This is a genomic window from Morganella sp. TYF_1 (assembly GCF_043105645.1).
GTDB classification, from domain to species: Bacteria; Pseudomonadota; Gammaproteobacteria; order Enterobacterales; family Enterobacteriaceae; genus Morganella; species Morganella morganii_B.
In genome coordinates this window covers 229,726-345,068 of record NZ_JBICLU010000015.1, presented here as the reverse complement: position 1 = coordinate 345,068, position 115,343 = coordinate 229,726, and the positions used below count along the sequence as shown (strand labels likewise).

Below are 115,343 nucleotides of genomic sequence, written 5' to 3'. Positions count from 1 at the left end.
TTGTGCCAGAGCATTCAGCCAGGCCGAAAACTGCGGCTGGAATCCGGCAAGTGCGGCTTCCGCCAGCTGATTTTCCAGAGACAGGCGGGCTTTTTCATCGGTCCACAGCGGTTTCAGCTGATGTTCCGCATAAATGTTTGTCAGTGTATCAGTATACAGTAATGGGGTTGCCGCCGGGACTTCACGGCGGATACGGTCAGCGACATCGTTCAGGGGCAGTGCAGTCACACCGGGCACCGGCTCTGCGGGCTGCGTTTCTGTATTTTCAGGTGATTGTGAAAATGTTTTCAGATTTTCCACTTTGGCATCTGCTTCGGTCAGATGCGTTACCGGTGCTGTTGAGGCCCACGAAACAGGCGTCAGTAACAGTGTTCCTATCATGGCGGAAATGGGAACAACTTTTTTAACTCCCGTCACCATAACATCCCTCTCTTATTTTTTATTATGTCTGTTCCGGCCAATTGTTAATGCTTATGGTCAGTATAGTAAATACTTCGTTTAAATGACTTCCCTGCTGATTTTACCTGCCAGAGAATAATTGAAAATAGGATAACAAAAATATTGCAGAAAAAAGGCGTAAATACATCTTTTTAAGATGAATACGCCGCATTAATTGCGAAAATACCGGTATTTCCTGTTATGAAATACATCTCATTCTCTGCGTTTTATCCGGATAAACAACCCGTTGCCGGTAATACAGACAAAAAACTCCGCTATGCCGCGGAGTTTTGAGATTGCTGACAAAGCAGGATAAAACGTGGTTTTTCCTGCTTTGTGTTATCAGCCGAAAATCAATAAATTGATTTTCCTAGTTTATTTTTACACCCTCTGTCGGTCGTCGCCAACCCCTGCGGGTTTGTCAACGGCCTGAAAACTCCGCTATGCCGCGGAGTTTTTATATGATTGACAGATTATCATTAATATTCGGAATTAATCACCACTTCCTCACCGAACTGACCGGCTTTCGGCAGCGGCTGATACGAGGAGTTTGATGCGCGTAATACGCGGATACCCCGGATATTCAGTTCGCGTGCAGCCGCAATATCAGCATCCGCATCACCGTAATAAATTTTCAGTTTGTGATCACGCATCCGGCTGACTTTATTATTCTGCCCTTCCTCATCACCGGCAAAAATAACCGGGTTCATTTTATCCGCCGGAATACGCAGCCCTTCCTGTACATAGTGAGTGACCGTTTCTGTTTTGGTTTTGCTGCGCCCGGTGATGAAATAAACGGTATCACCACGTTTCAGGTGCATCTGAACCAGTTCCGCACCGGATTTCTTCGGCATACTGAATTTATCCCACTCATTATTCATTTTTTCCCAGAATTCCGGGTTTTTCAGATAACTGTAGTCGTCCGGGGAGTATTCCAGTTTACCGCGGTAAAAGCCCGGGCTTGAGAATAAGACGGTGTCGTCAATATCAAAGCCTACTGCCATCGGGGGCTGCCCTTTCAGGCTCTTTTCAATCTGCTCAACCGAAACCCAGTGAATGGCATGCTGTTCTGCCAGCTGAGCAGCGGTCACGCCGTCACTGACTTTTTCCGGCATGTACACGTTGGCATCAGCCACACTGTTGAGGCTCAGCGCGAGTGCCAGTGCACTCAGGGCAAGGGTCAGTTTACGCATTGTATATCCTTAATTTTCTGTGTCGATCACGCGGAGTGAAAATCTAACCATTCCGGTTTCATATTAACGTTATTCAGATCACACTGTGAGGAATCCCGCCGCGTTATACCGGCTGACTTCCGCCTGATTGTTCTGAATTCAGAACATTGTTTATCAATATCCGCACTACTCAGCTTTTCGCTTATGGATTAATTTTAATCCGCACAACAGCGCGTTTCTGAGAAACCTGCTGTTTAAACAAAAATCACCATCAAATTATCATAAGTGAGGGTCTTAAAATGAGTAATCCGGCAAACTTTAATGGTCAGCGTCCTGTTATTAATCCTGATGATGCACTGATGTTGTTAATCGATCATCAGAGCGGACTGTTCCAGACTGTCGGCGATATGCCGATGACGGAATTACGCGCCAGAGCCGCTGTGCTGGCAAAAATGGCAACGCTCGCCAATATTCCGGTGATCACCACCGCGTCTGTGCCGCAGGGCCCGAATGGCCCGCTGATCCCGGAGATTCACCAAAATGCACCGCATGCTCAGTATATTGCCCGTAAAGGTGAAATTAATGCCTGGGATAACCCGGAATTTGTGGCTGCGGTGAAAGCGTCCGGTAAGAAACAGTTAATCATTGCCGGTACCATTACCAGCGTCTGTATGGCATTCCCGGCGATCAGCGCTGTGGCTGATGGCTATCAGGTGTTTGCGGTGATTGATGCTTCCGGTACTTACACCAAGATGGCGCAGGAAATCACCCTGGCACGCGTTGTCCAGGCCGGTGTGGTGCCGATGGATACCGCCGCGGTCGCCTCTGAGCTGCAAAAAACCTGGAACCGCGCCGATGCGGCGGAATGGGCGCAGGCTTACACGCAGATTTTCCCGGCTTATCAGTTACTGATTGAGAGCTATACCAAAGCGCAGGATGTTGTGAATAACAGCGAGATTTTAGATTCACAGCGCTGATACAAAAGGGCTTGCTGCAAATAATGAATGAACCCTGATTAAAAAATTCGCTGCTTCATTATCAGCAGCGAGCCCTAATCAGTCAATGACCGTATTGTGACATAAAGCGCCAGGCAGCTACGATATTCACCCTCATATCAGCTTAAGGTGAGTTTTTATTATGCCATTAAAAATCGGAAACAGATTTTTTCCTGCTGAAATCAGCAACCGCCGCATCAACGCAATAGTCCGCTCTGATACCCCGCCGGAGGTGAGCCTGTGGGAAAAAATCAAGGCGTTTTTCTGCTCAACGAACAAGCCTGAAGGACTGACGCTCATCCGGCAGATTTGTCATGTGCCGGACGAAACACAGTGGGAGACGGTGATCGGAAAATTTGAACAACTCAAAACGCTCACGTATGGCGGATTTAAGGAAAGCGTTCAGGTCGGCCGGAACGGGGAAAATCACGCCTGTATTCTGGACGAAAACGGTGATGAGATGCTGTCAGCCACCTTTGATAAGGATACCGGGGAGTATACCGTGAAGTGTCAGGGGTACAGTAAAACTAACCATTTAAACCCGACCGGGGGATGGGAAACGGAATTAGCAACAGACGCATCCGAAGCGCTTTGGACAGACCATTCCGTCACCGCGGCACCTCAGACTGCACAAAGTTATGAAGCGACCTGGTCTGCGCGGGAAGAGGCTGCACCGGCAGGAGAGGCTTTCAGTCGGGAGAGCGGGACTCCGGATACCATGCCCCGCACCCCGTACCCCGCGCCCCGTACCCGCGCTCCGCGTCCCGTACCCGCCCCCCGAGCCCTGTACCCCGTACCCGCGCCCCGACCCCACACTCCGGACGATTCTGAGCCCGCGATATATTTCAATAATAAATGAACCCTGATTAAAAAATTCGCTGCTTCATTATCAGCAGCGAGCCCTAATCAGTCAATGACCGTATTGTGACATAAAGCGCCAGGCAACTACGATACTAACGCCCATCCGGGCTTTAATATGCCGGACACTCCCAGCATATCAGTTTAAGGAGAGTTTTTATTATGTCATTGCAAATTGGAAACAGATTTTTTTCTGCTGAAATCAGCAACAGCCAGATCAACGCAATAGCCCGCTTTGATACCCCGCCGGAGGTGAGCCTGTGGGAAAAAATTAAGGCGTTTTTCTGCTCAGCGAACAAACCTGAAGCGCTGACGCTCATCCGGCAGATTTGTCATCCGCCGAACGGAACAACGTGGGAGACGGCGACCAAAAAATTTGAACAACTCAAAACGCTCGCGCATGACGGATTTAAGGAAAGAATTCAGGTCGGCCGGGACGGGGAAAATCACGCCTGTATTCTGGACGAAAACGGTGATGAGATGCTGTCAGTCACCTTTGATAAGGATACCGGAGAGTATACCATGAAGTGTCAGGGGTACCTTAAAACTGACTATTTAAACCCGCCCCGGGTATCAGAGGAGGTATTGGTACTATCTGCAGAAGAAGTAACCGAAATGATGAGAGATGGTATAGATGTATCTATTACTCCTATCTCAGCCAGCGAGGATCAGACTCCGGATACCATGCCCCATGCCCCGGGCACCGCGCCTCGATTCCACATCCCGAACGATTGGGAGTCCCCGATATCTTTATTTCCCTGATTAAAAAATTCGCTGCTTCATTATCAGCAGCGAGCCCTAATCAGTCAATGACCGTATTGTGACATAAAGCGCCAGGCAACTACGATACCAACTCCCATTCAGACTTTGATATGCCGGACACTCCCGGCATATCAGTTTAAGGAGAGTTTTTATTATGTCATTTCACATTAGAAACAAATTTCTTTCTGCTGAAATCAGCCACAGCCAGATCAACGCAATAGCCCGCTCTGATACCCCGCCGGAGGTGAGCCTGTGGGAAAAAATTAAGGCGCTTTTCTGCTTAACGAACAAACCTGAAGCGCTGACGCTCATCCGGCAGATTTGTCATCCGCCGGACGGAACAACGTGGGATACGGTGACCGAAAAATTTGAACGACTCAAAACGCTCGCGTATGACGGATTTAAGGAAAGAATTCAGGTCGGCCGGGACGGGGAAAATCACGCCTGTATTCTGGACGAAAACGGTGATGAGATGCTGTCAGCCACCTTTGATAAGGATATCGGGAAGTGTACCGTGAAGTGTCAGGAGTCCACTAAAACTGACCATTTAAACCCGACCGGGGTATGGGAAGCGGAATTGGCAATATCTGCAGAAGACGCATCCGAAACGCTTTGGACAGACCATTCCGTCACAGCGGCACCTCAGACTGCACAAGGTTATGAAGCGACCTGGTCTGCGTGGGAAAAAGCTGCACCGACAGGAGAGGCTTTCAGCCGGGCTGCTGCGGTACAGAAGATGCGTAACTGCCTGTATAATGACAAAACAGAGCTTAAACTGGAGGACCTTAAGCTCACCTCCTTACCCGATTATTTGCCGCCGGATATTACCGTACTGAACACTACCGATGTTCCATTAAACTATTTACCGGAGTTGCCGGCAGGGCTGCAGACGCTGCTGTGCAGTGGTAACCAACTGGTCCACCTGCCAGTGCTGCCGGCAGGGCTGCAGACTCTGTGGTGCGGTCGTAACCGGCTGACCTGTCTGCCGGTGTTGCCGGCAGGGCTGCAGGAGCTGGGGTGCAAGAATAACCACCTGACCCGTCTGCCACCGTTGCCGGCAGGGCTGCAGGAGCTGTGGTGCGGTCATAACTGGCTGACCTGTCTGCCGGTGTTGCCGGCAGGGCTGCAGAAACTGGTGTGCGATCATAACCACCTGACCAGTCTGCCAACGTTGCCGGCAGGGCTGGATCTGCTGATGTGCAATCTTAACCGCCTGACCCGCCGGCCGGAAAATATCACCGCTCTGTCCCGGACGGCATATATCAATATATCTGATAATCCTATCTCAGAGAGCGAGAGCCGGACCCCGGATACCATGCCCCGCACCCCGTACCCCGCGCCCCGTGCTCCGCGCCCCGTACCCGCGCCCCGTGCCCTGTACCCCGTACCAGCGCCCCGACCCCACACTCCGGACGATTCGGAGCCCGCGATATATTTCAATAATAAATGAACCCTGATTAAAAAGTTCGCTGCTTCATTATCAGCAGCGAGCCCTAATCAGTCAATGACCGTATTGTGACATAAAATGCCAGGCAGCTACGATACCAACTCCCATCCCGGCATATCAGTTTAAGGTGAGTTTTTATTATGTCATTTCACATTGGAAACAAATTTTTTTCTGCTGAAATCAGCAACAGCCAGATCAACGCAATAGCCCGCTCTGATACCCCGCCGGAGGTGAGCCTGTGGGAAAAAATCAAGGCGTTTTTCTGCTCAGCGAACAAGCCTGAAGCGCTGGCACTCATCCGGCAGATTTGTCATCCGCCGGACGGAACAACGTGGGAGGCGGTGACCGAAAAATTTGAACAACTCAAAACGCTCACGTATGGCGGATTGAAGGAAAGCGTTCAGGTCGGCCGGGACGGGGAAAATCACGCCTGTATTCTGGACGAAAACGGTGATGAGATGCTGTCAGTCACCGTTGATAAGGATACCGGGGAGTATACCGTGAAGTGTCAGGGGTACCTTAAAACTCACCATTTAAACCCGACCGGGGGATGGGAAACGGAATTAGCAACAGACGCATCCGAAGCGCTTTGGACAGACCATTCCGTCACAGCGGCACCTCAGACTGCACAAAGTTATGAAGCGACCGGGTCTGCGTGGGAAGAGGCTGCACCGGCAGGAGAGGCTTTCAGTCAGGAGAGCGGGACTCCGGATACCATGCCCCGCACCCCGTACCCCGCGCCCCGTACCCGCGCTCCGCGTCCCGTACCCGCCCCCCGAGCCCTGTACCCCGTACCAGCGCCCCGACCCCACACTCCGGACGATTCGGAACCCGCGATATATTTCAATAATAAATGAACCCCGATTAAAAAGTTCGCTGCTTCATTATCAGCAGCGAGCCCTAATCAGTCAATGACCGTATTGTGACATAAAATGCCAGGCAGATACGATACTAACGCCCATCCGGGCTTTAATATGCCGGACACTCCCGGCATATCAGTTTAAGGAGAGTTTTTATTATGTCATTGCAAATTAGAAGCAGATTTTTTTCTGCTGAAATCAGCAACAGCCAGATCAACGCAATAGCCCGCTCTGATACCCCGCCGGAGGTAAGCCTGTGGGAAAAAATTAAGGCGTTTTTCTGCTTAACGAACAAACCTGAAGCGCTGATGCTCATCCGGCAGATTTGTCATCCGCCGGACGGAACAACGTGGGATACGGTGACCGAAAAATTTGAACGACTCAAAACGCTCGCGTATGACGGATTTAAGGAAAGAATTCAGGTCGGCCGGGACGGGGAAAATCACGCCTGTATTCTGGACGAAAACGGTGATGAGATGCTGTCAGTCACCTTTGATAAGGAGACCGGGAAGTGTACCGTGAAGTGTACCGTGAAGTGTCAGGAGTACCATAAAACTCACCATCTCACCACCACAGCAGCACACCGGACTACACAGGATTATGAAGCGATTTGGTCTGCGTGGGAAAATGCCGCACCGGCAGGAGAGGTTCCCGGCCGGGCTGCTGCGGTACTGAAGATGCGTGACTGCCTGAAAACTAACCATACATTCCTCAATCTGTGCTACCTTAAACTCACCTCCTTACCCGACTATCTGCCGCCGGGTATGACCGCATTTTCCGCGCCCCGCGGTGCATTGACATATTTGCCGGCAGGGCTGCAGAGGCTGCACTGCGAGGGTAACCAGCTGACCGTTCTGCCGGCGTTGCCGGCAGGGCTGAAGGAGCTGCACTGCAAGGGTAACCAGCTGACCGTTCTGCCGGCGTTGCCGGCAGGGCTGAAGGGGCTGCACTGCGAGGGTAACCAGCTGACCGTTCTGCCGGCGTTGCCGGCAGGGCTGAAGGAGCTGCACTGCGAGGGTAACCAGCTGACCGTTCTGCCGGCGTTGCCGGCAGGGCTGAAGGGGCTGCACTGCGAGGGTAACCAGCTGACCGTTCTGCCGGCGTTGCCGGCAGGATTACGGAGGCTGAACTACAGTGAAAACCCGCTGACCAGCCTGCCGTCGGTGCTGCCAACAGGACTACAGGAGCTGAGCTGCTGTCATAACCAGCTGACCAGCCTGTTCCCTCTGCCAACAGGACTACATACGCTGCGCTGCAATCATAATCAGCTGACCAGCCTGCCCCCTCTGCCAACAGGACTACGGGAGCTGCGCTGCGATAGTAATCAGCTGACCAGCCTGCCGGTACTGCCGGAAAGGCTGCAGAGGCTGATAGCTGACAATAACCAGCTGACCAGCCTGCCGGTACTGCCCCGGGAGCTGCAATATCTGTTTGGCTCAAACAACAGGCTGACCAGCCTGCCGGTATTGCCCAGGTGGCTGCTGACGCTGTCTGTCAACAATAACCAGCTGACCAGCCTGCCGGCGCTGCCGGCAGAGCTGCAGCGCTTGTATGTCGTAAATAACCAGCTGACCACTCTGCCTGGTATCGCCGGCCTGGCCTGGGTTACACATATATCTGTATCCGGTAATCCTCTTTCAGCGCACACGCGCCGGTACCTGGATACTTTAGTCCGTGATCAGGCCTATTCCGGAAGACTCCCGGCGGATGAACCAGTACCTGCGGACAGATGGTAGTCCTTCGGACAGGAAGATAATGCTGACGCCTTCAGTACCTTCCCGGACAGGCTGAAGGAGACGGAGAACTTCAGAAAAGACCCCGGTTTTAAAGCTCAGATAGCCTCCTGGCTGACGCAACTGGCTGAAGATGATGCACTGAGAGAAAAAACCTTTGCCATGGCAACCGGGGCAACATCAAGCTGTAAGGACCGGGGCGCACTTGCGCTGAACCGGATGAAGAACGCGGGGCGGATCTACGATGCAGGCAAAGGAAAATACGATAACAATCTCTCTGAACTGGTATCCGCAGGGCGTGAAATATTCCGGCTGGAGAAGCTGGAGCTGATTGCCTACAATAAGGTCCGTACACTGCGTGAAGTTGATGAAACAGAAGTTTATCTGAGTTACCAGAATAAACTGAAAGAACAGCTTGAACTGAGCAGTGTAACAGCAGAAATGCAGTACTTTAATCTTTCACATATTACAGAGTCAGACCTGCGGGGCGCCGAAATCCGGGTGAAAATTGCCGAAGACCTCCGGTTCAGAGAGTGGATTCTGCAGTGGGCTCCGTTACACAGCGTGCTCAAGCGTACAAACCCGGAACACTGGGAAACACTCTGTGAAAAGAAAATATCAGATTATGATAACGAATTCCGGATGCTGTCTGACACGGCGCTGAAACCGAATGGACTGGCTGGTGATATCGATGCTGAACGGACTGTCGGAGTAAGAGCGCTGGAGAGTGCAGAGCGGGCATTCCTGAATGGACTCCGCCCTCTGGTGAACAATATGCAGGGCAACTATCCGGGGAATAAATGGTTTTTAACCAACTGACCCGCCTGCATATCACTGACCCCGGTATAACTGACAACCCCCATATAAAAACAAATGAGCGCACTGCTGCGCTCATCTGCTTCAGCGAAAAAACGGGAGAGAGAAATCAATCCTGCTCTTCTTCCCCGTCATTCTCCTCTTCCGTCACCGGCTCAGACAATGCCTCCGGTGCCGGTGTTGGTTCCGGCTGACCGAAGCCGCGCAGTCCCACCACATGCACATGTTCCTGATTGTTGAAGACTTTACGCACCAGTTTATAGGTTGTGCCTTTCTCCGGACTGATATTTTCCGGGGCTGCGATAATCAGCTGCATCTGTAAGCGATCGCACAGCTCAAACAGGGTGGCGATAGATTTCGCATCCAGACGCGCAGCTTCATCCAGGAACAGCAGACGGCACGGCGAAATATCTTTGCTGCGCAGGCGGCGGGATTCTTCTTCCCAGCTCTGCACCACCATCACCAGAATGGACATCCCGGTACCGATCGCCTCACCGGTGGATAACGCCCCGCTCTCGGCTTTCAGCCAGCCGTCAGAACCACGGTTGACTTCCACTTCCAGCTCAAGATAGTTACGGTAATCCAGCAGTTCCTCACCGATGGTCTGCGGCAGACGCTGCCCCATATCCACCTGCGGGTTCAGGCGCTGATAGAGTTTCGCCATCGCTTCGGAGAAGGTCAGACGCTGGCTGGCAAACAGATCCTGATGCTGATCGTGCTCTTCGGAGAGCACATCCAGCAGTATCGCGTGGCTTTCACGGATATTCACATTCAGGCGCACCCCTTTGACCTGACCAAATGCCACGGCCTGCAGGCCCTGGTTAAGCATGCGGATACGGTTCTGTTCGCGCTGAATCGTTTTGCGGATGATATTCGCCACACTTTTCGAGCTGATCGCCAGTTTCTGTTCACGGGCAGTCAGTTCATCGGTCAGACGGGCCAGCTCGATTTCCATCTGTTCGATGGCGTCGATCGGATCATCGGTTTTGATAATATCCTGGCGGATACGTTCGCGCAGGTGGCGGTACACTTCGATAAAGAACTGTACTTTGCGTTCCGGACGCTTCGGATCTTCGGACAGACGCAGTGCATCACGCAGATGTTCGTTATCCGCCACCGCCTGACGCAGCGCTCCGAGGGCTTTATCCGACATGGAACGCAGTGTGTCCGCATCTTCATAAGCCAGTTCACGGCGGTGAAGGCGGCGCTCCACACCACTCTCTTTCACCATCCGCATCACCGCACACCAGCCCGCTTTGGCGGTCACGACCTGCCCGCGGATCTGCTGGTAATCACGCTCTGCTTTGCGCAGACGTTTTTGCAGGTTATCCATTTCCGATTCCCCGATCCCCAGCTGTTTCTCCAGCTGATTGATACGGGCGCGGTTATGGCTGACCTGGTTGTACAGTTCATCACGGCGCACACGGGCACGCTCTTCCGCATTGGCATCCGCCTGAACACCAATCTCGCTCATTTCGCGCTCAAGTTCGCGCAGCATATCCGATTTGGTTTCATACGAGCTGCGCAGTGAGGCCAGAACCTGATTGAATTCCGCACATTTGGTCTGCTGCTGACGCAGCATCTCACGTGTACGGCTACGATCCGATTCCGCATGCTCCAGACGCTGACGCAGTTTGTCATTAAGATCGGCATTTTCTGTCAGCATGCCGGCGGATCCGCCATAATTAAAGTGCTGACGGCGCTGTGCGACTTCTTCAAGGGCGAACGTCTGCTGACGGGCCTGCTGCTGCACCTGTTTCGCGTTTTCGTAATCGCGGATCAGGGCTTCGTGCTGCTCCGGATCACTCTGGAGAACAGTAACCATCGGCTCCAGTTTGCGCAGCGCTGTGCCGTATTGCTGGATATGACGGGCAGACTCTTGTGCATCGGTCAGCGCGTCACGGATCTCATCCGCGCGATCTGCCAGGGTTTCATCAAGCAGCAGAGCAGTATTCGGGATCAGGCGGTTAAGGATGCTCAGGTTTTCTTTGATCTGCGCGTACTGCTGACGGGCAACAGCGGTCTGATCCTCAAACTGTGCCAGCTCGCGCTCCAGCTCATTACGGCGCTGATTCAGTGTGCGGATTTCCGCTTCCGGGTCAGCCTCAAAGGCCACCGAGATATTTTTACCGACAAAACGACTGAATGCCTGATGGGCACGCTGCATTTTCTGGACATCAAAAGAGAGTGTTGCCAGGCGTTCTGCCAGCTCATCCCGTTCATGTTCCAGCACTGCCAGCTGATTTTCCCGCGCCGCGCGACCGAACAGCGGCACAGACGGGAAGCGGGAGTAACGCCACTGGCGATCAGTGCTGCGCACCAGCACCGCTCGCTCCAGCTCTTCGGTGGTGAAGACGCTGTCATCAAAGGATTGCGGATCCCCTTCAATCAGATAGAGGTCTTCCGGACAATCATCGAGGGCATCCAGCATCGGACGCACAGCGCTGAGATCCGGCACCACAATCGCATGGCGTGCCGGACCGTACAGGGCGGAGAAATACGGTGCGTCATCAATGGTGATGTCATCATAGATTTCAGACAGCAATATGCCGCCGAAACGCTCCGCCAGTCCCAGCATACGGCCGTCTTCCGCACCGCTCGGCTGACTGAGCCGCTCAATGTCTTTTTCCAGCTGTGCTTTTTTCAGCGCGATTTCATCACGCTCAACAGTCACTTCGCGCTCACGCTCCAGCAACTGCTGCATATATTCGGTAACATCGTTGGTGCTGGTGAACGTTTCATGTGACTGTTCACACAGTTGTGTCAGTGCTTCCTGTGCCGCCAGCCAGGCCGGCGCTTTGACTGTCAGCGACTGGATCTGCTGCTTCAGCTGTTCTGCCTGCTGACGCATTTCCATACGGCGCTCACCGCTTTCACTGACACTGACACTCAGGCTTTCCTGCTGCGCCTCAAGGGTCATCAGCATGTCATCCAGCCCGTCCGCCTCAATCTGCTGCCCGATGCGCTTGCAGAAATCATCCAGCGATTTCTGTGCATTGTGCTGACTGTGCAGGCGCTGTTCGAGTTCTGATAACTGCTGACGCAGTGGTTGTACGCGGTCAGCCATCATCTGCTGTGACGGCAGGTCACGCAGTAATTCGCGGGCAGTCTGATAAGCTTCGCTGCGGCTGACTTCACCCACAACGGATTTCACCAGCTCATACGCCTGAGAGAACTGGCTGTGTGCGGCCTGTGCCACACTCATTTTCTGCTCAAGCCCTAACAGGGATTCTGTTGCCTGCTCTTCACGGGCGCGGAAGGTTTCCAGCCATTCATCCAGTGAATCAATATCCAGCTGCGGCAGCTGACACACGGCTTTGGCGCGTTCCAGCGCCTGTAATGCCTGCTGATACTGAATGGCGCGGGTCTGCTGAACGTCCAGTGCCTGCTGGTAATCAGCCAGCTGGCTTTTCAGCTCATCCACTTCCTCTTCCGCAACATGGTTGCGTTCTTCATATTCCGCCAGTTGTTCTGCGGCTTCTTCCGCCACTTCCGTCTGTTCTTCCAGGCGGAATGTCAGCTCTTCGACATCAGCCTGATAGCGGTCAATTTTTTCCTGCTGACGCATCGCTGTCTGTACCAGCGTCAGGTGATCACTGGCTGCCTGGTAATCGGTTTCCAGATCAGCCGATGACGCTGTCTGCTCTGCCAGTTCGCGGGACATTTCCACCTGACGGAACTGTTCGCTGATCAGCTGCTTACGGCTGCCGAGCAGTTCCCGGCGCACAGAGAGTGCCTGGTCGATATGCACACGGCGCTCATTGGCGTGACGCATATAATCCGCAGAAACGTATGCGGTGGATTCCGTGATCAGGTGTTTGAACAGGTCGCGGTCAGACTGGGTAACGCGGATAGCTTCCAGTGTGATCCGGTTTTCACGCAGTGCCCCTTCCATATCCTGGAAGGCTTTGCGCACCCCGCTGTTTTCCGGCAGTAAATAGTCACGCAGGGAACGGGTGATAGCGCTGGAGATACCACCGTAAAGTGACGCTTCGATCAGGCGGTAGAATTTGCTGCGGTCGCCCGCAGAACGCAGACGTTTCGGGATAACACCCAGTTCGAACAGCACCGAATGGTAATCGGTAATCGAGTTAAACTGTTTGAAATGCACACCTTCGATATCATCCAGACGGGCTTTCAGGTCATTCAGCGGCAGAACCCGCACCTGGCGTTCACTCAGCTGTTCGCTGACAATTTGAGTCGGGGAGTACTGTGTCGGTAAGCCCTGAATCATAAAGGATTTGATATCGACTTTTTTATCACGTCCGGCAATCTGCTGAAGACGCACCCCCACCAGCACGCGCTGATGGCGGGAGTTCACCACATCCAGCATGGCGTAGCACACGCCGGGACGCAGTTTACCGTGCAGACCTTTATCACGGGAACCGGATGTTGCCCCGGCTTCGGTGGTGTTACGGAAGTGCAGCAGGGTTAAATCCGGGATCATGGCGGTAATAAACGCCGCCATGGTGGTGGATTTACCGGCACCGTTACCGCCGGACAAGGTGGTGACCAGCTCATCCAGATCAAAGGTGCGCGCAAAAAAGCCGTTCCAGTTGACTAACGTGAGCGAGCGGAATTTACCACGTTCAATCATTCTTCATCCTCCGCTTCATCCGTCGCGTTGTCATGTTCAGATTCTTCATTATCATCGTCCTGATCCTCAGGGCGCGGGTGTTTTTCTTCTTCCGCAAGAGACTGAGCCTCACCGTCACGGATAAGACGCAGCTGCGCTTCGCGCGGATCATCACCGCTGCGGACATCTGCACCAAAGCGGAAAACAGATTCGGCAATCACAAACTGGCTGTTATCCGCCGCAACAAATGTGATCATCCCCAGGCGGCGCAGGCGGTTCAGCGCACCACGGGTTTTTTCCAGTAATTTCTGTTTGTCCAGGTCAGAGCCGGTGGAGCGGTTATTCACCACTTTCAGCAATTTGGCTTCATCCGCCAGTGACAGCAGCTCTTCATAGAGTTCCGCCGTGGAGAAAATGCCCTGGTTGGCGAGACGCTCCGGGCTGAGGTACAGATAGCACAGCACCTTGCCGACCAGCATTTCCAGTTCGGATAACACCGAGCGCGGGATCAGCGTGGTGGAACGCGGGCGCAGATAGAAGAACCCTTCCGGGGCACGGACCAGTTCCACGTTATAACGGGCGTAAAAGCCTTCCAGTTCATCCTGGAAATCCATCAGAAAGGCATGATTATCCAGATCATCCACGCCGATATGGCGGCCTGAACGCAACTGGCTGTCAAGTTCCGGAAAAAGGTTGTTGGCAAGTGCCTGAGCCAGCTTTGCTGACATAAAGTGTTCAATATGTGTCGATGACATGTGCCTGCACCTTCGCTCCGTATTCATTAATTGCTGACCATTCCGCCGGGATGCCTGAGAAATCAGCATCAGCCACCCCGAGGCGGACAGCCTGATCCACGATAATCCGTGCCACATCGAACTGGCGGCTGCGCGGATATTTCGCGAGGTAATCGCGCAGAACCGCGCCCAGATCCAGCGGCTTCGCCTGTGCTTTATACACAGCCAGCGCAGTTTCCATCATAGCGGCAAGCTCTTCGTTGACCTCGCTGAATTCTTCATATTCCAGATCCGGCGGTAATTCCCCGGTCACTTCGTCATCACGCAGTGCCATCTCTTCATCACGCATATCCAGCAGGCGATCCGCATTGGCGACATTAAGCGCCCACGGCGAGTCAAAATAGTGCTGAACAGAATGGCGCAGACGCTGCGAGAAAATACGGTTTTTATCCATATCGATAGCGGTACGGATAAATTTATGGACATGGCGGTCATAACCAATCCATAAATCAATAGACTGCTGGCCCCAGCTGATAATACGGTCGAGTTTGGCCTGCAAATCAAAAATCAGTTTATCCACCAGTTCGGAGCCGGTCGTTGCGCTCATGTTGGCATCCTGGATGCGCAGCAGGTTCGCCTGTAATTTGTCACCGGCGGCTTCGAGCGTATCCTGCAATTCCCGCAGTGTGAGAGACGTTTCGGATAACAACTGCTCACAGTTGGCAATGGCGGCCTGCCAGTCCTGATTCAGCAGTTTGGCGATATCGTCTTTTACCCCGTTTTGCTGCTCGTCCATAATGCGCTGCGACATATCAATACTGTCGAAAATCTCCGCCACGGAATATTTCAGCGGGGCAAACACATGACGGTGCCAGTGAAATTCATCCCCGCCCTCTTCGGCGGCATCTGCCGCGCGGCTCAGTTCACCGGCCACAATCGAGAGCTGCATGGATAAACGCAGTGAGGAAAATTCACGCTGGCGGATATAATAATCACTGATGCCGATCCCGAGCGGGGTCAGCCGGTAAATCGCATTACCCTCAAAGATATCACTGGTAAAGCGGTTAAATATTTTCTGGCGCACCATATCATTGATGGCATTATTCGCGCGGACCGCGACAGATTCCGTTGTCTGTTCAAAGCCTTTGCAGACTTCGCGGAAGGCATCCACCAGTTCCCCCTCGCTCATTTCACCGTCGATGCGCTCACTGTTAAGCACGGCGACAGACAGTAAAAAAGCCAGCCGTTCCGGCGGCAGCGCGATGGAGAAATCATTCTTTCGCGCCCATGCCACGAGTTCCGGGACTGTTTGGGTAAACTCACTCATTGTCCATCCTTCTGATCGGTTTTCGTGCCATAACGTGAATATAGCGGCCTAAGCTGATATAAGGCTCCTGACGGCAATAGCGTTGCTCCAGTGCCAGCAGCGCCGGAAAATCACGGTTTTGTAACTGGCGGCTCTGCAGATAATCATGGAAAACCCGCACGCCGGTTTTTGCCTCAATCGTCAGACGACAATCATCCAGCCACTGATAAACCTGTTCCGGCATAAGGGGATTCTGCGGCGATAACGAACGCTTGCGGCGGCGCTGAATTTCCGGGGTTGCCAGATGAAAATTGCCTAATATCGCATTGCGCATCACAAGGCCGTTCGCATTGTAGAACATTAACGACAATGCACCACCGCCCGCTATTATAGCGGTCAGTGCTTCAATTGCACCTTTTTGATCTGTGATCCACTCCAAAACGGCATGAAATAATACCAGATCAAACGCCCCCTCAGTGTGAAGTGCGATATCCTGTGCCGCACAATGAATAAAGGACATATTTTCTGCCACGCCGTCATCCTGCGCGGCCTGCTGTGCACGGGCAATCATCTCTTCTGACAGATCGCACAATACCACCTGATGCCCCAGCGCAGCCAGGCGGCGGGAGAAGAAACCGTCACCGCCGCCCGCATCCAGAATGCGCAGCGAACCCGGTTTCAGCCGGGTCAGTAAGGCGTCCAGATCCTGCCAGACCACCGCTTCGCGGATTTGCCCTTTTGTTGTGCCATAGATATTGCGGGTGAATTTCTCCGCGATATCGTCAAAATTACGATCAACCATGAAAACCTGTGTTCAGTTCCGGGGGATATTTCGGGTCAGCCTGCGGCGGTTTCCCGCGCAATCCGGCTATCTTCAATTGTATTGCCGGGCAGAGCAGTGCAATATGCAAAGTCGGTAACTATTGTGTCACAGACGTGTCTAATGTCACCCGATTTGTGCAGACTCCTGCCGTTAACCGGTGATAAATCAATCATATTTAAGGTGCGCTCATGCTGTTTGCCCTGAAAAAATACCTCGGCGGTTTTCTGATGCCGCTGCCGTTTATGCTCCTGCTGATTTTAGCCGGATTACTGCTGCTGTGGTTTTCCCGATGGCAGAAAACCGGTAAAACGCTGATCACCGTGAGCTGGCTCGGGCTGGTGCTGCTCAGCCTGCAACCGGTGGCGGATACGCTGTTGCTGACAACAGAAAAACCGTATGAAAAACGTTATGAGCTCATCACTCCGGCAAAGGTTCAGCAGCAGGATCTGCGCTATATTGTGGTGCTCGGTGGTGGCTTTACCTATAACCCGGAATGGTCTCCGTCCGCCAACCTGATCAGTAACAGTCTGCCGCGCGTCACAGAAGGTGTGCGCCTCGCGCTGCGTTACCCGCAGGCGACGCTGATTTTCACCGGCGGGCCGGGCGCAAACAGTATCAGCAGTGCGGAAGTTGCGGCACAAGTTGCGCAGTCACTGGGGATCCCGGCTGAACGCACACTGCCGCTGGTACTGCCGAAAGATACCGAAGAGGAAGCCGCCGAAGTGAAAAAAGTGGTGGGTGATGCGCCTTTCCTGCTGGTGACCTCCGCTAACCATATGACCCGCGCCAAAGCCTTCTTTGAGGCGCGCGGCCTGCATCCGATCCCGGCACCGGCTAACCAGCTGGCGGTGACAACCCCGCTGCACAGCTGGGAGAAAACTATTCCTTCCGCGTACTATTTATCACACAGTGAACGGGTCTGGTATGAAGGGCTGGGGCGGCTCTGGCAGTCAGTGAAAACGTCAGATAATGACGAACAGGAATAGAAGACAACAAAAACGCGGGTTCAGAAGTGACCCGCGTTTTTGTTTATAACTGATATCGCTCAGCGGGCGGCAAACAATCTGCGCACAGTTTCAAGATCTTCCGGGGTATCAACACCGGTGCCCGGTGCTTCGGATGCCTCCGCGACATGAATTTTTTCACCGTACCAGAGTACACGCAGTTGCTCGAGCATCTCGATTTTCTCCAGCGGGCTGGTTTCCCACTGAATATAGCGGCGGATAAACCCGGCGCGGTAAGCATAAATCCCGATATGACGCAGGAAATTATCACCGGCGCTGTCACGGCTGTGCATGAAACGCTCACGATCCCACGGAATGGTGGCACGGGAGAAATAGAGCGCGTAGCCCTGTTTATCCATCACCACTTTCACCGCATTCGGGTTAAAGGCTTCTTCCGCACTGGTGATTTTTACCGCCAGGGTGGCCATACCGGCTTCGCTGGCTGCCAGATTTTCAGCAACCTGCGCAATAATACTGTCAGGGATTAACGGTTCATCGCCCTGGACATTCACGATAATCTCATCATCAGCAAACTGATAGTGATCAATCACTTCCGCCAGACGCTCGGTCCCGGACTGATGATCTTCGCGCGTCATACAGGCTTCGCCGCCCTCTGCGATCACGGCGTCAAATACCGCCTGTGTATCAGTGGCGACAATGACTCTCGCAGCACCGGAACGTTTTGCCTGCTCCATCACACGGACAATCATCGGCTTGCCGCAGATATCCGCCAGCGGTTTACCGGGCAGACGTGTGGAGGCATAACGAGCGGGAATGATAACGGTAAACATGGCGATTATCCTTCTGAGACCGGCAATTCGCGGGCTTCATTCTCTAATAAGACAGGGATATCGTCGCGGACGGGATAGGCCAGACGGCAGCCTTTGCAGATGAGTTCGAGATTTTGTTTGTCGTAGCTGAGTTTGCCGTGGCAAACAGGGCAGGCCACGATTTCGAGTAAACGGTGATCCATACGTCCCCCAATGAGATAAAAACGTTGGCTCAGAATAACATAAGCCTGGTCTCACCGTTAACTCTGTTGTTGCGATATCACAGAGATAATCGCGTTTTTACCCATATTACAGCGCGATCACATCGTTCGCTGCAATACCATAACTGCCGCGGGTCAGAGAGAATTCCACTTCCTGCCCTTCGCACAGTAATTTGTTACGGGAATTGGCGATCCCGTTACGGGTTACCCAGATATCGTCGCCGCCGTTAACCGGGGAGATGAAACCGTAACCTTCTTTCGCGTCATACCATTTAACGCGGCCAAGTTGTAATTGTTTAGACATAGTATTAACTCCTTTTATATCACCAGGAATGGTATACACCCCATTGCTGGTTATGTCTGCTCCGGCCGGGCAACACGGGTGCTCTCTTTGCGAACAGCCACCCGGTAATGAGCAAAACATTATAGTTATTATTTTTTATTCTGATTTGCAGCCGGTCAGACACCGGCTGCAAAACATACCGTTTATCCGCGGGATCCGGTCATCCGCACCACAAGATTAACAAGGTGGTGTGAAAAAATTATGACAGCGGGATCAGAATATGTGTTGACACGCGGACTGGTTGCACAGTGAGATATGAAATACATCACAGAAATACAACTTTTTGATTAAGCCACATTCAGATAAAAAGCGCAAGTCCCTTTATGCATTTTTTATGTGAGATATGACTTTATCCAGAATTAAATCGGCGGATTTTGCGGGAATGGCGGCACTGACCGGTAAATACCACCAGTCAGTTGCAGAAAAGGCAAAACATTTCACTGCATCCTTCTCTGTCATCAGGAGTGACTGGCCGGGTTTTATCAGCGCGGAAAGCTGTTCAGGGCTGTAAGATTGGTGATCAGGAAACGCAACACACTGTGCCGGTGTCACACCGAGGGCGTTCAGCGTGGCAAAAAAGCGCGGAGGGTGCCCGATACCGGCCATTGCCACACATTCACCGATTTCAGCCGCCGGTTTACGGGTGCCGTCAGACAGATTAACGACCTCTCCCGGCACCAGCTGCATGGCGGTTTCCCCCGGTTGTGCGGTACCGCCATTGACGATCACCGCATCCACCTGTTTCAGACGTCCTGCCCGTTCCCGCATCGGCCCGGCAGGCAGCCACCAGCCGTTACCGAAACGGCGTTCACCGTCAATCACCACAATTTCCATATCGCGCTGCAGCGCATAGTGTTGTAAACCATCATCAGTGATGATCACATCCACCGGCGAGTGCTGCAAAATAGCCTCTACCGCAGCCGCCCTGTCAGGTGCCACCGCAACCGGCACACCGGTACGGCGGGCAATCAGAACCGGCTCATCACCGGCCTGTGCCGTCGTCGTGTCTTGCGTGATAAGCAGCGGGTAATGATCCGATTTACCGCCATACCCACGGGAAACCACCCCGGGACGGTAGCCACGGGCCAGCAATTGCTCTGTCAGCCAGATAACCACCGGTGTTTTGCCGTTACCGCCGGCGGTCAGATTACCGACCACCACCACCGGCACCGGCATACGGCGGGATTTTTTCAGCCCGCAGCGGAACAGCAGACGCCGCAGACCACTGACCGCCCCGTACAGAAACGAGAGCGGCAGAAGCAGCCAGTACAGCTTTGAGCGGCCGGACCAAATCTTATCGATCATCAGCAGTGCCGCTTAGTGACCAAACTGCATATTATAGAGCTGCGCATAGATACCAGGCTGTTTCACCAGTTCATCATGCGTACCACGCTCCTGCACTTCACCGTCCTGCACCACGAGAATTTCATCGGCTTTCTCAATGGTGGATAAACGGTGCGCGATCACCAGACAGGTACGGTTTTTCTGTAACTCATCCAGCGCAGCCTGAATCGCACGTTCAGATTCCGTATCCAGTGCCGAGGTAGCTTCATCGAGGATCAGGATAGGTGCATCGCGCAGCAGCGCACGGGCAATCGCAATACGCTGACGCTGACCACCGGACAGCAGGACACCGTTTTCACCGATTTCCGTATCCAGCCCCTTTTCCATCTTATTGATAAAGTCCATGGCATAAGCCATTTCAGCCGCTTTTTCAATCTGCTCGCGGGTGTACTTCCCTTCTGTGGCATAGGCGATATTATTCGCGACCGTATCATTGAAGAGGTGAACATTCTGCGACACCAGCGCCACCTGACTGCGCAGTGATGCCAGTGTGTAGTCGCGGATATCGTTACCGTCGATCGTAATATGTCCGCTTTCAATTTCATAGAAACGGGTGATCAGATTGGCAATAGTGGATTTGCCGGAGCCGGAGCGCCCGACCAGCGCCACCGTTTTACCAGACGGGATAGTAAACGACACATTTTTCAGCGCCGGGTTCTCTTTCCCCTGATAACGGAAAGTGACATTCTCAAACGCCACATCACCTTTGGCATCTTTCAGTACTTTGGTGCCGGTGTCTTTTTCCTGTTCCATATCAAGCAGAACAAACAGTGTCTGACATGCAGCCATCCCGCGCTGGAACTGGGCGTTCACGTTGGTCAGGGATTTTAGCGGGCGCATCAGGGCAATCATGGAGGAGAAGACAACCGTAATGGAACCGGCACTCAGCGCTTCTTTAATTTCAGGGAAACTGGCGGCAAACAGCACAAATGCCAGCGCAAAGGAGGCAATGATCTGAATAATCGGGTCGGCAATAGATGATGCGGTCACCAGTTTCATGCCCTGGCGGCGCATATGGTTGCTGACTTTATCAAAGCGCTCATTCTCCACTTTCTGACCGCCGAAAATCAGCACTTCTTTATGCCCTTTCAGCATCTGTTCTGCACTGGCGCTGACCTGCCCCATGCCGCTCTGCATGTTTTTACTGATTTCGCGGAAGCGCACAGAGACTTTGCGGATAACAAAGGCCACAATCGGGGCAATAACAATCAGTATCAGCGACAGCTGCCAGCTGTTGTAAAACATCAGGCCGAACAGCGCAATAATATAAGCGCCTTCACGGACGACCGTTACCAGTGCGCCGGAAGAAGACGAAGCCACCTGTTCGGAGTCATAGGTAATACGGGAGAGCAGTGTCCCGGTGGATTGCTGATCAAAGAAGGAAACCGGCATACCCATCATATGGCGGAACAGGTTACGGCGCATGGTCATAACCACTTTACCGGACACCCAGGAGAGGCAGTAACCTGAGACAAAACTGGAGATACCGCGTAACAGCATCAGCCCCAAAATAATCAGCGGCATGATACGGAGAAAATCATTGTCGGCAGTACCGAAACCTTCATCAAGCAGCGGTTTCAGCAGCGACAGCATAAATGCATCGCCGCCCGCATTGATGACTAACGCAATAGCCGCCACGATGATACCTGCTTTAAACGGTGCGATTGTCGGCCATAACCGGCGGAATGTTTGCCGGGTTGAAATATCAATATCTTTCATTATTGCGTTTACCAATACCAAAAATTAGCTGTCTATATTACCCGTTTACCGGCTGATCTCCAAACCATGCGCTGAACCAGCGGGGGAAGAGACCGGCACGGTAAGTCGCAACGGATACCTCATCAGCAAAAAAGGACACAGAAATCTGGCCGCTGTGCGCAGTATCATGCCACTGCACGCCGAGATCATGATAGCGACGGCGTACTTTATCAGAAGGCAGACGCCACGGACTATAGCGCGCAACAGAAACCAGTGCGAAAGCGGGATTTACCGCACGAATAAAAAATTCTGATGATGACGTTTTACTGCCATGGTGCGGAACTTGCAGTACGGTGGCGGAGAGTTCATCTTTATACTTAATCAGCTGTTTCTCTGCCTGTTTTTCGATATCTCCGGTCAGCAAAACCTGATATTTCCCGTCACTGATGCGGATAACACAGGAACCGTCATTTTTGCTCAGCTGATAGTTTTCGTCCGGCCATAACACCTCAAAATACAATGACTGCCATCGCCAGCGCTCCCCGCGGCGGCAGGGGGTATCGGCCTGCGGAATATTACCTTTAACCACCGCAGCAGGATAAGCGCGGCGCAAAGAGCCCAGCCCGCCGGTGTGATCACGGTGGTCATGGCTGATCATAATCCAGTCCGGAGTCAGGCGGTGATAATGCAGGTAAGGCAGCACCGTGCGCAGCCCGTCATCCCGTGACCCGAAACGGTTGCCGGTATCATACACCACCGCCCTGCCGTCTTTTATCACCACCGCCGCCAGCCCGTGCCCGATATCCAGTACGGTAACCGACCATTCCGGTGGTGTTTTCCGCAGATACAGACAGCAACTGAACACCATCCCCGGCAGCAGCAGCGGGTGCTGCCGCCACATATCCAGCCGGATGATATAAACAGCCACCCACATCAGCGGGATCCACATCAGAGCGATATATCCGGTAACCATCCAGCCCTGTGCCAGAAACGGCAGCGGCCATAATGCCAGCGCCAGAGAATAATCAGCCAACAGCAGTGCAGGCCCGATCAGTAACCCGGCAAACAGCAGCGGCACCGTCAGAAAGGAGATCACCGGTACCACCCACAGATTACTCAGAAACGACAACACATTCACACCACCGAAGAAATAGCCCTGAACCGGTAACAGCAGCAAAAATAATCCGCACTGATAAGAGAGAAACAACCGGATACTCCGCCACAAACGGGTAAAGAGTGTCAGCGGGGTAAAAACATGACGGCGGGAGAAAACACCGGTGTGATGCCAGAACAGCAATGCGGTAACCGCAGTATAAGACAGCCAGAATCCGGCGGATAAAATCGTCAGCGGATCGGTCAGCAGTAACAGTGCCGCACTGATCACAACAAACTGATACGTTGGCAGATGATAATGCCGCCAGCGCAGCAGATGCCATAACAGCAGTGCAGACAGTGCCCGGCAGGCCGGAACGGCAAACCCGGCCAGCCAGACATAAGCAATCGCGGCACAGACTGACAGCAGAGAGGGGATTAAATGCGTCATCACACGCAGCGGTAACAGCAGCAGCAATAACCGTCCGGCCCACCAGCCCCATAACGCCGCCAGCCCGATATGCAGCCCGGAAATGGCCACCACATGCGCTACGCCGGTTTCCTGCACCAGTCTGCGCTGCTCTGCGGTAATGCCGCGGCGCTCGCCAAACAACAGCGCCGCCATCAGTCCGCTGTGCGGCAGGTTATCCATTGCAGGAAGGTATGCCGCAATCATCTTCTGGCGCCGGTTGCAGTCTGACGATAATTTTTTGCTGCGCCCGGGCGTCAGAGAAAACAGAACCCGTTCTGACAGCAAATATTGCTGCCGGTTTGATTGTCCTTCATTCAGTTGTCCGTGTACCGGCCTCAATACCGGACGAAATATACGCCAGATTTCACCGGCACACGCCGGTTTAAATGAACCTTTTATTTTTATATTAATAAAAACAGTATCATCATACGACTGACTCTCTATATTAATAATCCGGCCTCTGACGGAATAATAATCAGAGGAATTAACCATAACATCATGGATCATAATATCGATATTATCGGGTGGTTCAGCGGAAAAGAGTGATAATGTATTGCCGATATGAATATTGACTGCGAGAAAAGTGCCGGCAGCAATGCGGATAAAAAAACTCAGCCGGGTACGGATAAGAAAAAGCAAACAAATACCAATAAATAACAGCAGACTTTCTGCCGGTAACAACAGCCGCGGTATCAGCAACAACGGCAGGTGACCGGCAACAACGGCAGCCGCAGCGAGCCAGAGCGGTAACGGACGGGGAAACAGATATTTCAGCACAGCCATAACAGTCATATTACTCACCAGAAGGGTAAACAGACCGGTATTATGTTATGGCGGGTATCACGTGTTATTACGATAATAGAAAAATGCGTGCCGTCACGAATTTATATTTCAACCATACAAATTATCAATTATTTTATGCGAGTCAACTCACAATTATTTGCTTAATTATAAATACCGTCTACTTTCCAATAGTATTTTATGGCGAACTGAATATGATATCTTCCGTAACCTATTATTAATAAACAAATTCGCTTGCCAACACCAGAACCTTATACAACCGAAATTAATTAATTCTGTGTTAACATTTTTATAATAATAATTGAATATTTACTGCAAAAAAAATGACGCCGATGGCGTCATTTTTATTATCTCTGTCAATAATCAAGCATAGATATTTGCGCGGTCACGTAACTCTTTGCCCGGTTTGAAGTGAGGAACGTGTTTACCTTCCAGTTCCACCTGTTCGCCGGTTTTCGGGTTACGACCTACCCGCGGTGCACGGTAGTGCAGAGAAAAACTGCCGAATCCACGGATTTCAATACGTTCGCCGTCAGCGAGCGTATCCGCCATATGCTCAAGGATCTCTTTTACTGCTTCTTCAACAACTTTAGCCGGAAGATGAGATTGTTGGCCTGCCAGCTTCTCAATCAGTTCAGATTTGGTCATATAACCTCCTGGACTACCCTGGTTATCATAAAAGCAGACCGCTTGCGCGGCCTGCCGCTGCTTAATTACTCGCCTTTAGCTGCTTTGAAAGCTTCTGCCATTGCGTTGTTAGAGAAACCGGCTTCTTCCTGCTTGTTCACAGTCGCGATAGCGTCTTTTTCATCCGCTTCGTCTTTTGCACGTACAGACAGGTTGATTACACGGTTTTTACGATCAACACCCGTGTATTTAGCTTCAACTTCATCACCAACGCTCAGAACCAGAGTAGCATCTTCAACGCGATCGCGTGAAGCTTCTGATGCACGCAGGTAACCTTCAACGCCATCCATCAGCTCAACAGTTGCGCCTTTAGCGTCTACTGCAGTTACTTTACCGGTGACGATAGCACCTTTCTTGGTAACAGCGGTGTAGTTGTTGAACGGATCTTCAGCTAACTGCTTAACGCCCAGAGAGATACGCTCGCGCTCTGCATCAACCTGCAGAACAACAGCTGCGATTTCGTCGCCTTTTTTGTATTCACGTACTGCTTCTTCGCCTGCAACGTTCCAGGAGATGTCAGACAGGTGAACCAGACCGTCGATGCCGCCATCTAAACCAATGAAGATACCGAAGTCAGTGATTGACTTGATTTTACCTTCAACGCGGTCACCTTTGTTGTGAGTTTCCGCGAACTGCTGCCATGGGTTAGATTTGCACTGCTTCAGGCCCAGGGAGATACGACGACGTTCTTCGTCGATGTCCAGAACCATAACTTCAACAACGTCGCCCACGTTAACAACTTTAGATGGGTGGATGTTTTTGTTGGTCCAGTCCATTTCAGAAACGTGTACCAGACCTTCAACGCCTTCTTCGATTTCAACGAAGCAGCCGTAGTCAGTCAGGTTGGTCACGCGGCCGGTCAGACGGGTGTTCTCAGGGTAACGCTTAGCGATTGCGACCCAAGGATCTTCGCCCAGCTGTTTCAGGCCCAGAGATACGCGGGTACGTTCACGGTCGAATTTCAGCACTTTAACAGTGATTTCGTCGCCGACATTCACGATTTCGCTTGGGTGTTTAACACGTTTCCACGCCATATCAGTGATATGCAGCAGACCATCAACGCCGCCCAGATCAACGAATGCACCGTAGTCAGTGAGGTTCTTAACGATACCTTTAACTTCCATGCCTTCCTGCAGGTTTTCCAGCAGCTGATCGCGCTCTGCGCTGTTTTCTGACTCGATAACTGCACGACGGGAAACAACCACGTTGTTGCGTTTCTGATCCAGCTTGATTACTTTGAACTCAAGCTCTTTGCCTTCCAGATGCGTGGTGTCACGAACAGGACGCACGTCAACCAGTGAACCCGGCAGGAACGCACGGATGCCGTTCAGTTCGACAGTGAAACCGCCTTTAACTTTACCGTTGATAACACCGGTAACAGTCTCAGCTTCTTCGTATGCTTTTTCCAGCATCAGCCATGCTTCGTGGCGTTTTGCTTTCTCGCGGGACAGAACAGTTTCACCGAAACCGTCTTCTACTGCGTCCAGAGCAACATCAACTTCGTCGCCAACCTGGATTTCCAGCTCGCCCTGAGCATTTTTGAACTGTTCTACCGGGATAGCAGATTCTGATTTCAGACCTGCGTCAACCAGAACGACGTCTTTATCGATAGCAACAACAGTACCACGGACGATAGCGCCCGGACGGGTTTCGATAGCCTGCAGGGATTCTTCAAAGAGTTGAGCAAAAGATTCAGTCATGTTTGATCTTCAAGTGTTTAAGTATTAACGTCCATTTAGCATCCGGCCGAATGGGGTTGTTTCACATACCTTGCAACATTCCTTGTCACAAAGGGGTGGCAGAAAACTGCTTCTTTGCCTTGTTCTCTGCCGGTAAAAAACTTCAACTTAACATTATAAACAAAAACGAATACAGAAACCTACTAAAAAACACGTTTTCAGTCAGATTTTCCGCAAATATTGTTTATCATTCCGCCGCTTCTGCCAGTTTTGCCTTCGTATAACGGAGGGCTTCGGCAATAACGTCATCAATTGACATGGTTGTTGAGTCCAGAATCAGCGCATCACCGGCAGCCACCAGTGGGGCAACCGCACGGTTGCGGTCGCGGAAATCGCGCTCTTCTATCTCAGCAAGAAGGCGGTCAAAATTAACACTAAAGCCTTTGTCCTGCAACTGCTTCATCCGGCGGTGAGCACGTTCCTGCGCACTTGCGTCGAGAAAAATTTTCACCGGGGCATCCGGAAACACCACCGTGCCCATGTCGCGCCCGTCGGCAATCAGGCCCGGCGCCACACGGAATGCGCGCTGGCGGCGCAGCAGCGCCTCACGGACACGCGGGAATGCCGCGATTTGTGAGGCTGTCATCCCCACGTCTTCCTGACGGATAGCCCGGCTGACATCCTCACCTTCCAGAATAGTCTCAGAGCCGGTGTCTTTTGCCAGGAATTTCACATCCAGATTCGCCGCCAGCGGAACCAGTGCATCTTCCGAGGTGATATCCACATGATGATGCAGGGCCGCCAGTGCCAGAACGCGGTAAATTGCGCCGGAGTCCAGTAAATGCCATCCCATTTCGTTTGCCAGTGCGTGACAAAGGGTGCCTTTGCCCGCGCCGCTCGGGCCGTCAATGGTAATGACCGGAACATATACTGCCATGCGCGCTCTCCTGTCGCAGTCCGGCGGCCGTCACAGCGGCCGCCTGAAAAAAGATGCCCGTATTATACGCATCTGTGACAGCAGAGGAAACGCCCTGCACGCAGAACGGCGTTTTTTTATTCTGACAGCGCCGCCAGCTCACTGAAGTAGCCGGGGAAGGTTTTTGCCGTACAGCCCGGATCGAGGATCGTGACCGGGGTATCTGACAGTGCCACCAGCGAGAAACACATGGCGATACGGTGATCGTTATAGGTTTCAATGTCCGCATGCTGCAATTTTACCGGCGGGGTGACCTGAATATAATCATGCCCCTCTTCCACCTGTGCGCCGACTTTACGCAGTTCAGCGGCCATTGCGCTGAGACGATCCGTCTCTTTCACCCGCCAGTTATAAATATTGCGGATCGTGGTCGTCCCTTCGGCAAACAGCGCGGTAGTCGCAATCGTCATCGCCGCATCCGGAATGGCGTTCATGTCCATATCGATACCGTGCAGGGTATCGCGGCTGCATTCAATATACGTGTCAGCAAAAGTGACTTTCGCGCCCATTTTCTCCAGTACTGACGCAAATTGCGTGTCGCCCTGCAGACTATTGCGCCCGATGCCGGTGACCCGCACGGTACCGCCTTTAATGGCTGCCGCTGCGAGGAAATAAGAAGCGGATGAGGCATCGCCTTCCACCAGATATTCTCCCGGGGACTGATACTGCTGTTTTCCTTTGATCAGGAAACGCCGGTAATCTTCATTCACTACCGTGATACCAAACACGGACATCATTGCCAGCGTGATATCGATATACGGTTTGGAGACCAGCTCGCCGGAGATAGTAATTTCAGTGTCATTCTCCGCCGGTGGTGCAGCCATCAGCAGCGCGGTCAGGAACTGGCTGGATACGGAACCGTCCACACTGATACGCCCGCCGGTAAAGCCACCGCGGATCCGCAACGGCGGATAACCGTCATTTTCCGGGAAATCAATCTGTGCGCCGCCCTGACGCAGTGCGTCGGTCAGATGACCAATCGGACGCTCTTTCATACGCGGCTCGCCGGTCAGGGTAATGTCATTATCCCCGAGACACAGTGCCGCCGTCAGCGGGCGCATTGCCGTCCCGGCATTGCCGAGGAACAATTCAATACCTTTAAATCCGCTGATCGGTTTGCCCTGGCCTTCCACAATGCATTCGGTTTTATCGTCAGAAAGCTGATAACGGATCCCCAGTTCCCGCAGTGCGCTGAGCATATGGCGGATATCATCACTGTCGAGCAGGTTGATAAGGCGTGTTGTGCCCGCTGCCTGTGCCGCCAGCAGCAGTGCCCGGTTGGAGACACTCTTGGAGCCGGGCAGGTTAATCGTCCCGTTAATGCGGGCGATGGGTTGTAACGTCAGGGAATCCATACGAAGTTATTCTCCGGTGTGTAAACATAAAAACGAAAAACGGGGCCGGATGCTTACCCGGTCCCGGAAAAGTGTCTGCCAGAAATCAGCTGTGACGGCGTTCAAACTCCGCCATAAACTCAGCCAGTGCGCGCACGCCTTCATACGGCATTGCATTATAAATGGAGGCGCGCATTCCGCCGGCGACTTTGTGCCCTTTCAGGGAGACCAGTCCCTGTGCCTGAGCTTCGGCGAGGAATTTGCTGTCCAGTGACGGATCAGACATCTGGAACGGCACGTTCATCAGTGAGCGGTTGGCTGCCGCCACACGGTTAATATAGAAATCACTGTGATCCACCGCAGAATACAGCAGTTGTGCTTTGTCATAGTTGATCCGGGCAATTTCCTGTAAACCACCCTGTTCAATCAGCCATTTAAAGACCATACCGGCGAGATACCAGGCAAAGGTCGGCGGGGTATTGAACATGGAATCACAACCGCTCAGCACGGTATAATCGAGGATGGACGGGGTTTCTCTGCGCGCTTTGCCCAGTAGATCTTCACGGATAATCACCAGGGTCAGCCCGGCCGGGCCGATATTTTTCTGCGCACCTGCATAAATCACCCCGAAACGGCTGACATCCAGCGGTTTTGACAGAATGGCGGACGAATAATCCGCAATCACGATTTTATCGCCGAAGTCCGGCTCTTCATGAATGGCAATACCATCAATGGTTTCATTCGGACAGTAGTGAACATAGGCCGCGTCATCACTGAGCTGCCATTCACTCATCGGCTTCACACCGATGCCGTCTTCCGATTCGGTTCTGACATTAATAACGTTCGGTGTGCAGTATTTTTTTGCTTCTTCTGCCGCACATTCCGCCCAGTATCCGCCCACCACATAATCCGCTTTGGTTTTTTCACCCAGCAGGTTCATCGGCAGTGCGGCAAAATGTCCGCGTGCGCCGCCGTGACAGAACAGTACTTTATAGTTATCCGGCACCGCGAGGATCTGGCGCAGATTATTTTCCGCTTCCTTTGCCACCGACATAAACTCTTTGCTGCGGTGACTGATTTCCATGACTGAGGTGCCGAGCCCGCGCCAGTTGCACAGTTCCTGCTCAGCACGGCGCAGCACTTCTACCGGCAGCATAGCCGGACCGGCACTAAAGTTGTATACCTGACTCATTGACCTCACCCTATCTGTAAATTAATGCCCTGTATATCCATCATATGAATACGCCCTGTCTGTCGGTTTTATCACTCCCCACCCTTTGCTGCAACGCTTATTGCATGATGGGCGCTAAACCCTTTTTATCGCCCGGCAGAATATCTGACTGCCTCTGACCATGAGATTGGGATATTATATAATGTATTTCCGGCGATGCATGGCGGACAGCGGAAATACAGCGGAATAACCCGGCAGTAACTTTACATTCACAAAGGTAGCCGCTGACACGAAAAATCCGTATTATGTGCGCCTTTCTTCCCCGGTATTCCTGAGTCCGCGTGCAGCGGGCCGTTACAGCAATTGTGGATCCCATGACGCAAACACATACTTTTATTCCCGGCAAAGATGCCGCCCTTGAAGATTCCATCAGCCGCTTTCAGCAGAAATTACAACAGCTGGGTTTCAATATTGAAGAAGCCTCGTGGCTCAACCCGGTACCAAACGTCTGGTCCGTGCATATCCGTGATACTGACTGCCCGCTCTGTTTTACCAACGGTAAAGGCGCCACGAAAAAAGCCGCGCTGGCCTCCGCGCTGGGCGAGTATTTTGAGCGTCTGTCCACCAACTACTTTTTTGCCGATTTCTGGCTGGGTGAAACCATTGCCAGCGGGGAGTTTGTTCACTATCCGGATGAAAAATGGTTCCCGCTGACAGAGGATGACTCGCTGCCGGACGGTATTCTCGATCAGTATCTGCGCGACTATTATGATCCGGAAAATGATTTGCAGGGCAGCCAGCTGATTGATCTGCAATCCTCCAATGAGGAGCGCGGTATCTGCGCCCTGCCGTTTACCCGCCAGTCTGACGGCAAAACGGTTTATATTCCGATGAATATCGTCGCCAACCTGTATGTGTCCAACGGCATGTCCGCCGGGAACACCCGCAATGAAGCCCGCGTGCAGGGATTATCGGAAGTCTTTGAACGTTATGTGAAAAACCGCATTATTGCTGAGCGCATCAGCTTACCGGCGATCCCGGAAGCGGTGCTGGCGCGTTATCCGCAGGTTGTTGAGTCAATCCGTACCCTGGAGAGCGAAGGCTTCCCGATCTTCTGCTTTGATGCCTCGCTCGGCGGTCAGTACCCGGTCATCTGTGTGGTGCTGTTTAACCCGGCCAACGGTACCTGTTTCGCCTCTTTCGGTGCTCATCCTGATTTCGGTGTTGCTCTGGAGCGGACTGTCACTGAGCTGTTACAGGGACGCAGCCTGAAAGACCTCGATGTCTTCACCGCACCGACCTTTGATGATGAAGAAGTGGCGGATCAGACCAACCTGGAAACCCACTTTATCGATTCAAGCGGCCTGATCAGCTGGGATCTGTTTAAACAGGATGCGGATTATGATTTCGCTGACTGGCAGTTCCGCGGCACCACCGAAGAAGAATTCACCACACTGATGGCACAGTTCGCGGCATCCGGCCACGAAGTGTATATTGCCGATTATGAGCATCTCGGTGTGTATGCCTGCCGTATTCTGGTGCCGGGCATGTCAGATATCTATCCGGTGGAAGATTTGCATATGGCGAATAACGCCATGGGTATTCATCTGCGTGAAACCATTCTCGCGCTGCCGGAAAGCCGTTACAGCGCGGAAGATTATCTCTCTCTGCTGGCACAGCTGGATGAGGAAGGTCATGACGATTTTACCCGTGTCCGTGAATTGCTGGGCATTGCCGCCGGGAAAGGTAACGGCTGGTCCACCCTGCGCATCGGTGAGCTGAAATCCATGCTGGCACTGGCAGGTGGTGATACTGATCAGGCGCTGGCCTGGGTGGAGTGGACACAGGACTTCAACGCCAGTGTCCTCAGTGCTGAGCGGGCAAATTATTACCGCTGCCTGCATACCCTGTTATTACTGACGCAGGAGCCGGAGCGCAACACAGAACAGTACCTGCCGGCGTTTGCCCGTATGTATGGCCAGGAAACCCTGAATGCGGCACTGGATGCCCTGAACGGCAAAAACTGTTTCTTCGGATTATGCGCATCAGATAACAACTTAACGGCATTTCCTGCGCATCAGGCACTGCTGGCGGCTTATGAAAAACTGCAAAAAGCAAAAGCGCATTTTTGGCAAAAAGATAAAAATGCGATTTAATCGTCATAAACAGCCATAAACGTAAATATTAGGTTAATTTGTTCGTTTTAAGTAACACAAACCCGACAAATTAACCTTATTTTTTTACTTTAATTAAATAAAAAATAAAAAATAAAAATATTTTATAATTTTTAAAAAATTGTTTTTCTTTTATATACATAACCTTACATTGATTTTTCAACTTTTCTCAGGGTATTTGACGATTCTCTTGAACGCCTTTATGATCCACATCAAGTTTAATTTTTTCACCCTTTGCTACTATCATTGCGTGCTATAATTATTTGGAATCAAGAGACAGTTAGCATTATGAAAACTGACGCACTTTTTAATTTATTATCTCCTGCCGCTATGGCACATGTTGCAGACGATGTGGGTGTCTATAAAGCAACGAAAGCCCCTCACATCACATACTTATCTGCATTTATGGCAGGAATTTTCATCTCAGTAGGTTTTGTCTTTTATATTACCGCCACCACCGGTACCGCAGGCATAGTGCCTTTTGGTATCGCTAAACTTATCGGTGGTTTATGTTTCTCGCTCGGTCTGATGCTGGTTGTGGTTTGCGGGGCTGACTTATTCACCTCCACCGTATTAACCAGCGTGGCAAAAGCCACCGGGCGTATCACCTGGGGACAGATGTTTGCAAACTGGACCCGTGTGTATTTCGGTAACCTGATCGGCGCCCTCTTCTTTGTCGCCCTTATCTGGTTCGCCGGACAGTATATGGCAGCCAACGGGCTGTGGGGATTAAATATCCTGCAAACAGCGGATCATAAGCTTCATCACACCTTTACTGAAGCCGTCTGTCTCGGGATTCTGGCAAACTTAATGGTTTGTCTGGCGGTATGGATGAGCTACGCCGGCCGTAGTCTGACCGATAAACTGTTAGTCCTGGTCTTTCCTATCGGTATGTTTGTTGCCAGCGGATTTGAGCACAGTATCGCCAATATGTTTATGATCCCGATGGGGATTATGATTAAAAATTTTGCACCTTCTGAATTCTGGACTATGGTTGGTTCGTCGCCTGAACAGTTTCCGTCACTGACAGTTTCTGATTTTGTGATTAATAACCTGATTCCGGTCACCATCGGCAACATTATTGGTGGTGCAGTTTTAGTAGGTCTGACTTATTGGCTGATTCATTTACGCGGTGACCAGAAGCATTAATCTCTGTTTATCACGACTGAATTTCTAAGTTCCATTGTTAAAAGGTAAAGTATCATGTCAGAATTAAATGAAAAATTCGCTTCAGCATGGCAAGGCTTTAATCTGGGTGACTGGTCACAGGAAGTTAACGTCCGTGACTTTATCCAGAAAAACTACACCCCATATGAAGGCGATGAGTCTTTCTTAGCAGGCGCTACAGAGGCAACATCTGCTCTGTGGGCGAAAGTTATGGAAGGCATCAAAATCGAAAACAGTACCCACGCTCCTATCGATTTTGACACTGATCTGCCGTCTACTATCACTTCTCACGATGCCGGTTACATCAACAAAGATTTAGAAAAAGTTGTTGGTCTGCAGACTGAAAAACCGCTGAAACGTGCAATGCTGCCGTTCGGTGGTATCCGTATGATCGAAGGTTCATGCAAAGCCTACGGCCGCGAAATGAACCCTGAAGTCGAAAAAATCTTCACCGAATACCGTAAAACTCACAACCAGGGTGTGTTCGACGTTTATACTCCGGACATCATCCGCTGCCGTAAATCCGGTGTTCTGACCGGTCTGCCTGACGCATACGGCCGTGGTCGTATCATCGGTGACTACCGTCGTGTTGCACTGTACGGTATCGACTTCCTGATGAAAGACAAATTCGCCCAGTTCACTTCTCTGCAGCCTAAATTAGAAAGCGGTGAAGATCTGCGTGAAACTATCCAGCTGCGCGAAGAAATTTCAGAACAGCACCGTGCATTAGGCCAGATGAAAGAAATGGCTGCCAAATACGGTCTGGATATCTCCGGTCCTGCAACTAACGCACAGGAAGCTGCACAGTGGACTTACTTCGGCTACCTGGCTGCAGTTAAGTCTCAGAACGGTGCTGCAATGTCCTTCGGCCGTGTTTCCACATTCCTGGACGTTTACATCCAGCGTGACCTGGAACAAGGCAAAATTACCGAAGTTGAAGCTCAGGAAATCGTTGACCACCTGATCATGAAACTGCGTATGGTCCGCTTCCTGCGTACCCCTGAGTATGATGAACTGTTCTCCGGTGACCCAATCTGGGCAACAGAATCTCTGGCAGGTATGGGTACCGACGGCCGTACTCTGGTCACCAAAAACAGCTTCCGTTTCCTGAACACCCTGTACACCATGGGTCCTTCACCGGAACCAAACATGACCATCCTGTGGTCTGAAAAACTGCCTCTGAACTTCAAACGTTATGCGGCTAAAGTGTCTATCGATACCTCTTCTGTACAGTATGAGAACGATGACCTGATGCGTCCTGACTTTGATAACGATGACTACGCAATCGCATGCTGCGTGAGCCCGATGGTTGTCGGTAAACAAATGCAGTTCTTCGGTGCCCGTGCAAACATGGCTAAAACCCTGCTGTATGCAATCAACGGCGGTGTTGACGAAAAACTGAAAATCCAGGTTGGTCCGAAACACGAACCAATTCACTCAGATGTTCTGGATTACGATGTTGTTATGGATCGTCTGGATCACTTCATGGACTGGCTGGCAACTAACTATGTCACCGCGCTGAACTGCATCCACTACATGCACGACAAATACAGCTACGAAGCAGCGCTGATGGCTCTGCATGACCGTGACGTATATCGTACAATGGCATGTGGTATCGCGGGTCTGTCTGTTGCAGCTGACTCCCTGTCTGCAATCAAATACGCGAAAGTTAAACCGGTTCGTGACGAAAGCGGCCTGGCTGTTGACTTCGAAATCGAAGGCGAATATCCGCAGTTCGGTAACAACGACTCCCGTGTTGATGATATCGCATGTGACATCGTTGAACGTTTCATGAAGAAAATTCAGAAACACCACATGTACCGTAACGCGGTTCCTACACAGTCAATTCTGACCATCACGTCTAACGTTGTGTATGGTAAGAAAACCGGTAACACCCCTGACGGCCGTCGCGCAGGCGCTCCGTTCGGACCAGGTGCTAACCCTATGCACGGCCGTGACCAGAAAGGTGCTGTTGCCTCTCTGACCTCCGTTGCTAAACTGCCGTTTGCTTACGCGAAAGATGGTATTTCTTACACCTTCTCTATCGTTCCAAACGCATTAGGTAAAGATGACGATGTTCGTCGTACTAACCTGGCAGGCCTGATGGATGGTTACTTCCACCACGAATCAAGCATCGAAGGTGGTCAGCACCTGAACGTGAACGTAATGAACCGTGAAATGCTGTTAGAAGCAATGGAAAATCCTGAGAAATATCCTCAGCTGACCATCCGTGTTTCTGGTTACGCCGTTCGTTTCAACTCACTGACTAAAGAACAGCAGAAAGACGTTATTACCCGTACATTCACAAAATCCATGTAATTTGTGCGGTAACCGTTTGCTGTCTTATTAAAATAACTTAAACTAAAAGGCCCCTCTGTTTCGGGGCCTTTATTATAACTGGTCAGTTTTGGAGTAATCCTGTCATGTCAGTATTAGGTCGTATTCACTCATTTGAATCCTGCGGGACCGTTGACGGCCCGGGCATTCGTTTTATCGTCTTTTTCCAGGGCTGTCTGATGCGTTGCCTGTATTGTCATAACCGCGATACATGGGATCTGCATGACGGTCAGGAAGTCACTGTGGACGAGTTAATGAAAGAAGCGGTCACATACCGCCACTTTATGAATGCATCCGGCGGTGGTGTGACAGCATCCGGTGGTGAAGCGATACTGCAGGCTGAGTTCGTGCGTGACTGGTTCCGTGAGTGTAAAAAAGAAGGTATTCACACCTGCCTGGATACCAATGGTTTTGTCCGCCGTTATGACCCGGTCATTGACGAGCTGATGGAAGTAACCGATTTGGTTATGCTGGATTTAAAACAACTCGATGACAGCATCCACCAGAATTTAGTCGGTGTATCCAATCACCGTACATTACAGTTTGCCCGTTATCTCGCTGAACGGAATCAGAAAACCTGGGTGCGCTATGTTGTCGTGCCGGGCTGGTCTGATGATGAGCATTCCGCCCACCTTCTCGGTGATTTCACCAAAGATATGAAGAATATCGAGAAGATTGAACTGCTGCCTTACCACGAGTTAGGAAAGCATAAATGGACGGCAATGAATGAAGAATACAAACTTGATGGTGTTAAGCCACCGTCAAAAGAGACCATGGAAAAAGTAAAATCCATCCTCGAAAGCTACGGTCATAAAGTGATGTATTAAGTCACCACCCTTTTGTTATTAACAGCACACTCCGGTGTGCTGTCAGATTTCTGACGATTTACCTTTTTTATCTGTTCTCCATCCTTATTTTTTAAAACACATCGTCTCCCGTAACAATATCCGGAGAGTGAGCGGTATGGCACCGTGAATACAATATCAAGTCTGAATATTGTTTACAGGTAATCTCAGCGTGGTACCAGATACAGAAAATATGGTCGGATATTATGTCTTTTTGTATCTGTTTCCGGTTGTTTTCTGGCACTTTTTTTCTGTCATTTTTTTATCCTTATCGTTTTATATCCAGGGATAATACTTATGCTGCGAATCACTCCGTCATTCCCCTCACCGGTTTCTGTCTGTACACCGGATACGCCTCATCAGCCCGCAGCTGAAACAAAAAAAGAACGTCCTTTTCTGATCACCGGTCAGGCAGAAATTCTTCACCGCAGCGGTATTGCTGAAAAGCATCTCACACCACTTCTGACTTTCGCAGAAAAAGAAAAACTGGTTATCAGTTTCCGGCCGGTTGAACGCGCCGCAACAGGTCTTATCAATGCCGGTTATCCGACCAAAAGTTTTCATATCAAAGGTAAAAGCGCTAATCTCGGGCCAATGGCGGGGTTTATTCCGGTTGAACAGCATCTTAGTAAGCTGGGTAATAAACCGGGTGATAATACCGGTAAAATCAGCCGGATGAATGAAGAGATACAGCAATGTATCAGGGGAAAATACGCTGAACCCGGCGATTTGGTTATCACCACACAACGTATCAGAGAATTGATTGAGATGAATCTGATCAGTGAATGCCAGCCACCACTCAGCCATGATGAGACAGGAAGAATCACTTATACGTTATCCGTATCTTCGGGCAGCCGGGAACAGATCACCCGTTATATAGCCAAACCAGCCGGTGATGATTTGTACACCATTTTTCCTGCAGACAATGAAAAACCGGTACAGGTGTTATATTCTCCGGAGGTTAACAAGCCACTGACTGCAGATTATGACCTGATGATTGTTTCACACCGGATGGAAGACCACGGCATACAGGATACACTCAGAATAAAAAGTATCAGTCCGGAAGAACATATACGCCAGCGTGCCTATCTGCTTTCATCTGATACCCCAAAAAAGCCGTTCTTCCGCAGGGCCACAGTAACAGAAGGGATACAAACCCCGGTTTCATTACCCCCGAAAGAGATTTTACGCCGGGCATCTGTTCAGGATGCTATCCGCAAAGAGTTACTGGCACTGGCACATCCGGGTTATGGTAATTGTTCACAACGCATTACTGACCTGATACCGGCGATCAATTCCGCACTGAACTGCAAGCCGGGCTGTGACGTTGTTCATCACGGTATGGATGCGGCAAACCCGTATTCTGAACTGGATGATAATTTTCCCGCCACTTTCTTTTTGCCGGAACAAATAGGTGATCTTCCTCAGGTTGTAACAGCTGAAAATAAGGACGGGCTGAAACAACTTTTGCACATATTGCATCAGCATGGCTATTATATTCTGTTTAATCCGCGCTGGGATTCTCACCTGACCTCACCACGCCGCGAACATTTCGAAGCCACCCGCAATATCTTTGAAAGTAAAAAATTCAGCACACTGTGATCGGTAAAATACAGACAAAAAAATCCCGCGGGTTTTTACCGGCGGGATTTTTATCAGATCAGTGACAACGGACCGGCAATCAGCCGATATGTGTCAGACCTTTCATATACGGACGCAATACTTCCGGAATTTCGATACGACCATCAGCCTGCTGATAGTTTTCCATGATAGCCACCAGGGTACGGCCGACAGCCAGACCGGAGCCGTTCAGGGTATGAACCAGCTGTGGTTTTTTATCATCTTTACCACGGAAGCGTGCCTGCATACGACGCGCCTGGAAATCCCAGCAGTTAGAGCAGGATGAGATTTCACGGTAGGTATTCTGTGCCGGAACCCAGACTTCGAGGTCATAGGTTTTACGGGAACCGAAGCCCATGTCACCAGTGCACAGCAGCACTTTGCGGTATGGCAGGTTCAGCAGCTGTAACACTTTTTCAGCGTGACCGGTCAGTTCTTCCAGCGCTTCCATGGATTTTTCCGGATGCACAATCTGAACCAGCTCAACTTTGTCAAACTGGTGCATACGGATCAGGCCACGGGTATCACGACCATACGAACCGGCTTCGGAACGGAAGCACGGTGTATGAGCAGTCATACGCAGCGGCAGGTCGGCTTCATCCAGAATTTCGTCACGGACCAGGTTGGTGACCGGCACTTCTGCGGTCGGGATCAGCGCGTAGCTGCTGGTTTCCGCTTCTTCTTCCAGCGGTTTGGTATGGAACAGGTCACCGGCAAATTTCGGTAACTGGCCGGTGCCGTACAGCGTATCCTGATTGACCAGGTACGGTACATAAATTTCCTGATAACCGTGCTGTTCAGTGTGCAGATCCAGCATGAATTGAGCGATAGCGCGGTGCAGGCGGGCAATCTGGCCTTTCATCACAACGAAACGCGCACCGGTCAGTTTGACGGCAGCCGGGAAATCCAGGCCATCGGTCATTTCACCGAGTGAAACGTGATCGCGCACTTCGAAATCATACTGCTTAGGTGTGCCCCAGCGGCTGACTTCAGGGTTATCGCTGTCATCTTTACCAAACGGCACTTCGTCTGCCGGGAGGTTAGGAATATTCAGAGCAATGGTGCGTAACTCAGCCTGCACTTCATCCAGCGCAGATTTAGCAGCATCCAGTTTATCCCCTAACAGGTTCACTTCACGACGCACTGCTTCAATGTCTTCACCGCGGGCTTTCGCTTCACCAATGGACTTCGATCGGGAGTTGCGTTCAGCCTGCAGAGTTTCAGTTTCAACTTGTAAAACCTTGCGGCGCTCTTCAAGAGTGCGCAGCGTGTCCACATCCAGGGTAAAACCCCTGCGAGCAAGTTTTTCGGCAACCGCGTCCAGCTCATTACGCAGTAAATTTGGATCGAGCATGCTATTCCTGTGCTTGTTGTTATAACGGGAGTGTCATCTGTTTCACACCTTACCGCAACAGCGGCATTAACGGTAGCGTTTTATCGGGCTATTTTGATCCTGCTCAGCAAGCCAGGCGAGTTTCTCGCCGATTTTTCCTTCCATGCCCCGGTTTGCCGGAAAATAGTAGCGGGTATCACGCATTTCAGGCGGAAAATAGACTTCCCCGGCGGCATATGCATTCGTTTCGTCATGGGCGTAACGGTACTCTTTGCCGAGCCCCATTTCTTTCATCAGTTTGGTCGGCGCGTTGCGCAGATGTTCCGGCACATCGTAGTCCCGCCCTTCTTTTGCATCGCGCATGGCGGCTTTGAAGGCAGTGTAAACGGCATTACTTTTCGGGGCGCAGGCGAGGTAAACAATCGCCTGAGCAATCGCCCGCTCACCCTCTGCCGGTCCCACCCGGGTAAAACAGTCCCAGGCGGAAATCGCGACCTGCATGGCACGCGGGTCGGCATTACCGACATCTTCCGACGCTATCGCCAGCAGACGGCGGGCAACATAGAGCGGATCACCGCCTGCGGTGATAATCCGGGCATACCAGTAGAGTGCGGCATCCGGTGCCGAGCCGCGCACAGATTTGTGCAGCGCGGAAATCAGATCGTAGTAGCGATCGCCTTTGTTATCAAAACGGGCGCTGCGTTCCCCGCTGACTTCTTTCAGCAGTTCAGTGGTCAGAACACGTTTGCCGTCAGCGCCGGTTTCAGCCATATCCGCCATCATTTCCAGCACATTCAGCGAACGGCGGGCATCACCGGCAACCAGTTCCGCCAGCAGTTTACGGGTCTCATCCGGCAGGACGATATTTTGTCCGCCCAGACCGCGCTCAGAATCATTCAGCGCCTGAATCAGCACTGCTTCGATATCGTCCGGTGACAGGGATTTGAGCAGATAAACACGGGCGCGGGATAACAGGGCGGAGTTGAGCTCAAACGACGGGTTTTCAGTGGTGGCACCGATAAAGGTGACCGTACCATCCTCAATATGCGGCAGAAACGCATCCTGCTGGCTTTTATTGAAGCGGTGTACCTCATCCACAAACAGAATAGTGCGGCGCCCCAGATTGCGGTTCTGACGCGCCCGCTCGATAGCTTCGCGGATCTCTTTTACCCCGGAGGTCACCGCTGACAGGCGTTCGATATCTGCATCCGCATAGTGACCGATCACTTCCGCAAGCGTGGTTTTCCCGGTGCCCGGCGGCCCCCACAGGATCATGGAGTGGAGCTGTCCGGCGCGGATTGCCCGCGGCAGCGGTTTGCCCTCTGCCAGCAGGTGAGTCTGTCCGATGTACTGTTCCAGTGTCCCCGGCCGCATTCTGGCAGCCAGCGGCTGGTAATCGTTTTGCGAAAAATCGAGAGAAAAGTTAGTCACTGACGCCTCATTGACGCTGATCGTCCAGCGTAACCCCCTTCGGCGGTGTAAAGGTGAATTTGCTCATATTCACATCAGTACTCTGCTGCCCTTTGAGCTGATAGCTGCTTTTCTGGCCATCCTGCTCAACGGCGGCAAACTGCTGAATAATACCGTCCGGAGTTACAGTGATAGTAAATAATTTCAGATTGCCGTTGCTGGTTTTCGGTTTCAGCTCAAAGCTGTCGCCGCGCTGGCTCACCATGTACTGCTGCCAGTCTGCCGGGTCATTACGGGTGATCAGCATAAACGGCGTGTTTTGCGTGGCATCTTTCAGCCAGGTGGCGGTGACCTGCTCAACAAACGGGTTATAGAACCACAGTGTTTTGCCGTCAGAGACCAGCACACTTTCATCCGGCGCGCTCATCTGCCAGTTGAACAGGTTCGGGCGTTTCACCCATAAATCCCCTGTTCCTTCCTGAACCAGTGCGCCGTCAGCATCAGTGACGGTCTGTGCGAAATTCGCATGGAAACTGTTCACTTTTCCCAGACGTGACTGAAGATCACTGCGGGTATCTGCGTGTGCGGCACTGACTGCGGCACCTGCCAGCAGGCAGGCTGTGATAAACACCTTTTTCATGTATGCATTCCTGATGATGCGTTCGGATAAATCAGACGCCGCCTTTGCAGGCAGCGGCGTCATTAAAAGTTATTTGAGGACGGCGCCAGCACTTCGCGGTTGCCGTTATGGCCCGGTTCGCTGACAATGCCCTGTTCTTCCATTTCTTCCACGATCCGCGCCGCGCGGTTATAACCGATACGGAACTGACGCTGGACACCGGAAATGGACACGCGCTGTTTTTCTGTGACGAATTGTACCGCCTGATCGAACAGCGGATCCAGATCTTCCCCGCTGACAGAACTGCCGCCTTCGCCGTCCTCACCACCACGGGTGATGTTATCGATATATTCCGGACGACCACGGGCTTTCCAGTCATTGACCACATCGTGCACTTCTTGGTCACGGACAAACGCGCCGTGAACACGCAGCGGCGCATTAGCGCCCTGCGGCAGATAGAGCATGTCCCCGTTCCCCAGCAGGGATTCCGCACCGCCCTGGTCGAGAATAGTCCGGGAGTCAATCTTACTGGAGACGGTAAAGGCAATACGGGTCGGAATGTTGGCTTTAATCAGTCCGGTGATCACATCCACAGACGGACGCTGTGTCGCCAGCACCAGGTGGATCCCCGCCGCTCGGGCTTTCTGCGCCAGACGGGCGATGTGCTCTTCCACTTTTTTACCGGCAGTCATCATCAGGTCAGCAAATTCATCCACCATGACCACGATATACGGCTCTTTTTTCAGAACCGGATGCGTCATTTCCATGCTGTCGGTCGGTTTCCAGAACGGATCCGGAATCGGTCGTCCCATGGATTCCGCCATCAGGATTTTTTCGTTATATCCCGCGAGGTTACGCACCCCGAGTGCGGACATCAGTTTATAGCGCCGTTCCATTTCCGCCACACACCAGCCGAGGGCATTGGCGGCGTCTTTCATGTCGGTCACCACCTGAGTCAGCAAGTGCGGAATACCTTCATAAACCGAGAGTTCCAGCATTTTCGGGTCGATCATAATAAAGCGGACCTCTTCCGGCTTCGCTTTATACAGGATACTGATAATCATGGCGTTGACGCCGACTGATTTCCCTGAGCCCGTTGTACCGGCCACCAGCAGATGCGGCATTTTACCCAGATCCGCCACCACCGGCTGACCGGAGATATCTTTCCCCAGCACCACCGAGAGCGGTGATGGCGTATCGCGGAATTCGTCACAGTCCAGCACTTCACGCAGATAGACGGTCTGACGTTTTTCGTTCGGCAGTTCCAGACCCACATACGGCTTGCCCGGGATAACTTCCACCACGCGCACCGCAACCGTGGAGAGTGAACGCGCCAGGTCACGGGACAGGTTAGAAATGCGCGAGGCTTTCACGCCGGGGGCCAGATCCAGCTCAAAACGGGTGATCACCGGCCCCGGTTCATAGCCGACCACACGGGCTTTGATGCGGAAGTCATTCAGGCGCGCTTCAATCAGACGGGCGGTCTGTTCCATAGCGAATTCATCCACCGGCTCGATGGTATCCGGCGGTGAGGCCAGCAGATCCAGAGACGGCATCGGCGTGGTTGATTTCGGCAGCGGCTGATCATTACGGACCAGGAACGGATGGAACAGGCTCTCTTCCATCTGTTTTTGTAACTGAGCTTCCTGTGACGTGACCGGTGCCGCATTCTGCGGTGGTACGGCAACAGGTTCAACGCTCTGAACCGGGGTCTGCGGCGCGGAATAAACCGGTGCCGGTTCAGCCACAGGCGCGGTGACCGGCGTCGGGATAAACAGCGGCTCTGCTGGTTCCGGATCCACCAGATCCTCCACCGGAGAGAACGCTTTCAGTTCAGCCAGGTCAGATAAAATCGCGTCCGCCTGTCCGTTGTAGCGCTGTTGCTGCATCTGCATAAACTGCGCCTGAAGACGCTGAGATTCCCGCTTATCCTCATCCCCTTCTTCTGCCGCAGAGTGAATATCCGCCGCCGGCGGTACAGACGCAAAGGAGTGATGGCTGACCGGCGCCTGATAAGCAGACGGCGCAGGGATAAAGGCGGAGGATGTGCCGGTGATAATTTCCGGTTCTGTCACTGCCTCCGGCTCTGCGGCCGGAGATATGTCCGCATCATTACCGTAGCGGTCACGCTGCTGTGTCATAAATTCATCACGCAGACGCGCCTGTAATACGTCGTCTTCATCCGGCTCTGACTGTGCTGCCGGTTGTTCCGGCTGGTGCTGCTGTGCAAATTCATCCTGCTCACGGCGCAGACGCTCAAGTTCCGCGTCGCGCTGAGACGGAATGCGGATACCGTAAAGCTCACGCCGTGTCGGGAGGCGTACCGGGTTCGGGCGCGGCAGTTCAGGCCCGAGCCCCTGTTTGACCTGTGCCGCACCGAACGCCGCCGCTGCACCTGCTGCCGCTGCACCTGCTGCCGCTGCAGAGCTCAGATGTGCGCTGCCGTTATCATCGGTATCCGGTAAATCAGGCAGATCGAACGTAAAGACCGGTTCCGTGCGGTCACTTCCCGCAAACGGATTTTCCCGTTGCGGCGCTGCCGGTTCAGGTTCAGGCTGAATATCCGGCACACTGATCGGGGCATTCAGATCAAGCGTTGTCCGGTAAGCATCCGGAACATCAAAACGGTAATGTTCAGGTTCGTCCGCCACCGGGGCAGTATGTTCCTGTACTGTCTGCGCCTGTGCGGCAATTTGCGGTACCGCAGACACCACCGCTTCAGCGGCAGTTTCCGGAGATACTGAGAGATTCTGTACCGGAGTCAGCAACGGATCGCTGTTATCCGCCGGCCCCTCATAATGTGCCTGTTGCGCCAGTTCCGCCGCATTCGGTACGGATAACAGCACATCGTCCGCATCATCGTATTCACGGTACTGTGCGGTCTGAATCTGCGCTTCACTGTCCGGGACAACGGCGGTCAGTGCCGCTGCAGCTGCCTCTGTCTGCGGTATGCTGCGGTGCCCGGCCTTCGCATCCGTTTCCTCATCGTCGTCATACCCGCCCTCGTCGTCATATTCTTGTTCGTCGTAATACTGATCGTCATAACGGTCACGGGAGTGATTGGTGAGGAAAGCAATCGGCGAAAGCACGGCCGCCCCGGTTTTTTCGGCGATGGTAATCCACGACCAGCCGGTCAGCAGCATCAGGCCGATAGCCCACAGACTAAGCAGCGCGAGCGTCGCACCCAGCGCATTAAACCACGGCATCAGTGCCGAGCTGAATAAACTGCCGATCACCCCGCCCGCCGCAAAGTTCTGCATGTCATCCACATTCAGGGATGCAAGCGCGCAGGATGAGAGGATAAGTGTCAGTCCCCCGATGATACGCATCGAGAGTGAGAAAAAGTCTACGTAATCTTTATTTTCATTACTGCGGAAGGCGGACCAGCACCCCAGAATCATCAGCGGGGGAACGGTGTAAGCCAGTATGCCAAAGGCGGAAAAGAGAATATCCGCAAACCAGGCGCCGATACTGCCGGCCAGATTTTTCACCGGCTCATGCCAGTTGGTCTGGGACCAGCTCGGGTCTGACGGATTAAACGATAAAAGCGCGACCAGCAGAAAGACGGCGCACAACCCGATCACAATAAGGACGGCTTCCAGCAACCGGCGCCCGCTGCTGATTCTTCTGAATTTAATGTGTTTGTCTTCGGTATATTCCTGGCTCATGTCATTTCCTGACGCAACGTCCGGTTTTTTCCTGTCAGTAAAACGGAACAACGCTGAGGGTAGCTCAGCGTTGAAACTGTATGCATAAACAGGAGTGTACCTGATTTATCCCGTTTTGCACATGACGCAGGAAACAAATTAACGGGTCTTGATGACCAGACGGTTACTTTGTTTGACCTCTTCCATCACCACGTAAGTACGGGTGTCGTTCACGCCCGGCAGACGCAGAAGAGTTTCACCCAGCAGTTTTCGGTAAGCAGACATGTCCGGCACACGAGTTTTCAACAGGTAGTCAAAATCACCGGAAACCAGGTGACATTCCTGAATCTCTTCCAGCTTCTGCACGGCAGTGTTGAACTGTTCAAACACATCCGGTGCCCCGCGGTTAAGGGTAATTTCCACGAATACCAGCAGGGAGGCATCCAGATAGTGCGGATTCAGCAGTGCGGTGTACCCGGTGATAAAGCCCTGACGCTCTAAACGGCGCACACGTTCCAGACACGGAGTCGGGGACAGACCCACACGCTTGGAGAGTTCGACGTTGGAGATACGGCCATCTTTCTGCAATTCGTTAAGAATATTCCTGTCAATTCTGTCAAGATCTTTACCCGGACGCTTTTTGTTATCAATCATCTCGTTATCTCTCTTATTTACTATTTTCCCACACCCATAACACTTTCCTTGCCTGACAGAACAAAATCAGTATCGGAAAACATGTTTTCAGGCCAATTCTTTGCATTTCTGATTATAAAAATACGCAACCGGTGCCAGTTTACCGGAACATTCAGATTATTATCGCTCTCATCGTAAGCTGAAATTACCATGCTTCGTCATCAGGACAAACATATCACCTGTATAACAGGAGGTATTAACCTGACGGATAAAAATCTCTTACACCGATGTTTTCGCAAATGCGCAGCCGATTGTCAAAGCAAATGAACAAAAATCAGAACAACCTGTTGAAGAAAATGGCAGAAAAACGTTTCGCTGACAAACAGGACGCGCTTTTGGTGTGATATTCAAACAACTTAGGAATCTTCTGAATAATCACTTTATCGTACAATCACCTGAAAACCGACTCATTTCCGGCTCATTTCAATTTTGTGCTCTGCCGTTTTTATTCCTTTTTTTACCCCTTGGTTTCTCCTACAATCCTGTACACGCTTTTTTGCCATTCTGTTAATGAGGTGTTCATGAACGCAACCCGACACAGTAAATTAATTATTCTGGGTTCCGGCCCTGCCGGATATACCGCTGCGGTTTATGCGGCACGGGCGAATTTAAATCCGGTGCTGATTACCGGGGTGGAAGTCGGTGGTCAGTTAACCACCACCACTGACGTGGAAAACTGGCCGGGAGACCCTGAAGGTCTGACCGGACCGGGTCTGATGGAACGTATGCAGGCACACGCTGAAAAATTTGAGACTGAAATCGTTAATGACTACATTACGAAAGTGGATTTCAGCAAACGCCCGTTTACCCTGACCGGCGAAAATACCTATACCTGTGACGCACTGATTATCGCCACCGGCGCATCGGCCCGTTATATCGGCCTGCCGTCAGAAGACGCGTTCAAAGGCCGTGGTGTGTCCGCCTGTGCCACCTGTGACGGCTTTTTTTACCGCAACCAGAAAGTCGCGGTCGTCGGCGGCGGTAATACCGCTGTGGAAGAAGCGCTGTATCTTTCCAATATCGCATCAGAAGTGCATCTGATCCACCGCCGTGACAGCTTCCGCGCTGAAAAAATCCTTATCAATCGTCTGATGGATAAAGTTCAGAACGGCAACATCATTCTGCACACTGACCGCACACTGGATGAAGTACTCGGCGATCAGATGGGTGTGACCGCTGTCCGTCTGCGTGACACCCGGAGTGACGCAACCGAAGAGCTGCCGGTGATGGGCTGTTTTATCGCCATCGGCCACAGCCCGAATACCGGTATTTTTGAGGGGCATCTGGATCTGGAAAACGGCTATATCCGTGTTCAGTCCGGCACGCACGGCAATGCAACCCAGACATCCGTTCCGGGTGTGTTTGCCGCCGGAGATGTGATGGATCATATCTACCGCCAGGCGATCACCTCCGCAGGAACCGGCTGCATGGCTGCACTGGATGCCGAGCGCTATCTCGACAGCCTCGCAGACAACAAATAATCCCGCATTTTCAGGGCGCTATATCTGTAGCGCCTTTTCGTGTACCATGGCATTATCCTGCTGATTTCAGCCAAATTTTTACTTATCACCTGCATACAGAAAAAATGGATAAATCAAGACAGTCAGAACTCGTCCGCTGGTTAAAACTTCAGGCAGCACCGGCGCGGCGATGGTTGCGCCTCTCGATGTTGCTGGGTGTGCTCAGCGGTTTACTGATTATCGGCCAGGCCTGGTGCCTCGCTGTTCTCCTTCAGTCCCTCATTATGGAGCATACGCCCCGCGAACAGCTCCTCACGCCGTTTACTGTACTGGTCATACTGTTTATTGCCCGCGCCGTTGTTGCTGCGATCCGCGAACGGGTCGGGTTTATCTGCGGGCAGGTGGTGAGACGTGATATCCGCCGGACCGTGCTGGATAAACTGGAACAGCTCGGCCCGGTGCGGGTGAAAGGTAAACCGGCAGGCAGCTGGGCGACGATTATTCTCGAGCAGATTGATGATATGCAGGATTACTATTCCCGCTATCTGCCGCAGATGACCCTGTCCGCCACTATTCCGCTGATGATTCTGATCACGCTGTTCCCGATCAACTGGACGGCAGCCCTGATTCTGCTGGTGACAGCGCCGCTGATACCCATCTTTATGGCACTGGTCGGCCTGGGTGCTGCTGATGCCAACCGCCGTAACTTCCTGGCATTAAGCCGTCTGAGCGGTGATTTCCTCGACCGCCTGCGCGGCCTGGAAACTATCCGTTTCTTCCACCGCGGGCGTGAGGAAGTGAAACAGATTGATGACGCCACCGAGGATTTCCGCACCCGCACCATGGAAGTACTGCGTATGGCGTTCCTCTCCTCCGCCGTACTGGAATTTTTCGCCGCGATTTCGATTGCCGTCGTCGCGGTCTATTTTGGTTTTTCCTATCTCGGTGAACTGAATTTCGGCAGCTACGGCATGGGTGTCACGCTGTTTGCCGGGTTTATTGCCCTGATCCTCGCGCCGGAGTTTTTCCAGCCGCTGCGTGACCTCGGTACGTATTACCACGCCAAAGCCCAGGCGGTAGGGGCAGCGGAATCGCTGTTTACCCTGTTATCCGCCGAAAACAATGATGATGAATTGCCCGGCACAGAACCGCTGGCAGCGGCAGAGCAAATTGCCGTCACCGCAACCGACCTGGTGATTTTTGCCCCGTCAGGGGAAAAACTGGCCGGGCCGCTGAATTTCACCCTGAATGCCGGGCAGCGTATCGCGCTTGTCGGTCAGAGCGGTGCCGGGAAAAGCTCACTGCTCAATCTGCTGCTGGGTTTTCTGCCGTATGAAGGCAGTATCCGGATCAATCAGCAGGAGCTGCGCGATATCAGCCCGGAAAGCTGGCGGGCACAGCTGAGCTGGGTGGGCCAAAACCCGCATCTGCCGGAACAGACCATTCTGGACAATATCCGCCTGAGCCGCCCTGATGCCTCTTCTGAGGAAATCACAGCGGTGATGGAAAAAGCCTATGTGACAGATTTTATTGATTCTCTGCCTGACGGGGTCAATACCGTGGTCGGCGATAATGCCGCGCGGCTTTCTGTCGGCCAGGCACAACGGATTGCCGTGGCGCGTGCCCTGCTCAATCCGTGTCATCTGCTGCTGCTGGATGAGCCGTCCGCCAGCCTGGACGCACACAGTGAGGAGCGTGTGATGCATGCTCTGAATGATGCCGCCCGTCAGCAGACAACCCTGCTGGTGACGCATCTGCTGGAAGAAACCCGTGACTACGATGAAGTCTGGGTGATGGATAAAGGCCTGATTATTGAACAGGGCAGCTATGCTGCTCTGCAACAGCAGCAGGGTGCCTTTGCACAGCTGCTGTCACACCGGACGGGGGATCTGTAATCATGCGTGTTTTGCTGCCGTTTTTAGCCCTCTACCGCCGCCACTGGTTTTTACTGACGCTCGGGATCCTGCTGGCGATTGCCACCCTGCTCGCCAGTATCGGGCTGCTGACGCTGTCCGGCTGGTTCCTCGCCGGTACCGCCATTGCCGGTGTACCGGGCATTGCCTTTTTTAACTATATGCTGCCTGCCGCCGGGGTGCGCGGTGCCGCTATCTCCCGCACTGCCGGACGCTATGCTGAGCGGCTGGTCAGCCACAGCGCGACCTTCCGTGTGCTGAAACATCTGCGGGTGTTTGCCTTTGAGAAAATCCTGCCGCTGACACCGGGCGGCATTGCCCGCTTCCGTCAGGGAGAGCTGCTCAACCGCCTGGTGGGGGATGTGGAAACGCTGGATCACCTCTATCTGCGTGTGATTTCGCCGATCGCCGCCGCACTGGTGGTGATTGCGGTCCTGACCTTCGGACTCGGTTTTCTGGATCTGACACTTGCTTATGCGCTGGGCGGGTTTATGACCTTCCTGCTGTTTGCCCTGCCGGTGGTGTTCTATTACGCCGGTAAACCCATCGGCGTGCAGCTGACCACACTGCGGGCGCAATACCGCACCCTGCTGACCAGCGCATTACAGGGACAGGCAGAACTGACTATTTTCGGTGCGCAGTCCCGTTTCCGCGCTCAGCTGGCAGAGACAGAACAGCGCTGGCTGATACAGCAACAGCGCCAGGCCGGTCTGACCGGGCTTTCCCAGGCGATTATTATTCTGGCGACCGGATTTGCCGTTGCGCTGATGCTGTGGATGGCTTCCGGGGTCAGCTGGCCGTACCGTGAGAGCGGTGCCATTATCGCCCTGTTTGTCTTCTGCGCGCTGGCGGCATTTGAGGCATTAGGCCCGGTGGCGGTGGCTTTCCAGCATCTCGGTCAGGTGATGACCTCCGCAGAGCGTGTATCGCAGATAGTGGACACCAAACCGGAAGTGACTTTCCCGGCCAGTGGCCCGGCAGCCTCCGCGCAGGTCAGCGTCAGCCTCCGTGGTGTCGGGTTTACCTATCCGGGACAACCGCTGCCGGTGCTGAAAGATATCTCCCTGACACTGCGTGCCGGTGAGCACCTTGCCCTGCTGGGGAAAACCGGCTGCGGGAAATCCACCTTATTGCAGTTACTGACCCGGGCATGGGATGTCAGTGAAGGTGAAATCCGCCTGAATGACCAGCCGATTGCTGTTTATGATGAAAGCACCCTCCGGTCACTGATGGCAGTGGTTCCGCAACGTATTCATGTGTTCAATAACACACTGCGCGGTAATCTGCGGATCGGGAATAACGACGCAACCGATGCGCAGCTGAATGCCGTACTGGCACAGGTCGGGCTGGAAAATCTGCTGGATAACGACCAGGGACTGAATGCCTGGATCGGCGAAGGCGGTCGTCTGCTCTCCGGCGGTGAACAGCGCCGTCTCGGCATCGCCCGCGCCCTGCTGCACAATGCGCCGTTCCTGCTGCTTGACGAACCGACAGAAGGCCTCGATGCGGATACCGAGCAGCATATTCTCGCCCTGCTGCGGGATATCGGCCGTGACCGGACCATGCTTATCATCACCCACCGTTTACAGGGCCTGGAACACATGGACACGCTGTGCGTGATGGATGGCGGGCAAATAGCCGAACAAGGCTCTCACGACGCGCTGCTGGCGCGCAGAGGCCGTTATTATCAGTTTGTGAACCGTATGCCGGTCATGACCGGGGGATCCGATGCCGTTTTATCAGCTGGATGAGGAACTTCTCTTTCCGCCGGTTGAACACGCGCTGACCGACCCGGACGGACTGCTGGCGACCGGCGGGGATCTCTCCCCTGCCCGGTTGCTGCTTGCCTACCGGGAAGGTATTTTCCCGTGGTATTCCCCCGGCGAACCCATTCTGTGGTGGTCACCGGATCCGCGGGCAGTACTGTATCCGGCTGAGGTACATGTCAGCCGTTCACTGCACAAAATTCTGAAAAAACACCCTTACCGGGTGACACTGAATCATGCCTTTGCACAGGTCATCAGGGCCTGTACCGAGCGGGATGAGGGCACCTGGATAGGGGATGATATTGTGGCTGCGTATAGCCGGCTGCATCAGGCAGGACGTGCTCATTCTGTCGAAGTGTGGGATGATAACACCCTGGTCGGCGGGCTGTACGGCCTGAACACGGGATCGCTGTTCTGCGGGGAGTCCATGTTCAGCCGTGTCAGTAACGGGTCAAAAATCGCTTTTATGACATTTTTCGCCCACTTTACCGGCCACGGCGGCGCAATGTTTGATTGTCAGATACTGAATCATTACACCGAATCCCTGGGTGCGCGGGAAATTCCGCGGCGAACGTTTATCCGTCAGCTTTATCAGCTGCGCGATAATCATTTACCGCAGTCATGCTGGCAACCGCAGACATTAGCACGTCCGGTGCCGTCACAGCTGCCGCCTTTTTTATAAAATCGCTGTAAACCAACAGGAAATGGTATGTTTCAGCCCGTTTTATGTTTCAGATACGGCGCTTAAAAAATATCATTCCTTTACATAATCCCGGTTTTTCGGCATTATCTTGCGGTTTGAAAATACTGGTTATTAACATTAGAGGATTAGATGGCCAAAGAAGACAATATTGAAATGCAAGGCACTGTGTTAGATACACTGCCGAACACGATGTTCCGTGTGGAACTGGAAAACGGACACGTTGTGACTGCACATATCTCCGGTAAAATGCGTAAAAACTATATCCGCATCCTGACAGGCGACAAGGTTACAGTAGAACTGACCCCATATGACCTGAGCAAAGGCCGTATCGTCTTCCGTAGCCGCTGATCCCTGCAGGCCACGCCTCATAAAAAGACACCACAGGCAACGCACTGACGTGCGTGTCCTGTGGTGATCGTTTTCATCAGGCTACCGGGTCACCGGATTTCTCTTTCAGGGCACTGAAACGGTAAGTCAGTTCATCTTTCTTCTTATCAAGATCGATAATCACCGAACCGCCGTTCACCAGCTCACCGAACAGTAATTCGTTCGCCAGCGGTTTTTTCAGTTTATCCTGAATCACACGAGCCATCGGACGTGCGCCCATTGCCGGGTCATACCCTTTTTCTGCCAGCCATGTGCGGGCACGGGCGGACACTTCAATGGAAACACCTTTCGCATCCAGCTGCGCCTGGAGTTCAACAATAAACTTATCAACCACCTGAGCGATAATCGGCTGCGACAGCGCATTAAACCAGACAATGCCATCCAGACGGTTACGGAACTCCGGTGTGAACACCCGTTTGATTTCTGCCATCGCGTCAGTGCTGTTATCCTGCTCGGTAAACCCGATTGCTTTGCGCTGGGTTTCACGCACACCGGCGTTGGTGGTCATCACCAGGATCACGTTGCGGAAATCCGCTTTGCGCCCGTTATTATCGGTCAGCGTCCCGTTATCCATCACCTGCAGTAACAGGTTAAAGACATCCGGATGCGCTTTTTCGATTTCATCCAGCAGAACCACTGAATACGGATGCTTGATAACCGCATCTGTCAGCAGCCCGCCCTGATCAAACCCGACATAGCCCGGAGGCGCACCAATCAGACGACTGACGGTGTGACGCTCCATGTACTCGGACATATCAAAACGCAGCAGTTTGATCCCCATTGCTTTGGATAACTGCACAGTGACTTCGGTTTTCCCCACCCCGGTCGGCCCTGCCAGCAGGAAGGCACCTATCGGCTTCTGCTCATTCCCCAGACCCGCACGGCTCATTTTGATGGATTCCGTCAGGGCATCAATCGCCGGATCCTGGCCGAAGACCAGCATTTTCAGGCGGCTGTCGAGGTTACGCAGCAGATCTTTATCACTGCTGGACACGGTTTTTTCCGGGATACGCGCGATCCGCGCCACAATCGCCTCAATTTCGCCGACACCGATGGTTTTCTTGCGGCGGCTCAGCGGCATCAGACGGGTTCTCGCCCCGGCTTCATCGATAACATCAATGGCTTTATCCGGCAGATGGCGGTCAGTGATGTATTTCACCGACAGATCCACGGCTGCCTGAATGGCTTTCGCGGTATAACGCACATCATGGTGTGCCTCATATTTGGCTTTCAGGCCGTTAATGATGCGCACGGTTTCATCGGCAGTCGGTTCATTGATATCAATTTTCTGGAAACGGCGGGTCAGCGCTTTATCTTTGTCAAAGATATTGCTGAATTCCTGATAGGTCGTGGAGCCTATCACCCGGATTTTCCCGTTGGATAATAACGGTTTAATCAGGTTTGCCGCATCCACCTGACCACCGGATGCCGCACCGGCACCAATGATGGTGTGGATCTCATCAATAAACAGAATGCTTTTCTCGTTTTTTTCCAGCACTTTCAGCAACGCCTTAAAGCGCTTCTCGAAATCACCGCGGTATTTGGTACCGGCCAGCAGTGAGCCGATATCCAGAGAAAAAATGGTATAGCCTTTGATCACTTCCGGTACATCATCCTGCTCGATACGCCAGGCGAGTCCTTCCGCAATCGCGGTTTTACCGACCCCGGATTCCCCGACAAACAGCGGATTATTTTTACGGCGGCGGCACAGCACCTGAATGGTGCGCTCCAGCTCCGCCTGACGGCCGATCAACGGGTCAATCTGGCCTTTGCGTGCCAGGTCATTCAGGTTGGTGGTGAAATTATCCAGGCTGTCCTCGCCGCCGGTACTCTCTTCGGCGGCAGACTGTGACGGTTCATCAAAGGACGGACCGCCCTCGTTTTCATCCTCACCTTTGGTGGTGCCGTGAGAGATGAAATTCACAATATCCAGACGGCTGACATCATGCTTGCGCAACAGATAAGCCCCCTGGGACTCCTGCTCGCTGAAAATGGCCACCAGCACATTCGCACCGTTGACTTCATTGCGTCCGGATGACTGAACATGGAAGACCGCACGCTGTAACACGCGCTGGAAACTGAGTGTCGGCTGGGTTTCGCGGTCATCCCCCTCCGGCAGCAGCGGTGTGGTCTGTTCAATAAAATGCTCAAGTTCCTGGCGCAGAATGGCCAGGTTAACGCGGCAGGCTTCCAGCGCCTCACGGGCTGATTTGTTACCTAATAACGCCAGCAGCAGGTGCTCTACGGTCATAAATTCATGCCGGTTGTCCCTTGCTTTGGCAAAGGCGATATTCAGACTGAGCTCTAATTCTTGATTGAGCATAGGCACCTCCATTCAGAGAAACAAAGTGTATTCTTATACCTTCTCGAGTGTACACAGCAACGGATGATCGTTGTCTTTCGCGTACGTGTTGACCAGTGTGGTTTTCATTTCAGCGATTTCAGCGGTAAACACCCCGCAGATCCCTTTTCCCTGATAATGGATGTCGAGCATAATCTGCGTCGCACGATCAACATTATAAGAAAAGAACTTTTGCAAAACTTCAACCACAAAGTCCATAGGGGTATAGTCGTCGTTATTCAAAACCACCTTGTACATTGACGGTGGCTGTATCTTTTGCAGCGCTTTTTCCCTGAGTGTGACATCCGTTTGTGATTCAGATTGATAGTGACTCATTGCTATTCCGGTTATAGAAAACGAACGCCTGATCAGGCGTATCAATACTCAGCGTTATCTGTATCAGACTTTACAGGTCAATACAGTGTTGCTGTAAACAAAGGCTTGACGTTGCCCTCTAATTCAATAGAGTATAAATAATGTACAACGTAACTAGTATATCCATGTGTTGTTGATACTTCGTTACTGAGTATTATGGATCATATGGTGCATTGTGCAGCATTTTTCAATCGTTTGACAGATGAGGGTTGTAACAGTATGGAAACAGGTACTGTTAAGTGGTTCAACAACGCCAAGGGTTTCGGGTTTATCTGCCCGTCGGATGGTGGCGACGATATTTTTGTACACTATTCGACGATTCAGATGGACGGCTACCGCACGCTGAAGGCGGGTCAGAAAGTGAATTATGACACCATTCAGGGACCAAAAGGGCATCACGTCAGTGTGATTATTCCGGTTACTGAAGATGACGACACCACAGCGCCGTAACACGGTATTTAACAAAATTATGCGGATCGTCGCGGTAATGTCAATCGTCATTCCGCGACGTATTCGTATTTTCAGACTGTGCGCGGCTATTCCCGCGCCAGTGCATCAATAGGATCAAGTTTAGCCGCATTTCTGGCAGGCAAAAAGCCGAAGACGATCCCGATCGCCGTCGAACAGAGCACCGCGCTGATAATTGCCGCCGGGCGGAAGACAAACTCCCAGTCCGGCAGTGCCATTTTGGCGGCAAAGGCAATGGAATAAGACAGCCCGAGGCCGATAGCCCCGCCCAGCAGACACACCAGCACCGCCTCAATCAGAAACTGCTGCATGACATCCCCTGCCCGCGCACCGACTGCCATGCGGATGCCGATTTCACGGGTGCGTTCCGTCACACTGACCAGCATGATGTTCATCACCCCGATACCGCCCACCACCAGCGAAATCACCGCCACCAGGGTCAGGAAGAGCTGCATGGTGGTCGTGGTTTTATCCACGGTTTTCACAATGCTGTCGAGGTTGTAGGTGAAGGTGTCTTTTTTGCCGTGGCGCAGCGTCATCAGCCGCACCAGCTGCTCTTCCGCATTTTTGGTGTTGTAACCGTCACGGATACGCACGGAGATCATATCCAGATAGTTGCGCTGCATCAGCCGCCCGGTCAGGGTGGTGTACGGCATCCAGACCTGTAAGGTTTTCGAGTTACCGAACATGGATTTGCGATCTGCAATCACACCGACCACCGTTGCAGGCATGTTGCCCACCAGCAGCATTTCCCCGACCACATTATTCTGATGCGGAAAGAGCTTGCGTTTGGTATTCATATCGATGATGACAACCTGAGAGCGGCGCGCATACATCTCCGGAGAGAATGCACGCCCTTCACCGAAACGCATGTCATACACGGTGAAAAAGTCCGGCCCGATCCCGGTGACACGGGCTGCGGAGTCAAGATTGCCTCTGCGCAGACGCGCACCATTCTCAATTTCCGCCGATGCCGCATAGACGTAAGGTTGCTGGCGGATCACATCCACATCACCGGGTTTCAGGGATTGCTGATCCTGTCCCGGATCACTGCCGAAGTCTTTGCCGGGATAGACAAAAATGGTGTTGGTGCCGATGGATTTGATATCCGACAGCACCAGCGCTTTGGCGGCATCCCCGATCACCAGAATGGTCACCACGGAGGCAATCCCGATAATAATACCCAGCATGGTGAGCAGTGTCCGCATCTTGTTGACCACCATGGCCCGCCACGCCATCAGCAGCGCTTCATTAAAGCGGCCGAGGAAACGGCTGAACGCGCTGCTTTTCAGCGGCGGTTTCGCGGCCAGCGCCTTCGCCTGCGGATTAATGACTGATCCGCTGTCGCTGAGGATGTGCCCGTCTTTGATTTCAATGATCCGCGCCGCCTGTGCGGCAATGGACGGATCATGAGTGACGATAATCACCGTATGCCCTGCGTCACAGAGCTGGCGCAGAATCGCCATCACCTCTTTGCCCGACTGGCTGTCGAGTGCGCCGGTCGGTTCATCCGCGAGGATCACTTCCCCGCCGTTCATCAGGGCACGGGCGATACTGACACGCTGCTGCTGTCCGCCGGAGAGCTGTCCCGGCCGGTAAATCAGCCGCTCCCCCAGCCCCAGGCGCTGCAACAGCGCTGCGGCCCGTTCACGGCGCTCCCGGGCACTCAGTCCGGCATAGATAGCGGGCATTTCCACATTCTGTTCCGCACTGAGGTGAGATAACAGATGGTAACGCTGAAAAATAAAGCCGAAATGCTCGCGGCGCAACGCCGCCAGTTCATCACCGCTCAGCTCTGCGGTGTTTTTCCCGGCAACAAAATAGTGCCCGTCACTCGGCGTATCCAGGCAGCCGAGGATATTCATCAGTGTGGATTTACCGGAACCGGACTGACCGATAATCGCCACCATTTCTCCGGCACGGATAGTCAGCGAGACATCATCCAGCACCGTGACACTGCTGTCTCCGGAAGGATAGCGGCGGTAAATATTCCGCAGTTCTAATAATGCGCTCATGAATTATCCTGCTGTGCCGTCATCAATACCGGTCACCACTTTCTCATGCTCTGTCAGGCCTTTTGTCACCTCAGCCTCCACATCATTACGGGTGCCGAGTGTCACCTGCCGGGTTTCCGGCTGACCATTCACCAGCACCTGTACTTCGTATTCGGTCGGGGAAATCTCTTTACCCAGCGCCGCCAGCGGAATTTTCAGCACATTTTCGCGGTTTTCCAGTGCAATGGTCACCTGAGCAGTCATGTCCAGTTTCAGCACATGCTGCGGGTTCGGGACTTCAAAACGGGCATAATAGAAAATAGCATCATTGATTTTCTGCGGTTTCGGCAGGATATCGGTGATCACACCGCTGAAGGATTTGTCCGGCGCGCCCAGCACGCTGAACGTGGCTTTCTGGCCGGGTTTCAGATACACCACATCTGCCTCGGAGACTTCCGCATTCACCAGCATGGTATCGAGATCCGCCAGGGAAAGGATGGTCGGCGCCTGCTGCATGGCAATCACTGTCTGGCCCTGTAAGGTTTTCAGCTCCGTCACCACGCCGTCCATCGGCGCACGGATATTGGTGTACTGCAAATCATTGCGGGCGGTATCGAGTGTGGCCTGATTACGTGCCACCTGGGCTTTGTAGGTGTCAATCGCCGCACGCTGCACATCCATATTGCGCCGCGCCTCATCCACATCCTGTTTTGAGATAACCTGTGTTTTTGCCAGTGCCAGCCGCCGCTGATAGGTCGCCTGTGCAAAGGCATACTCCGCCTCTGCCTGCTTCAGCCGTGCTTTGATTTCACTGACCGTCTGCTCAGCCTCAATCACCACGTTCTGTGCTTTGACCGGGTCGATCACCGCCAGCAGATCCCCTTTCTTAACAAAGTCTCCCTCTTTGACATTCAGGGTCTGCAGCTGCCCGTTGACCTGGGCGCCGACATCCACCTTCTGCAGCGCATCCAGCTTGCCGGTGGCCATCACTTTCTTTTCGAGTGTGCCGCGCTGCACATCCGCTGTCATATAACTGACCGGCGCGTCTTCGCGGGTGAAGAACCAGAAACCGCCGGCGATCAGAATAATCAGAATGCCGGCGGTCACTATTTTTTTCGTTGAAACTGCTTTCATTAACACCTTGTTCCTCAGTTAGCGCGCCCTCTGGCGAGCCATGCCACGCGGGAAAACATCCGGCGCAGCAACAGCGGGATAGAATCCACACCCCGGCTCGCCGCATTGTTGGCAATTGCAATCGCCAGATCCGGTTTCGACGTGCGGTGAATCGCTTTGGTTATAACCCGGCGGGCCGGCATTTTTATATTTTCCGGAATATCCGCGACCTGGTGATACAGGCGGCTGAACCCCTCGCGATATAAAAAGTGCTCCATATCCGGCGCGGGCAGACGGGTCAGTCTGTCCTGCTCGACATCATTGAGCCCCGATGAGAAATGTGCGGCGGTAGCTGCGTATTTCTTACCGGCTTCGTCGCCGTCAACCAGCGTATGCCATTCTATACCCATTTTGTTGGCAAACTTTAACAAAGGTTTAAGACCGCACTGGGCAAACTCAATCACCTTGATGCCCTCGGTCTCAAAGTAATAATTGCACTGTTTTGCCAGGTCGTTCATCAGCCAGATTTCCGTCTCTCCCTCCACCAGCAGCCAGCAACGGGCAAACAGTGCCGACGGGCGGTTAAAGCGGATATGGAATGAGATACGCCGCAGCTCTTCCGGCGACAGATGATTTTCTCCCAGCCGGTAAGCGGCAACACGGGTGGATTCCCGCACCAGGCGGCAGATATCATGAATCGGAACCAGTGAGAGCAATTCGCCGGAGTTGGTGGTGGTAATGCGCTGTAAGGAAAACAGATTGAGCAGACCCCACGCCACCGACAACATGATCGGATGCAGGCGGGTTTCCGGGTCTTCAACGATAATGATCGGACGGGCATAGGGGTCAAGCTTCAGACCGCTGTTGGACTGGAGCAGCGCGGCAAACATGCCGAGGATAATCAGCCGCACATTACGCTGATTGGGGCCGGCCACCACACGGTTAATCCCTTCCAGCGCCTGCCACGCCCGCTGACGCGGTTCGATATTCAGCCGTTTGGCTTTACGCCGATCGAGCAGATACTCCCCCTGCTCGGCAAAGTAGTGGCTGAGCAGCTGTTTCATGGCCTCAAGGCCGTCCTGCAAATCATCATTGGAGAGTGTCTGCGGGTTGCTCACCAGGGCGCGGGTCAGATCCGCCATCCGATTATTGAAGGTCTCCGTTTGTGTGCGGAGATCATATTCCTCATCCTCACAATCGGGCACATTTTTTTTCAGACCGCGCATAAAGCGGGCATCGCGCAGACGCAGCACCGGATAGAGGCGGATAATTTCGCTGATAAACTTATCGGTTTCCGCCGGCAGCAGCGGCTCACCGGCCTCATCCAGAAAGGTGCGCTGACTGGTAATGGTGTTGTCATCCGCCAGATCCGCGCTGACACGGTAGTTGATCCGCAGATACTCATCCCCGTTAGTACGCCACAGCGGCGCCAGTTCACGGAAACGGCGGGAGCGGGAGCGTCCGGGCCGGGTTTCACGGAATGTCAGGACAATCTGCAGATGGCGGACAGGCCCGGCGTCGCTGTCGGCAGCGTGATAAAAATCACTCAGGACAAATTTCGCATTCAGCGCCTGCGGTGACAGCGTCAGCGTCAGGGCATCCAGCAGGCTGGATTTCCCCCAGGCGTTTTCACCGATCAGAACCGTATTGCCGGTCAGTGGTAATGACAGGCGGTTAATACCGCGAAAACCCAGAATTTCCACTCTTTCCAGAATCATAGTTCCCTCACTGTTTGCCGGATACCGCCTGTTTTATGACAATACTGTCACAATAATGATCACAATAAAGTATTATCACAATGTAATAAATAAAAACGGTTTTGACTTATACTAAACACAAAAACAGAGGGATACGTAGCAATTCTGGTGAGAATGCCGCTATAATCGTCTGCTTTTTAACCAGAGACTGACACCAACATAAGTAAAGGCAGTATTATTTTACGGAAACGACACATATGTATTCAGGGTTATTAATTATTCTCGCCCCGCTTATTGCGGGTTATCTCATCCCGGTCAGCAGCACGGCACTGAAAAAAATCATCGGCCGCGGTCTGAGCGCGATGGTGTATGTGATTCTGTTTCTGATGGGGATAAGCCTGGCGCTGGTGGAAAACCTCGGGACAAATCTGCTGGTGATCGTGCAGTACACGCTGACCTTTTCCGTGATGGTGCTGGGCTGTAACCTCGCCGGACTGTTTTTATACGGCAAAAAATACCCGTGGCAGGTGCCGGCTCACAAACAGCAAAAACCACCTTCCCGCCTGCATATGGTGCTGGAATCCCTGCAACTGTGTGGTGTGCTGCTGGTTGGCTTTGCCACCGGGTTATTCGGCTGGTCGTTTCTCGCCTTTGCCGGGGCCGCCAGTGAATACGCGCTGATCTTCCTGCTGTTTCTCGTCGGGATCCAGCTGCGCAACAGCGGCATGACGCTGCGCCAGATCCTGATCAACCGCCGTGGTATGCTGGTCTCGCTGATTGTGGTGGTTACCTCGCTGCTCGGCGGCGCACTCGCGGCACTGATTGCCGGGCTGCCGGTTAAAACCGGGATGGCGCTCTCCTCCGGCTTCGGCTGGTATTCGCTGTCCGGTATTCTGCTGACAGACGCTTTCGGCCCGGTGCTCGGCAGTGTCGGCTTCTTTAACGACCTGGCGCGGGAGATTGCCGCGATTATGCTGATCCCGCTGCTGATCAACCGCCACCGCGCCGCCGCACTCGGCCTCGGCGGTGCCACCACGATGGACTTTACCCTGCCGGTATTGCAGCGCAGCGGCGGTGTGGCGATTGTCCCGGCCGCGATTGTGCACGGCTTTGTCCTCAGTCTGTTTGCCCCGGTGCTGATAGCCCTGTTTACCTGAAGAGTGAAAACGTATGCCACAACAACGGATTTTAGTGCTGGGTGCCAGCGGTTATGTCGGACAGAATCTTATCCCGCAGCTGATTGCTGCCGGTCATCAGGTCACTGCCGCCGCCCGCCGGGTGGAGTGGATGCAGGCACAGGGCTGGGAAAACACCCGCTGCTGCTATGCGGATCTGTATGATAAATCCACCCTGGAAACCCTGTTTCAGGATATTGATGTGGTGTATTACCTCGTCCACAGCATGACGGATGAGGCGGACTTACTGGCACGGGAACGCCTGGCGGCGGAAAACGTGCAGGAAATGCTGAATAAATCCGCGGTGCGGGAAGTGATTTACCTGAGCGCCATGCAGCACAAAGACAGCGATTCCCCGCACCTCGCTGCCCGCAGGCTGACCGGCGAAATCCTCGCGGACAGCCGCGTACCGGTCACCGAGATCCGCGCTGCCATTATTGTCGGACCAGGCTCGGCGGCATTCGAGATCATGCGCGACATGGTGTACAACCTGCCGATCCTGACCCCGCCGCGCTGGGCGCGCTCAAAATCCTCGCCGGTGGCACTGGAAAACCTGCTGAATTACCTGACCGGTCTGCTGGCGCATCCCGCTGACGACAACCGCCGTTTTGATGCCACAGGGCCGGATTACCTCAGTTATCTGGAGATGTTCCGCCACTTTATTACCATCAGCGGCAAAAAACGGCTGATGATCCCGCTGCCGATCCCGCTGCGGTTGATTTCAGTCCACTTTCTGCGGCTGATCACCACGGTGCCGGAAGGTATTGCCAAAGAGCTGATTATGGGTCTGAAATATGATCTGCCCGGCGACGGAAAGCCGCTTCAGGCGCTGATCCCGCAGACGCTGCTCAGTTTTGATGATGCTGTGCGCAAGACCCTTAAAGATGAAGCGGATGCCGTGGATAATGAAGACTGGGGTTATGACCCGGAAGTCCGCGCCCGCTGGCGGCCGGGCTTCGGTTTTTATCCCAAACAGGCTGGTTTTACCCTGAATACGTCTGCCTCCGCCGATGCCCTGTGGCATGTTGTGCAGCAGATTGGCGGCAAAGACGGCTATTTTTACGCCAATATTCTGTGGTCAGTCCGCGCCCGTCTGGATGACCTGTGCGGTAATAAAGTCACTTACGGCCGCCCTGATCGCGATACCCTCGAACCCGGGGATAAAATCGACGGCTGGAAAGTGATCACCGTGAAACCCCGGCAGCAGCTCTCCCTGCTGTTCGGTATGAAAGCCCCCGGACTGGGACGGCTGACCTTTACCCTCCGCGACCACGGCCACCAGCGGACGCTGGATGTCCGCGCCTGGTGGCATCCCGCCGGATTCAGCGGGCTGCTCTATTGGTTCGCCATGATGCCTGCTCATTTATTCATCTTTAAAGGCATGGCGAAAACCATCGTCAAACGGGCGGCAGCATACGTCCTCCCGGCATCTGAGAAGACATAATCACGCAGTAAAAATCATTAGCTTGCTTTTTTAGTAGTTTTTTATGCAGAAATAATTGCATATTTATTCTCACGGCGTTAATATTCACTCAACGTCACTGAGTATGCAGAATTACAGCATGAGTATTCAATTAAAAAACATCAATTGCTTTTACGGACAGCATCAGGCGCTGTTTGATATCAACCTGGAATGTGGTGCAGGCGAAACCATGGTTCTGCTCGGGCCGAGCGGTGCCGGTAAGAGTTCCCTGCTGCGGGCACTGAACCTGCTTGAAATGCCGCGTTCCGGTGAACTGACCATTGCGGATCACCATTTTGATTTTACCACCGCGCCGTCTGCCAAAGCGATCCGTTCCCTGCGTCAGAACGTCGGCATGGTGTTTCAGCAGTATAACCTGTGGCCGCATCTGACCGTCATGGATAACCTGACAGAAGCGCCGGTCCGGGTGCTGGGGCTGACCAGAGAAGCCGCTCAGGCAAAAGCAGAAAAACTGCTGACACGTCTGCGTCTGACCGATTTTGCAAACCGTTTCCCGCTGCATTTATCCGGCGGCCAGCAGCAGCGTGTGGCAATTGCCCGCGCCCTGATGATGGAACCGCAGGTACTGTTATTCGATGAACCGACAGCGGCACTGGACCCGGAGATTACCTCTCAGGTCGTCGATATTATTAAAGAGCTGTCACAAACCGGGATTACCCAGGTGATCGTGACTCACGAAGTGGATATCGCCCGTAAAACCGCCAGCAAAGTGGTGTATATGGAAAACGGCCGCATCGTGGAACAGGGCAGCGCCCAATGCTTTATCACGCCGCAGACAGAGGCATTTGCCGGTTATCTGTCACACTGATTATTTTCTGCCACTGAACATTAAAAATAGGATGTTGCTATGAAAAAACTGGTTATTGCCGCATTAATCGGCGCGTTTGCTTTCTCCGCAGCGGCGGCAGAAAAAGAAAAAATTCGTTTCGCGACAGAAGCGAGTTATGCCCCGTTTGAAACCGTGAATGAGAAAAACGAAATCGTCGGGTTTGATGTGGATCTGGCTCAGGCGATGTGTGCCAAAATCGATGCGGAATGTACCTTTACCAACCAGGCGTTTGACAGCCTGATCCCGAGCCTGAAATACAAGCGTTTTGACGCGCTGATGGCCGGGATTGACGTGACACCTGAGCGTCAGAAGCAGGTTGATTTCACCAATACCTATTATGATAACTCTGCTGTTTTCGTTGCAGTTGCGGGCAAATTTGATAGCATTGACAGCCTCAAAGGGAAGCAGATTGGTATCCAGAACGGCACCACGCATCAGAAATACCTGATGGAGCAGTTTAAGGACATGAAAATTGTGCCTTATGAAAGCTACCAAAACGCGGTGCTGGATCTGAAAGGCGGACGTATTGATGCCGTATTCGGTGACACAGCTGTTATCAATGAATGGCTGAAGAGCAACGACAATCTGAAAACCGTGGGTGAGCGTGTCACCGATCCGGAATATTTCGGCACCGGTCTGGCTATTGCGGTCCGCAAGGGCAACAGCGAGCTGAAAGACAAACTCAACAAGGCGCTTGGTGAGGTCAAAGCGGACGGTACTTACGATACCCTCTATAAGAAATGGTTTGAGTAATAACATAAAAATTTAATGAACGATTTTCTCTCTTTAGCAAGCGCCGCCGGGGTAACCGTCGGCCTTGCTGTTTCTGCACTCCTGATTGGTCTGGTGCTGGCGATGTTGTTTACCCTCTGGGAAACCGTGCGCTGGAAACCTGTCGCCTTTGCCGGAACCTGTCTTGTTACGCTGATCCGTGGTTTACCTGAGCTGCTGGTGGTTCTGTTTGTCTATTACGGCACGCAGGAAGTGATTTTCCAACTGAGCGACGGTATCAATCTGGGTTTCTTCACCCTGACGCTTGAGATCGATAACGGCCCGTATGTGCCGATCTTCAGCGGGATCACCGCCCTGTCTCTGCTCTATGCCGCCTATGCATCACAAACGCTGCGCGGTGCGCTGAAAGCGGTGCCGGACGGACAGCGCGAGGCCGGTCAGGCACTCGGTCTGAGCCGTACCACCATTTTTCTCCGCTTTGTCATGCCGCAGATGTGGCGGCATGCCCTGCCGGGACTGGGTAACCAGTGGCTGGTTCTGCTGAAAGATACCGCGCTGGTGTACCTGATTGGTATCAACGAACTGATGCTGCAGACTCAAAGCATTGCCCGCCGTACTGAAGAACCTTTCACCTGGTACAGCATTGTGGCGCTTATCTATCTCGCCATCACGCTGGTCAGTCAGTACATCCTCAAACGTATTGAATTGCGTACCACACGTTTTGAACGGAGCGGCCAATGAGCATATTTGATTATATTCTTGCTGTATTGCCGGGCCTGCCGGTCAGTCTGTCACTGACGTTTACCGCACTGATCACGGCGTTTCTGCTGTCAGTGCTGTTTACACTGGTACTCTCTCTCAAGCCGCGGGTTCTGACACCGCTGGTCAAGGGGTATATCACCCTGTTTACCGGGACGCCGCTGCTGGTCCAGTTTTTCCTGATCTATTTCGGGCCTGCACAGTTTGAAGGGCTGAAAAACTATCCGCTGCTGTGGGAACTGATGTCCTCCCCGTGGCTCTGTGCCATGGTGACACTGGCGCTCAACAGTGCGGCCTATTCGACACTGCTGTTCTACGGCGCGGTGAAAGCGATCCCGCCGGGTCAGTGGCAATCCTGCCAGGCGCTGGGAATGTCACAGAAGCAGACCATGCGGATTATTCTGCCCTATGCCTTTAAACGTGCATTGTCGTCCTATTCCAACGAAGTGGTGCTGATCTTCAAAAGTACCTCGCTGGCCACGACAATTTCACTGCTTGAAGTAATGGGCTACAGCCGCCGCCTGTTTGGTCAGGATTACGATCTGAACGTCTTTATTGCTGCGGGGATTATTTATCTGGCAGTCAACAGCCTGCTGACGCTCGCGATGCGTCTGATTGAACGCCGCGCGCTGGCATTCGAACACCGTAACTGATCCGCTCATACGAAAACGGGGCCGCAATGTGAATTGCAGCCCCATTTTTTTATTCTCTCATTATTATTTTCTGGTCAGCAGCACCAGCACTTCATAATGTGCAGTATGCGGGAACATATCAAACAGCTGCACACGCTGCGGCTGATACTGTGTAAGATGCGCCAGGTCCTGTGCCAGGCTCTGTGCATTGCAGCTGGAATAGATAATCGTCTCCGGAGCCATGGTATTCAGGTAATCACACAGCGCTTTCCCGATCCCCCGGCGCGGCGGGTTCACCAGCACCAGTTCCGGCACAGCGGATTTGGCGAGGGCAAACTGCGCGGAATCCAGCGCCTGAAAGGTGACATTCTCCAGCCCCATTTTTTCCGCTGAGCGGGTGGCACAGGCAATCGCCTCCGGGCTGATCTCAATCCCGGTCAGTTGTGTGGATTTATCCGCGCAGTGCAGGCCGAATCCGCCCGCACCGCAAAACAGATCCCATAAACGGGTGATACCCAATTCACGCACCCATTGTCCGGCGGTATGATACAACTGTGCCGCAACAGCCGGATTGGTCTGGAAAAAGCTGTGCGGACGAATATAGAGCGGAATACCGTTGAAGGTTTCTTCCAGTGCCTCGTCCGGGGTAAAGATAATTTCCTGCTCCCCTTCCAGAATTGCCATTGCAACCGGCTGGATATTGGCGGAAATCACCGATAGTTGCGGCAGTTGCGCCTGTAAAAACGGCAGCGCGGCCTGTAACTGCGCCACTTTTTTCTCTGAGCGCAGCACAAAGCGCAGCATCATTTTACCGCTGGCGCGGCTTTCGGTCAGCAGCAGGAATTTCAGCTCGCCACGGCGGCGTTCCACATTGTACGGCGTCAGTCCGGCACGGGCGATAAAGGGTTTCAGCGCGGCAAACACTGCGGCAAAATGCGGCGGATAGAGCGGGCAATCCGATAAATCGACCGGCTCGTTATCTGTCACGATCCCGAACACAGGGCGCTCCACACTGCCGCTGACGACCATCTTGGCTTTATTTCTGAACGCGGTTTCCGCGCTGCGGACCGGCGGCAGCCAATTTTTTACGGCAAACGGCGAGAGCAGTGCGCGGAGATCCTGCTCTTTATCATCAATCTGCTGAATATAGGGTTTTTCAAGCCACTGACAGGAGCGGCAGCGGCCGGCGGAATACTGAGGGCAATGCATGATGGTGTCCCGGATATCGAAAGTGGTGCGGATAATCAGTGGATCACCGGAGAAGGAACGGAATCAGTGCGGAAGTTTTCTTCATCTTCCGGTTCCGCATCATTCGGATCAAACAGCATATTGTTACTGAACAGCTCAAAAATCACTGCGCCGACCTGCTCTTCCATCAGTTGCAGGGCGAGTGAGAACTGCTCAAATGTCAGCCCGGCACTGAGCGGCAGTGAGTAGCAGACCACCAGCTTCGGCATGGCGGAATCCTGAATATCCATAAAGGTTTTGACCAGCAGCGAACTGGCGTTGATCTGACTCAGGTTGGCAATCAGCGGGACAATCGCCGTCGGGCGGACTTCCGCCAGCGCCGAAAATACCAGCATGTCGTCAAGGATATCAATTTTGGCATCAAACACACCGTCCACATTTTGCATATGCGGCAGATGCAGTGCCTGACAGGAATCACACTCAAAACAGGCGAGTTTCAGCTGATCCAGCCATGTGCGTAATATCGTGAGATCGGGAATGATCATGAACCTGAAGCCTTTTAACCGGAAAAACAAAAGTACAGCGGGGAAAACCGTCACCCGCAGACCAATAATGGATCTTAGCTGAAAAACGTGAAGGGGAATAACGTTTTATTGCTTTTTTTCATTTTTATTCTGCCTGGTCTTTTTGGCTGCCCCGCTTTTACTGTCGATACCTACGGACGGCATGGCGCTGATGGCCCGCCAGACAATATTGATTGCCGCCGGTACCAGACATCCCAGGCCGGCAAACGCCATCACCATCAGGGCATTTTTGCTGCTCATAAAGCCCGGCAGCGAAATAAAATCATTCACCGCCAGATAGACCAGCACCAGTAATATCACACCGATAACCTCGCAGATAATTACCGGGCGCGGCATATCCCCTAATGAACGCATTTGTCGCGGCTGCTTTCTGGTCATATTATATCCCCTGTGATTCTGTTTTTATGTCCGCACTGCGGGTAGTCACTGAACCATTGGTGCGGACTACCGCACAAATCGTCACAACATTCTTTTCTATCCGCTATGATACAGGCATAATTTATCCCATTAAAGCACCGCTTCCGGTGTTACTGATGAATGAAGGAGCTTTTCATGTATACCGTTATTTTTGGCCGTCCGGGTTGTCCTTATTGCGTTCGTGCGAAAGAACTCGCAGAAAAACTGAAAAATGAACGTGATGACTTCGACTATCGCTATATTGATATTCACGCGGAAGGCATCAGCAAAGAAGATTTATCTGTCACCGTCGGCAAACCGGTTGAAACCGTTCCTCAGATTTTTATCGATGAAAAGCACATCGGTGGCTGCACGGATTTCGAAGCTTACGCAAAAGCCAATCTCGGCCTGTTCAGCTAAGCTATCCGGCCGTTTCCCGCCCGGGAAACGGCTTATTTGTCTCTCTCTATCCCACTGATTTTCAACATTAAAAAATTATTTTCATTTTTTTGAATCTTTTTTCGAACTTTCTTACCGGGGCGCAGTCTGAATAAGTGCCACTGCTTTTCTTTGAATATCCCCAAGATTGAGGAAGCCCGATAGTCACCAATTTGGTTTTAACTATCGGGTTTTTTATTGCCTGCTGTTTATCCCGCCTGTTGTTATTTCAGATTTTGTCAGTTTTCTGCAATGTTACGTAATAGCACGATTAACCAAGACATTTTTACTTTACCTTGATGCACAAGACGGCTACCCTGACCCGTCATTTTATTACCGGATATATACGGTGTGTTTTTTAAGGAGTCTGCTGTGCTGGAAAATCTGAATCATTCGCTTTTTCTCCTGCTCAATGCCACGCCGGAAACGTCTCATACCATGATTACTGCCGCCACGTTTGCGGCAAAATATCTGGTTCTGCTGTTTCCGGTTGCTGCCGCAGGGTTCTGGCTGCGGGGAGCGCCTGAGAATATGGCCCGTCAGCGCCGCGCTGTCTGCAAAAGTGCCATTGCGCTGCTGATCGGTTTCGCCGCCTCCTGGGTTATCGGCATACTCTGGCCGCATGCCCGTCCGTTTGCCGAACCGTTCGGCCACAGCTTCCTTGATCACGCACCGACGGCCTCGTTCCCGAGCAACCACGGCATTATTGTGTTTACCTTCGCACTGGGCTGCCTGTTCTGGTGCAATGTCCGTGCAGGATTGCTGCTGATGATCCCGGCACTGATTGTTGCCTGGTCGCGGGTTTTTCTCGGCGTTCACTGGCCGGTGGATATGCTGGGTGCCTTTATCACGGTACTGATTTCCTGTGCACTGACAGAGCTGCTCTGGAGCCTGTTCGGTCCGGCACTGCAAAACCGGTTGCAGGCGCTCTACCGGTACTGTTTTGCCATGCCTATCCGTAAAGGCTGGGTGCAGGGGTAACCTGTACAAAAATAAATCCTGAAATACCGGCCGTATGCCGGTATTTTTTTATCTCTGTTTAATGACGGCGATTACCGGCGATTTTTTAAAGCGCACTTTTCGCTGCTGACAGCATTATTTTTGTTCGCAGAATATTATTTCGGTATTTATTTAACATTTCTGTTCTGTTCTTCATCAATATCACCGGACCACTTAATTCGTGATTAAAAAAATTATTTTAATCATACCGGATACACAGTACGTCTATTATAAAAATCCTTGTTTCATACTGCCTGACTTCCTGCATATCCCTTAATCACCACAAACTCAACGAAAAAATTATTTTACGTTTAAAAACAACAAATAACATAAAAAACCACACTCATTAAATAGTTTTATTTAGTGTGATAATGTGTTTTGTCATAATGCAATATTGTGCAACGCATATACTAGTTCACATCTGAACAAATAAATTTGTTTAAATAAAAAACAGGCAAAAATAACATTATTGCAGAATATCTGACCTCCTATGCCGTTTCGGCATACCTCATTCCGCAAAAACAGATTAACAACCTTATTAAATATTGCAACAAGACCGGTTTTAATGTTATTTATAGCAAATGAGATGAAGATCACAGTGTTTTTCACTAAAAACCAGTATATTTTCACTACAAAAAGACAGTCACCAATCTCAGATTCTTTTGAATATGCATTAATGCAGAGGCTTTTATTTATCCGTTGCAGATATCAGGCCGCTGCTGTTTATTATTTTTACCGGTAAGCAATTACAGGTAATTTTCCCGTTTTACTTATTTTTATCCGGTTGCGTACATAGACCCTGCTTCAGAGACACATTTTGTGCACAGCTCACCGTGCATTTTTTCGTTGTTATTGTTGCAAATTTTGGAGACATCTATGGAAACAACACAACCACAGGTCGTGGTCAGTCAGACTGATACCCGTAATGATTACCGCAAATGGCGTAAATCCGATACCGTCTGGATGCTCGGACTGTACGGTACCGCCATTGGTGCCGGTATCCTGTTTCTGCCGATTAATGCCGGTATCGGCGGGCTGCTCCCGCTGATCATTATGGCCCTTCTGGCCTTTCCGATGACCTTTTTCGCGCACCGCGGTATGTGCCGCTTTATCTTATCCGGTAAAAATCCGGGTGAAGATATAACTGAAGTGGTGGAAGAGCATTTCGGTGCCAAAGCAGGGAACCTTATCACCCTGCTCTATTTCTTTGCGATTTACCCGATCCTGCTGGTCTACAGTGTGGCTATCACCAACACCGTGGAAAGCTTTATCGTTAACCAGATGCATATGACGGCTCCGCCGCGCATTATTCTGTCACTGGTACTGATTGTCGGGATTATGTGTATTATCCGCTTCGGTGAAGCCGCGATTGTCAAAGCAATGAGCGTGCTGGTATTTCCGTTTGTGGCGGTTCTGATGGTACTGGCGCTGTATCTGATCCCGCACTGGAATACCGCGATATTTGATACGCTCTCTTTCAGCAGTCACTCTGCCGGTGATACCGGACGCGGTCTGATGGTGACGCTGTGGCTGGCGATTCCGGTGATGGTGTTCTCCTTTAACCATTCGCCGATTATTTCCGCATTCAGTGTCGCAAAACGTCAGGAATATGGTGATAACGCAGAGAAAAAATGCTCACGCATTCTGGCATGCGCCCACATCATGATGGTGCTGACTGTGATGTTCTTTGTGTTCAGTTGTGTACTGAGCCTCTCCCCGCAGAATCTGCAGGAAGCAAAAGATCAGAACATCTCTATTCTGTCTTACCTGGCGAACTACTTCCATAATCCGATGATTGCCTATATCGCGCCGTTAGTCGCGTTTATTGCTATCACCAACGCATTCCTGGGTCATTACATGGGTGCCCGTGAAGGCTTTAACGGCCTGGTTAACAAAGCACTGCGCGCCAGAGGTAAAAGCATTGCACCGTCTAAACTGAATAAACTGACTGCGCTGTTTATGCTGGTAACATCCTGGATTGTTGCCACCTTAGACCCGAGCATTTTGGGGATGATTGAAACTCTGGGCGGCCCGATTATCGCTATGCTGCTGTTTATCATGCCGATGTACGCTATCCGCAAAGTCCCTGCGATGCGTAAATATGCCGGTCACCTGAGTAACCTGTTTGTGGTTGTGATTGGTCTCATTGCCATCTCAGCCGTGTTTTACAATCTGTATCAGCTGTTTTTTGGCTGATAAATACATGACTGTTGCCCTCTCCGGCGGGCAACCTGCCGGGTTTTGCTGATACCGGCGCGATACCGGCCCGCACGCCGGTATTTTTTTTATCCGGACTTAATTATCACCGGTACTGCTGTTCTTTTTCAGACCACATTTTTCACTGGTGACAGTACTATTTTTGTTCGCAGAATATTATTCTGGTATTTATTTAACATTTCTGTTTTATCTGTCATCAGTATCACTCAGATTACTTAATTCGCGATTAAAATAATTATTCTAATCATCCGGCGCAGACCATATACTCATTATATAACGCCATATTTTATACCGTCTGATTTTCGTCATATACGCGGCATTATCACCGCCGAAGTTGAAACGCTATTTTTTCATTCAAAACAATTGACTAAAAATAAAAACCCTGCTTATAAAAGGGTTTTTATCCGGAAAAAACCAGCCTGCTTATATTCTGAAATAAGATCGTATTACGCAGCGGATATATTTATTAATATATGAATAAATTAATTTTTTTAAATAAAAAATAAAAAATAACGACATTATTAAACGGCTTTTAACGTCATATGTTGTTTCGGCATGCCCCATTCCGTAAACCCGGATTAACAATTTTATCAAATTTTGCAACAGAGCCTGTTTTACTGTGATTTATAGCATTTGAGACTATGATCACGGTGTTTTCCACTGAAAAACAGTATATTTTCACCATCAGAAAGAGAGTTATCAATTTCAGGTACTTTTGAATATGAATGACTGCAGAGACCTTTATTTATCCATTACAGATATCAGGTCGCTGCTGTTTATTATTTTTACCGGTAAGCAATTGCCGGTGACTTTTTAGCTTTACTTATTTTTTATCTGGTTACGTACATAGACCCTATTTCAGAGACGAATAAATGCACAGATCAGCGTGCAAAATTTTAATTGTTGTTATTGTTGTACATTTTGGAGACTTCTATGGATACAACACAACCGCAGGTTGTGGTCAGCAAGACTGACACCAGCAATGATTATCGTAAATGGCGTAAGTCCGATACCGTCTGGATGCTCGGACTGTACGGTACCGCTATCGGCGCAGGCGTACTGTTTCTGCCGATTAACGCCGGTATCGGCGGGCTGATCCCGCTGATCATCATGGCCGTGCTGGCCTTCCCGATGACCTTTTTCGCGCACCGCGGTATGTGCCGCTTCGTGCTGTCCGGTAAAAATCCGGGCGAAGATATTACCGAAGTGGTGGAAGAGCATTTCGGTTCCAGAGCCGGTGGTCTGATCACCCTGCTCTATTTCTTTGCGATTTACCCGATCCTGCTGGTCTACAGTGTGGCTATCACCAACACCGTGGAAAGCTTTATCGTTAACCAGATGCATATGACGGCTCCGCCGCGCATTATTCTCTCCCTGGTACTGATTATCGGGATTATGTGTATTGTCCGTTTCGGTGAAGCCGCGATTGTCAAAGCAATGAGCGTGCTGGTGTTCCCGTTTGTGGCGGTTCTGATGGTACTGGCGCTGTATCTGATCCCGCACTGGAGTACAGCGGTATTCGATACCCTCACTTTTAACAGCAATACGGCCAGTGTCACCGGTCATGGTCTGCTGATAACACTGTGGCTGGCGATTCCGGTGATGGTGTTCTCCTTTAACCATTCCCCGATTATCTCTGCCTTTGCTGTCGCCAAGCGTGAAGAGTACGGCGAAAATGCGGAGAAAAAATGCTCCCGCATTCTGGCTTACGCCCATATTATGATGGTACTGACTGTGATGTTCTTTGTGTTCAGCTGCGTGCTGAGCCTCTCCCCGCAGAACCTGCAGGAAGCAAAAGATCAGAACATCTCCATTCTTTCTTACCTGGCGAACCACTTCCAGAACCCGATGATTGCCTATATCGCACCATTCATCGCGTTTATTGCTATCACCAAATCATTCCTGGGTCACTACCTGGGTGCCCGTGAAGGCTTTAACGGTCTGGTTAACAAAGCATTACGCGCCAAGGGCAAAAGCATTGCACCGTCTAAACTGAATAAACTGACTGCCCTGTTTATGCTGGTCACCACCTGGATTGTTGCCACATTAGACCCGAGCATTCTGGGTATGATTGAAACCCTGGGCGGCCCGATCATCGCTATGCTGCTGTTTATCATGCCGATGTATGCCATCCGCAAAGTGCCTGCGATGCGCAAATATGCCGGTCACCTGAGTAATCTGTTTGTGGTTGTGATGGGTCTCATTGCCATCTCAGCGGTGTTTTACAATCTGTATCAGCTGTTTTTTGGTTAATAAATAAATGACTGTTGCCCTCTCCGGCGGGCAACAGCAACAACAATAATCAGCCGGAACTGAAAAGTAACGGCTTCGTGAATCTTCACGACACTATTAATCCACGCCTTAACATAGGGGGCGAGCAATATGGTCAGTGTATTTGACATCTTCAAAATTGGTATTGGTCCGTCGAGTTCTCACACGGTCGGTCCGATGAAAGCAGGTAAACAGTTCGCTGATGATCTTATCGCGGCCGGACTGCTGGAAAAAACCACCCGCATTCAGGTTGATGTGTACGGCTCTCTGTCTCTGACAGGGAAAGGTCACGCGACAGATATCGCTATCATTATGGGTCTTGCGGGTAACCTGCCGGATTCTGTTGATATTGACGCGATACCGGGCTTTATCAGGGATGTTGAAGAACGTGAACGCCTTTTGCTGGCAAACCAACGCCATGAAGTGGATTTCCCGCGCGATAACGGGATGAACTTCCATAAAGAAAACCTGCCGCTGCATGAAAACGGCATGTCCATCAGCGCATTCGCCGGTGATGAATTACTGTACAAGAAAACCTATTACTCCGTCGGCGGCGGCTTTATCGTTGATGAGGAACATTTTGGCCAGGCTGCGGACAGTGAAACCAAAGTGCCTTATCCGTATCAGTATGCCGCTGATCTGCAAAAGCACTGTAACGAAACCGGGCTGTCACTGTCAGCGCTGGTGATGCAGAACGAACTGGCGCTGCGCAGCAAAGAAGAACTTTCCGCGCACCTGGCAGCAGTCTGGGATGTGATGAAAGCCGGTATCGAACGTGGTGTGAACACCGAAGGTTTGCTGCCGGGGCCGCTGCGTGTACCACGCCGTGCCGCTGCACTGCGCCGTCAGCTGGTCACCAGTGATAACACCTCCACAGACCCGATGCAGGTTGTTGACTGGATCAACATGTTTGCCCTCGCCGTTAACGAAGAAAACGCTGCCGGTGGCCGTGTTGTTACCGCACCAACCAACGGTGCCTGCGGGATCATCCCGGCAGTGCTGTCGTATTACGATAAATTCATCCGTCCGGTGAATGAGAACGCCTATACCCGCTATTTCCTGGTGTCCAGCGTGATTGGTTCACTGTACAAAATGAACGCCTCTATTTCCGGTGCGGAAGTGGGTTGTCAGGGTGAAGTCGGTGTTGCCTGTTCCATGGCGGCAGCCGGTCTGACCGAACTGCTGGGCGGCAGCCCGATGCAGGTCTTTATCGCGGCGGAAATCGCGATGGAACACAACCTCGGCCTGACCTGTGACCCGGTCGCCGGGCAGGTACAGGTACCGTGTATCGAGCGTAACGCCATTGCCGCTGTTCAGTCTGTCAACGCCGCCCGTATGGCGCTGCGCCGTGTCAGTGAACCGCGTGTTTGCCTCGATAAAGTGATCGAAACCATGTATGAAACCGGTAAAGATATGAATGCCAAATACCGCGAAACCTCACAGGGCGGCCTGGCAATCAAAGTAATCCCGTGTGACTGATTAGTTTCCGTTTCATAACTGCAAAAACCCCCGCAATGCAGATTGCGGGGGTTTTTCATATCAGGACATCAGCAGAAGTGTTTTGGGTCCGAACCCGAACAGCCCGGCCACCAGGGTGTCCGGATAATGCTGAACCGCAATATTGTACTGAAGTACCGCCTCATTAAAGGCGCGGATGCCCGGATTCAGGGCATCCTCAATATCACAGATCCCCAGCTGAATACGGACAAACTGCGGATCCGCAATCAGCACCGGGAATGTCTCCGTCAGCGTCATAATATGATAAAAAGCACTGCTGATATCATTTGCGGCACTGACACTCTCATCCAGTGTCGCCGCCCCTGTATAGCGCGGATACGCATCCTGCCGGGAATAAAACAGCGTTGCATCCTGAATACCTGCTTTTTCCGTCATATCCACCAGCTGACCGATCTTCTCCGCCCGCTGATGCAGCATGCCGTCAATCGCCGCATAAGCTTCGGTGATCGGAGCCTGAAGCCGGTTTATCCGGAGATATACCCGCCGGATCCACACAATTCCGGCCACGGCAATGACCAGCGCGATAAACACAATTGTCCCCATATCTTTAATCCTTTATTGACCGGTGTGTAAAAATACCGGTCCTTTTTTATAAAAAAATCCGATATCAGGATCTAATATCGGATCTTATACGGATTTCAACAGGGTAATTCAGCAGACAGCATGATAAATTGCCGCCTGAAGGGGGAATAACCTTATGATGATAGTGGTATTTGCGCCATTTCCTCCCCGAAATCCATCATCTGCACCACCTTAAAGCCGAAACGCTGATAAAAGTGTTTTGCGAATTCATTTTCCGGGTCATAACTCAACCGCAACCAGGGCAGCGGCTGCTCCCGGGTGTTATTCATCGCGGTGATTTTTTCCAGCAACGCAGAAAATGCGGCTTTACCCAGCCCTTTGCCCTGAAATTTTGCATCCAGCATAAAGCGCCAGATCCAGAACATACCGTCATCATCATCAATGCCGTACATGGCAAAACCGATCATGATTTCATCGTCATAAATCACATCGGCACTGAAATTATTGACAAACTGAAGCTGTGCCAGGGAATACACATTGGAGGCCACAAAATCCTCCTGATCCTCCCGGACTTCCAGATCCACACACGCTTCCCAGTTATCTTTACTGACCGGACATAAACGAATCATCGTATCTCCTGTTGTTACCGCCCATTTTTATCTGCCTGTCTATTATTACCGGCCTGATAAAAAATAGTCTCACGACATGGTGCATTCCGTGTTTTTCTTCCTTAATTCAGATTAAATCCCGCGGGAAAATACCTTCGCGGGTTACTGAAATGACATACAACAATGGCAGCAGTAAGAATGGAGGTGTGATTTCAGAAGCGCTGTCTGAATGTGATACCGGATTTGCCCGGTAAGCGGAGAGAAAACCTGCCGGTCAGTTCACCGGCAGGCTGTTGTGATTAACCGAAGACGGAATGCCACAGTCCGGCAAAGAAGCGGACAATATAATCCCAGATGCGACCGAAGAAACCGGCTTCCTCAACCTGCTGCTGAACCACCAGCGGACGCTGTTCAACGACTTTATCATCAAGGATAAAGTTGATTTTCCCCACCACCTGGTTTTTCGCCAGCGGCGCTTCCAGTGTGGTGCTGTCCAGCTCAAAGGTCGCTTTCAGATCTTTAAGTTTGCCTTTCGGGATAGTGACATAAATGTCTTTTTCCGCACCCAGCGGCACTTCTGAAATATCCCCGAACCAGACACGCTCGGTGGTCAGCGGAGTATCCGCTTTCACCGGTGCCACAGTTTCAAAGAAACGGAAGCCCCAGGAGAGAATTTTTTCACTTTCCGCAAAACGGACGCGATCACTCGGTGCGCCCAGCACCACGGAGATCAGACGCATCGGGCCGTCTGTCGCGGACGCCACCAGGTTATGCCCCGCGCCGCTGGTATGACCGGTTTTTACACCGTCCACATTGAGATTAGTACTCCACAGCAGACGGTTACGGTTAGGCTGACGGATCTTATTGAAAGTAAATTCTTTCTCTTTATGGATAACATATTCATCCGGCACATCAGTGATCAGCGCCTGGGTCAGCAGTGCCATGTCTTTGGCAGTACTGTACTGCCCTTCGGAATCCAGCCCGTGAACCGTTTTAAAATGGGTATTTGTCAGGCCAATCTGTTTGGCGTAGCTGTTCATCTGGGAAACAAAGGTTTCCTGGCTGCCCGCCACATATTCCGCCAGCGCAATACTGGCGTCATTACCGGACTGAATAACCATCCCTTTGTTCAGATCGATTAATTTTACGCGGTCATCCGGTTTCAGGAACATCAGGGAAGAGCCTTTCAGCACCGGATTACCGGTTGCCCAGGCATTAATACCGACGGTGACGATATCATCCGGTGTCACTTTCCCGGCTTTAATCGCCTGGCCGACCACATAACTGCTCATGATTTTTGTCAGTGACGCCGGGTCAAGGCGCTCATCCGCATTCACGGATGCCAGGATTTTCCCGCTGTTGTAGTCCATCAGCACATACGCTTTTGCATCCACCTGCGGTGCAACCGGTGTTTCCTCCGCAAACGCGTGGCCGATGCTTAACAATCCGAAAGCAAGCCCGCCGATTAAACCGGTTACCCGTGAACTGATTACTGTCTGCATTACTCTTCCCTCTTTAAACCCGGTACATCGTGACAAAAATAAGAGTGATAACTCTGTGATAATGAATACTATATTCATTTCATGAATGGTAAGCCAATGACACTTTAACGCGATTCTTCCTGTTACGGGAATTTCGTGTAAAAATTTACACTTCATGACACAAAATAACCGACAATACGCACACGTCATCGCATATCTATCAACAGGAGTCACTATGATAACCGTCTGGGGCAGAAAAAACTCGTCTAACGTCAAGAAAGTCTTATGGTGTCTGACTGAACTGGGGCTGACTTATCAGCAGAAAGATGCGGGCGGGCCGTTCGGCGGTCTCGATACCCCGGAATACCTCGCCATGAACCCGAATAAAACCATCCCGACCTATCAGGACGGTGAATTTATTCTCTGGGAATCCAATGCCATTCTCAGCTATCTGGCGGATAAGTATGATGACGGCACACTGCTGCCGCATAATGCGGAATTCCGCGCCCGGGCGGCACAATGGATGTACTGGTCAGACGGCAGTCTGTTCCCGTATATCAAAGCGATGATGGGACTGCTGGTCAGAACCCCGGCAGAGCAGCGCGATCCGGCGCGGGTGGAAGAGCTGAAACAGGCGCTGAACCGGCTGATTGCGATGCTCAACGACGACCTTGCACAGCGTGATTATATCGCTGGTGATACGTTCAGTATCGCAGATATGGCACTGGCACCGCTGCTCTATCCGTGGCGGGAAGTGTGTCATGACAGACCGGACTTCCCGCATATCGAGCGCTGGTTTGCACGGATTGAAACCCGTCCGGCATACCGCGATATCGTGGCACTGCCGGTCAGTTAACACTTATTCCGTCATCGGCATCCGGCCGGGATCAGGGTACTGATACTCAAAGCCCAGTTCCCGACAGATGCGGCTGCCGTCAATTTCTTTCCCTTCAGTGATATCTTCTTCTCTGAAGACCGGCGGCAGCAAATTAATCTGACGGGACATGTCCGGATAAAATTCAGCCCGTGACGGATGCTGTGGTGCACACAGGTTATACAGATGGCCGCCGTGCGGACGCTGGATCAGCAAACGGATCGCGGCAATCACATCATCCTGATGCACCAGATTGACCGGCTGATTCGCGCCTTTCACCGCGGTTTTACCCGCCAGGAAACGCCCTGCATGACGGGATTCCCCCACCAGTCCGGCCAGACGCAGAATATCTGCAGACACGCCCGGCAGCTCATTCAGCCAGTGCTCAATCTCAACAATCGCTTTGGCTGATTCCGTCACCGGATCGACCGGCGAGTTTTCTGTCAGCTTACCGGTCTGATTACCGTAAACCGCTGTTGAACCGGTAAAAATCACCCGCGACACACCGCGCGCCGCCGCCAGATCCACCAGATTTTGCACCGCCTTCACATACAGATAACCGCCGCCCGCCGTTCTTGATGCCGGCAGCGTGATCACCAGAATATCCGTCTGCAAAAAGGCATCCAGATCATCAGCGTTACATTCCGGTTCTGGTGTCAGATTCAGCATATAACACTCAATACCGCACATCCTCGCCGCCTCTGTGCCGTCCGGCGTGGTTTTGGTGCCTTTGACACGGATACCGATATCCGCAAGATGCAGTGCCAGCGGCATTCCCAGCCAGCCCAGCCCCGCGATGGAAACTGTTTTCATCGTGCATGACCTCTCTGTGGCTTATTTTTCTTTAATTTCAGTAAATTATCTTAATTTCTGTTTTCTTTGCAAAAAAGGAGTTGCAAAGTCCGGGTGAGTTCTATAGGTTGAAAGACAAGCAATTTATAAACATCGTTATCACCATAATGACAACATTATCCGTGATAGCAACAGGCAGATAAACGACGAGAGATTATCATGACACGCATCCAGTTCAGCCATCACCACCACCATCACCCTGACTAGTCTTTCAGGCGATTGGTGCCGGAAGACGTTCAGAGCTTCCGGTGGCATGCGTGCTAAGAGAGAACCCCCGGAAGAATCTTTTTTCCGGGGGTTTTTTTATACCTAAAGAATTATAAAATTAAAGGATAATCAAAATGTTAGATAAAACGCGCTTACGGATAGCCATTCAGAAGTCAGGTCGTTTAAGTGAAGATTCCCGCGAATTGCTCGCGCGCTGCGGCATAAAAATCAACTTACAACAGCAGCGCCTGATTGCTTACGCGGAGAATATGCCGATTGATATCCTGCGGGTCCGTGATGACGATATTCCCGGCCTGGTGATGGATGGCGTGGTTGACCTCGGTATCATCGGCGAAAACGTACTGGAAGAAGAGTTATTAAGCCGCCAGGCACAGGGGCAAAACCCGCGTTACTTTACGCTGCGCCGCCTGGATTTCGGTACCTGCCGCCTCTCGCTGGCCGCCCCGGTGGATTTCAGCTACAACGGCGCGGAATGTCTTCAGGACAGCCGTATCGCGACCTCTTACCCGTTCCTGCTCAAACGTTATCTGGATCAGAAAGGTATCCGCTTTAAATCCTGTCTGCTTAACGGCTCGGTGGAAGTGGCACCGCGCGCCGGGCTGGCTGATGCGATCTGTGACCTGGTCTCCACCGGTGCCACGCTGGAAGCCAACGGTCTGCGCGAAGTGGAAGTGATTTACCGTTCCAAAGCCTGCCTGATTCAGCGTGACGGTGACATGCCGCCTGCCAAACAGCAACTTATCGACAGAATGATGACCCGTATCCAGGGCGTGATCCAGGCGCGTGAATCCAAATACATCATGATGCACGCCCCGTCAAAACGTCTGGACGACGTGATCGCCCTGCTGCCGGGCGCAGAGCGTCCGACCCTGCTGCCGCTGGCCGGTGAGCCGGATCTGGTGGCAATGCACATGGTCAGCAGCGAAACGCTGTTCTGGGAAACCATGGAAAAACTGAAAGCCCTGGGGTGCAGCTCCATTCTGGTTCTGCCGATTGAAAAAATGATGGAGTGATGACCATGACCGCAATGACCTTTGATACTTTAATCCGCTGGGAAAACCTGGATGCACAACAGCAGGCAGATGCCCTGATGCGCCCGGCGATGGCAGCATCCGGTGATATCAGCCGCGTGGTCAGTGACATCATCTGTGACGTACGTGAAAACGGTGATGACGCCCTGCGCGCGCTGAGTGCCCGCTTTGATAAAACACAGGTGACAGAACTGCAAATCAGTGCGGCGGAGATTGCCGCCGCCGCTGACCGTCTGCCGGATTCACTGAAATCCGCCATGGCAACCGCGAAAGCCAATATCACCCGCTTTCACGAAGCGCAGATCCCCGATGTGATTGATGTGGAAACCCAGCCCGGCGTCAGCTGCCAGCTGGTGACCCGTCCGGTGGACAGTGTCGGGCTGTATATCCCGGGCGGCAGCGCGCCGCTGATTTCCACTGTCCTGATGCTGGCTGTTCCGGCAAAAATCGCCGGTTGCCGCCGGATCATCCTCTGCTCACCGCCGCCGGTGGCAGATGAAATTTTATATGCCGCACAACTTTGCGGTGTGGAAACCATTTATCAGGTCGGTGGTGCCCAGGCAATTGCCGCGATGGCATTTGGTACAGAAACCATTCCCGCCACCGACAAAATTTTCGGGCCGGGCAACGCCTATGTGACCGAAGCAAAACGTCAGGTCAGCCAGACTATCGGCGGTGCGGCAATCGACATGCCCGCCGGACCTTCCGAAGTGCTGGTGATCGCCGACAGCGGCGCCAACCCGGCCTTTGTTGCTGCCGACCTGCTCTCCCAGGCCGAACACGGCCCGGATTCTCAGGTGGTGCTGGTCACCCCGGATGAGGCAATGGCGCAGCGTGTGGTGGCGGAAACCAATTCACAGCTGGAATTATTATCACGCAAAGAGATTGCCCGTCAGGCTCTGTCCGCCAGCCGCATTATTATTGCCCGCGATCTGGACACCTGTGTGGCGATCAGCAACCAGTACGGCCCGGAGCACTTAATTATCCAGACCCGTGACCCGGATACCCTGCTGCCCGCCATCAACAGCGCCGGTTCCGTGTTCCTCGGTGACTGGTCGCCGGAATCGGCGGGCGATTATGCCTCCGGCACCAACCACGTCCTGCCGACTTACGGTTATACCTCGACCTATTCCAGCCTCGGACTGGCGGATTTTATGAAACGGATGACCGTACAGAAACTGACCCCGGCCGGGTTATCCGGTCTGGCAGACGCGATTGAAACCCTGGCGGCGGCGGAACTGCTTACCGCGCACAAAAATGCCGTGACACTGCGGATGAATGCCCTGAAAGCGGAGGAGAACAACGGATGAACAAACCATTCAGCGCGATGGCACTGGCCCGCGAAAATGTACAGTTACTGACGCCGTATCAGTCAGCACGCCGCCTCGGCGGTAACGGGGATGTCTGGCTGAACGCCAACGAATATCCGCAGGCACCGGATTTCACCTTTACGGATCGCAATCTGAACCGCTATCCGGAATGCCAGCCTGCGGACGTGATCAACCGCTATGCGGCTTACGCCGGTGTCAGTCCGGAGCAGGTTATCGCGGGGCGCGGCGCGGATGAAAGCATTGAATTACTGATACGTGCCTTCTGCGAACCGGGAAAAGATGCGGTGCTGTTCTGCCCGCCGACGTACGGTATGTACAGCGTCAGCGCGGAAACCTTTGGTATCGCGCAGAAAGTGGTGCCGTCGCTCGATGGCTGGCAATTGGATCTCGACAGTATCGCGGCCAGCCTGGATAACGTCAAACTACTGTATGTCTGCCACCCGAATAACCCGACCGGTAATCCGATCCGTGAACAGGATTTACGTTACCTGTTTGATATCGTTGATAACCGGGCACTGATTGTGGTCGATGAAGCCTATATCGAATTCTGCCCGCAATTCAGTGTGGCAACGTGGCTGGAAACGTACCCGAACCTGGTGATCCTGCGCACGCTCTCCAAAGCCTTTGCCCTCGCCGGACTGCGCTGCGGCTTCACACTGGCCTCTGCGGATATTATCAATGTGCTGATGAAAGTGATCGCGCCGTATCCGCTGTCATCCCCGGTGGCAGCCATTGCTGCCGAAGCGCTGCTGCCGGAAGGCATTGCCATCATGCAGGAGCGCGTCACTGAAATCTGCCGCAACCGGCAGATGCTGTGTGATGAGCTGCAAAAACTGCCGCTGACAGACACCGTTTTCCCGAGCAAAACCAACTACATTCTGGTGCGTTTCCGTGATGCGGAACGGGTTTTCCGCAGTCTGTGGGATGAGGGAATTATTTTGCGTGACCAGCGCAAACAACGCGGGCTCGAAAACTGTCTGCGCATTACTGTCGGCACCCGGGCAGAATGCCTGCGGGTGATCGCCGCTATCGCCGCGCTTGAAATGCCATAATCTGAGGACAACGGATACCATGACACAGAACATTTTATTTATTGACCGCGACGGCACCCTGATCACCGAACCCCCGGTGGATTTTCAGGTGGACAGATTAGACAAACTGGCTTTTGAGCCGGATGTGATCCCCGCGCTGCTGAAGCTGAAAGAGGCCGGATACCGCTTTGTGATGGTCACCAACCAGGACGGACTGGGTACTGACAGCTTCCCGCAGGCGGATTTCGAGGCACCGCACCAGCTGATGATGCAGATTTTCACCTCTCAGGGCATTACCTTTGATGAGGTGCTGATTTGTCCGCACAAACCGGCGGATAACTGCAACTGCCGCAAACCGAAAATCACACTGGTGGAAAAATACCTGCTGCCGGGCGTGATCGACGCGCAAAACAGCTATGTGATCGGCGATCGCGAAACCGATATTCAGCTCGCGGAAAATATGGGCATTACCGGCCTGCGTTACGGTCAGCCGGGCATTGACTGGAACAGTATCGCAGAGCAGCTGACCCGCCGTGACCGCTACAGCCGTGTGGAGCGGAAAACCAAAGAGACCGATATTCTCACCGAAGTGTGGCTCGACCGCGAAGGCGGCAGTACCATCCGCACCGGGGTCGGCTTTTTCGACCACATGCTGGATCAGATTGCCACCCACGGCGGTTTCCGCCTCAATATTCAGGTCAGCGGCGACCTCGTGATTGATGATCACCACTCCGTGGAAGATACCGGGCTGGCACTGGGCGAAGCCCTGAAACTGGCACTCGGCGATAAGCGCGGCATCACCCGTTTCGGTTTTACCCTGCCGATGGATGAATGTCTTGCCCGCTGCGCCCTGGATATCTCCGGCCGTCCGCACCTGGAATACAAAGCCGATTTTAAATATCAGCGTGTCGGCGACCTGAGTACTGAGATGATTGAGCACTTCTTCCGCTCACTCTCCTACACCATGGGCTGCACGTTACACCTGAAAACCAAAGGGAAGAACGATCACCACAGAGCCGAAAGTCTGTTTAAAGTGTTCGGACGGACACTGCGCCAGGCCATCCGCGTGGAAGGTAATGTTCTGCCGAGTTCAAAAGGGGTGCTGTGATGCGCATCGTGATCACCGATACCGGCTGTGCCAATATCGCTTCCGTCCGCTACGCGGTGGAGCGTCTGGGTTATCAGCCGCTGGTCACCGCCGACCCTGACCTTATCCGGCAGGCAGATAAAGTCTTTCTGCCGGGAGTCGGGACAGCGGGGGCGGCAATGGAAAATCTGACCGCGCGCGGGCTGGTGAGCATCATCCGCTCCCTGACTCAGCCGGTGCTGGGGATTTGCCTCGGCATGCAGTTGCTCGGCACCACCAGCGAAGAAGGTAATATTGACCTGCTCGGCCTGATTGATACCCCGGTACAAAAAATGACACCGGACGGTCTGCCGGTGCCGCACATGGGCTGGAATACCGTCGGATTTACTGCCGATCTGCCGCTGTTCCGTGATATCGCGCCGCAGAGCTATTTTTACTTTGTCCACAGTTACGCCTGCCCCGTCAGTGACGCCACGGCTGCCACCACCACGTATGGTGAGGCATTCAGCAGTGTTCTCTGCCGCGATAATTTTTACGGCGTGCAGTTCCACCCGGAGCGTTCAGGCAAAACCGGCATCACACTGATTAAAAATTTTCTGGAGATGAAATCGTCATGATCATTCCCGCACTGGATTTAATTGACGGACAGGTAGTGCGCCTTCACCAGGGCGATTATGCAAAACAGCGCGATTACGGCGCGGATCCGCTCAGCCGTTTACAGGCTTATGAGCGCGAAGGGGCGCAACTGCTGCACCTTGTGGATTTAACCGGTGCCAAAGACCCGGCGAAACGCCAGATCCCGTTGCTGAAAACACTGCTGGCGGGTGTGAGTGTGCCGGTACAGATCGGCGGCGGGATCCGTACTGAAGAGGATGTTGCTGCCCTGCTTGATGCCGGTGCCGCCCGCGTGGTGGTCGGCTCCACAGCGGTCACATCCCCGGAAGAGGTAAAACGCTGGTTTGCCCGTTGGGGAGCAGAACGCATCGTGCTGGCGCTGGATGTGCGCATCGGTGCGGACGGCAAAAAACGGGTGGCGGTCAGCGGCTGGCAGGAAGAGTCAGAGCAGACCATCGAAGACGTGATCCGCGATTTCGCCTCTGCCGGACTGCGCCACGTGTTATGTACCGATATCTCAAAAGACGGTACCCTGGCGGGCTCCAATGTGGCGCTTTATCAGGAAATCTGTGCCGCGTTCACGGAGATTGCCTTTCAGGCATCCGGCGGTATCGGCGGGCTGAGTGATATCGCCCCGCTGCCTGCCACCGGTGTGGCGGGCGTGATCGTCGGCCGGGCGCTGCTCGACGGCAAAATGACATTACCGGAGGCTATCGCATGCTGGCAAAACGCATAATTCCCTGCCTGGACGTCCGTGACGGACAGGTGGTTAAAGGGGTTCAGTTCCGTCATCACGAAATCATCGGTGACATCGTCCCCCTCGCCCGCCGTTATGCCGAAGAAGGCGCGGATGAGCTGGTATTTTACGATATCACCGCCTCCTCTGATGGTCGTGTGGTGGATAAAAGCTGGGTCGCCAAAGTCGCGGAAGTGATTGATATTCCGTTCTGTGTCGCCGGCGGGATCCGCAGTACCGAAGACGCTGCCGCGATCCTCAGTTTCGGGGCGGATAAAATCTCCGTTAACTCCCCGGCGCTGAGTGACCCTGCCCTCATCACCCGGCTGGCTGACCGCTTCGGTGTGCAGTGCATTGTCGTCGGGATCGATACCTGGCACGATGCGGAAAGCGGAAACTATCAGGTCTATCAGTTTACCGGTGATGAAAAACGCACCATTGCCACCTCCCGTAACACCCTCGACTGGGTGCAGGAAGTGCAGCAGCGCGGTGCCGGGGAGATCGTCCTCAATATGATGAACCAGGACGGCGTGCGCAACGGCTATGACCTGGAGCAGCTGAAAAAAGTGCGTGAGGTGTGTCAGGTACCGCTGATTGCCTCGGGCGGTGCCGGTCATCCGGATCACTTCCGCGATGCGTTTTTACAGGCCGGTGTGGACGGCGCGCTTGCTGCCTCCGTCTTCCACAAACAGATTATTAATATCGGCGACCTGAAACGCGGACTTGCCCGCGACGGGATCGTTGTCAGAATACAGGAGTAACACACGATGCTCACGGAACAGGAAATCGCACAACTGGACTGGCAGAAAACCGGCGGTCTGCTGCCGGTTATTGTACAGCACGCCGTCTCCGGTGATGTGCTGATGCTGGGCTACATGAACCGCGACGCACTGGACAAAACGATCAGCGAAAAACGCGTGACGTTTTATTCCCGCACCAAACAGCGGCTGTGGACCAAAGGAGAATCCTCCGGGCATTTCCTTAACCTGGAAGATCTGTTTAAAGATTGCGACAACGACACGCTGCTCGCGCTGGTCACCCCGATCGGCCCGACCTGCCATCAGGGTACCAACAGCTGTTTTGCTCCCGCACAAACGGCTCAGGGTTTCCTGTATGAACTGGAATCTGTCATAAAATCCCGCAAAACCGCCGATCCGGACAGCTCCTACACGGCACAACTTTACGCTGCCGGGACCAAACGTATCGCTCAGAAGGTAGGCGAAGAAGGGGTGGAAACCGCACTGGCCGCCACTGTCCGCGATAAAGCGGAGCTGACCTCGGAATCCGCAGATCTGCTCTATCACCTGCTGGTGCTGCTCCAGGATGCGGATCTGGATCTGGCCGCGGTTATTGAAAAACTTCGCTCCCGTCACCGTTAATCCGAAAGCGGGGGAAATCCCTTTTTGTCCGCTGTTTTTGTTGCCGTAACCTTCTATAATAGGCAGGAGATTGGCAACAAAGACAGAGATACTGAGTGATATGAACCCGATTTTTGAGAAACTGACCGCCCGGCTGGATGAACATCATGCCCGCTACCGCGTGGTACATCATGCCTCCGCAGGGAAAACGGAAGAGGTCGCCAGAGTGCGCGGCACACACCACGGTCAGGGCGCCAAAGCACTGGTTTGTCACGTCAAGGGAAACGGTATCCGTCAGTATGTCCTGGCGATTCTGCCTTCTGATCAGCAGGCGGATTTACAGACACTGGCAAAAAAAACCGGCGGCACCCGCGCCTCTCTCGCCAGTCCGGCAGAGACAGCCGAACTGACACAGTGTGTGTTCGGTGCTATCCCCCCGTTCAGTTTCCACCCCGATCTCCGTCTTGTTGCTGACCCGATGTTATTTGAGCGTTTCAGTGAACTGGCCTTTAATGCCGGCAGCCTGGAATGCTCAATTATTCTGAACACAAAGGACTATCAGCGGATTGCCGATCCTGAAACAGTATCGTTTGTCCGCCGTGAACTCTGATTTTTGCTTGGGAAGGCGCTTATGCAGGACGAACTTTTAGACTCGCTTTATTATCTGCTGCTGCTCAGTCTGCTGCTGTATCTGTCGCGCCACCGCTGGCGCCGCTGGTTCAAAACACAGAAATCCCGCAGGCGTTTTATCTCCTCTCCCGAAGAAGATGAACAGGCCCTGCGCCGGGAGCTGAGTACCCCTTATCTTAACGGCAGCCAGTTCCATAAAACTGATCACTTTTTTGCGGTCAGCGCCCTGCTGCGCGAAATGCTGATGCATTATGAGGAAAAGCGGATCCGGCTGAATGACAGTCTGTTTACCCGGGAAGACAGTTATGCGTTTACCTGTCTCGGTACTCCGCTGCCCGCACCTGAAACCGCCACGCTGGCAGAACGGATGGCACTGCGGGATGATTTTCAGTATACCGCCAGTGAACGGCTCAACCGCTACTGCATCACCTCTCCGGCCGGAAAACCGCTGAATCAGCAAATCGGCCTGTGGATTGATATGATCCAGTCCCTGCTGGATACCGAACTGGTGCTGTTGCTGGAAGAGAACAACCAGAAAGACCGGGACTGCCCGTCGCTGCAATTATCCGCAGAACAGGTTCATCACTGGCTCGATGAAATCAACGATACCATGACACAGACCGCTTCACGGGTTCTGCAGGCCCATACCCGCAGCAGTGTTGTGATGTAAAAAAAAGACCCGCACTGCACTGTGCGGGTCTTTTGATTTTTACTCTGTTACTGTCAGTGCAGCGCCAGTTTCAGCGCCTCTTCTTTCAGATCCAGCTCCTGCACCAGCCGCGTGTAAGTGTGCTCACTGATATTCTTACTCTTGCGCAGCTGTTTCAGCGCATCACGCTCCGCCTGAAGCGCTGTCAGTGACATCCGCCGCTCCATGCGGATCACATTGTGCCAGTCAAATCCGGCGGTCTGATCATCACTGTTACTGTCAAGATGACGACCGTAGATCTCCAGCAGGTGAGTCCCCACTTCTGTGCGCAGTGTCATTTCATCAATGTCTTCCAGCGGCTCAGCCATCTGCCCGCGCAGATTGTTCATTGCGGCTTCATTCAGGGTGAACCGGGCGTTCAGCTCTTCATTATCGTGCGGTAAGTCGGTATTCAGCCCTTTGGTCAGCACCGGCAGTGCAACGGCGGCAATCACCAGTGAAAACAGGATCACGCCCATGGCGAGGAAGATAGCCAGATCCCGGTGCGGGAACGGTGAACCATCATTCATCAGCACCGGCAGAGTCAGGATACCGGCAAGGGTAATCGCCCCGCGCACACCCGCCGTTGCCATAATCGCCATCAGACGCAGATGCGGCATATCAGACTGTTTACCTTTGCGGCGCTGACGGAACACCGTCAGTGTCATGGCAACCCATACCCAGGCAAAACGCAGCAGTGCCAGACCAACCGTGATAATCACCACATACAGCAGCAGCACCCACGGCGCGGAGGCACCGGCATCCGCTGCCACCTGCGGCACGGAGCGCCACATTTCGGGTAACTGCTCACCCAGCAGAATAAAGATCATGCCGTTCAGCGCGACCTGTACTGTATCCCAGACCGCTTTGCTCTGCATGCGGGTGGCAGACTGCATACGACCGACAATACGCTCATAGTGCATAGCAATACCGGCCGCCACGGCCGCCAGAATCCCTGATACGTCCATGTGCTCTGCTGCCAGATAAGAGACAAACGGGATCAGCAGACTGATCATAATCTGAATCGCCGGGTCTTCCCCGGTGCGCTGCACCAGGAACTGGTTCACTTTCCCGATAAACATGGCAATCAGCAGGCCCACCATAATCCCGCCCAGCGCCACCAGCATAAACTTCCCGGCAGCCGACGGCAGGGAGAACGTCCCGGTCAGTGCCGCGCCTACCGCAAAACTGAAGCACACCAGGCCGCTGGCATCATTAAAGAGGGATTCCCCTTCCAGAATATGCGCCATACGGGACGGCAGCGGTGCATTGACCGTCATTGCCGCCACAGACACCGGGTCTGTCGGTGACAAAATCGCCGCTAATGCAAAAGCAACAGCCAGAGAAACCGCCGGGATCAGCCAGTGAATAAACAGCCCCATGCCGACAACGGTGAAAAACACCAGACCAATGGCCAGCGAGAAAATCGGTTTGATATCACTGAACAGCGCTTCTTTCGGAATACGCCAGCCATCAAGAAACAGCAGCGGCGGGATAAAAAGGAACAGGAACAGATGCGGCTCAAACTCCACATCAAAACCAAAGAGTGACAACCCCGCACCAATGGCAATCTGAATAAAAGGTAACGGGATTTTGTCTCCCAGCAGGCGGGAGATAAACACGCTGGCAATCACAGCCAGCAAAAAAACAAGGATCAGTGTAACAACGGACATAGGCGGTTTTTTATCCTTTCAGAAATCTGATACATAACCACAATTCAGGGTTTGCAGGGTATACGATTGACAGTAAAAATAAAGCAGAGAAAGCAGAGAATGTAAAATTATTGTGTGTCAAAATCTGAATGTCTGCCGCCTGCCCGGCTTCTGCCCGCGGAAGTGTAAACCGCGTGCCAAAAACAGTCAGAAGATTTTCAGTGATGTTGAGTGTGCCCCGGCGGAATAACCGGCACGGTAAGAGAACAACGCCGCCGTTTCCGGCGGCGTCATTATTTTAACGGTTAATCATCAAGGTCTTCCGGATTTTCCGGCAGTGTGATTTTCACGCGGTTAATCCGGTGATTCTGAATTTCCAGCGGTTCAAACAGACAACCGTCAATTCTGATTTGCTCACCGACTTTCGGCAGGCGCTGTAAATGTTCCATCAGCAATCCGGCCACGGTTTCATATTCCCGTTTTTCGTCCAGTGTCAGCGGAATATAATTGATCAGATCTTCCAGCGGCATAAAACCGTTGGTGATCCAGCTGTTATCATCCGTAAACTGAATGTCATGGCGGGCATCATTCTCAACACCGCTGACCGGCAGGTTACCGGCAATGGTTTCCATTACATCCGTCAGTGTCACCACCCCTTCAACGTACCCGAATTCATCGGCTACAAACGCAAAGTGTGTCTGCGCCTGACGGAACTGCTCCAGCGCTTTCAGTAATGACAGCTGTTCAGGGAACACCAGCGGCTGTTTGATCAGCGCATGCAGATCCAGCGTGTCCTGCTGTAAACGCTGATGCAGCAGGTCGATCACATGCACCACGCCCAGCAGTTCATCATCATCCGCCGAGCCTTTGATCACCACGCGGGTGTGCGGATTTTTAATCAGCAATGCGGCGATTTCATCACTGGTGGCATCAATCCGCAGCATCTCCACATCATGACGCGAAGTCATAATACTGTTGACGTTACGCTGCGACAGCCCGAGCACGCGGACAATCATCTGCCGCTCTTCGGGGTCAAAGATTTCCTGATTATCCGAAATCAGATCTGCCGTGCGGTTATCCAGTTCTGAAGATTCGCGTTTGCCGCTCAGAATACGCAGCACCGCCTCCGCCGTGCGCTGGCGCAGGGAATTTCGCCCGCGCAGAAACTTACGGCGGTTAAACATCGCCACCTGATTGAGCATTTCAATCATGATGGAGAAACCGATCGCCGCGTAGAGGTAACCTTTCGGAATGTGATAGCCGAACCCTTCCGCCACCAGACTGAAACCGATCATCAGCAGGAAGCTGAGACACAGGATAACAATGGTCGGGTGCTCATTGACAAAGCGGGTCAGCGGACGGCTGCCCCAGATCATCAGCAGCATAGCGATAATCACCGCGGTGACCATCACACCGATGTGATCCACCATCCCGACTGCCGTGATCACCGAGTCCAGCGAGAAGACGGCGTCCAGCACAATAATCTGTGCCACCACCGCCCAGAATTTCGAGGTTTTCCGCTGCTGTCCGTCGTTATGCTCACCGCCTTCCAGCCGTTCGTTCAGCTCCATCGTGGCTTTAAACAGCAGGAACAGTCCCCCGATCAGCATAATTAAGTCACGCGCACTGAATGCATGCCCGAACATCGTGAACATCGGTTTGGTCAGCGTGATAAGCCAGGAGAGACTGAACAGCAGAATAATACGCATGATCAGCGCGCACAGCAGACCGGTTATACGGGCTTTGTCACGCAGCGCAGGCGGAAGTTTATCGGCAAGAATGGCAATGAAAACGAGGTTATCAATACCAAGAACAATTTCGAGTACGATTAGTGTGGCCAGGCCGGCCCAAATCGACGGATCAGCGATCCATTCCATACGGTTAGTTTTACCTTTTATTCGCACAGCTTATGCTGCAGATGGAATAATGCGGATTGTCCGGCTAAATAGCAATAAAAAATTCCGCACTTTGCCGCTGTTCCTGTTGTGCGCAATGACGATACCGTTTGCATCAATCGCTACCACGCAGCCTTTACATGCGTTAAACTGTGACGAAATTAACAGTCAGCTAACGAAATCGTCGTTAGTCACGGGTCAATTCCTGAAGGAGTCTTCATGTCCAAACAACAAATTGGTGTTGTCGGTATGGCCGTTATGGGCCGTAACCTCGCGCTGAATATCGAAAGCCGCGGTTATTCTGTTTCTGTTTTTAACCGCTCTTCTGATAAAACCGATGAAGTGATTGCTGAAAACCCGGGAAAAAAACTGGTTCCCAGCTACAGCATTGAAGAGTTTGTTGACTCCCTGGAAAAACCCCGCCGTATCCTGCTGATGGTCAAAGCCGGTGAAGCCACCGATAAAACCATCGCGTCTCTCACCCCGCATCTCGATAAAGGTGACATTCTGATCGACGGCGGTAACACCTTCTTTCAGGACACCATCCGCCGTAACAAAGAGCTGTCCGCTCAGGGCTTTAACTTTATCGGCACCGGCGTTTCCGGTGGTGAGGAAGGCGCACTGAAAGGGCCGTCCATTATGCCGGGCGGACAAAAAGAAGCTTACGAACTGGTTGCCCCGATCCTGAAACAGATCGCAGCACAAGCCGAAGGTGAACCGTGTGTGACCTATATCGGTGCTGACGGTGCCGGTCATTATGTCAAAATGGTGCACAACGGTATCGAATACGGCGATATGCAGCTGATTGCGGAAGCATACTCCGTGATGAAAAATGCTCTCGGTATCAGTAATGATGAACTGGCGTCAGTCTTCAGCGAGTGGAACAACGGCGAACTGAGCAGCTACCTGATTGATATCACAAAAGATATCTTCCGTAAGAAAGATGAAGACGGCAACTATCTGGTGGATGTGATCCTTGATGAAGCCGCCAACAAAGGTACCGGTAAATGGACCAGCCAGAGCGCGCTCGACCTCGGTGTGCCGCTGACACTGATCACCGAATCCGTATTTGCCCGTTATATCTCGTTCCTGAAAGACCAGCGCGTTGCAGCTTCCAACGTACTGAAAGGACCGAAAGCGGCTGCATTCAGCGGCGATAAAGCGGAATTTATCGAGAAAGTCCGCCGCGCCCTGTATCTGGGCAAAATTGTCTCTTATGCACAGGGCTTCTCACAGCTGCGCGTTGCCTCTGATGAGTACAACTGGGATCTGAACTACGGCGAAATCGCGAAAATTTTCCGCGCCGGTTGCATCATCCGTGCCCAGTTCCTGCAGAAAATCACTGACGCTTATGCGGAAAACCCGGCACTGGCTAACCTGCTGCTGGCCCCTTACTTCACTCAGATTGCTGATGAATATCAGCAGGCGTTGCGTGATGTGGTCTGCTACGGCGTTCAGCACGGAATCCCGACACCGACCTTCTCTGCCGCTATCGCCTATTATGACAGCTACCGCAGCGCGGTACTGCCGGCGAACCTGATCCAGGCACAGCGTGACTATTTCGGTGCACATACTTATAAACGTACTGATAAAGACGGCGTGTTCCACACCGAATGGCTGGACAATAATTAATTACTGCGGTTATCCGCATCTGCCGGAGCCGGGATAATGATCCCGGCTTTTTCTTGTTTACAGCCCGCCTGACGCTTAAACAGGCTTAATCAAATCAAATTATCCGTAGCATAATCATGAATAACATAAATCCCTGGGGTGATGTGGTTCTGCCTTCACGGCCGGCATACCGGTTTTCCGCCATGTGGCTTACCCTGCTTTTTGCCCTGATTAATATCGTGGTCTGGTTCTGGCAGCTGCACTATGCCTCACCACTGCCGGAGCAGGAGTATAACCTGCTGCTGGCGGGTGCGAATGTGTATCAGTTGTCACTGACCGGCGACTGGTGGCGGTATCTGACCAGCATGACGCTGCATGCTGACCCTGTGCATCTGGTCATCAATACTCTCGCGCTTATCGTCATCGGTATTAACTGTGAAGCCATGGCCGGTAAAATACGGATGCTGTTTATCTATCTGGTCAGCGGTATTGCCGCCTCTTTTGTCAGCGCCACATGGTTGTGGTCTCAGCGTGGCGGATTCAGTGCGTATGAAATTCCGATCACCGTCAGTGTCGGCGCTTCCGGCGCCATTATGGGGATCGCCGGTGCCGTCATGATGTACCTGATAAGGGCGCGGACAGATCCTTCGGTTTCTGTTGCTGACCGTCTGCGTTACAAAAATCTGCTGATAACCATCATTTCACTGCTCCTGCTGACATTATTAAGTTCACTGCACAATAATGATGATACCGCCACCGATAATGTGGCACACATCAGCGGCTTTATCTGCGGCGCTACGATGGGATGGCTTTACGCTGCCGCCTCCGGGATACACAAAACAGGGATGGATCGCTGGTCATGCCTGATTTCCGCCGTTTCAGCAGGGCTGATTATCCTGCTGCTGTCCGCCGGTTCCGGCAGTCATGACCGGCGTCTGATGCTTGAACGGGAAATGATCCTCGACGAGATCGGTATCATGGTTAACGCACAGGCAGAAAAACAATTAAATGATTGATTCCGGTCACATTAATCCGTGCCGTAAACCGCTATGGTGATTAAACGATTAATGACTAGAAGCAGGTGATGATATGGATTATTGGTTTGTATCGTACAAAGTGCGTGCCCGTAACGGAGACACTTTACAGGGGCATCAGATCACAGAAACCGAAGCCGGTGTGTCCCCCCGTGATGCATTAGAACAAGCTACTCAGAAAATTGCCGACGAGTCTCAGGCTGACCTGCGCTCAGTCCGTATTCTTGCCTTTAACCGTGTGTAATTAACGCCCCTCACAGCGCAAAAACCCCGTCAGAATACGGGGTTTTTTTATATCATCAGACCGCCACCCTTTCGATATTCACTTTATCACCCGCAGCCAGCCGCCCGAGTGCGGTTTTCAGCAATGTATCGGTGAAAAGATAAAAACCGACATGGCTGTTATCAATCGCTGCGACAGTCAGGCAGCAGCCGTTATACGACACGGAATCACCAATCGCCAGCCCCGCTAATAATGCCTCCGGGAACTGCACAATATGAATCAGATGATCATTGTTTTCTTCAATTTTTAAAATCAGTGCCGTGCCCTGCACCACACCGGTAAAAATCTTATCCAAAGCCAACCTCACACTTTCCGTATTGATACAAAAAAGCCGCAGCGGATAACCGGTGCGGCTCATGTCATTTTACAGTGTTACCGGCACCAGGAACTCCGTGGCGACAATCACCACCAGCAGGCCGACAAGCACCGGAACCGATGTCCGTTTCACCACTTCAAACGGTGAAATTTTCGCCATACCGGCAACCGCCACCACCACACCGGAAACCGGTGACATGGTACGGCCGAGGTTGGATGCCTGTAACATCGGGATCACCAGGTACGCCGGGTTGATACCCATCTGCTGTGCCAGGCGCGGGATCAGCTCCACGAACGCATAGAATGGCGCATTACCGGAACCGGTGGTCATCGCCGCCAGCATAGTAATAATCACCAGAGCAATCATCATCACGATCGCACCGGAACCAAAAGACTGCGCCAGGCTGATCAGACCGGAGATAAAGCCGACGGTGCTCAGACCCTGAGCAAACACACCAGCCGCAACCAGCAGCATCACCACGGTGGCAAAGGCATCCGCCATACCACGGTAGCAGACATCCAGCCCGGCATAGACTTTTTTGCCGTCAAAGCCACGGAAGAATTCAATGATGGCAGACAGAATAATACAGCCGACAATAATCGTGATGATGTGTAATTCAGGCAGCACGATATGGCTCAGGAAACCGATGCTGAACGGCTTACCATCAAACAGCAGTACGCCGATGATCGGCATAAACGGCAGAATGGCATAGAATTTCGGCGCATTAGTGGTGATCTCTTTGACGTCCAGGATCTCCGATTTGATATCTTCTTTGCGATCGAGGAAACGCTGCCAGAAATAATGGGCAATCGCCATAGATACAATCGCCACGATAGAAATCGGCAGAGTCAGGCTGAACGCAAACTCTTTCAGCGGGATCTGAGAGGCTTCAGCCGCAATCACCACGTCACCGGAGGTCGGTGCCAGGATAATCGCTGCCGGAGAGGCACAGATAGCCGCCGCCGCACCACGGCTGATCCCTACGTTCACCATGACCGGGAACAGGGTTGCCATCAGTAACACACCAAGACCGGTGGCGGAGGAAACCGCCAGAGACATCAGACAGGCAATAAAGTAGGCCACAATCATCAGCAGGTACGGGGAGTTCACGACCTGTAACGGTTTGGAGACCATTTTGATGACCACGTCGTTGGCACCGATGTGAGTCATATAAGCCGCAAAGCCGCACAGTACCATGATCATCATACCGAGGTCGCCGCCGCGGTTCATCAGCAGGTACTTCACATACTCAATAATGTTTGTCGGTCCCCAGCCGGTGGAGGTGGCAGCGGACGGCAGGATGTTTTTCCCCATGATGACACTGATGATCAGAAGCAGTAAGCCCCCGACCATCAGCACCCCTGTGGCTGAATACCCTTTAATAATATAGCGCCCGACGCCGACAGCGACGACAGCACCAATAAGAAGATCTAACATTTCTGCTCCTGTCTGGTATTTTTATTTATAAAAATGATTAATGCACTCTGCCGAAAACCGGGAACAGATTACATGATATGCGTCAATGAACCAGGGTTATTACCCGTATCATTTAAGTATTCCGGCCTCCGGCATTAAAAAAGCAGTGACAATATAAATTATCGTCACTGCTCTGTTTGTATAAATCGTCCGCAAATTTATAACCGGTTAAGCAAGGATTCCACAGCGTTGAGGTCACCCCCGGTTTTTTCGTTCAGCAACTCTCCGGCTGCCTGTTTTACCCGCTGCTGTATCTGATTACGCAACAGGGTTTCCACTTCGAACTTATACTGAATATTATCCCAGTTGCCGAACAGCACCACCGGAATACGGATGGATTGCAGCCAGGTCACCAGATCGTTGGTTTTCCCCCAGCCTTTTAAGATCTGAACCCCCAGGTTCACATCCAGATTCTGTTTTACCAGATTGGTCCGCCCGCTGCCGGTAATATTAAAGGCGTCGGATACCGCCAGAATTTTACTGATTTTCACTTCACTGTTATTCAGGGTACCGATAACTTCCAGTTTCTTCGCCTCGGTCATGGCATCCATCGATTGCGGCTGCGCCACTTTATCTGTCACCTGGGAAAGCGACTGCTGAATAAGATACGGAATATTCAGGCCGAGCAGCTTAACATCGGTGATAGTCAGCGCCACATCACCACGCCAGTTATTTAATACCGCGTCCTGGTCATAACCGGTGCCGCGCAGATCGCCGTCAAAACTCAGGCGTCCGGTGAATTTTTCCGGCATTTTAAACGCCGCCAGCAAGGGTTTGACATCAATATTCTGCAACAGCGGTTTGATGCGCAGCTGTGCCGGCACTTTTTCGGAATAAATCGTCATCGGCAGAGAGAAACGACCGCCGAACACGTTGCCGGTCATTTTCGATATTTCGGTGATACTGCCCCGGTTTTCGGCTTTCACCGTCAGCTGACCGATTTCCATTCCCTGATAAATCAGGGAATCCACATTCAGTGCCAGGGTGGCATTAAAGTGGTTCATAAAGGTCAGATCATATTTATCCGCATTACTGCCGGTGGTGACCACAGCCGGTTTGGTGGCAACCGGGGGGGTCTCCCCGTTTTCTGAATGCACCGCGCGCTCATAACCGAGCAGGTTATCCAGATTCAGTTTTGAGGAGGCCAGCTGAATATCATAACGCGGGGTTTCACCGAGTGCCGCTTCCACTGTACCGCTGAGCTGACTTTCATTCGCGCTCAGTTTCAGGTTTTCCAGGATCAGGGACTGCGGTGCCTGACCGACCGCTTCATGCCAGGTATAGGTGGTTGTGCCGTTACCATTGATACCGTTGGCATACAGACCGGCACCGGACAGGCGGTAATTCAGGCGGTTAATGTTACCGCTGATCTGCACCGGGTACTGGGAGAGATCAATATCCGAGCTCAGGCTGAAAGAGAGTTCCTGCTGATTGCGCAGAATATTACTGTTCAGCGCTATCACATAGCGCTCAGGGGTATTGCGCTCAAGGGAGAAGTTAATGTCGCGCATGTTAATCTGCGAACCGTCTTCTGTCTGCCAGACCAGCAGACTGTTGGCAATGCGGATGCGATCGACATCAAACGACCATTTGTTTTCCTGTTCGACCGGTACCGGCCGGGCTTTCTGGTTACCCGGTGCAACAGGGGCACTTTTCTTCTCTTTTGATTCGGTTTCAGGCAGGATTTTCAGCAGTGCGCCGTCAAGCATCACTTCACGGACCGATAACTGATGGGATAACAGCGGCCAAAGCTCGACATCAAGGCGCATATTCTCAGCGGTCACCACCGGTTCGGCGGCATCGGGGGCTGTCAGGGACATCTTACCGGTGATGATGCTCAGTTTCGGCCAGACATGCCAGCGCATATCATCTTTCATCACCAGTTCGTAACCGGTGTCTTCCTTCACCTTGTTAACGATATAATCGCGGAAATCATTCGGGTTCACCAGCAGGATTAAGGCCGCGAGGCCCGCCGCTATCACGACAAGCAGAATAATCAGCGTGGTGAAAAATCGTTTCATAATCCCTGTTCCTTACCCATTCTCTGTTGAACCCGCTGACGGACAGTGCTGTCCGCCGTTTAATCTTCGCTGATACGGCTGCCCACCGCTCCCTGCTGATTTTTGTATTTTGCATCACTGCGGCGGTTATACGGCCGGTCAGCAGAGCCGGATAACGGCTCAAAACTCAGGGCACCGATCACCATTCCCGGCCGCAGTGCCAAGGGTAACTTACCTGAGTTATAAAATTCCAGTACGATTTGCCCGTGCCAGCCGGGATCGATCCGGTGTGCGGTCACATGAACCATCAGCCCGAGGCGTGCCAGTGATGAACGCCCGTCCAGCCAGCCCACCAGGTTATCCGGCAGTGTGACCGATTCCAGGGTCACCGCCAGCGCCAGTTCTCCCGGATGCAGATAGAACACGTCATCTTCGCTCAGGGTGATTTCATCACTCATGACATTTTCCAGCGCCGCATTGACTTCTTCTTTCGGGCCGCTGAGATCAATATACGCTGCCGTATGGCCCCGGAAAACCCGGAACTGATGCCCGAGGCGGACATCCGCCGTCGCCCCGTTAATCCGCTCAATCGGCGGACGCGGGGAAATGGTCAGTCTGCCGTCATCAAGCCACTGAATAATGTCACGGTCACAAAGTCGCATGGTATCATCCTTATAAAACTCAGCGTTTATCACCGGCGGATAAACGCAGGTTAATTATTGTCGGCGGTTTACTCGCAGAACTGACTGATTTTGGCTTTCAGAATATCAATCGCCACACGGTTCTTACCGCCCCGCGGCACTATGATATCAGCATATTGTTTTGTTGGTTCAATAAATTGCAGGTACATCGGACGAACGGTTTTATTGTACTGTGCAATCACCGAATCCAGTGTGCGTCCGCGCTCATTCACATCACGGCGGATACGGCGCATCAGGCAGATATCCAGCGGGGTATCGACGAAAATAGAGAAGTCCATCTGCTCGCGCAGACGCTTGTCGGTCAGCAGCAGAATTCCTTCAAGAATAATCACCCGTTTCGGGCTGAACAGAACAGATTCCGGCTTGCGGGTATGTTCTGCATAATCATACTGCGGTAACTGAATAGACTTACCTGATTTCAGTGCTTTCAGATGCTGTAACAGCAGTTCGTGATCCATCGAGCCGGGATGGTCATAGTTGACCTTGATGCGCTCTTCCATCGGCACATCGCTCTGATCTTTGTAGTAGCAGTCTTCCGGAATCACACCGATATTGTGATCACCCACCTGAGCACGTAATTCGTGATAAAGCGTATTGGCAATCAGACTTTTTCCTGACGCGGATGCGCCGGTGATGCCGATGATAGTGCACTGCTGCTGTGCTGTGTCAGCCATAATTGAAATAACCTGGTTTGAAAATAGGAGAGAAAAAAACCGAAACGGTCTGCTGCGGCCTCTTTTAGTGCTTATCCGGCCGTGAGTAACAAAACGTGTCCGCCCGGCGCTGAATTATAGGGAGTAACGGCGTGAGATTCCAGCAGAATCGGGCATTCCGCCTCATTATTTCAGGGTAACCGCGCTTACGGCATCCTGAAAAAAGACCCGTACATCACTGCACAGGTCTTTTTGACTTTCCGGATACGCCGGAGCAGAAATAAATCCCGCTTATACCGCGCGGAAAGCGATCTCTGTCGGGATCTTATCCCCTTCCCAGAACATTTCGGCTGTCACATTCACCGCGATCTCACGGTAGATATCCGCAAATTCGCCATCCGGGTCACGCATCACGGTCGGCTGACCGCGATCGAGATCTTCACGCAGCGAAATATGCAGCGGCACCTGTCCCAGCAGTTTGGTGTGATAGCGCTCCGCCAGTTTTTCCGCCCCGCCGGTGCCGAAAATCGGCTCGACATGACCGCAGTTACTGCAGATGTGCGCACTCATGTTCTCCACAATCCCCAGAACCGGCACGTTCACTTTCTTGAACATGACGATACCTTTCATGGCATCCACCAGCGCAATATCCTGCGGTGTGGTTACCACCACCGCACCGGTGACAGGGATGTTCTGTGAGAGAGTCAGCTGAATATCACCGGTACCCGGCGGCATATCGATCACCAGATAGTCCAGATCCGGCCACAGGGTATCCTGTAACATCTGCATCAGGGCTTTGCTGGCCATCGGGCCGCGCCAGACCATGGCGTTATCATCGGTAACCAGATAACCGATAGAGTTGGAGGCCAGACCGTAAGCCATAATCGGGGCCATATGCTGCCCGTCCGGTGAGGTCGGACGCTCTTTGGTGGTGCCCAGCATGTTCGGGATGGACGGGCCGTAAATATCCGCATCGAGGATACCGACTTTCGCCCCTTCCGCCGCCAGTGCCAGCGCGAGGTTAACCGCCGTGCTGGATTTACCCACACCGCCTTTGCCGGAGCTGACCGCCAGAATATTGCGGACACCGTTAATACCCGGCAGATCATTGGCCCGGCGCAGTGTGGCGATATCATGGCGCAGTTTCCAGTCCACCGCCGCCGCACCGGTTACTTTGCGTAATTCTTTGGTTTTTGCTTCAATCAGTGCTTCAAACGGGCGCTTCCAGACAAACGGCATCACCAGCTCAACATGCAGCACATCATCCAGCATTGCGCAGTGATTCAGCGCTTTGATGGCAATCAGGTTGCGTTTGAGTGTCGGATGCTCAAATGTCGCCAGTACCTGCGCGACCTGGTCGTTCAGCAATTCAGGGTTCATCTCCCCGGGGGATTTCACATTCATCCCGGCTCCTTAAATTTATCGTTTTTATTGCCTGTAACTATCGGCTTCAATGATAGCAGAACCCAACTGATTAATTTAGTCATTCCGCGCAAACCCGCACAAAACAAATCCCCTGCAATCAGCAGGGTTATCGCCGGATATTCACGGCAGAAAAAAGTCCGGAAAACCACACACAAAGCCGGATTACTGCTGGCAGGGGTGGACGGGATCGGTTAACATCAAAGACCCTTTATTATTTGAGGAAGTGAAATACTCTATGTCTCAGATCGCTAATAAAATTTTGGTAACCTGTGCGTTACCATATGCAAACGGTTCAATCCATCTCGGTCATATGCTGGAACATATCCAGGCTGATATTTGGGTCCGTTTTCAGCGAATGCGCGGCAAAGAGGTTCACTTCATCTGCGCCGACGATGCTCACGGCACTCCGATTATGCTCAAGGCACAGCAGCAGGGGATCTCCCCTGAAGAGATGATCGCCAACATGAGCGTTGAGCATCAGAAAGATTTTGCCGATTTCGCCATCAGCTTTGATAACTACCACTCCACGCACAGCGAGGAGAACCGGGTGTTATCCGAGAACATCTATCTGGCGCTGAAAAAGAACGGCCATATTGAAACCCGGACCATTTCCCAGCTGTACGATCCGGAAAAAGGCATGTTCCTGCCGGACCGCTTTGTGAAAGGCACCTGCCCGAAATGTAAAGCAGAAGACCAGTACGGCGACAACTGCGAAGTATGCAGCGCGACCTACAGCCCGACCGAGCTGATTAACCCGCGCTCCGTGGTCTCCGGTGCCACACCGGTGCTACGCGAAAGTGAACACTATTTCTTTGATCTGCCTGCTTTTGCGGACATGTTACAGGCATGGACCCGCAGCGGTGCGCTCCAGGAGCAGGTTGCCAACAAAATGCAGGAGTGGTTTGATTCCGGCCTGCAGCAGTGGGATATCAGCCGTGATGCGCCGTATTTCGGGTTTGAAATCCCGGGCGCACCGGGTAAATACTTCTATGTCTGGCTGGATGCGCCTATCGGCTACATGGGCTCATTTAAAAACCTGTGTGATAAACGCGGTAATCTCGATTTTAACGAGTTCTGGAAGAAAGATTCTGACGCGGATCTGTACCACTTTATCGGTAAAGATATTGTGTACTTCCACAGCCTGTTCTGGCCTGCCATGCTGGAAGGCAGCGGTTACCGCAAGCCAACCAATCTGTTTGTCCACGGCTATGTGACCGTTAACGGCGCGAAGATGTCCAAATCACGCGGCACCTTTATCCAGGCCCGCACCTATCTGAATCACCTGAATGCGGACAGCCTGCGTTATTACTACGCGGCGAAACTCTCTTCACGTATTGATGATATCGACCTCAACCTGGAAGACTTCGTTCAGCGTGTTAACAGTGACATCGTTAACAAAGTGGTCAACCTGGCCTCCCGTACCGCCGGGTTTATCAAAAAACGCTTTAACGGCCGTCTGAGTGCCACCCTGGCTGAACCTGAGTTATATCAGCAGTTTGTTGATGCTGAAAAGACCATCAGCGAAGAGTATACCGGCCGTGAATTCGGCAAAGCTATCCGCGAAATCATGGCGCTGGCTGATGTGGCCAACCGTTATATTGATGAGAAAGCACCGTGGGTGGTGGCGAAACAGGAAGGTAAAGATGATGAGCTGCACGCCATCTGTACCGTGGGTATCAACCTGTTCCGCGCGCTGATGACCTACCTGAAACCGGTGATGCCGGAACTGGCGGCCCGCAGTGAAGCGTTCCTGAACCAGGAACTGACACTGGACGGTATTGCCAAACCGCTGCTGGATCACCAGATCGCAGATTTCAAAGCGCTGTTCAGCCGTATTGAAATGGCGAAAGTGGAAGAGATGATTGAAGCTTCCAAAGAAGATATCAAAGCCATGTCCGCCAAACCGGTCAGCGGCCCGCTGGCAGATGATCCGATTGCGGACACCATCAGTTTTGATGATTTTGCCAAAGTCGATATGCGTATCGCACAGATTATGTCTGCCGATTTCGTGGACGGCTCTGACAAACTGCTGAAACTGGTACTGGATCTCGGTGGCGAAACCCGCCAGGTCTTCTCCGGCATCCGCCAGGCGTATCCGGATCCGAAAGCGCTGGAAGGCCGCCTGACAGTGATGGTCGCCAACCTCGCGCCACGCAAAATGCGTTTCGGGATCTCTGAAGGTATGGTGATGGCCGCAGGCCCGGGCGGAAAAGAGATTTTCCTCCTCAGCCCGGATTCTGGTGCGCAGCCGGGTCAGCAGGTGAAGTAAGTTCTTCTCTGTACAATAAACTGAAAAAAACCTGCGCTCCGGTGCAGGTTTTTTTATGTGATCTATGGCACAAATAAAAAGTTAATTGTATGATGAATGAGTTCATCCAAGAAGGAACATTATCATGAAACCAAAACAGATAGCGGAAACCGGCTGGCGCTATCTACGGGCATTTCTGATCCTGTATCTGTGCCTGTTTGCCGGCAATATTATCGCGGTGTTACTGCCGTTTTCCGTCCCGGGCAGCATTGTTGGCATGCTGCTGCTTTTTGTTCTGCTCGCACTGCAGATTATTCCGGCGCACTGGGTCCAGCCCGGCTGCACCTTATTAATGAAAAACATGACAATGTTATTTCTGCCGATCGGTATCGGTGTGATGAACTATTACGATACCCTCAGCGCCCAGCTGCTGCCAATCCTGGTCGCCTGTGTCGTCAGTACCTTTATCGCCATGTGTACCGTGGCCCTGAGTTCTGAATTTATTCACCGCCGCCATGTTCCGGTTCCTGAACAACAGGAAGCCGATGCCGTTGCCGCCGCAGAACACACTGAACAACAAGAGAAACGCAAATGTTAACGCATATCTGGTGGTCGCTCCCGCTTACCATCGGCGTCTATTTTCTCGCCAGAGCTATCTATATCAAATTTAAGCTGCCGGTATTAAACCCGCTGCTGATATCCATCGTGATTATCATTCCGTTGCTGGTATTCACCGGAACCTCATACAACCACTATTTTGAGGGCAGCCGCATCCTCAACGATCTGCTGCAACCTGCCGTGGTGGCGCTGGCATTCCCGCTGTATGAACAGCTGCATCAGATCCGCGCACAGTGGAAATCCATTATCACCATCTGCTTTGCCGGGAGTGTGATTGCGATGGTTACCGGCACTGCTGTTGCCTTTATGATGGGCGCAACACCTGAAATCGCGGCCTCTATCCTGCCTAAATCGGTGACCACTCCGATTGCTATCGCGGTGTCCAACTCCATCGGCGGTGTGGCGGCAATCAGCGCTGTGTGTGTGATTTTCGTCGGGATCCTCGGCGCGATTTTCGGTCATACCCTGTTCAGACGCCTGCGGGTCACCACCAAAGCCTCACGCGGCCTGGCAATGGGTACAGCCTCACACGCCCTCGGCACCGCCCGCTGCGCGGAAGAGGATTATGTGGAAGGGGCTTACAGCTCACTGGCATTAATGACCTGCGGGATTATTACGTCTCTGATGGCACCGTTTATCTTCCCGGTGCTGCTGACGCTATTCGGTTGACTTAAAAATTTGAGTCTCGTCTCGCAAATACAACATTTGTTTCATTCGTTTCATAATGAACGTGATAAAAATCACGTTCATTATGTCTGACTACCCGCTAGAATGATCTCATTGATAATGGAGGTCATTTTATGCAAAACCGCTTTCATGCAGCCCTGAACACACTTCCTTCCCCGTTACAGACTCTGCTGACGGACATTGTTTGTGCTGATACATTCCCCGGATACTTATCCGCCAAACAGGTCAGCGTACTCTGCAACGCCGCAGGTACTGATGAGGATGCACTCGCGCTGACCATGCTGCCGCTGGCCGCAGCCTGTGCCGTGACCCCGGTGTCCCGGTTTAATGTCGGCGCGATTGCACACGGACTGAGTGGTAACCTCTATTTCGGCGCCAATATGGAATTCTGCCATGTGCCGTTACAACAAACAGTGCATGCGGAGCAAAGCGCAATTACTCACGCCTGGCTGCGCGGCGAGAACGGTTTACGCAAAGTCACCGTCAATTACACACCGTGCGGCCACTGCCGTCAGTTTATGAATGAACTGAACAGCGGCACAGACCTGCTGATTCAGTTACCGGAACTGGCTGCAATGCCGCTGAAAACGCTGCTGCCGCATGCTTTCGGGCCGGTGGATCTGGGGATTAAAACCCGGTTATTTGACCAGGTGCATCACGGTTATCATTTCCTCGCCACCAATGCGGTGGTCGGAAAAGCACTGGAAGCTGCCAACCGCAGCCATGCGCCGTATTCCCGTTCCCACAGCGGTGTCGCTCTTCAGGACAGCCGCGGACGCATCTACAGCGGTGCTTATATTGAAAATGCCGCCTTTAACCCGGGACTGCCGCCGTTACAGGCCGCACTGATCTTTATGAATATGGCGGGTGGTGACCTGCACGATATCCACCGCGCCGTGCTGGTGGAAGGCAGTAATGCCATGCTGTCACAGTGGGAAAGTACCTCTGCCACACTGAGCGCCCTGGGGTGTCAGGATATCGCGCTGTTCAGCTATTAATTCTGCTTTGCTGAGGCTGATACCCATCGGTTCCGGGTATCAGCCTTTACGTGATTACTCAATATAAATCTATCCCGCCTCTCACTTTCACACATCGGTATCACTAATTTCGTAACAATTACTGTACATATTTTTCAGATAACTTAGGATCGGTGCGTCCTGTCTTAAAATGTCAATTGGCAAAGAGTAGTCATACATGGAACTGGAATACGAAAGCAAACGTGCATTATATATCCCGTATGCGGGCCCTATCCTGTTAGAGTTCCCGCTGCTGAACAAGGGAAGCGCCTTCTCTGAAGAAGAGCGCAGTCATTTCAACCTCCACGGCCTGCTGCCTGAAGCAGTGGAGACTATCGAAGAGCAGACTGAACGCGCCTATCGTCAGTATTCTGATTTTAAAAACGATACGGATAAACATATTTATCTGCGTAACATTCAGGATACGAATGAAACGCTGTTCTACCGCCTGCTCAATGCTCACCTCAAAGAAATGATGCCTATCATTTACACCCCGACTGTCGGGGCGGCCTGTGAGCATTTCTCCGACAGTTACCGCCGCGCACGCGGGCTGTTTATCTCTTACCCGAACCGTGCTTACATTGATGATATGCTGCAGAATGCCACCAAGCAGAATGTAAAAGTCATCGTGGTAACCGATGGTGAACGCATCCTCGGTCTGGGTGACCAGGGGATCGGCGGGATGGGGATCCCGATTGGTAAACTCTCTCTGTATACCGCCTGCGGCGGCATCAGCCCGGCGTATACCCTGCCTATCGTGCTGGATGTCGGCACCAATAACCAGCAGCGTCTGAATGACCCGCTCTATATGGGCTGGCGTCATCCGCGCATTACCGGCGAAGAGTATGATGAATTTGTTGATGAATTTATCAATGCCGTTAAACGCCGCTGGCCGGATGTGCTGTTACAGTTTGAAGATTTCGCTCAGAAAAATGCCATGCCGCTGCTGGAACGCTATCGTGATCAGCTCTGCTGCTTCAATGATGATATCCAGGGTACCGCGTCAGTGACCCTCGGCAGCCTGATTGCCGCCAGCCGCGCTGCAGGCGGACAGCTGAAAGATCAGACTGTTACCTTCCTGGGTGCCGGTTCAGCCGGATGCGGTATCGCCGAACAAATTATCGCGCAGATGAAATCCGAAGGTCTGAGTGAAGAGCAGGCGCGTGCCCGTATCTTTATGGTGGACAGATTCGGTCTGCTGACCGATAAACTGCCGAATCTGCTGAACTTCCAGAGCAAACTGATCACCAAAAGTGACATCATTGCAGACTGGGATGTACAGAATGATGCCATTTCGCTGGAAGATGTGGTCCGCAACGCCAAACCAACCGTACTTATCGGGGTTTCCGGTCAGCCGGGGCTGTTTACGGAAGAGATTATCCGTGAAATGCACAAAAACTGTGCGCGCCCGGTGGTCATGCCGCTGTCCAACCCGACCTCCCGTGTGGAAGCCCGTCCGGAAGATATTATCGCCTGGACAGACGGCCATGCGCTGGTGGCGACCGGCAGTCCGTTCAATCCGGTGATTTATAAGGATAAAACTTATCCGATCTCCCAGTGCAACAACTCCTTTATTTTCCCGGGAATTGGTCTGGGTGTGCTGGCCGCCGGTGCCAGACGTGTGACTGACGGTATGATGATGGCAGCAAGCCGCGCGCTGGCGGAATGTTCACCGATGGTGATCAACGGCGAAGGTTCTCTGCTGCCGGATATCGAGGACATCAAAAAAGTCTCCCGTATCATCGCCAAACAGGTTGCCAAAGAAGCCCAGATCCAGGGAGTCGCTACCGTGACCTCTGACAGCGCACTCGATGAAGCCATCGAACGCAACTTCTGGCATCCGGAATATCGTGTTTACCGCCGGACATCTTTCTGACGAATAACCGTTGTTCTGCCGCTGAAAACCCGCCACCGTGCGGGTTTTATTCTTTTTTTCACCCTTGCCAGCCTTTCCGCGCTCAAGTAATCTTAGCCTTATGGTAATGATATAGTGATAAAGGCCTCAGTAATAATGGGAAAAGCGCGGATATGGAAACGGATCATTCTGTGGATGCTGGCAGGTATTATTCTGGCAGCAGCAGCGGCTATTGCGGCAGATCGCTGGATTAGCTGGAAAACCGCGCCTTATATCTATGAAAATATCAATGACCTGCCACCGAGTGAAGTCGGTATGGTACTCGGTACCGCTAAGTACTATAAAAACGGGACAATTAACCAATATTACCGGTATCGTATTCAGGGTGCCGTGAATGCATATAACAGCGGCAAGGTGAAATACCTGCTGCTGAGCGGCGACAACGCGCAGCACAGCTACAATGAGCCGAGCACGATGCGTAAGGATCTGGTGAATGCCGGGATCCCGGCCAGCAAAATAGTGCTCGATTTCGCCGGGTTCCGCACGCTGGATTCGGTGGTACGGACCCGAAAAGTCTTTGATACCAATGGCTTTACGATTATTACCCAGCGCTTCCATTGTGAACGGGCGCTGTATATCGCAATGGAAAAAGGCATTGAGGCGCGCTGTTACGCGGTTTCCTCCCCGAAGAATATGTTCACTGTCCGGGCCCGGGAAGTGATTGCCCGGCTGGGCGCACTGGCGGATTTATATATTCTCAACCGCGAACCGCGTTTCCTCGGCCCGCAGGAATCTATTCCGGCACCACAGACCTTACCGGAGAATGTGCCGTCATATCCGGCAGTGACACCGGAAGAACTGAATGCGCTTTATCCGGAGCCGCCTGAAACACCGGAAAAACCGACGGACACCGCACAACCGGTACCCGCCGCGCAATAATCCGGCTTCAGCGGGCTGCCAGCTTATTGGCGGCCTGCCGCCATAACCATTCCACCGGCCCCTGAGAAAAATAACGCAGCCACAGGGTTGAGAACAGGATGTTGATCAGCCACATCAGCGGCACAAACGCCAGCAGCGTCAGGCGATCAAATCGGTTAAAATACCCCAGGTACTCAAACAGTATCACCCCGCACACCGATTGCAGCAGATAACTGCTCAGCGCTGTGCGTCCGACCCGCTGTAAACAGGCGGCAACCGGTTTTAACTGTGGTTGCAACCCATAAAACAGCGCGATAAGCCCGGTGGTCTGCACCGGCTGCAAAATATCCGCCAGCGGATAACCGACAGTGCCCATCCAGAAGACACTCCAGCCGTTCAGGTATTCCAACCACATGACAACCGCCTGCAGCAGCAGTGACGGGAGCAGCAGCCACGCCGCCAGCCGCCGGTAATGAGACAGCGGAAATGCCCCTTTCAGCCAGCCGTTTTTCATCAGTGTTGCGCCCAGAAGCATCATTGCCAGTAACTGCCAGCCATACTGAACCACCATCATCATCAGCATACCGCTGATGGTGCTGATTCTGTCCTGCATACCGGCAATACCACCGGTGTTGGCGATCAGCACTTCATAATCCAGCATTTCCTGCGACGGCTGCCAGTACAGCAGTTTCAGCTCACCGTCTTCCGATAACAGGAAAAACAATAAAAACAATCCGGTCAGGATCAGCACCGGTACCAGCTTCAGCCACCAGCGGGAGGAAACATTATGGATAATCCAGCAGGCGGCCACGCCGGTCAGGCTGTACATCAGCAGAATATCCCCGCTCCAGAGCAGAGCGGTATGCAGCAGCCCGATCACTCCAAGCACCAGTAACCGTGCCATATTCCAGGGCTGGCTGTAACGGCTGAGCATCATCAGCGTGGCACCAAACAGCAGTGCAAACATGCCGAGAAATTTCCCCTGAACCAGCACACTCAGTACCGCCCAGGTGGCGATATCTGTCGCGGATGCCGCCGGGGTGTACAGCGGGTTCAGATAGGCCGCAGACGGCAGCGCAAATCCGCCGATGTTCAGGATAAAAATACCGAGGATAGCCAGCCCCCGCACCATATCGAGGACATCAATACGGGCAGAGGCGGATGTGACAGACATATTCATCTTTAAATATGACGGGCCGCGCGCAGGAATTCCTGGCGGGTATTCTGGCTGGATTTAAATAACCCGCCCAGAGAGGTGGTGGTAGTGGTACTGGTCGCATCACGGATACCACGCGCTTTAACACAGTAATGCACCGCATCAATGGATACCGCCACATTGGTGGTGCCGAGCAATGTTTGCAGTGCCAGCAGAATTTGTTGTGTCAGTCGCTCCTGCACTTGCGGGCGCTGAGCAAAGAACTGCACAATCCGGTTAATCTTAGATAACCCGATAACCGTATCTTTCGGGATATAGGCCACGGTGGCTTTACCGTCGATAGTGACAAAGTGGTGTTCACAGGTGCTGGTCAGCGTGATATCACGGACCGTCACCATCTCATCCACTTTCATTTTATTTTCAATCAGGGTGATTTTCGGGAAATTGTGATAATCCAGCCCTGAAAAAATTTCATCCACATACATCTTCGCGATACGTTTCGGGGTATCTGCCAGACTGTCGTCGCTCAGGTCGAGATTGAGCAGCTTCATAATTTCTGTCATATGCGCTTCAATCTGAACCTTACGGGTTTCCGGCGGCAGTGTCTGCTCCCGCAATGGTGTCTCCAGCCCGCGAGCGATGAGCGCGGCGTGGACAAGTTCTGCTTCCCGGCTTAATGATGACATACCTTCTCCGACTATTTTTCAGGTGACTCCCGGTGCTGTGTTGCACCCGGCGGCCGGTCAATACCCGCCGCCCTGCTATTTTAGAGCAATACACCGTTTTGTTAATCCATTTTGTGGTTTTGGTGATGAAAAGTTTGCACCGGAAATCCCTGTTAATAATACGGATATCAGCCGGAACGGAAGCAGGTAAAACATTTACCGGAAAAATGCCGGATAACCGATGTGTTATATAACCTCATAACGGAGACGGGAAATATCCTTATGTTCAGCAAAAACAATTTCTTCGCTGTTCCGGGTGATATTTGACATCATTGCAGCGCTGACATCAAATGCAATACCGGCGAAAATCATTCCTGCAGAGATAAACCCTGCACCTGAAACAGATAATAATTGTTCCTGATTTAATTCTTTCATAAATAACCTCTCAATTATTCAACTATAAAATACAGCATCTTTTTTATCAGAACATAAAATCCCAGATAAATAACAGGGATAAGAAAGACATCGGTCATCACATTATCCGGCCTGACAATGCGCAGTGACGAGTGCGTTACGGCCAGAGATGTCAGTATCATGCTGATATTCATAGACCACAATCGTATATCTTTCAGATCATTGATTGCCTTCTGCATAATATTCTTCTTTCTCATCAGGAATGACCACCGGTTATTTTTTATCATAACGACTTTATGCTCTGAAAATTAAATAAAGCATAAACCGGTTAAGTAATAAAACCGTTTTTTTAGTTATCCGTTTTTTATTTTTAATGAATAATAAAGATAACAGGATTAATAAATAATAATCCTGTTATCACTGAGATAATTATTCTTTTATATCACTGCGATCACGAAAAACCAGCAAACCAGCGATAATCAGTGCCGCACAGGCGACCCACAGTGCCGGTTCCAGCTTACCGGTAAAATACGCGGAGACAGAGGATACCAGCGGGCCGCCAAGCTGCCCGACCGCATACCAGGTGGTCAGCAATCCGGCCATATAACGACCGTGTTCCGGTGCCAGTTCACGCCCGCACTGGAACGCCAGCTGTACCGCAGCCATCAGGCCGCCGCCGACCAGAAAAGCACTGACTGCCAGGCCACTGATCCCGGGCATGACTTCCGCCGCCAGAATACCCGCTGCCTGTGCCCAGAGGGTGATTGCCAGCCGCCGCTGCGGTGTGAAAAAACGCCGCGCGGCAATGGCAGCCACGATACCGGCCACGGCGGCGATCCCGAATACCGGCCAGACAAACTGAGCAAACAGGCTGCCGGGGAAACGTGCCGCCGCCATCTGTGATAAAAACGTGGCAGGCAGAATATAGCCGAATCCGGCCAGTGCATAACTCCACAATAAACGGCGGATTTTCGGGGTCATCCGCGGTTTACTCTGCGGGGAGGAGGCGCTGCTCAGTTCCCCCGGACGCGGCAGATAGCGGCTGACATACAAACTGAATACCAGCGCTGCCGCGCCGTAGATCCACCAGCCCTGTGAGGCGGTCAGTGATAAGCCCTGAATACCGATGGCCGCCAGTCCGCACAGCAAAATCCCGGTGCCGGTGCCGCCGTAAACCGCGACACTCAGTGCCGGACGATTGAGTTTTGCCAGTGCGTCATTGGTCCAGGCAGCCGCTAACACCAGTGTCCAGCCGCTCGCCCAGCCGATAAAAAACCGTGCGATACTGTGCAGTACCGCGCCGGAAATCACCGCTGACAGCAGTGTGATAATCACCGCGCCCCATAACCCGGTCCACAGCCGCAGCTCAATACCGCGTTTTGCCCGCATGGCATCAAAGGACCCGGCAAGATAACCGAGGTAATTCCAGGCAGCCACAATACCGGCAGTTGTCAGGTCGAGCTGGTGCTCGTCAATCATCAGCGGCACCTGCGGGGTAAAAGCAAAGCGCCCTATTCCCATGGCGACCACCAGCGCAAGAAAACCACTGACGGCAATATGAAGCGCCGTTGTCTGACGGGCGGAGTGAGATGTCGTCATATGAAATGCAATATGTTAATAATTTGTAACTTTGTTATACCAAAAGAAGCCTTTAAAATGCAATAATGACTTCCGGAATCAGATCTGTCGCTCACGCTTTTGTGCCACATCATTCAACTTGTTCTGTAAGTCTGCCATAATGCCCTTCTCTTTATTATCCGTTTTATCTGCGCCCAGCAGGCGCCGGGAGTGAAACAGCATCATGGCTAATCCGACAGAAAGTTACACCTCTTCGTTAATCTCTTTACAGGAAGCACTGGATAAGCTGCTCGCGACCCCGGCCGCGATCACCGGTACTGAAACGATCGCGCTGACCGATGCCGCCGGGCGGATCACTGCCTCCCCTGTTATTTCGCCTATCAATGTACCGCCATTTGATAATTCCGCAATGGATGGTTACGGGTTTCGCCTGTCCGATTGGGACGGAAAAACCCCGCTGCCGGTTGCCGGTCGCGCACTGGCGGGTGTGCCGTTTAAAGGTGAATTACCGGCCGGACAATGTGTCCGTATTATGACCGGTGCCCCGGTACCAACGGGTGTGGATACTGTGGTGATGCAGGAAGAAGCGGAAGTATCGGATGCGGGGATCACCTTTACCGCCCGGATTACCGCCGGGCAGAATATCCGCCGTGTTGGTGAAGATATCGCACAACACAGCGAAGTCTTACCGGCAGGCACCAAACTGGCTGCCGCCCAGCTTCCGCTGATCGCCTCACTGGGTCTGGCGGAACTGTCCGTGGTACGTAAACTGAAAGTGGCGGTGTTCTCCACCGGTGATGAATTGCAGGCTGTCGGCCAGCCGCTGGGTGACGGGCAGATTTATGATACCAACCGCTTTGCGGTACGTCTGATGCTGGAAAAGCTCGGCTGTGATGTGATTGATCTCGGCGTGATCCCGGATAATCCGGACATTCTGCGCGCCACCTTTGAGAAAGCCGATTCACAGGCGGATCTGGTGATCAGCAGCGGCGGCGTGTCTGTCGGCGAAGCGGATTACACCAAGCAGATTCTTGATGAGATCGGCAAAATTAATTTCTGGAAACTGGCGATCAAACCGGGCAAGCCGTTTGCTTTCGGTAAGCTGAATAACGCCTGGTTCTGCGGTCTGCCGGGCAACCCGGTCTCCACCACCGTCACCTTTTATGAGCTGGTGCAGCCGCTGATCGCACGCCTGTCCGGTTTCAGTCAGTGGCAGCCGCCGATGCGCTTTAAAGCCGTCGCTACCACGCCGCTGAAAAAATCCGCCGGTCGTCTGGATTTTCAGCGCGGTATTGCCGATGTGAATGAACAGGGTCAGATGGTGGTCAGAACCACCGGCGATCAGGGCTCACATATTTTCAGTTCATTCAGCCTCGCCAACTGCTTTATTGTGCTGGAACGAGAACGCGGTGCAGTCGCCGCCGGTGACACCGTTGAAATCGAATTTTTTAATCATTTACTGAAGAATGACTGATGGCGACTGAACCCGGACATATTGAACTCAGTGATGAAGAAACACTGCGTTATAACCGTCAGATCGTACTGCGCGGCTTTGATTTCGATGGTCAGGAAGCGCTGAAAGCCGGACGTGTGCTGATCACCGGCCTCGGCGGGCTGGGCTGCGCGGCGGCGCAGTATCTGGCAGCGGCGGGTGTCGGGCATCTCACCCTGCTGGATTTTGATACCGTGTCGCTCTCCAACTTGCAGCGTCAGATCCTGCATACCGATGACCGCATCGGGATGGCAAAAACAGAATCCGCTGCCATTGCGCTGAAAGCGGTCAATCCGCATTGCCATACCGAAACCGTCACCAAACAGCTGGATGATGATGAGCTTACTGCGCTGATTCAATCTCACCACGTGGTGCTGGACTGCACCGATAATGTCGCCGTCCGCGAACAGCTGAACCGCGCGTGTCATCAGCTGAAGATCCCGCTGGTGTCCGGTGCCGCTATTCGTATGGAAGGACAGATTTCTGTCTTTACCTGGCAGGAGGGCGACCCCTGTTACCGCTGTCTGAGCCGGTTATTCGGGGAGAACAGTCTGACCTGTGTGGAAGCGGGTGTGATGGCACCGCTGGTCGGCACCATCGGCACCCTGGAGGCGATGGAGTGCATCAAACTGCTCACCGGCTACGGGCAGGTGAGCAGCGGAAAAGTAGTGCTGTTTGATGCCATGCGCATGCAGTTCCGCACCATTAACCTTAAGCCTGATCCTCAGTGCGAGGTGTGCGGCTGTAACGGATAGTCTCCGGTTTATCCAGATGGATCTGTGTGACGGCAGGCTGTGTTTCTGCTATCACACGACCGTCACGGACAGAGTAACGCACCGGCACCTGACGGCGGATAGCATCAAACCCGTTTTCCGCCGGCAGGATCAGCAGACTGGCGCGTTTGCCTTCCGCCACGCCGTAATCCTGTAAGTTCAGGGTACGCGCACTGTATTCCGTGATCAGTTTCAGCCCGTCATTAATCTGACCGTACCCCATCAGCTGACAGACATGCAGCCCCATATGCAGCACCTGGAGCATATTGGCGGTGCCCAGCGGATACCACGGATCAAACACGTCATCGTGACCAAAGCAGACATTAATATCCGCCGCCAGCATCTCTTTGACACGGGTGATCCCGCGACGCTTCGGATACGTATCAAAACGCCCCTGTAAGTGAATGTTC

The 115,343-nt window shown here is 52.5% G+C and carries 100 protein-coding genes, 1 pseudogene and 1 other annotated feature (2 of these 102 only partly in view); of the genes and pseudogenes, 52 read left to right on the top strand and 49 right to left on the bottom strand.

Translation table 11 applies throughout. The features are described 5' to 3' along the window. A protein-coding gene (ldtD, locus tag ACF8OF_RS06960) for a L,D-transpeptidase (protein ID WP_392496137.1) crosses the window boundary here: on the bottom strand, positions 1-420 show its start. Its footprint begins 1,314 nt before the window's first position; 420 of the gene's 1,734 nt are visible here — the first part of the coding sequence; it begins with the start codon at positions 418-420; its stop codon lies beyond the left edge, outside the window. 497 nt (positions 421-917) lie between these two features. Beyond that, positions 918-1,631, bottom strand: coding sequence for an acid phosphatase AphA (gene aphA / locus ACF8OF_RS06955; RefSeq protein ID WP_392496136.1), 714 nt, complete (start codon positions 1,629-1,631; stop codon positions 918-920). Positions 1,632-1,909: 278 nt separating this feature from the next. Between aphA and ACF8OF_RS06950 the strand changes: the two genes are divergently transcribed. From ACF8OF_RS06950 to ACF8OF_RS06925, 6 genes and pseudogenes are all read left to right on the top strand, one after another. Further along, the gene (locus ACF8OF_RS06950) at positions 1,910-2,587 is read left to right on the top strand and encodes a hydrolase (RefSeq protein WP_143970642.1); all 678 of its coding nucleotides are present in this window, start codon (positions 1,910-1,912) and stop codon (positions 2,585-2,587) included. A gap of 160 nt (positions 2,588-2,747) precedes the next feature. Next, on the top strand, positions 2,748-3,464 hold the full coding sequence (locus ACF8OF_RS06945) for a hypothetical protein (RefSeq protein WP_392496135.1): 717 nt from the start codon (positions 2,748-2,750) through the stop codon (positions 3,462-3,464). 161 nt (positions 3,465-3,625) lie between these two features. Beyond that, positions 3,626-4,225, top strand: coding sequence for a hypothetical protein (locus ACF8OF_RS06940; protein ID WP_392496134.1), 600 nt, complete (start codon positions 3,626-3,628; stop codon positions 4,223-4,225). 154 nt (positions 4,226-4,379) lie between these two features. Then, the gene (locus ACF8OF_RS06935; protein WP_392496133.1) at positions 4,380-5,675 is read left to right on the top strand and encodes a hypothetical protein; all 1,296 of its coding nucleotides are present in this window, start codon (positions 4,380-4,382) and stop codon (positions 5,673-5,675) included. Between the two features lie 137 nt (positions 5,676-5,812). Beyond that, complete coding sequence (locus tag ACF8OF_RS06930; RefSeq protein WP_392496132.1) at positions 5,813-6,529, top strand: hypothetical protein; 717 nt, start codon at positions 5,813-5,815, stop codon at positions 6,527-6,529. 161 nt (positions 6,530-6,690) lie between these two features. Then, positions 6,691-9,084 (top strand): annotated as a pseudogene (locus ACF8OF_RS06925) (NEL-type E3 ubiquitin ligase domain-containing protein). Between the two features lie 106 nt (positions 9,085-9,190). Here the strand turns inward: ACF8OF_RS06925 and mukB are convergent. Genes mukB through cmoM form a run of 4 tightly spaced genes read right to left on the bottom strand, consistent with a single transcriptional unit; the run spans position 9,191 to position 16,499 of the window. After that, on the bottom strand, positions 9,191-13,678 hold the full coding sequence (gene mukB / locus ACF8OF_RS06920) for a chromosome partition protein MukB (RefSeq protein ID WP_392496131.1): 4,488 nt from the start codon (positions 13,676-13,678) through the stop codon (positions 9,191-9,193). Next, the gene (gene mukE, locus ACF8OF_RS06915) at positions 13,675-14,412 is read right to left on the bottom strand and encodes a chromosome partition protein MukE (RefSeq protein ID WP_262862730.1); all 738 of its coding nucleotides are present in this window, start codon (positions 14,410-14,412) and stop codon (positions 13,675-13,677) included. Before mukE ends, mukB begins: the two co-directional genes overlap by 4 nt. Then, positions 14,393-15,718: a chromosome partition protein MukF gene (gene mukF, locus ACF8OF_RS06910; protein WP_262860081.1), complete on the bottom strand. Its 1,326-nt coding sequence runs from the start codon at positions 15,716-15,718 to the stop codon at positions 14,393-14,395. The genes mukE and mukF overlap by 20 nt, the downstream gene beginning before the upstream one ends. Next, positions 15,711-16,499, bottom strand: coding sequence for a tRNA uridine 5-oxyacetic acid(34) methyltransferase CmoM (gene cmoM / locus ACF8OF_RS06905; RefSeq protein ID WP_392496129.1), 789 nt, complete (start codon positions 16,497-16,499; stop codon positions 15,711-15,713). The genes mukF and cmoM overlap by 8 nt, the downstream gene beginning before the upstream one ends. Before the next feature lie 209 nt (positions 16,500-16,708). Here cmoM and elyC point away from each other — a divergent pair, with 209 nt between their 5' ends. Continuing rightward, positions 16,709-17,506, top strand: coding sequence for an envelope biogenesis factor ElyC (elyC, locus tag ACF8OF_RS06900; protein WP_392496128.1), 798 nt, complete (start codon positions 16,709-16,711; stop codon positions 17,504-17,506). A gap of 59 nt (positions 17,507-17,565) precedes the next feature. Here elyC and kdsB read toward each other — a convergent pair whose 3' ends face one another. From kdsB to serC, 11 genes are all read right to left on the bottom strand, one after another. After that, positions 17,566-18,315 carry a 3-deoxy-manno-octulosonate cytidylyltransferase gene (kdsB, locus tag ACF8OF_RS06895; RefSeq protein WP_025155168.1) on the bottom strand — a complete coding sequence of 250 codons (750 nt, stop codon included), beginning with the start codon at positions 18,313-18,315 and terminating at the stop codon, positions 17,566-17,568. 5 nt (positions 18,316-18,320) lie between these two features. Beyond that, positions 18,321-18,497 (bottom strand): Trm112 family protein, encoded by a 177-nt coding sequence (locus ACF8OF_RS06890; RefSeq protein ID WP_004235830.1) that lies wholly within the window; start codon positions 18,495-18,497, stop codon positions 18,321-18,323. 106 nt (positions 18,498-18,603) lie between these two features. After that, on the bottom strand, positions 18,604-18,819 hold the full coding sequence (locus ACF8OF_RS06885; RefSeq protein WP_004241772.1) for a cold-shock protein: 216 nt from the start codon (positions 18,817-18,819) through the stop codon (positions 18,604-18,606). A 360-nt stretch (positions 18,820-19,179) separates the two neighbouring features. Beyond that, the gene (lpxK, locus tag ACF8OF_RS06880; protein WP_392496126.1) at positions 19,180-20,163 is read right to left on the bottom strand and encodes a tetraacyldisaccharide 4'-kinase; all 984 of its coding nucleotides are present in this window, start codon (positions 20,161-20,163) and stop codon (positions 19,180-19,182) included. 12 nt (positions 20,164-20,175) lie between these two features. Then, complete coding sequence (gene msbA, locus ACF8OF_RS06875; protein WP_275983683.1) at positions 20,176-21,921, bottom strand: lipid A ABC transporter ATP-binding protein/permease MsbA; 1,746 nt, start codon at positions 21,919-21,921, stop codon at positions 20,176-20,178. Between the two features lie 37 nt (positions 21,922-21,958). Beyond that, on the bottom strand, positions 21,959-24,256 hold the full coding sequence (locus tag ACF8OF_RS06870; protein WP_392496125.1) for a DNA internalization-related competence protein ComEC/Rec2: 2,298 nt from the start codon (positions 24,254-24,256) through the stop codon (positions 21,959-21,961). 372 nt (positions 24,257-24,628) lie between these two features. After that, entirely contained in the window at positions 24,629-24,913 is a 285-nt protein-coding gene (ihfB, locus tag ACF8OF_RS06865) for an integration host factor subunit beta (RefSeq protein WP_025155164.1), read from the bottom strand. Positions 24,914-24,978: 65 nt separating this feature from the next. Further along, positions 24,979-26,652 (bottom strand): 30S ribosomal protein S1, encoded by a 1,674-nt coding sequence (rpsA, locus tag ACF8OF_RS06860; protein WP_004235822.1) that lies wholly within the window; start codon positions 26,650-26,652, stop codon positions 24,979-24,981. A 226-nt stretch (positions 26,653-26,878) separates the two neighbouring features. Further along, positions 26,879-27,568, bottom strand: coding sequence for a (d)CMP kinase (gene cmk, locus ACF8OF_RS06855; RefSeq protein ID WP_262860086.1), 690 nt, complete (start codon positions 27,566-27,568; stop codon positions 26,879-26,881). A gap of 116 nt (positions 27,569-27,684) precedes the next feature. Beyond that, entirely contained in the window at positions 27,685-28,962 is a 1,278-nt protein-coding gene (gene aroA / locus ACF8OF_RS06850) for a 3-phosphoshikimate 1-carboxyvinyltransferase (RefSeq protein ID WP_354621398.1), read from the bottom strand. A gap of 85 nt (positions 28,963-29,047) precedes the next feature. Then, complete coding sequence (gene serC, locus ACF8OF_RS06845; RefSeq protein WP_279798137.1) at positions 29,048-30,133, bottom strand: 3-phosphoserine/phosphohydroxythreonine transaminase; 1,086 nt, start codon at positions 30,131-30,133, stop codon at positions 29,048-29,050. A 353-nt stretch (positions 30,134-30,486) separates the two neighbouring features. Here serC and ycaO point away from each other — a divergent pair, with 353 nt between their 5' ends. The 5 genes from ycaO to ACF8OF_RS06820 all read left to right on the top strand — a co-directional run bounded on the left by ycaO (position 30,487) and on the right by ACF8OF_RS06820 (position 38,237). Then, positions 30,487-32,268, top strand: a complete 1,782-nt coding sequence (gene ycaO, locus ACF8OF_RS06840; RefSeq protein ID WP_392496123.1) for a 30S ribosomal protein S12 methylthiotransferase accessory factor YcaO — start codon at positions 30,487-30,489, stop codon at positions 32,266-32,268. Positions 32,269-32,574: 306 nt separating this feature from the next. Then, on the top strand, positions 32,575-33,435 hold the full coding sequence (focA, locus tag ACF8OF_RS06835; protein WP_025153649.1) for a formate transporter FocA: 861 nt from the start codon (positions 32,575-32,577) through the stop codon (positions 33,433-33,435). A gap of 54 nt (positions 33,436-33,489) precedes the next feature. Beyond that, positions 33,490-35,772 carry a formate C-acetyltransferase gene (gene pflB / locus ACF8OF_RS06830; RefSeq protein ID WP_072870941.1) on the top strand — a complete coding sequence of 761 codons (2,283 nt, stop codon included), beginning with the start codon at positions 33,490-33,492 and terminating at the stop codon, positions 35,770-35,772. Between the two features lie 104 nt (positions 35,773-35,876). Next, entirely contained in the window at positions 35,877-36,617 is a 741-nt protein-coding gene (gene pflA, locus ACF8OF_RS06825) for a pyruvate formate lyase 1-activating protein (protein WP_004235814.1), read from the top strand. A gap of 315 nt (positions 36,618-36,932) precedes the next feature. Next, positions 36,933-38,237, top strand: a complete 1,305-nt coding sequence (locus tag ACF8OF_RS06820) for an anthrax toxin-like adenylyl cyclase domain-containing protein (protein ID WP_392496121.1) — start codon at positions 36,933-36,935, stop codon at positions 38,235-38,237. Between the two features lie 79 nt (positions 38,238-38,316). Here ACF8OF_RS06820 and serS read toward each other — a convergent pair whose 3' ends face one another. The 5 genes from serS to lrp form a co-directional block, all read right to left on the bottom strand. Then, entirely contained in the window at positions 38,317-39,609 is a 1,293-nt protein-coding gene (gene serS, locus ACF8OF_RS06815; protein WP_262882404.1) for a serine--tRNA ligase, read from the bottom strand. Positions 39,610-39,675: 66 nt separating this feature from the next. Beyond that, positions 39,676-41,019, bottom strand: coding sequence for a replication-associated recombination protein A (locus ACF8OF_RS06810; protein WP_262860092.1), 1,344 nt, complete (start codon positions 41,017-41,019; stop codon positions 39,676-39,678). A gap of 7 nt (positions 41,020-41,026) precedes the next feature. Next, positions 41,027-41,638 carry an outer membrane lipoprotein chaperone LolA gene (gene lolA, locus ACF8OF_RS06805; RefSeq protein WP_025153643.1) on the bottom strand — a complete coding sequence of 204 codons (612 nt, stop codon included), beginning with the start codon at positions 41,636-41,638 and terminating at the stop codon, positions 41,027-41,029. 62 nt (positions 41,639-41,700) lie between these two features. Next, positions 41,701-45,285 carry a DNA translocase FtsK 4TM domain-containing protein gene (locus ACF8OF_RS06800; protein WP_392496120.1) on the bottom strand — a complete coding sequence of 1,195 codons (3,585 nt, stop codon included), beginning with the start codon at positions 45,283-45,285 and terminating at the stop codon, positions 41,701-41,703. Between the two features lie 138 nt (positions 45,286-45,423). Further along, positions 45,424-45,918 (bottom strand): leucine-responsive transcriptional regulator Lrp, encoded by a 495-nt coding sequence (gene lrp, locus ACF8OF_RS06795; protein WP_004235807.1) that lies wholly within the window; start codon positions 45,916-45,918, stop codon positions 45,424-45,426. 560 nt (positions 45,919-46,478) lie between these two features. Here lrp and trxB point away from each other — a divergent pair. The 5 genes from trxB to infA all read left to right on the top strand — a co-directional run bounded on the left by trxB (position 46,479) and on the right by infA (position 52,147). Next, the gene (trxB, locus tag ACF8OF_RS06790; RefSeq protein WP_262882402.1) at positions 46,479-47,438 is read left to right on the top strand and encodes a thioredoxin-disulfide reductase; all 960 of its coding nucleotides are present in this window, start codon (positions 46,479-46,481) and stop codon (positions 47,436-47,438) included. A 104-nt stretch (positions 47,439-47,542) separates the two neighbouring features. Continuing rightward, positions 47,543-49,312: a cysteine/glutathione ABC transporter permease/ATP-binding protein CydD gene (gene cydD / locus ACF8OF_RS06785; RefSeq protein WP_392496119.1), complete on the top strand. Its 1,770-nt coding sequence runs from the start codon at positions 47,543-47,545 to the stop codon at positions 49,310-49,312. A gap of 2 nt (positions 49,313-49,314) precedes the next feature. Continuing rightward, positions 49,315-51,081, top strand: coding sequence for a cysteine/glutathione ABC transporter ATP-binding protein/permease CydC (gene cydC, locus ACF8OF_RS06780; protein ID WP_262882400.1), 1,767 nt, complete (start codon positions 49,315-49,317; stop codon positions 51,079-51,081). Continuing rightward, entirely contained in the window at positions 51,059-51,778 is a 720-nt protein-coding gene (gene aat / locus ACF8OF_RS06775) for a leucyl/phenylalanyl-tRNA--protein transferase (protein WP_279798126.1), read from the top strand. The genes cydC and aat overlap by 23 nt, the downstream gene beginning before the upstream one ends. 150 nt (positions 51,779-51,928) lie before the next feature. Further along, positions 51,929-52,147 (top strand): translation initiation factor IF-1, encoded by a 219-nt coding sequence (gene infA, locus ACF8OF_RS06770; protein ID WP_002211347.1) that lies wholly within the window; start codon positions 51,929-51,931, stop codon positions 52,145-52,147. Positions 52,148-52,223: 76 nt separating this feature from the next. Here the strand turns inward: infA and clpA are convergent, their stop codons facing one another. Together clpA and clpS are read right to left on the bottom strand one after the other, a co-directional pair. Beyond that, entirely contained in the window at positions 52,224-54,509 is a 2,286-nt protein-coding gene (clpA, locus tag ACF8OF_RS06765; RefSeq protein WP_262860097.1) for an ATP-dependent Clp protease ATP-binding subunit ClpA, read from the bottom strand. Positions 54,510-54,542: 33 nt separating this feature from the next. After that, positions 54,543-54,863, bottom strand: coding sequence for an ATP-dependent Clp protease adapter ClpS (gene clpS, locus ACF8OF_RS06760; RefSeq protein WP_015422570.1), 321 nt, complete (start codon positions 54,861-54,863; stop codon positions 54,543-54,545). A 258-nt stretch (positions 54,864-55,121) separates the two neighbouring features. Between clpS and cspD the strand changes: the two genes are divergently transcribed. After that, complete coding sequence (cspD, locus tag ACF8OF_RS06755; RefSeq protein WP_004235798.1) at positions 55,122-55,352, top strand: cold shock domain-containing protein CspD; 231 nt, start codon at positions 55,122-55,124, stop codon at positions 55,350-55,352. An 86-nt stretch (positions 55,353-55,438) separates the two neighbouring features. On the opposite strand, the gene macB is transcribed toward cspD, so the two are convergent. The 3 genes from macB to ACF8OF_RS06740 are packed head-to-tail and all read right to left on the bottom strand — an operon-like array spanning position 55,439 to position 60,195. Continuing rightward, positions 55,439-57,385, bottom strand: a complete 1,947-nt coding sequence (gene macB, locus ACF8OF_RS06750) for a macrolide ABC transporter ATP-binding protein/permease MacB (RefSeq protein WP_392496114.1) — start codon at positions 57,383-57,385, stop codon at positions 55,439-55,441. 3 nt (positions 57,386-57,388) lie between these two features. Beyond that, positions 57,389-58,498, bottom strand: a complete 1,110-nt coding sequence (gene macA / locus ACF8OF_RS06745; RefSeq protein ID WP_025153635.1) for a macrolide transporter subunit MacA — start codon at positions 58,496-58,498, stop codon at positions 57,389-57,391. Positions 58,499-58,512: 14 nt separating this feature from the next. Then, the gene (locus tag ACF8OF_RS06740) at positions 58,513-60,195 is read right to left on the bottom strand and encodes a DUF2813 domain-containing protein (protein ID WP_392496112.1); all 1,683 of its coding nucleotides are present in this window, start codon (positions 60,193-60,195) and stop codon (positions 58,513-58,515) included. Positions 60,196-60,431: 236 nt separating this feature from the next. Between ACF8OF_RS06740 and ACF8OF_RS06735 the strand changes: the two genes are divergently transcribed. The 6 genes from ACF8OF_RS06735 (at position 60,432) to artM (ending at position 65,805) form a co-directional block, all read left to right on the top strand. Beyond that, positions 60,432-61,331 (top strand): lysine exporter LysO family protein, encoded by a 900-nt coding sequence (locus ACF8OF_RS06735; protein ID WP_262860100.1) that lies wholly within the window; start codon positions 60,432-60,434, stop codon positions 61,329-61,331. Positions 61,332-61,344: 13 nt separating this feature from the next. Further along, the gene (locus ACF8OF_RS06730) at positions 61,345-62,793 is read left to right on the top strand and encodes a DUF2867 domain-containing protein (protein WP_392496110.1); all 1,449 of its coding nucleotides are present in this window, start codon (positions 61,345-61,347) and stop codon (positions 62,791-62,793) included. A gap of 118 nt (positions 62,794-62,911) precedes the next feature. After that, positions 62,912-63,640 carry an arginine ABC transporter ATP-binding protein ArtP gene (gene artP / locus ACF8OF_RS06725; protein ID WP_262860102.1) on the top strand — a complete coding sequence of 243 codons (729 nt, stop codon included), beginning with the start codon at positions 62,912-62,914 and terminating at the stop codon, positions 63,638-63,640. A gap of 39 nt (positions 63,641-63,679) precedes the next feature. Beyond that, positions 63,680-64,414, top strand: coding sequence for an arginine ABC transporter substrate-binding protein (gene artJ / locus ACF8OF_RS06720; RefSeq protein WP_004241743.1), 735 nt, complete (start codon positions 63,680-63,682; stop codon positions 64,412-64,414). A 15-nt stretch (positions 64,415-64,429) separates the two neighbouring features. Beyond that, entirely contained in the window at positions 64,430-65,134 is a 705-nt protein-coding gene (gene artQ, locus ACF8OF_RS06715) for an arginine ABC transporter permease ArtQ (protein ID WP_338857283.1), read from the top strand. 2 nt (positions 65,135-65,136) lie between these two features. Beyond that, positions 65,137-65,805: an arginine ABC transporter permease ArtM gene (artM, locus tag ACF8OF_RS06710; RefSeq protein WP_262860108.1), complete on the top strand. Its 669-nt coding sequence runs from the start codon at positions 65,137-65,139 to the stop codon at positions 65,803-65,805. Between the two features lie 63 nt (positions 65,806-65,868). Here the strand turns inward: artM and rlmC are convergent, their stop codons facing one another. The 3 genes from rlmC to ACF8OF_RS06695 all read right to left on the bottom strand — a co-directional run bounded on the left by rlmC (position 65,869) and on the right by ACF8OF_RS06695 (position 67,934). Further along, positions 65,869-66,993 carry a 23S rRNA (uracil(747)-C(5))-methyltransferase RlmC gene (gene rlmC / locus ACF8OF_RS06705; RefSeq protein ID WP_392496107.1) on the bottom strand — a complete coding sequence of 375 codons (1,125 nt, stop codon included), beginning with the start codon at positions 66,991-66,993 and terminating at the stop codon, positions 65,869-65,871. Positions 66,994-67,028: 35 nt separating this feature from the next. Further along, complete coding sequence (locus tag ACF8OF_RS06700) at positions 67,029-67,517, bottom strand: YbjN domain-containing protein (protein WP_262860104.1); 489 nt, start codon at positions 67,515-67,517, stop codon at positions 67,029-67,031. A 105-nt stretch (positions 67,518-67,622) separates the two neighbouring features. Further along, entirely contained in the window at positions 67,623-67,934 is a 312-nt protein-coding gene (locus ACF8OF_RS06695; RefSeq protein ID WP_262860105.1) for a YbjC family protein, read from the bottom strand. 174 nt (positions 67,935-68,108) lie between these two features. On the opposite strand from ACF8OF_RS06695, the gene ACF8OF_RS06690 reads away from it, so the two are divergent. The 5 genes from ACF8OF_RS06690 to ACF8OF_RS06670 all read left to right on the top strand — a co-directional run bounded on the left by ACF8OF_RS06690 (position 68,109) and on the right by ACF8OF_RS06670 (position 75,356). Next, the gene (locus tag ACF8OF_RS06690) at positions 68,109-68,372 is read left to right on the top strand and encodes a GrxA family glutaredoxin (protein WP_004235784.1); all 264 of its coding nucleotides are present in this window, start codon (positions 68,109-68,111) and stop codon (positions 68,370-68,372) included. Positions 68,373-68,762: 390 nt separating this feature from the next. Continuing rightward, complete coding sequence (ybjG, locus tag ACF8OF_RS06685) at positions 68,763-69,371, top strand: undecaprenyl-diphosphate phosphatase (protein ID WP_392496105.1); 609 nt, start codon at positions 68,763-68,765, stop codon at positions 69,369-69,371. Between the two features lie 894 nt (positions 69,372-70,265). Further along, the gene (locus ACF8OF_RS06680; RefSeq protein WP_262862745.1) at positions 70,266-71,585 is read left to right on the top strand and encodes an HAAAP family serine/threonine permease; all 1,320 of its coding nucleotides are present in this window, start codon (positions 70,266-70,268) and stop codon (positions 71,583-71,585) included. Between the two features lie 954 nt (positions 71,586-72,539). Beyond that, positions 72,540-73,859, top strand: coding sequence for an HAAAP family serine/threonine permease (locus tag ACF8OF_RS06675; RefSeq protein WP_262861666.1), 1,320 nt, complete (start codon positions 72,540-72,542; stop codon positions 73,857-73,859). A gap of 129 nt (positions 73,860-73,988) precedes the next feature. After that, a complete protein-coding gene (locus ACF8OF_RS06670; RefSeq protein WP_025153620.1) occupies positions 73,989-75,356 on the top strand; it encodes an L-serine ammonia-lyase in 1,368 nt (455 codons plus the stop codon). Positions 75,357-75,416: 60 nt separating this feature from the next. On the opposite strand, the gene ACF8OF_RS06665 is transcribed toward ACF8OF_RS06670, so the two are convergent. The 3 genes from ACF8OF_RS06665 to ACF8OF_RS06655 all read right to left on the bottom strand — a co-directional run bounded on the left by ACF8OF_RS06665 (position 75,417) and on the right by ACF8OF_RS06655 (position 78,027). Further along, the gene (locus ACF8OF_RS06665; RefSeq protein WP_392496102.1) at positions 75,417-75,938 is read right to left on the bottom strand and encodes a LemA family protein; all 522 of its coding nucleotides are present in this window, start codon (positions 75,936-75,938) and stop codon (positions 75,417-75,419) included. 152 nt (positions 75,939-76,090) lie between these two features. Next, positions 76,091-76,546, bottom strand: coding sequence for a GNAT family N-acetyltransferase (locus tag ACF8OF_RS06660; RefSeq protein ID WP_392496100.1), 456 nt, complete (start codon positions 76,544-76,546; stop codon positions 76,091-76,093). 278 nt (positions 76,547-76,824) lie between these two features. Continuing rightward, complete coding sequence (locus ACF8OF_RS06655; RefSeq protein ID WP_262882387.1) at positions 76,825-78,027, bottom strand: serine hydrolase; 1,203 nt, start codon at positions 78,025-78,027, stop codon at positions 76,825-76,827. 214 nt (positions 78,028-78,241) lie between these two features. Between ACF8OF_RS06655 and ACF8OF_RS06650 the strand changes: the two genes are divergently transcribed. Then, positions 78,242-78,862, top strand: a complete 621-nt coding sequence (locus tag ACF8OF_RS06650; protein ID WP_143970605.1) for a glutathione S-transferase family protein — start codon at positions 78,242-78,244, stop codon at positions 78,860-78,862. A gap of 3 nt (positions 78,863-78,865) precedes the next feature. Here ACF8OF_RS06650 and ACF8OF_RS06645 read toward each other — a convergent pair whose 3' ends face one another. After that, the gene (locus ACF8OF_RS06645; RefSeq protein WP_024474079.1) at positions 78,866-79,693 is read right to left on the bottom strand and encodes an SDR family oxidoreductase; all 828 of its coding nucleotides are present in this window, start codon (positions 79,691-79,693) and stop codon (positions 78,866-78,868) included. 198 nt (positions 79,694-79,891) lie between these two features. Between ACF8OF_RS06645 and hisL the strand changes: the two genes are divergently transcribed. The 11 genes from hisL (at position 79,892) to ACF8OF_RS06590 (ending at position 88,449) form a co-directional block, all read left to right on the top strand. Further along, positions 79,892-79,939 carry a his operon leader peptide gene (gene hisL / locus ACF8OF_RS06640; protein WP_101495319.1) on the top strand — a complete coding sequence of 16 codons (48 nt, stop codon included), beginning with the start codon at positions 79,892-79,894 and terminating at the stop codon, positions 79,937-79,939. Next, positions 79,915-80,039: a sequence feature (His leader region), on the top strand. It overlaps the preceding gene by 25 nt. Positions 80,040-80,073: 34 nt before the next feature. Then, a complete protein-coding gene (gene hisG / locus ACF8OF_RS06635) occupies positions 80,074-80,973 on the top strand; it encodes an ATP phosphoribosyltransferase (RefSeq protein WP_262861662.1) in 900 nt (299 codons plus the stop codon). Positions 80,974-80,987: 14 nt separating this feature from the next. Then, complete coding sequence (gene hisD / locus ACF8OF_RS06630) at positions 80,988-82,301, top strand: histidinol dehydrogenase (protein ID WP_392496287.1); 1,314 nt, start codon at positions 80,988-80,990, stop codon at positions 82,299-82,301. After that, the gene (hisC, locus tag ACF8OF_RS06625; RefSeq protein ID WP_392496099.1) at positions 82,298-83,374 is read left to right on the top strand and encodes a histidinol-phosphate transaminase; all 1,077 of its coding nucleotides are present in this window, start codon (positions 82,298-82,300) and stop codon (positions 83,372-83,374) included. Before hisD ends, hisC begins: the two co-directional genes overlap by 4 nt. A 19-nt stretch (positions 83,375-83,393) precedes the next feature. Beyond that, the gene (hisB, locus tag ACF8OF_RS06620) at positions 83,394-84,461 is read left to right on the top strand and encodes a bifunctional histidinol-phosphatase/imidazoleglycerol-phosphate dehydratase HisB (RefSeq protein ID WP_279798114.1); all 1,068 of its coding nucleotides are present in this window, start codon (positions 83,394-83,396) and stop codon (positions 84,459-84,461) included. After that, the gene (gene hisH / locus ACF8OF_RS06615; protein WP_262882383.1) at positions 84,461-85,057 is read left to right on the top strand and encodes an imidazole glycerol phosphate synthase subunit HisH; all 597 of its coding nucleotides are present in this window, start codon (positions 84,461-84,463) and stop codon (positions 85,055-85,057) included. Before hisB ends, hisH begins: the two co-directional genes overlap by 1 nt. Then, a complete protein-coding gene (gene hisA, locus ACF8OF_RS06610) occupies positions 85,054-85,791 on the top strand; it encodes a 1-(5-phosphoribosyl)-5-[(5-phosphoribosylamino)methylideneamino]imidazole-4-carboxamide isomerase (RefSeq protein ID WP_392496097.1) in 738 nt (245 codons plus the stop codon). The genes hisH and hisA overlap by 4 nt, the downstream gene beginning before the upstream one ends. Continuing rightward, positions 85,773-86,552: an imidazole glycerol phosphate synthase subunit HisF gene (gene hisF / locus ACF8OF_RS06605; RefSeq protein WP_262861033.1), complete on the top strand. Its 780-nt coding sequence runs from the start codon at positions 85,773-85,775 to the stop codon at positions 86,550-86,552. Before hisA ends, hisF begins: the two co-directional genes overlap by 19 nt. Positions 86,553-86,558: 6 nt before the next feature. After that, positions 86,559-87,170, top strand: a complete 612-nt coding sequence (gene hisIE / locus ACF8OF_RS06600) for a bifunctional phosphoribosyl-AMP cyclohydrolase/phosphoribosyl-ATP diphosphatase HisIE (protein ID WP_279798111.1) — start codon at positions 86,559-86,561, stop codon at positions 87,168-87,170. A gap of 100 nt (positions 87,171-87,270) precedes the next feature. After that, the gene (locus ACF8OF_RS06595) at positions 87,271-87,759 is read left to right on the top strand and encodes a YbaK/prolyl-tRNA synthetase associated domain-containing protein (protein ID WP_392496285.1); all 489 of its coding nucleotides are present in this window, start codon (positions 87,271-87,273) and stop codon (positions 87,757-87,759) included. Positions 87,760-87,780: 21 nt separating this feature from the next. Further along, positions 87,781-88,449, top strand: coding sequence for a hypothetical protein (locus ACF8OF_RS06590; protein WP_262882380.1), 669 nt, complete (start codon positions 87,781-87,783; stop codon positions 88,447-88,449). A gap of 53 nt (positions 88,450-88,502) precedes the next feature. On the opposite strand, the gene ACF8OF_RS06585 is transcribed toward ACF8OF_RS06590, so the two are convergent. Continuing rightward, positions 88,503-90,140, bottom strand: coding sequence for a Na+/H+ antiporter (locus ACF8OF_RS06585; protein WP_025153365.1), 1,638 nt, complete (start codon positions 90,138-90,140; stop codon positions 88,503-88,505). Positions 90,141-90,424: 284 nt separating this feature from the next. After that, positions 90,425-91,996 (bottom strand): TerC family protein, encoded by a 1,572-nt coding sequence (locus ACF8OF_RS06580; protein ID WP_279798107.1) that lies wholly within the window; start codon positions 91,994-91,996, stop codon positions 90,425-90,427. Between the two features lie 237 nt (positions 91,997-92,233). Between ACF8OF_RS06580 and gndA the strand changes: the two genes are divergently transcribed. The 3 genes from gndA to ACF8OF_RS06565 all read left to right on the top strand — a co-directional run bounded on the left by gndA (position 92,234) and on the right by ACF8OF_RS06565 (position 94,903). Beyond that, positions 92,234-93,646 carry an NADP-dependent phosphogluconate dehydrogenase gene (gndA, locus tag ACF8OF_RS06575; RefSeq protein WP_392496096.1) on the top strand — a complete coding sequence of 471 codons (1,413 nt, stop codon included), beginning with the start codon at positions 92,234-92,236 and terminating at the stop codon, positions 93,644-93,646. A 116-nt stretch (positions 93,647-93,762) separates the two neighbouring features. Continuing rightward, positions 93,763-94,641, top strand: coding sequence for a rhomboid family intramembrane serine protease (locus tag ACF8OF_RS06570; protein WP_262882378.1), 879 nt, complete (start codon positions 93,763-93,765; stop codon positions 94,639-94,641). Positions 94,642-94,714: 73 nt separating this feature from the next. Beyond that, complete coding sequence (locus ACF8OF_RS06565) at positions 94,715-94,903, top strand: hypothetical protein (RefSeq protein WP_029991050.1); 189 nt, start codon at positions 94,715-94,717, stop codon at positions 94,901-94,903. 55 nt (positions 94,904-94,958) lie between these two features. Here ACF8OF_RS06565 and ACF8OF_RS06560 read toward each other — a convergent pair whose 3' ends face one another. From ACF8OF_RS06560 to apbC, 6 genes are all read right to left on the bottom strand, one after another. Next, positions 94,959-95,237 carry a riboflavin synthase gene (locus tag ACF8OF_RS06560; protein ID WP_262882377.1) on the bottom strand — a complete coding sequence of 93 codons (279 nt, stop codon included), beginning with the start codon at positions 95,235-95,237 and terminating at the stop codon, positions 94,959-94,961. A 69-nt stretch (positions 95,238-95,306) separates the two neighbouring features. Beyond that, on the bottom strand, positions 95,307-96,695 hold the full coding sequence (dcuC, locus tag ACF8OF_RS06555; RefSeq protein ID WP_392496094.1) for an anaerobic C4-dicarboxylate transporter DcuC: 1,389 nt from the start codon (positions 96,693-96,695) through the stop codon (positions 95,307-95,309). A gap of 197 nt (positions 96,696-96,892) precedes the next feature. After that, the gene (asmA, locus tag ACF8OF_RS06550; protein ID WP_392496093.1) at positions 96,893-98,755 is read right to left on the bottom strand and encodes an outer membrane assembly protein AsmA; all 1,863 of its coding nucleotides are present in this window, start codon (positions 98,753-98,755) and stop codon (positions 96,893-96,895) included. Positions 98,756-98,814: 59 nt separating this feature from the next. Beyond that, on the bottom strand, positions 98,815-99,396 hold the full coding sequence (gene dcd, locus ACF8OF_RS06545; RefSeq protein WP_279798250.1) for a dCTP deaminase: 582 nt from the start codon (positions 99,394-99,396) through the stop codon (positions 98,815-98,817). Positions 99,397-99,464: 68 nt separating this feature from the next. Continuing rightward, the gene (gene udk / locus ACF8OF_RS06540) at positions 99,465-100,109 is read right to left on the bottom strand and encodes a uridine kinase (protein WP_025153374.1); all 645 of its coding nucleotides are present in this window, start codon (positions 100,107-100,109) and stop codon (positions 99,465-99,467) included. A gap of 270 nt (positions 100,110-100,379) precedes the next feature. Next, positions 100,380-101,492, bottom strand: coding sequence for an iron-sulfur cluster carrier protein ApbC (gene apbC / locus ACF8OF_RS06535; protein ID WP_262861024.1), 1,113 nt, complete (start codon positions 101,490-101,492; stop codon positions 100,380-100,382). 256 nt (positions 101,493-101,748) lie between these two features. On the opposite strand from apbC, the gene metG reads away from it, so the two are divergent. From metG to sanA, 6 genes are all read left to right on the top strand, one after another. Continuing rightward, positions 101,749-103,782 (top strand): methionine--tRNA ligase, encoded by a 2,034-nt coding sequence (gene metG, locus ACF8OF_RS06530; RefSeq protein WP_392496092.1) that lies wholly within the window; start codon positions 101,749-101,751, stop codon positions 103,780-103,782. A gap of 124 nt (positions 103,783-103,906) precedes the next feature. Next, positions 103,907-104,359, top strand: coding sequence for a CidA/LrgA family protein (locus tag ACF8OF_RS06525; protein WP_025153380.1), 453 nt, complete (start codon positions 103,907-103,909; stop codon positions 104,357-104,359). Further along, a complete protein-coding gene (locus ACF8OF_RS06520; RefSeq protein ID WP_025153381.1) occupies positions 104,353-105,048 on the top strand; it encodes a CidB/LrgB family autolysis modulator in 696 nt (231 codons plus the stop codon). The genes ACF8OF_RS06525 and ACF8OF_RS06520 overlap by 7 nt, the downstream gene beginning before the upstream one ends. Positions 105,049-105,179: 131 nt before the next feature. Continuing rightward, positions 105,180-106,064, top strand: coding sequence for a cytidine deaminase (gene cdd / locus ACF8OF_RS06515; RefSeq protein WP_262882373.1), 885 nt, complete (start codon positions 105,180-105,182; stop codon positions 106,062-106,064). Between the two features lie 196 nt (positions 106,065-106,260). Beyond that, positions 106,261-107,958: an NAD-dependent malic enzyme gene (locus tag ACF8OF_RS06510; RefSeq protein ID WP_279798241.1), complete on the top strand. Its 1,698-nt coding sequence runs from the start codon at positions 106,261-106,263 to the stop codon at positions 107,956-107,958. Between the two features lie 150 nt (positions 107,959-108,108). Next, positions 108,109-108,876 (top strand): outer membrane permeability protein SanA, encoded by a 768-nt coding sequence (sanA, locus tag ACF8OF_RS06505; protein ID WP_392496283.1) that lies wholly within the window; start codon positions 108,109-108,111, stop codon positions 108,874-108,876. Between the two features lie 7 nt (positions 108,877-108,883). Here the strand turns inward: sanA and yeiB are convergent, their stop codons facing one another. From yeiB to ACF8OF_RS06475, 6 genes are all read right to left on the bottom strand, one after another. Continuing rightward, positions 108,884-110,029, bottom strand: coding sequence for a DUF418 domain-containing protein YeiB (gene yeiB / locus ACF8OF_RS06500; protein ID WP_392496090.1), 1,146 nt, complete (start codon positions 110,027-110,029; stop codon positions 108,884-108,886). Positions 110,030-110,037: 8 nt separating this feature from the next. Next, positions 110,038-110,697 carry a GTP cyclohydrolase I FolE gene (gene folE, locus ACF8OF_RS06495; protein ID WP_004235735.1) on the bottom strand — a complete coding sequence of 220 codons (660 nt, stop codon included), beginning with the start codon at positions 110,695-110,697 and terminating at the stop codon, positions 110,038-110,040. 225 nt (positions 110,698-110,922) lie between these two features. Continuing rightward, complete coding sequence (locus tag ACF8OF_RS06490; protein WP_349467890.1) at positions 110,923-111,111, bottom strand: hypothetical protein; 189 nt, start codon at positions 111,109-111,111, stop codon at positions 110,923-110,925. A 14-nt stretch (positions 111,112-111,125) separates the two neighbouring features. After that, on the bottom strand, positions 111,126-111,347 hold the full coding sequence (locus tag ACF8OF_RS06485) for a hypothetical protein (protein ID WP_392496088.1): 222 nt from the start codon (positions 111,345-111,347) through the stop codon (positions 111,126-111,128). Positions 111,348-111,519: 172 nt separating this feature from the next. Continuing rightward, entirely contained in the window at positions 111,520-112,689 is a 1,170-nt protein-coding gene (locus ACF8OF_RS06480) for a YbfB/YjiJ family MFS transporter (protein WP_392496086.1), read from the bottom strand. Between the two features lie 78 nt (positions 112,690-112,767). Then, a complete protein-coding gene (locus ACF8OF_RS06475) occupies positions 112,768-112,893 on the bottom strand; it encodes a hypothetical protein (protein ID WP_262882370.1) in 126 nt (41 codons plus the stop codon). On the opposite strand from ACF8OF_RS06475, the gene moeA reads away from it, so the two are divergent. Both moeA and moeB read left to right on the top strand, forming a co-directional pair. Then, positions 112,892-114,142 carry a molybdopterin molybdotransferase MoeA gene (gene moeA, locus ACF8OF_RS06470; RefSeq protein WP_392496085.1) on the top strand — a complete coding sequence of 417 codons (1,251 nt, stop codon included), beginning with the start codon at positions 112,892-112,894 and terminating at the stop codon, positions 114,140-114,142. The two genes, ACF8OF_RS06475 and moeA, sit on opposite strands and share 2 nt — an antisense overlap. Continuing rightward, a complete protein-coding gene (gene moeB / locus ACF8OF_RS06465; RefSeq protein ID WP_392496084.1) occupies positions 114,142-114,915 on the top strand; it encodes a molybdopterin-synthase adenylyltransferase MoeB in 774 nt (257 codons plus the stop codon). Before moeA ends, moeB begins: the two co-directional genes overlap by 1 nt. Here moeB and ACF8OF_RS06460 read toward each other — a convergent pair. Beyond that, a protein-coding gene (locus ACF8OF_RS06460) for a cytosine deaminase (RefSeq protein WP_392496082.1) crosses the window boundary here: on the bottom strand, positions 114,872-115,343 show its final stretch. 833 nt of this gene lie beyond the right edge of the window; only the last 472 of its 1,305 coding nucleotides appear in the window; its start codon lies beyond the right edge, outside the window; it ends in the stop codon at positions 114,872-114,874. The genes moeB and ACF8OF_RS06460 overlap by 44 nt on opposite strands.

Bases quoted from the DNA above. Each gene is read 5' to 3' on its own strand.
- aphA (WP_392496136.1), bottom strand. From the start codon at position 1,631: ATGCGTAAACTGACCCTTGCCCTGAGTGCACTGGCACTCGCGCTGAGC.
- ACF8OF_RS06950 (WP_143970642.1), top strand. From the start codon at position 1,910: ATGAGTAATCCGGCAAACTTTAATGGTCAGCGTCCTGTTATTAATCCT.
- ACF8OF_RS06945 (WP_392496135.1), top strand. From the start codon at position 2,748: ATGCCATTAAAAATCGGAAACAGATTTTTTCCTGCTGAAATCAGCAAC.
- ACF8OF_RS06940 (WP_392496134.1), top strand. From the start codon at position 3,626: ATGTCATTGCAAATTGGAAACAGATTTTTTTCTGCTGAAATCAGCAAC.
- ACF8OF_RS06935 (WP_392496133.1), top strand. From the start codon at position 4,380: ATGTCATTTCACATTAGAAACAAATTTCTTTCTGCTGAAATCAGCCAC.
- ACF8OF_RS06930 (WP_392496132.1), top strand. From the start codon at position 5,813: ATGTCATTTCACATTGGAAACAAATTTTTTTCTGCTGAAATCAGCAAC.
- mukB (WP_392496131.1), bottom strand. From the start codon at position 13,678: ATGATTGAACGTGGTAAATTCCGCTCGCTCACGTTAGTCAACTGGAAC.
- mukE (WP_262862730.1), bottom strand. From the start codon at position 14,412: ATGTCATCGACACATATTGAACACTTTATGTCAGCAAAGCTGGCTCAG.
- mukF (WP_262860081.1), bottom strand. From the start codon at position 15,718: ATGAGTGAGTTTACCCAAACAGTCCCGGAACTCGTGGCATGGGCGCGA.
- cmoM (WP_392496129.1), bottom strand. From the start codon at position 16,499: ATGGTTGATCGTAATTTTGACGATATCGCGGAGAAATTCACCCGCAAT.
- elyC (WP_392496128.1), top strand. From the start codon at position 16,709: ATGCTGTTTGCCCTGAAAAAATACCTCGGCGGTTTTCTGATGCCGCTG.
- kdsB (WP_025155168.1), bottom strand. From the start codon at position 18,315: ATGTTTACCGTTATCATTCCCGCTCGTTATGCCTCCACACGTCTGCCC.
- ACF8OF_RS06890 (WP_004235830.1), bottom strand. From the start codon at position 18,497: ATGGATCACCGTTTACTCGAAATCGTGGCCTGCCCTGTTTGCCACGGC.
- ACF8OF_RS06885 (WP_004241772.1), bottom strand. From the start codon at position 18,819: ATGTCTAAACAATTACAACTTGGCCGCGTTAAATGGTATGACGCGAAA.
- lpxK (WP_392496126.1), bottom strand. From the start codon at position 20,163: ATGATCGATAAGATTTGGTCCGGCCGCTCAAAGCTGTACTGGCTGCTT.
- msbA (WP_275983683.1), bottom strand. From the start codon at position 21,921: ATGAAAGATATTGATATTTCAACCCGGCAAACATTCCGCCGGTTATGG.
- ACF8OF_RS06870 (WP_392496125.1), bottom strand. From the start codon at position 24,256: ATGACTGTTATGGCTGTGCTGAAATATCTGTTTCCCCGTCCGTTACCG.
- ihfB (WP_025155164.1), bottom strand. From the start codon at position 24,913: ATGACCAAATCTGAACTGATTGAGAAGCTGGCAGGCCAACAATCTCAT.
- rpsA (WP_004235822.1), bottom strand. From the start codon at position 26,652: ATGACTGAATCTTTTGCTCAACTCTTTGAAGAATCCCTGCAGGCTATC.
- cmk (WP_262860086.1), bottom strand. From the start codon at position 27,568: ATGGCAGTATATGTTCCGGTCATTACCATTGACGGCCCGAGCGGCGCG.
- aroA (WP_354621398.1), bottom strand. From the start codon at position 28,962: ATGGATTCCCTGACGTTACAACCCATCGCCCGCATTAACGGGACGATT.
- serC (WP_279798137.1), bottom strand. From the start codon at position 30,133: ATGAGTCAGGTATACAACTTTAGTGCCGGTCCGGCTATGCTGCCGGTA.
- ycaO (WP_392496123.1), top strand. From the start codon at position 30,487: ATGACGCAAACACATACTTTTATTCCCGGCAAAGATGCCGCCCTTGAA.
- focA (WP_025153649.1), top strand. From the start codon at position 32,575: ATGAAAACTGACGCACTTTTTAATTTATTATCTCCTGCCGCTATGGCA.
- pflB (WP_072870941.1), top strand. From the start codon at position 33,490: ATGTCAGAATTAAATGAAAAATTCGCTTCAGCATGGCAAGGCTTTAAT.
- pflA (WP_004235814.1), top strand. From the start codon at position 35,877: ATGTCAGTATTAGGTCGTATTCACTCATTTGAATCCTGCGGGACCGTT.
- ACF8OF_RS06820 (WP_392496121.1), top strand. From the start codon at position 36,933: ATGCTGCGAATCACTCCGTCATTCCCCTCACCGGTTTCTGTCTGTACA.
- serS (WP_262882404.1), bottom strand. From the start codon at position 39,609: ATGCTCGATCCAAATTTACTGCGTAATGAGCTGGACGCGGTTGCCGAA.
- lolA (WP_025153643.1), bottom strand. From the start codon at position 41,638: ATGAAAAAGGTGTTTATCACAGCCTGCCTGCTGGCAGGTGCCGCAGTC.
- ACF8OF_RS06800 (WP_392496120.1), bottom strand. From the start codon at position 45,285: ATGAGCCAGGAATATACCGAAGACAAACACATTAAATTCAGAAGAATC.
- lrp (WP_004235807.1), bottom strand. From the start codon at position 45,918: ATGATTGATAACAAAAAGCGTCCGGGTAAAGATCTTGACAGAATTGAC.
- trxB (WP_262882402.1), top strand. From the start codon at position 46,479: ATGAACGCAACCCGACACAGTAAATTAATTATTCTGGGTTCCGGCCCT.
- cydD (WP_392496119.1), top strand. From the start codon at position 47,543: ATGGATAAATCAAGACAGTCAGAACTCGTCCGCTGGTTAAAACTTCAG.
- cydC (WP_262882400.1), top strand. From the start codon at position 49,315: ATGCGTGTTTTGCTGCCGTTTTTAGCCCTCTACCGCCGCCACTGGTTT.
- aat (WP_279798126.1), top strand. From the start codon at position 51,059: ATGCCGTTTTATCAGCTGGATGAGGAACTTCTCTTTCCGCCGGTTGAA.
- infA (WP_002211347.1), top strand. From the start codon at position 51,929: ATGGCCAAAGAAGACAATATTGAAATGCAAGGCACTGTGTTAGATACA.
- clpA (WP_262860097.1), bottom strand. From the start codon at position 54,509: ATGCTCAATCAAGAATTAGAGCTCAGTCTGAATATCGCCTTTGCCAAA.
- clpS (WP_015422570.1), bottom strand. From the start codon at position 54,863: ATGAGTCACTATCAATCTGAATCACAAACGGATGTCACACTCAGGGAA.
- cspD (WP_004235798.1), top strand. From the start codon at position 55,122: ATGGAAACAGGTACTGTTAAGTGGTTCAACAACGCCAAGGGTTTCGGG.
- macB (WP_392496114.1), bottom strand. From the start codon at position 57,385: ATGAGCGCATTATTAGAACTGCGGAATATTTACCGCCGCTATCCTTCC.
- macA (WP_025153635.1), bottom strand. From the start codon at position 58,498: ATGAAAGCAGTTTCAACGAAAAAAATAGTGACCGCCGGCATTCTGATT.
- ACF8OF_RS06740 (WP_392496112.1), bottom strand. From the start codon at position 60,195: ATGATTCTGGAAAGAGTGGAAATTCTGGGTTTTCGCGGTATTAACCGC.
- ACF8OF_RS06735 (WP_262860100.1), top strand. From the start codon at position 60,432: ATGTATTCAGGGTTATTAATTATTCTCGCCCCGCTTATTGCGGGTTAT.
- ACF8OF_RS06730 (WP_392496110.1), top strand. From the start codon at position 61,345: ATGCCACAACAACGGATTTTAGTGCTGGGTGCCAGCGGTTATGTCGGA.
- artP (WP_262860102.1), top strand. From the start codon at position 62,912: ATGAGTATTCAATTAAAAAACATCAATTGCTTTTACGGACAGCATCAG.
- artJ (WP_004241743.1), top strand. From the start codon at position 63,680: ATGAAAAAACTGGTTATTGCCGCATTAATCGGCGCGTTTGCTTTCTCC.
- artQ (WP_338857283.1), top strand. From the start codon at position 64,430: ATGAACGATTTTCTCTCTTTAGCAAGCGCCGCCGGGGTAACCGTCGGC.
- rlmC (WP_392496107.1), bottom strand. From the start codon at position 66,993: ATGCATTGCCCTCAGTATTCCGCCGGCCGCTGCCGCTCCTGTCAGTGG.
- ACF8OF_RS06700 (WP_262860104.1), bottom strand. From the start codon at position 67,517: ATGATCATTCCCGATCTCACGATATTACGCACATGGCTGGATCAGCTG.
- ACF8OF_RS06695 (WP_262860105.1), bottom strand. From the start codon at position 67,934: ATGACCAGAAAGCAGCCGCGACAAATGCGTTCATTAGGGGATATGCCG.
- ACF8OF_RS06690 (WP_004235784.1), top strand. From the start codon at position 68,109: ATGTATACCGTTATTTTTGGCCGTCCGGGTTGTCCTTATTGCGTTCGT.
- ACF8OF_RS06680 (WP_262862745.1), top strand. From the start codon at position 70,266: ATGGAAACAACACAACCACAGGTCGTGGTCAGTCAGACTGATACCCGT.
- ACF8OF_RS06675 (WP_262861666.1), top strand. From the start codon at position 72,540: ATGGATACAACACAACCGCAGGTTGTGGTCAGCAAGACTGACACCAGC.
- ACF8OF_RS06670 (WP_025153620.1), top strand. From the start codon at position 73,989: ATGGTCAGTGTATTTGACATCTTCAAAATTGGTATTGGTCCGTCGAGT.
- ACF8OF_RS06665 (WP_392496102.1), bottom strand. From the start codon at position 75,938: ATGGGGACAATTGTGTTTATCGCGCTGGTCATTGCCGTGGCCGGAATT.
- ACF8OF_RS06660 (WP_392496100.1), bottom strand. From the start codon at position 76,546: ATGATTCGTTTATGTCCGGTCAGTAAAGATAACTGGGAAGCGTGTGTG.
- ACF8OF_RS06655 (WP_262882387.1), bottom strand. From the start codon at position 78,027: ATGCAGACAGTAATCAGTTCACGGGTAACCGGTTTAATCGGCGGGCTT.
- ACF8OF_RS06650 (WP_143970605.1), top strand. From the start codon at position 78,242: ATGATAACCGTCTGGGGCAGAAAAAACTCGTCTAACGTCAAGAAAGTC.
- ACF8OF_RS06645 (WP_024474079.1), bottom strand. From the start codon at position 79,693: ATGAAAACAGTTTCCATCGCGGGGCTGGGCTGGCTGGGAATGCCGCTG.
- hisG (WP_262861662.1), top strand. From the start codon at position 80,074: ATGTTAGATAAAACGCGCTTACGGATAGCCATTCAGAAGTCAGGTCGT.
- hisD (WP_392496287.1), top strand. From the start codon at position 80,988: ATGACCTTTGATACTTTAATCCGCTGGGAAAACCTGGATGCACAACAG.
- hisC (WP_392496099.1), top strand. From the start codon at position 82,298: ATGAACAAACCATTCAGCGCGATGGCACTGGCCCGCGAAAATGTACAG.
- hisB (WP_279798114.1), top strand. From the start codon at position 83,394: ATGACACAGAACATTTTATTTATTGACCGCGACGGCACCCTGATCACC.
- hisH (WP_262882383.1), top strand. From the start codon at position 84,461: ATGCGCATCGTGATCACCGATACCGGCTGTGCCAATATCGCTTCCGTC.
- hisA (WP_392496097.1), top strand. From the start codon at position 85,054: ATGATCATTCCCGCACTGGATTTAATTGACGGACAGGTAGTGCGCCTT.
- hisF (WP_262861033.1), top strand. From the start codon at position 85,773: ATGCTGGCAAAACGCATAATTCCCTGCCTGGACGTCCGTGACGGACAG.
- hisIE (WP_279798111.1), top strand. From the start codon at position 86,559: ATGCTCACGGAACAGGAAATCGCACAACTGGACTGGCAGAAAACCGGC.
- ACF8OF_RS06595 (WP_392496285.1), top strand. From the start codon at position 87,271: ATGAACCCGATTTTTGAGAAACTGACCGCCCGGCTGGATGAACATCAT.
- ACF8OF_RS06590 (WP_262882380.1), top strand. From the start codon at position 87,781: ATGCAGGACGAACTTTTAGACTCGCTTTATTATCTGCTGCTGCTCAGT.
- ACF8OF_RS06585 (WP_025153365.1), bottom strand. From the start codon at position 90,140: ATGTCCGTTGTTACACTGATCCTTGTTTTTTTGCTGGCTGTGATTGCC.
- ACF8OF_RS06580 (WP_279798107.1), bottom strand. From the start codon at position 91,996: ATGGAATGGATCGCTGATCCGTCGATTTGGGCCGGCCTGGCCACACTA.
- gndA (WP_392496096.1), top strand. From the start codon at position 92,234: ATGTCCAAACAACAAATTGGTGTTGTCGGTATGGCCGTTATGGGCCGT.
- ACF8OF_RS06570 (WP_262882378.1), top strand. From the start codon at position 93,763: ATGAATAACATAAATCCCTGGGGTGATGTGGTTCTGCCTTCACGGCCG.
- ACF8OF_RS06565 (WP_029991050.1), top strand. From the start codon at position 94,715: ATGGATTATTGGTTTGTATCGTACAAAGTGCGTGCCCGTAACGGAGAC.
- dcuC (WP_392496094.1), bottom strand. From the start codon at position 96,695: ATGTTAGATCTTCTTATTGGTGCTGTCGTCGCTGTCGGCGTCGGGCGC.
- asmA (WP_392496093.1), bottom strand. From the start codon at position 98,755: ATGAAACGATTTTTCACCACGCTGATTATTCTGCTTGTCGTGATAGCG.
- dcd (WP_279798250.1), bottom strand. From the start codon at position 99,396: ATGCGACTTTGTGACCGTGACATTATTCAGTGGCTTGATGACGGCAGA.
- udk (WP_025153374.1), bottom strand. From the start codon at position 100,109: ATGGCTGACACAGCACAGCAGCAGTGCACTATCATCGGCATCACCGGC.
- apbC (WP_262861024.1), bottom strand. From the start codon at position 101,492: ATGAATGTGAAATCCCCCGGGGAGATGAACCCTGAATTGCTGAACGAC.
- metG (WP_392496092.1), top strand. From the start codon at position 101,749: ATGTCTCAGATCGCTAATAAAATTTTGGTAACCTGTGCGTTACCATAT.
- ACF8OF_RS06525 (WP_025153380.1), top strand. From the start codon at position 103,907: ATGAAACCAAAACAGATAGCGGAAACCGGCTGGCGCTATCTACGGGCA.
- ACF8OF_RS06520 (WP_025153381.1), top strand. From the start codon at position 104,353: ATGTTAACGCATATCTGGTGGTCGCTCCCGCTTACCATCGGCGTCTAT.
- cdd (WP_262882373.1), top strand. From the start codon at position 105,180: ATGCAAAACCGCTTTCATGCAGCCCTGAACACACTTCCTTCCCCGTTA.
- ACF8OF_RS06510 (WP_279798241.1), top strand. From the start codon at position 106,261: ATGGAACTGGAATACGAAAGCAAACGTGCATTATATATCCCGTATGCG.
- yeiB (WP_392496090.1), bottom strand. From the start codon at position 110,029: ATGTCTGTCACATCCGCCTCTGCCCGTATTGATGTCCTCGATATGGTG.
- folE (WP_004235735.1), bottom strand. From the start codon at position 110,697: ATGTCATCATTAAGCCGGGAAGCAGAACTTGTCCACGCCGCGCTCATC.
- ACF8OF_RS06490 (WP_349467890.1), bottom strand. From the start codon at position 111,111: ATGAAAGAATTAAATCAGGAACAATTATTATCTGTTTCAGGTGCAGGG.
- ACF8OF_RS06485 (WP_392496088.1), bottom strand. From the start codon at position 111,347: ATGAGAAAGAAGAATATTATGCAGAAGGCAATCAATGATCTGAAAGAT.
- ACF8OF_RS06480 (WP_392496086.1), bottom strand. From the start codon at position 112,689: ATGACGACATCTCACTCCGCCCGTCAGACAACGGCGCTTCATATTGCC.
- moeA (WP_392496085.1), top strand. From the start codon at position 112,892: ATGGCTAATCCGACAGAAAGTTACACCTCTTCGTTAATCTCTTTACAG.
- ACF8OF_RS06475 (WP_262882370.1), bottom strand. From the start codon at position 112,893: ATGATGCTGTTTCACTCCCGGCGCCTGCTGGGCGCAGATAAAACGGAT.
- moeB (WP_392496084.1), top strand. From the start codon at position 114,142: ATGGCGACTGAACCCGGACATATTGAACTCAGTGATGAAGAAACACTG.